Here is a 94,800-nt window from a genome sequence, read left to right on the forward strand (position 1 = left end):
TCGGCGGAATCTTTCAATGCTAAAATTAAAGCCTTCAGGGCTCAGTTCAGGGGTGTCAAAAATGTAGAATTCTTCCTCTTCAGATTAACTAGGATTTTTGCCTAAACACAACTTTTGCACATGATCCATTTTTATTCTTTTACCATTTTCAATGCTTTCGCAAAATATAACAGGAAAAGTATATGATAACGACGCTACAGTAAAAGGAATAGATGTTTTTAACCTTAGTAAACAAACCAGAACTCATACAGATAATTACGGCAGCTTTACTATTAAAGCGGTTATAGGTGACACCCTTTCATTTCATTCTATATTCCATAATAAAAAGATTGTAAAACTTACTGAAACCGATTTTAATAATGTTATAGTTGTTGAATTAAGAAAAACCATAAACAGACTTAATGAGATCTTAATACAGAATGATATAAAACCTAAGGAATTTAATCAGGTTCAGGTGCAAACTTCACTTGGGAAACAAATTAAAGAAGATATCAAGAAAAACCCACATAAATATGGTTCTTCTTCAAAATATGGGCTTGATATTGTTAGATTAGCCATATTAATTGGCAAGCTTTTTAAAAAGAGCAAAAGAAAAAATATTTCTACGATTCCTGTATCACATAAAGACTTAGATTCGTTATTTTCCAGTAATACATTTTTTAATGAAGAATTACTTATTAATGACCTAACAATTCCTAAAGACTACAAACAACTCTTTTTTGAATATTGTGGAACCAAAAACCTAGAAAAAAAATTACTCAAAAACGAAAATAAAATTATACTTCTAGATAGCCTGGTAACCTACAGTAAAACATTTTTAAAAATTATCGAAGAATCTAAAAAAAAAGTAAATCCTACTCTTTTTTAGATTCCCGTTTTATTCATTACATGCTATTTTTATAATATAATAATGAACTCATGAATCTTACGATTTCATGGGAATGACAATTTCTACGGAAACCTCAATGCTTAACCTTGAGGAATAATTTTTGATTAAAATAAAGCGCATCATACTAAATCATTGTTTCAAAAGTTATACTTTTATCCTCTAATAGGCTTTAAATTTATATATGTCAATGAAACGTTACCTATATTTCACACTTACATTAGGATTTTTAATACTTTGGAGTTCTTGTCGTAAAGATTTTGAATTTTCTCCAAGTACCGGTAACCTTGAATTTTCAAAGGATACAGTGTATTTAGATACTGTTTTTACTAATATTGGTTCTAGCACTTATAACTTAAAAGTCTATAATAGAAGTAATGAAGATATCTCTATCCCTTCGCTAAGATTAGCATTAGGTGAAAACTCTAATTACAGACTGAATGTAGATGGCCTTGCTGGTAAAGTTTTTGAAGATGTACAAATATTAGCTAAAGACAGCCTATTTATCTTTGTAGAATCAACCATAGATATTAATAATTTCCCAAATCCAGACGGGAACTTCCTATATACCGATCAAATTGAGTTTGATGCCAATGCCAATCTTCAAAAAGTAGAACTTGTTACCTTAGTTCAAGATGCCATCTTTATTTACCCTAATCGAGATAATACAACTAAAGTTATAGAAACATTAACACTTGATATAGGTGGCGAAACGGTTGAAACCGAATTGCAAGGACGCGAATTATTACCAACAGAACTTACTTTTACAAATGAAAAACCCTATGTTATATATGGATTTGCAACTGTACCAAATGGAGAGACTCTAACCATTAATGCTGGAGCTAGACTACATTTTCATAATAACTCGGGAATTATCGTGTCTAATAACGCCTCATTGCAAGTTAATGGTTTGTATAGTAACGATCAGGATTTATTAGAAAACGAAGTTATCTTTGAAGGAGATCGCTTAGAACCTAATTTATCAGATGTTCCTGGGCAATGGGGAACCATTTGGTTATTAGATGGTAGCATCAACAATTCAATAAACTATGCCACCATTAAAAACGCATCCGTTGGTATTCTATGTGATGGTAGCCCTAATGCTATTTCAGATGTGCTTACTATATCCAATTCGCAAATTTACAATTCTAGTAATTTTGGTATTCTAGGAAGAAATACCTCCATCTCTGGAGAAAACATCGTTATTAATAATACGGGACAATCATCTTTTGCTGGCACATTAGGAGGTAAATATAATTTTACACACAGTACAATTGCAAACTATTGGAATAATGGATCTAGACAATTCCCTTCTGTTTTGCTTAATAATTTTGTTTTAGATGAAGATAATAATGCTACCATAGCAGATTTAACCGAAGCCAACTTTAATAATTGTATCATTTACGGAAATAATAATCCGGAAATTCTACTTGATGAAATCGAAGATGAAGCAGTCGCATTTAATTTTAAATTCACCAATTGTTTAATTCGTTTTGAAGATAGGAATAATAACTTTACTGGACCTAATTACGATTTAAATGATATGAGTCATTATGAAGGAAATATTTTCAATGAAACCCCTGATTTTCTTGACACATCATTAAACAAATTGATCATAGGTAACAAATCTGCAGGCAATAATCAAGGACTCCCTGTTTTTGCCACACAAGTGCCTTTAGATATTTTAAATGTAAATAGAACAACGTCTCCTGATTTAGGGGCGTATCAGCATATAACTTTTCCTAAGGAAGACTAATTTTAAATGCCTTTATTAGTCTTTTTACTAGGTAAGTTATAAACATACTTGATTTTGTAAAAAAATTCGACTAACTTCGTTTAAAAACGGAACTTTATCTTTGCATTAGTTGCAATCACCAAATAATATGAACTTTTTCAAGAAACTTTTTATAAAGCGCAAAGTAGAAGTCAAAAAAGTCACAGATACAAACAGACATTATTGTATTACCTGTGGTACTTGCCTTGGAACTGGTAGAATAAAGACTTCTGATAAAATGCAAATTTGCCCTTACTGCGGAGGTAACAATTTTTTACGAGATGAGAAAAAATAGACTTCTTGAAACAATAACTACAAGGTTTTTCTTCTGGACAGTTATATTAATTGTATGTGTTTTCTTAGGCTTATACTTTTTCCTTTCTACTCAATTAGGCTACAGTATTTCTGAATTTAATAAAGTTGTTGATACTATATTAAAATCTCTGGCTGTAATACTTGGATTAATTTGGTTTGGAAATAGATATTTCAAGGAAAGAAAAGACATTCCCAAATTTGATATTCAGGTAGATTTTAACACTATTAAATTAGAATCAGGACAAACATTGCTAATATACAGATTAGATTTATTCAACAAAGGAAACACCTTATTCAATGATTATAACTTTTTTTTCAGTATTGACGGATTCAGAGTAGATTCTAACTCTATACACAAGGATAATATTAAAAGATACCCAGATTCAGGATTTCAAGAAGGGCGACCCATTGAGCCAAATTCATGGACAGCAATTAATCATGAAATTCTAATAGGGAGTGAGTATCCAGCAATAAGATTTTATTACGAAATAAATAATAAGAATGATGTCATTGTTTGGTCATGGCATAAAACATTTAAATTAGACTGCAACTAACAACGTGTCCAAGATAAAATCCTAATTAAAAAACAATTATTTCAAGCCACATGTTGTTGAAGAACCACATAAGGTGTTCCTCTTTTCTTCTAGTAAATTAATAAATCAAAATACAGAAAACCGTTAAACGAACATCTAAAAATATTTGATTAACAAATATTTACATATTAAAAACAAAAAATCCTGCATAAAGCAGGATTTTTAATTAACACCATATAAAAAGTTTAAACAAACAAAGGTTTATCCTTCATCATTGTATTAACTTTATCTTTTATAGCCTCTAAAACTGATTCATCTTCAAAATTAGTGATCACTTCATCTACTAGTTCTACAATAGCCAACATATCGGCTTCTTTTAAACCACGTGTTGTAACAGCAGAAACACCTAAACGAATTCCAGACGTAACAAACGGTGACTTATCATCAAAAGGTACCATATTTTTATTTACCGTAATATCCGCCTTAACTAAAGCCTGCTCAGCATCTTTACCAGAAAGGTTTTTGTTACGCAAATCAATCAACATACAGTGATTATCGGTTCCTCCAGAAATAATATTATAGCCTTTAGAAACCAAAGCCTCAGCCATGGTAGCCGCATTTTGCTTTACTTGTAATTGGTAGTTTAAAAAATCGTCCGTTAAAGCTTCACCAAAAGCAATTGCTTTAGCAGCAATAATATGTTCTAAAGGACCTCCTTGATTTCCAGGAAAAACAGCAGAATCTAATAATGATGACATTTTACGCAAGTTTCCATTTTTTAAAGTAATTCCAAATGGATTATCAAAATCTTGCCCCATCATTATAATACCTCCCCTAGGACCTCTTAAAGTCTTATGAGTTGTTGTTGTAACTATGTGGCAATGTGGTAGCGGATCATTTAAAATGCCCTTAGCTATTAATCCTGCAGGATGTGATATATCTGCCATTAAAATAGCGCCAACGCTATCAGCAATAGTTCTAAAACGTTTAAAATCAATATCCCGAGAGTATGCAGATGCCCCTGCAATAATTAATTTTGGTTGCTCTTTAGTAGCTACCTCTTGAATTTTATCATAATTTAAAACACCTGTCTCCTGCTCCACTCCATAAAATACAGGGTTATAAAGTTTACCAGAAAAATTTACTGGAGACCCATGAGTTAAATGACCTCCATGAGATAAATCGAAACCTAAAATTTTATCACCAGGTTTTAAACAAGCATGATACACCGCTGTATTTGCCTGACTCCCTGAATGTGGTTGCACATTTACGTATGCAGCTCCAAACAATGCTTTCGCTCTATCAATAGCAATCTGCTCAACTTCATCAACAACTTCACAACCTCCATAATACCTTTTTCCAGGATAACCCTCAGCATATTTATTAGTTAACACAGAGCCTGCAGCTTCCATAACCTGGTTACTAACAAAATTCTCTGACGCAATAAGTTCAATACCATGTAGTTGGCGTTCTTTTTCTGCTTGAATAAGTTCAAAAATTTGTTCGTCGCGTTGCATAAAATTAAATTATCGTTAAATATTCGGCAAAAATAGGAAATAGAATAGTTAATAGCATCAAAAAAAGTTTATTTACTACGAAGTTTTTAACCATTTTATTAACGGCTATATTAAATCCATATTTTCATCCATTTTTTCATTTAAAATAAAAAAAATGTGTAGGTTTGATACGAATTTAATAAACTATAAATATATTTTAAGTTATGCCATTATCAGCTAACAATCCAGATAGAAAGTCGTGGTTACACGTAGATAAAAATTCAGATTTCCCAATTCAGAATATCCCTTTTGGGGTTTTCCTAACCAGAGATGATATTATTACCATAGGAACTCGTATTGGTGATACGGCTATAGATCTAGGTGCTTTACATCAATTAGGTTATTTTAAGGGGATTCCTTTAACAGAAGATATTTTTCTTCAAGATACTTTAAATGATTTTATTGCAGACGGAAGAAAAACATGGCGTTTGGTACGTAATAGAATTGCAGAAATTTTCGATTCAGAAAACACGACGCTTAAAAACAACAAGAAACATAAAGAGATTGTATTATTTCGTTTAGATGAAATTGAAATGCAATTACCCGTACATATAGGAGATTATACAGATTTCTATTCAAGTAAAGAGCATGCTACAAATGTAGGTACTATGTTTAGAGACCCTGATAATGCCTTATTACCAAACTGGCTACACATTCCTGTTGGGTATCATGGCAGAAGCTCTTCCATTATTCCTTCTGGAATTCCAGTTTACAGACCTCAAGGACAAACATTACCCGCTGATGCAAAAGAACCTGTTTTTGGTCCAAGTAAATTAGTCGATTTTGAATTAGAAATGGCATTTATAACGACTGACGCTAATGATTTAGGTGAACCCATTCCTATCGAGGAAGCTGAAGAGTATATTTTTGGACTCGTTTTATTTAACGATTGGAGTGCTAGAGACATTCAAAAATGGGAATATGTTCCATTAGGACCATTTTTAGCGAAAAACTTTGCCTCTTCAATCTCTCCATGGATTGTAACACTTGATGCCTTGGAGCCTTATAGAGTTGAAGGTCCTAAAACTATAAAACCACAACTAGATTACCTTCAATACAAAGGAAAGAAGAGCTTCGATATTAATTTAGAAGTATCCATTCAACCTCAAGGTGCTAAAGAAACCGTTGTAAGTAAATCAAACTTTAAATATATGTACTGGAATATGGCACAACAATTAACACATCATACTGTTAATGGTTGCCCAGTAAATTCTGGAGACATGATGGGAAGTGGTACTATTTCTGGTCCTACTCCAGATTCTTATGGCTCCATGTTGGAACTTTCGTGGCGAGGTGAAAAACCGCTTAAAATGAAAGATGGTACAGAACGTAAGTTTATTAATGATCATGATACTGTTATTATGAGAGGGTTTTGTGAAAAAGATGGAACACGCATTGGTTTTGGTGAAGTTTCTACGAAATTACTTCCGGTTTTTAATCCTAAAAAATAAAGTAACAAAAACTTAATTTCATGTAGCTCATAGTAAGTTTCTCTAAAAAGTTGTTTTTCTTAATATGATTTATAATAAAAACCCTACAATACAAATAATTTAAATTCATTTAAACGTATTTATTGGTATTTAATCTGGTTTTTTTAGTATTTTGGCATAACTATTGGGTTAGTGCCCTAAGTAACCAATAACATCCAATCTATGAAAAAACTACTACTTTTTACAATAAGTCTTTTTGTACTTATGTCTTGTGGCGGAAAAAAACAAGTAGAAGCTGCAGTTAATTCAGGTAATTACGATCAAGCAATTACGACTGCTTTAAATAAGCTTAGAACAAATAAAAACAAAAAACGTAAAATCGATTACGTTTTAATGTTACAAGACGCTTATCACAAAGCAGCAGAACGTGACTTAAACAGTATAGAGCATTTAAAAAAGGATAAGAATCCTGAGCTTTATAGAGAAATTTATGAACTCTATATGGACTTAAATGCACGTCAGGAAGCTATCAAACCTATTTTACCATTAAATGTAAACGGCAGAAATGTTTCTTTTAAATTCAGCGATTATAGTAATGACATTGTACAATCTCGCGAGACTGTTTCAAATTATTTATATGAAAAAGGATTGGATTTATTAGAATTAGAAGATAAATCACAGATTAGAGAAGCTTATAGTATATTAAGTTATGTTGAAGCTATTAACCCAAATTACGAGTTGACCAGGGATTTAATGAAAGAAGCTCATGAACGAGGAACTGCGTATGTTAATGTAACGATAGAAAATCGTACTAATCAAATTATTCCACAACGTTTAGAAGACGATTTACTAAACTTTGATACATATGGATTAAATCAATTCTGGACCATATATCATGCACAAACAAGTAAGGATATCACTTACGATTATGCTATGCAATTACAATTAAAACAAATTAATATTTCACCAGGACGTGTCAAAGAACGTGAGTTTTTAAGAGAAAAAGAAGTTATTGACGGTTGGAAATATAAATTAGACAGTAAAGGCAACGTTGTTAAAGATAGTTTAGGCAACGATATAAAGATTGATAAAATAGAAAAAGTAAAAGCACGATATAATGAATTTACCCAAATAAAATCCACACAGGTCATTGCAGATGTTGTGTATCTGGATATAAAAACAAATCAATTGTTAGACACTTTTACTATTGATAGCGAATTTGTTTTTCAAAATCTTTTTGCTAGAATGCGAGGCGATAAAAGAGCTTTAGAACCTGAAGATAGAAAAATACTGAATAACAGAAGAGTTCCCTTTCCTAGCAATGAACAAATGGTTTATGATACTGGTGAAGATTTAAAATTAAAGCTTAAAAACATTATTAATTCTTATACCATTAAACAATAAGTACCAAAACCAATTAGACAATTTTATGAATAATAAAAATATGTGATGCTCATTTCAGAAAACAAATTTATGCGGTATAACTAGAATTAGTAAATTCATTCTAGTTATACCGCATAAAAACTATTAATTGTTCATAATAGAATTACTATTGCCTAAATAAAATTATTCAATTAGTATAGACTTATTATACGATCCGTTAGAACCAATGACTTTTATGAAATAAGTTCCTTTATTCAGGTTTAATTGCGATAAATCAATCTGAATATTTTGTTGGTTAATAAATCTATTAGTATAAACAGACCTCCCGGTGATGTCGAATACTTTTATGACCGTAGCGGTATCATCATATTTAGACTGTACTATATTAAGAAGGCCATTGGAATTAGGGTTTGGATATACTACAATATTCCTTTCTTTATAAGAGCCCTTTGAAAATCCATTACTCAGAATGGTTCCTGTATCTTTTACCAATTCAAAATCATCTCCCCAGGCTTGATCACTTGCATTCGCAACATAAAAATAAACTTGGGCAATCGTTGCATTAGGTCCCGTAGTAAAACTAAAAGAACCTTTAGAATAGCTTGTACTTTTAATCGCTAAAGTTTTTTCTGGAGCATCATGGTTTTTAACCCCTAAAAGAACTTGTTGACCTATTGCTGAAACTTTTCCGTAAGCCGATAAAAGATACGTAGTGTTGGGTTCAACCGGTACCATTTGGAATAAAGATCCAGCCCCATCAATATTGGCTGAATAGCTGCCATTATTTACATTATTGGATCCAACTGTAATATTGCCCCAGTTACTCCAAGAGCTTAAATCGCCGAGTTCAAACCCATTATTAGATATAAAATTAGCTGGTTCTGTTGGTACATTTTCAGATATGGTAAAATCCACTGCACCAGCCACAGAATGATCAATCTCTACAGTAAATATATTATTGGTGCTATCCCATTCTTGCTTCTTAATCGCTGCAATTTCATCACTTTCTATATAAGGTTTTTTCTGGCACTTAAATTTTAATATACTTGGGTAAGTAGGTAAGGTATATCTACCCCCTCTTAAACCAAGGTTTGCAACATAAGCATTTGCTTGAATAAACAACGTTTCACCATCATCTCTTAATTTACCAATAACATAACTCATTAAATCAATGTTACCACTTAGTGATTCTATAATACCATGGTTAATGTCAACATTATAACTTTGCTTGATATTATCATTTTCCAACGTATTATACACAAAAATAGATTTGTCAATTTTTCTGGCATAGGCTTGGTTAGAACTGACCGGATAGTGAACGTTTAAATTGGCATTGACTTCAGACTGGGTGTTTAAATCCGAAATTTTCACAACCTCTAAGGGAGTTCCTTTTATTATGGGTGGAGCTACTCCTTGCTTAGGTAAGAATGGAATACCAGACGGATAACGATCTGTATTAGGAGTCATCTCAAGGTAAGCACTTTGATATATTGTTCCCCTGCCAGTTTCCAATGTCTTATTATAAGTTTCTGAATCCGTTATTCCATAGGTTGAGCGAAGAAAATCACCCCATATATTTCCTTCCAGGTATGTTAAAAACTTTCTATCTTCTCTCTCAATATCCTCGGTATTAACAATTACGTGAAAATTTTCATTGATAGCTTCCTGTGAAGGAACTATACGCTCTGAAATAACAGCATTCACAAATGGAGTAAGATATCGGGAGTGATTATCATTAGGCTCTCCTGTTTGGTAACTCCACTGCAGATTACCTTCCAGTGCAAACACGGTAGATCCATAAGTCATTCCGTAAATGTATTGTTTAATGTGTTGCATAAAAGGATATACACGTTGTGTACCATTTGGGTCATGACCATTCTCATGCCAATTTTCTAAATTATACTCATTTGGTTGTCCAAATTTTTCCCAACACCATTCATCAGACCATATTCCAATATTTTTAACCATTCCAGTAAGTTTCATACCTTGCAAAGCACTAACGCATGTATATGCACCCCACGGATCAGTATTTTTATAAAGCGGTATCAGGTAATCAGCATAACTTTTATTTTTAAACTTATCCCAATTGAGATCTGTGTACAATACCCACTTTGGTCGAACATGGTTCATATCTGCGTATACAAACATTTTACCGTACTTTCGGCAGAGCTCAAGTGCGCCCTCATATGTGGATCTTGCTTTCTCTTCAAAATAGTATCGGTAAAATAGCTCCGAAGTTGCAGCACCAACACAATTTGGCAGTTCTTTAAATACTTGCTCCAACTCTGCCAAGGACCCTACTCTATCTTTTCTATCTTCGGTTCCAATATCAAAAGTAAACTTATATCCTAAATCGTTAAAGAAGCGTGAATATTCAAGCAAGTCACGACCTTTGGTCATATGGTATAAAAACGAATGACCTAAATCTAAAACCACATAGTCCTTTATCGCGTCTGGCACCATTTTTTTTAACTGTGCAGCAGCTGTTGCCGGATTATCCATTATTAAGCTTCTAAGACGCCAATGAAACAACGGTTTCTCAGGAGTGATTACCCAGGGTTGAGGTTTTGGTGAATGATCATTGTTTACTCTAAGACTACGGGTAGCACTCCAGCTTGCCTCGTTATCATCAGAGACCCTCCAATACCATACACCAGGTTCTAAAAGAAATTTTTCGCTAGGATTATGTATACCTTGACTTGTTATAAAGTAGACATGATCGTATAAATGCTTAATAGTTGTTTCCTGTGTTAAAACCTGACCTGTAAAATCACTGTTTTTGCTCACTTGCAATTTATAAGGCCCATCGGTACTTACTTTTACTTTAAATGCTACTGCAACATCCGTTAACTCTTCTCCATTTTTGGGAACCAGAGGAATAACATTTTGTGCAAATACACTACCTACGGCAAGCATAAACTTAATACATAATACCGTGAATCTTAGTTTAATTTTTTTTTTCATAATTAATAGTTTCATTTTAAATTTGAGGATTTTTTGACTTTTTAAAATCAAAAATATAACTACTACTTTCAAATAATTCTTTTATTTAAATGTAGTTTAGTTTCAATACAAATTTTAGAATTTATACCTACTTTCAAGGCTTTGTATGAATTTTATTTTACAACAAATGATTTAAGAATAAATACTCAAGCAATTATTTGTAAGAATTTACACTATTTTTATAAAAATGTACGTTGAAGTCGTTTAAAAACTTTCCAATGGATTGTAAAATATATCTTTTCTCCCTTTTTTGTCTTTCTTTCACTCTCTGCAGCCTAACTGTGAAATTCGAAAAAGATATCAAAAAGGAATAAAAAATCGTTCACTTTAAAAAGCGAACCGTGCACACTTACAAAAGTTGTATTACTAATATATAATAACTGGAAACCATGATATTTTGTATGGCTTCCCATAAAAATAATCATTGTCAATAAAACGAGTGTAGATATTTAAAAACTCAGACATTTCGTTACCCGTATCTTTGAACAGTAACCATATACAAATAAGAAATTAGAATGGAATATAACTATAAAGCAAACCGTCTCAAATCAACTTCATTAATAGCACCATGAGAAGCATGAGCAATCACTACGCCATTTTTAATCACTAATAATTGTGGAGATTCGTGCATAACTTGAAATTTATACCCTACTTCATTAGAAACATCTCTATAATTTATTAAATCCAAATAATACAAGTCTAAATCTTTCTCGGTCAAATTGTAGCTACTAACAAATTGCCTCATAACCATACTACTAATTCCACAACGCGTAGAATGCTTAAAAATAACTTGCGTTTTGGTAGCAGATTTTTTTTCTATAAAATCTAATTGAGGTATTTCATTTAAAGGAATCCAAGGTATATCCCTCTCCTCTTTTGTGTCATTAGTCCCTCCAAATATTTTATTTAATAATCCCATAATTTAAAAATTTCTCCCCTCAAAACGTGTTTTGAAGAATCATTAATTTGTCATTCCTATCCTCCGCAGGAATCTATTCTTTTTATTTCAGCAAAAAGTATAAATTCACTTTTCATCTAATAAGTCGTACTTGTTTCAGAATCTTACAAACTGACTAAAAGTCACTATATTATTAACTTTTCACGACATTTTGTCTTTTAAAATGTGTTGGTAAGGTTATTGACTTAAAGATGTTGTAAAAGTAATTAAATAGAATTGATGAACAGATTCCCGCTTTCGCGGGAATGACAAAAAACATACAAATGAACTTAAATAATTATACAATAAAATCACAAGAAGCCATTCAGCAAGCACAGCAAATTGCTCAAGGTTTTGGACATCAGCAAATCGAAAATGAACATATTTTTAAAGGTATTTTTGAAGTTGATGAAAACGTATTGCCATTCCTTTTAAAAAAATTGAATGTCAACGTTTCCATTCTAGAACAGGCTTTAGATAAGCAATTGGAAAGTTTTCCTAAAGTGTCCGGAAGTGAATTGATGCTATCTCGCGAAGCTGGAAAAAGCTTAAACGAAGCATCAATCATCTCTAAAAAAATGAAAGATGATTTTGTGTCTATTGAACACTTAATCCTAGCAGTTTTTAAATCGAATAGCAAAATAGCACAAATGCTAAAAGACCAAGGTGTTAATGAAAAAGGTTTGAAAACAGCTATTGAAGAATTACGCAAAGGCGAAAACGTGACGTCTCAAAGTCAGGAGGAAACTTATAATTCATTAAATAAATATGCGAAAAACTTAAATCAGTTAGCTAAAGATGGTAAGCTGGATCCTGTAATTGGTCGAGATGAAGAAATACGTAGAATTCTTCAAATTTTATCACGGAGAACCAAAAACAATCCTATACTTGTTGGAGAGCCTGGAACTGGCAAAACAGCAATTGCAGAAGGTTTAGCACACAGAATTATTGATGGTGACATTCCCGAAAATTTAAAAGACAAACAAATTTTCGCACTCGATATGGGGGCATTAATTGCTGGTGCAAAATATAAAGGTGAATTTGAAGAGCGTTTAAAAGCTGTGATAAAGGAAGTAACGACTAGTGAAGGCGATATTGTATTATTTATAGATGAAATCCATACACTTGTTGGAGCTGGTGGTGGACAAGGGGCCATGGATGCTGCCAATATTTTAAAACCTGCTTTAGCACGTGGAGAACTTCGTGCTATCGGAGCAACTACCTTAGATGAGTATCAAAAATACTTCGAAAAAGACAAAGCTTTAGAGCGCCGTTTTCAAAAAGTAATGGTTAATGAACCAGATACAGAAAGTGCCATTTCAATACTCCGCGGTATTAAAGAAAAATACGAAACACATCATAAAGTTCGTATAAAAGATGAAGCCATTATTGGAGCTGTTAAACTATCAGAGCGATACATAACCAATCGTTTTCTGCCGGATAAAGCCATAGATTTAATGGACGAAGCCGCCTCTAAATTACGCATGGAAATTAATTCTAAGCCTGAAGAACTAGATGTTTTAGATAGAAAAATTATGCAATTAGAAATTGAAATTGAAGCCATCAAACGTGAAAAAGATGAATCTAAGCTAAAATCACTTCGATCAGATCTGGCTAATTTAAAAGAATCCAGAAATGAAATCAATGCAAAATGGAAAAGTGAGAAAGAAGTCGTTGATAACATCCAAAATACAAAACAGGATATTGAAAATTATAAGATAGAAGCAGAACGAGCAGAACGTGATGGAGATTACGGAAAAGTAGCAGAATTACGTTACGGGAAAATTAAAGACGCTCAAGAACAACTTGAGGCTTTTCAAAAACAATTACAAGCACAGTCTGAAAACTCATTAATAAAAGAAGAAGTAATCTATGACGATATAGCAGAAGTCGTTGCCAAATGGACTGGAATTCCGGTAACAAAAATGGTTCAAAGCGAACGTGAAAAATTGCTTAAGCTTGAAACCGAACTACATAAACGTGTCGTAGGGCAAGAAGAAGCCATAGTTGCAGTTAGTGATGCCGTTAGAAGAAGCCGGGCAGGTTTACAAAACTCGAAAAAACCAATTGGTACGTTCCTTTTTTTAGGAACAACTGGTGTTGGTAAAACTGAATTAGCTAAAGCCTTGGCTGATTACCTATTTGATGATGAAAATGCAATGACCCGTATCGATATGAGCGAATATCAAGAACGACATGCAGTAAGCAGATTAGTTGGTGCACCTCCAGGATACGTTGGATATGATGAAGGCGGACAATTAACCGAAGCTGTAAGACGTAAACCTTACTCTGTAGTTCTTTTAGATGAAATTGAAAAAGCACACCCCGATACTTTTAATATTTTGCTACAAGTATTAGATGAGGGGCATTTAACTGATAATAAAGGACGCACAGCAGATTTTAAAAACACAATCATTATAATGACCTCAAACATAGGAAGTCATTTAATACACGAACGTTTTGAAGCAACTAAAGATATCGATTCTGCAATGGAATTGGCCAAAACAGATGTCTTAGGCTTATTAAAACAAAGTGTGCGTCCTGAGTTTTTAAATAGAATTGATGACATCATTATGTTTACACCCCTTAGCAAAGAAGACATAACAGCCATTGTTGAATTGCAATTAAAAGCACTTACAAAAATGATAGGGCAACAAGATATCACTTTTGATGCAACACCAGAAGCTGTAAATTACTTAGCAGAAAAAGGATATAATCCGGAATATGGTGCAAGACCTGTAAAACGGGTTGTTCAAAAAGAAGTTTTAAATGCTTTGAGTAAAGAAATTTTGGCAGGAAGAGTCACTACAGATAGCATTATTTTATTAGATGCTTTTGATGATGAACTGGTTTTTAGAAATCAAAAACTACAAGCAAAATACGAGTAGTCAAACCCATATAATTAGTAGTGAAAACATTTTATTGTTTTTTCGTTTAACGGTAAGCAACCTTTTTAATTTAACAACATCTAGAATATATAATTTAAAATATTCATGATAATAGTTAAATTAAAAATGGTTGCTTATTTTTTTCATGGTTGGTATTAAGTAATCGTATTATATAACAAAGTATGGTTACATAATCTCCCAGACTACAAAAAACACGGTATAGACATAGATTACTCATACTAAAGTTAATGATTAAAAAATTTATATCGAACTCAACCTAATAAAAAAGTTAGTAAAAATATACCATTTGGTATATTTTAAGTATATTTGACAAATCATGACAACAAAAGCAGAACTCACATCGCAATATATACTGGAAATAGTAGCCCCTATTTTTAATAAAAATGGTTATGCAGCAACTAGTTTAAGTGATGTAACCAAAGCCACAGGCCTAACTAAAGGTGCTATATACGGTAATTTTAAAAACAAGGAAGACTTAGCCATTGCCTCTTTTGTGTTTACTGTAAAAAATATGCTCAAACGAATTGGTGAACATTTGTTAAATAGCGATTCTCCTATTGAAAAATTATATCTTATAACTGATTTTTATAGAAACTACTATGACTATAGTAAAGAACTTGGTGGTTGTCCTGTTTTAAATATTGGTGTTGACGCTAATAATCAGAACAGCCTTCTTCTTCAAAAAGTTAGACAGGTTATAGAACGTATTCAAGATCAAGTAACAACAATAGTTGAGGAAGGTATTGAAGCTGGAGAAATTTCAGCAGAAATAAATGCCCTATATTTTGCTAGACGATTAGACACCATGATACAAGGAGCCATATTCATGACTTATACCATGGATGATGATTTTTATATCCAAGACACTATGGACTTAATAGACAGAATGATAGATAACGAACTTAAAATATAATATTTTTTTAACCATAAATATACCGATTGGTATATTAAATAACAATAATTATGAGCGAACTTTTAAAAGTTTTAGAGAGCAAAACAAAAATCAGATTTCAAGACTGCGACCCATTTAATCATTTAAACAATGGAAGTTACACGAATTATTTCATGAACCACCGAGAAGATGTACTTATAAAACATTATGGTATAGATATTTATAAGATGGCAAAACAACAGGGGAAAAGTTGGGTCTCAAGCAGCAATCAAATTGCTTATTTAAAACCAGCATTTTTAATGGAAACTGTTACTTTTGAATCTCAATTAGTGAACTTTACAGACAGTGAATTACATGTAGAAATGCGTATGTATAATGAGGGTAAAAGTCATTTAAAAGCTATTATTTGGTCTGGTTTTGTTCATTTTAACTTATTAAAACAAAAACGAGAAATACATACTGAAGATTTAATGCAACTTTTTGAAAATGTTAACAACCCCGTGAACGCATTTACTTTTGAAGAACGCCTTATTCAAATGAAATCTAACCTTGTTAAAGAAGCCTAAAATTAATCTTGAATATAATAATTTATAAACAAATAGACTACTTTATGGTACGGTTATTGTTAATAAAAATATGCTTTTATGTAAATTTTATATCATTATAAATACGTAAATTTGTTTTTGCGTGAGCCCTAAAATTTCACATAAAAATAAAGAATAATTCAAGTTTACCCCCTTAATAAACTTTAAAACCTACTTATAGCGATGGATATTAGCAAGTATATTGATTATACACTTTTAAACCCTACTTCAACAGAGCGTAACATTATAGATTTATGCCATGTAGCAAAAAAAAATGGTTTTTATTCTGTATGTGTTAGTAGTTCTTACGTTTCTTTAGCAAAACAATTACTAGAAAAAACAAACGTTAAAATTTGTTCAGTTATTGGGTTTCCTCTTGGGTCTATGGCTACTGCGTCAAAAGTTTATGAAGCAAAACAAGCTGTTAGTGATGGAGCTGATGAAATTGACATGGTTATTAATCTTGGATTTCTTAAAAGTAAAAATTATGTATCCGTTTTTAAAGATATTAGCGATGTTAAACTTGCTATAGGAGGAAAACCTTTAAAAGTTATTGTTGAAGTTTCTGAATTGAATAAAAATGAAATTATAAAAGCTTGTGAAATTTCTCTGGATGCCAATGTAGATTATATTAAAACATCTAGTGGGTTTTCAAAAGGGGGAGCAACATTAACTGTAGTTAAGATTATAAAAAAGACCGTTAAAAATCGTATTAAAATATGTGCATCTGGAGACATTAAGGATGTTGAAACTGCTAAAAAATATATTGACATAGGTGTTAGTAGAATTAATGTTTCATCAGATTTTAAGATAAAACAGACTGCGTAAGTTTAATTTGCAGTATAGCTAACAAAAAAGGCTTTTAAAGACAATACATCTTTAAAAGCCTTTTTTTATTAAATAAATCATAAAAAGCAAAACTCAATTAAATCTTAAAAACTAATTAAGACCATGACTCGTAAATACATAAAATACCTGTCTTAATTTTAATTAATTTTTATTTAAAAAATAATACTAACTTTAACATACTTTATGAAACCTATTAATGAATATATAGATCACACACTTCTAAAAGCAACAGCTACAGTAAAAGACATCATTAAACTATGCGAAGAGGCGAAACAACACCAATTTTTCTCTGTTTGCGTAAATAGCTGTTATGTTACCTTAGCTAAAGAAGAATTACAAAACAGCAATGTTAAAATTTGTAGCGTTGTTGGTTTTCCTTTGGGAGCTATGAGTACTAAAGCCAAAGTTACTGAAGCCACCTTAGCTTTAAAAGATGGAGCAGATGAAATCGATATGGTTATTAATATTGGTTTATTAAAAAGTAAAAACTTTGATGGCGTTTTAAAAGATATTGAAGCTGTAAAAAAATGTATGCCTAACCATACCTTAAAAGTTATTTTAGAAACATGTTACCTCCAAGAATTAGAAATAGTTAAAGCTAGTGAGCTTGCCATAAAAGGAGGTGCAGATTTTATAAAAACTTCTACAGGCTTTGGACCTAGCGGTGCTACATTAAATGATGTAAAACTTATGAAAAATGCTTGCTTAAACTATACTAAAGTAAAAGCTTCTGGTGGCATAAAAGATTATAAAACAGCTTTAGAATATATCAATTTAGGAGTTGATCGTTTAGGTACTTCATCCGGAATTAGTATTCTAAAAGGCACTTCCTCTAATTCAAACTATTAAAATGAGTCTACATATAGAAGCAAAAAAAGGAGACATTGCAGAAACCATTTTACTTCCGGGAGACCCTTTAAGAGCTAAATGGATTGCTGAAACTTTTTTTGAAAACCTGGTGTGTTTTAACAAAATAAGAAATATGTATGGCTATACCGGAACATATAAAGGTAAACGTGTTTCCGTAATGGGAACTGGTATGGGCGCACCTTCTACTATTATTTATACACATGAACTTATTACGGAATATGGCGTTAAAAATTTAATACGTGTTGGCAGTGCTGGATCATACCAAGAACATGTAAAAATTAGAGATATTGTTTTAGCTATGGCAGCTTCTTCTAGCTCTGGTATTAATAAATTACGGTTTGGTGGTGCAGACTATGCCCCAACTGCAAGCTTTGATTTGTTTCAGAAAGCAGTAGAAACTGCTAGAAAAAAAAGTATTCCATTAAAAGCCGGAAATGTTTTCACTTCTGATGAATTTTATGAAGATGATTTCGATTCTTATAAAAAATGGTCTAAATTTGGAGTATTATGTGTAGAGATGGAAACCGCTGGTTTATATACTCTTGCTGCAAAACATCATGTTAATGCCTTAACCATTTTAACCATTTCTGATTCTTTGGTGACTAAAGAAAGTATTACTAGTAAAGAACGCGAAACCACTTTTAAAGAAATGATAGAAATTGCATTGGAACTAGCATAACTCTATGATATTAATTTCAGAAACACTTCTTCTTCAAAATATCAAATTTGAAAACCATTCTGAATTAGTCAAACTTATGGAACGTATTTATCCGCCTTCCTATAAACATCTATGGAAAAATGAAGATTGTAGCTGGTATTTAGATAAGTCTTATGGTTTAACTAATTTTAAACAAGAATTAAATAATACCGATGCTTTTTACTACTTCGTGATTAATAATTCAGAAATTGTTGGAATATTAAGGCTAGTAATCAACCAACCATTAAAAGAATTCCCTAATCAATTAACAACCTATTTACACCGCATATACTTAAGCGAAGAGAGTCAAGGAAAAGGGATAGCTCAACAATTATTTAATTGGGTTGAAAAAACAGCAAAACAAAACAATAATAAGCATATTTGGTTGGAAGCTATGGATACACAGCTTCAAGCCATTAAATTTTACAATAAACAAGGGTATAAAGCCATTAACAAAATGTCGTTAGAGTTTAATCGTATTCATAAGCACTTAAGAGGCATGTTTCTTATGAGCAAAACTGTATAGGAAAGCATTATTTAACTTCTACCAGATCAAGATCAATTCTTGATAATTCTTTTAAGCTTCCTGCTTCATATAAACTATCTAAGGATAACAAATTAGCATTTTCACTAATAGGTTTAAAGTTAATATAATCCACAAATCGTATGCCTTTTATATAGCGTTCGTTATAAGCTTCTCGGAAGCGTAAACCAATACCATCATCTTCTGCATAAGAATACGCTAAGTAATCTACCTTAAAAGCCTTAGTATCTACCCAATAAACAAACTCATCTTCAAAATCTTCTCCACCTCCATCTTTATTAAACGTAATTTTAATTTTATAATATTGTTTATTTTTAATGTCAACATTCCCCAAATACTTTTTATTTACTGCTGAAGCATTTAAACCATATGGCAATACCGAAAAATAATGAACTGAATTTACAGAGGCACTATATTTTACAACCATACTATCTGGTATAGAGACAAAATCGTCATTTATAAAACGTTCAAACCCGCTATTTTTTAAAACATCTAAAATTGAATCGGTTGAATTTATGGACAATCGTCCGTATAGGAAATCACCTTTATTACGCTTGGCAAAATAATACTTATCTCTAAAGTTAAAATTAATGCTTGAAGAATCTAACAAAGTCCCTCCAGACACCTCAATAGCTTTATCTATAATAAATCGAGCATCATTATCCTCACAACTCAAAAGAGCAGTTACAACAAAACTAAATAGCACGACTTTCTTAAAAAATTTCATACACCTTTTTATTGTAAGTCGTAAAGCTAACCATTACTTACTATCGTAATAATAAAATTATTTTAATGTTTATTTTTTAAGGTTTTTAACCAATTATAAAATGACTAGATAAGGTTAAAATGTATCATATTTCCTGTAAATTTTTGTGCTAAAATATTAATAGAAGCTTCCTTTAATTGCAAAATTCTTGGATATCCACCAGTAGTTTGACAATCTCTCATTAAAATAATAAGCTTTCCTGAAGGTGTTAATTGCACGGTTCCAGGCAGTACTGATGATGTAATTATAGGCTCTAAATTATTCGTTAACGGCTCTTTTAATTGATATGCCATCCTATTGTTTTCTTTAGAAATTGTAAACCCTTGGGTTACTAATATGTTTTGCTGAGTTTTTGGAAGTTTATAAAACTCTGGTCCTTTAAAAACTTCTATCTGCTTAGTAGTATGCCTCTTTATAACTTTAATTGCAGCATGCTTAATACCTAGACCTTTTAATGATGTATCAATTAACAGCTCATCATTTTTAAATAGCGTGGATTGCTTTGTTATGCCTTGGTACATACTGTAACTATTCATAACATTTTCAGTCTTAAAACCACCCAAAACAGCCAAATAAGCCCTAAACCCAGAAACAAGCTTACCAAAAGATACGATATCACCACTTTTTATTAAAATTGGTTTATTTAATTTTATTGAGGTTCCATTTATTTTTGGAGATATGTCTGCTCCAGATATGCAAATACTTGTTTCACAACTAAACTCAAGTGTAGGTCCTGTCATTGTTATTTCAATGACTGCTGCATGCGCATCGTTTCCTAATTGTATATTTGCTATAGATGCCGAATAAATATCCATAACGCCTGAATATGGTACCCCATAATCCTGGTATCCATGACGGCCTAAATCTTGAATTGAGGAATATAAGCCCGTTTTTAAAACCCTAATCATCAATGATCTCACTTTCTAATTGATAAACACCAGCATCTACTAGCGTTTTAATATCCATATATTCTTTAAGTGATATTGGCTTAAAAACAATTTTATCTCCCACATTTGCAAAACATGGTAACTTCTTTTGGGGGTTAAAAAATTCTATAGGTGAATTACCTATAATATTCCAACCGCCAGGACTTTCACTAGGGTATATTCCAGTTTGCCCACCTCCTATTGCCACAGTTCCTTTTAATACCTTTAATCTGGGGGTAGATTTTCTTGGCGTGTACAGTTTTTCATTTAATCCTCCCAAGTACATAAACCCAGGTAAAAAGCCAATAAAATAAACCGTATATACTGTGTTGGAATGGATCTCAACAATGGACTCTTTAGAGATACCTTTTTCGTTAGCCACCTCTTTTAAATCAACAGCAAAAGTATCTTCATAACATACAGGTATTTTCCATTGTTTTAGCGAAAAACTAATATCTTGTTTTTTTTGAAGATATAATTGATTAAGAGTAAAAACAACATCTTCAAATATATCAATGAAAATATCATATATAACTAATAATGAATTAAATGATGATCTTAATTCAACTATACCTTTAATATTTTTAGTTTTAATTTTTTCTTTAAAAACAATGATATCAGACAAGATATTTTCATCAATGCCTAGTGGCCATTCAATTAAAACAGACCGTTCCCCAAAAGGTTTATATGTAAGTTTATAACTCACCTTATTTGAATGCCATGATTTTTTAAACGAACTTCTAAATTCTTAATCAAATTGACCGCATTAGGGTTGTCCCCATGAATACAAAATGTCTGTGCTTTTATTCCAATGGTTTTACCTGTAATAGTCTTTACCTTTTGTTTTGAAATCATATGAAAAATATGTTCAAACAAATGATCTTCATTATGTATAGATGCAGCTATTTCTTTTCTTGAAACCAATGTTAAGTCATCATTATAATTTCTATCGGCAAAGGCTTCATAAACAATTGGGATATTTTGTGCTGTAGCTATTTTTTCAATAACTGACTTATAGGGTACGTAAAGTTTAACTGGCAACATGATGGTTTTCATGACTTCTACAATCACATTCGCCACTTTTTCATCAACGGCAGCCAAATTATACAAGGCTCCATGCGGCTTTATATGATGCAAAGCTCCGTGTTCTTCTTTAAGAATAAACACTAAATCATCAACCTGTCCTTTAACACTTTTAAATAAAGCTGCACAGGACATTTCCATATGGATGCGACCAAAGTTTACTTTATCTGGAAAAGATGGATGTGCCCCAATCTTTACACGATGTTTTTTAGCCAACCTGGTAATATTGCGCATCGTATCTACATCACCTGCATGTCCTCCACACGCTATATTACACGAAGAAATAAATGGTATGAGTTCTGACTCATTACCTATTCCTTCGCCCATATCTACATTAATATCAATAACACAAGGTATCACTAAAAAATATTTAAATGAAAAACTTTGCTAAGTGTTGCTACAGATAACAAGATACTAATTCCTAGAATTATAAACCCAAAGATATTCTGCTTAATATTATTCTTATAGACTCCTAAAATAGACGATTTATTCATAATCCAAATCAAAAAACCCGCAATGACAGGTAGTAAAATGCCATTAGCCACTTGTGCAAATTTAATAATATCAATAGGCTTTATTGCTAAAGATGAAAACAAAACGCCTAATAATAAAATAAACATCCATACGCCCCTGAATCTTTTAGATTTCAAATTAGAACTCCAGCCTAAACATCCACTCGCAACGTAGGCTGCCGCTAAAGGTGCAGTAATCGCGCTAGTGATCCCTGCAGCAAATAACCCCATAGCCAAAAAATATTTTGAAAAACTTCCAAATAAAGGTTCCAGTCCTTTTGCCAAATCAGAAGCACTATTTATGTCTTGAGACTGAATAGCCGCTGCAGATATAATAATACACATAGACACCAAACCTCCTAAAACAATTGCTATAACAGTATCCCTTCGCGCATACTTTAAATCGCTGTTTTTATGCCACTTTTCTTTAACTAAAGCTGCATGCAAAAACAAATTATAAGGAACTACGGTAGTTCCTATTAATCCAATTACAGTTAATATACTATCGTTTGAAAATTTTGGAATGAAAAGCCCATTGAAAACATCTAATATGTTGGGTTTCGTTATAACAGCAGTTATTAAAAAAGCTAAACTCATTATTATTACTAGTCCAACCAATACTTTTTCTAGAAGTTTATAACTACCTATATACAACAAAATAAATGCCATTAATCCAATAACCACGCTTAAAATATTTATAGAAAAACTACCAATTTTAATATTCGGATTCCCTACAATAGTTTGTAGTCCTAAAACACCACCACTAATATTACCTGCTTCATAAGCAGCGTTGCCTATTACTATAGCCGATAAAATTAATATAATCGCTAGTCCTTTTAAAATAGGATTCTTAACCTCAGTTCTAATAATCTGTGATAAACCTTTCTGGGAAATAATGCCCAAACGTGCAGACATTTCTTGAAGAATCACTGTAGCTATTATAGACAATAACATAGCCCATAATAATGAATACCCAAAATTAACACCTGCAAGTGTACAAACTGTTACAGTACCTGGCCCTATAAATGCAGCTGCTATCAATGGACCTGGGCCTATATTTTTAAAAATATTTTTCAAACTATTCAAAAATAAGAAATCTTATTAAAGAATTTTTTATTTTATTTGATTTAGTGAAACTTCTACAGTTTTTTTAAGCTGTGTATCTACTTTTTTAGACTTATCGTCTGAATTAATAAAGAATTTCTTGAAACGAACTATCCTCGAAACAGAGCCATAGAGGTATTTTGCTCATTTCATACCCAATCTAGTTGAGTACAGGCTTTCAGTTTTAGAATGTCATTTATTTCTGTATTATTCGATGTTGAATTAAACGTTAAAATAAGATGATTTTTTCCTTTTCTCTTTCTTCTTTTGAAGTATTACAATTAAATATTAGAATTATAAATAACAGGTAAGTATATTATCTCATGCTGTAAATTTAAGCATTGAATTCTTTAGATTAAGAACTATTAATATATTTTAATTATGAAAAAATCATCTTTTTAAATAACTCGAATACAGAGTAGAAACTGCTTTTAGTGATTATATTAAGCAGAAAGCCCCTTCTGAAATATTTTCAACCTTATAGCAAAGCAGTTTCTATTCTGTATCCTAGTACATTCCCATTATTTTTTAACTTGTTGATAATGTTTTTTTCTCTGCTTGTAAACCTTATTATTTAAATACGAGCCTATTATCAATTTAGATTTTTTATTTTGTAAGATTTGTCATAATTATGAGTTAACACAACAAAAAATGAAAGTGGGTGGTTGTTTTTCTTACTTTTTTTAATAAATTTATATATATATCACCCCAACCATCCCTCACGGTCCAAACTCCTGTATTGAATCGCTTCACTAATATGCGAGCCATTAACTTCTTCCACTCCTTCTAAATCAGCTATGGTTCTACTTACTTTTAAAATACGGTCATAAGCACGAGCAGAAAGATTTAAACGTTCCATGGCCGTTTTCAATAACTGTTTAGAAGCTTCATCCAGCAAACAATATTTCCGAATTTGCTTCGTATTCATTTGTGCGTTATAATGAACCACATCAGAATCTTTAAAACGATTGGTTTGAATTTCTCTGGCTTTTGTGACGCGTTTCCTAATATCTACAGACGTTTCTCCTTTCCTGTCATCAGACAACTTTTCAAAAGGTACTGGTGTTATTTCAATATGAATATCGATTCTATCTAATAACGGACCGGAAATTTTGCTTAAATAGCGTTGCATTTCCGCAGGGCTAGAAGTAACAGGAGCATCAGGATCGTTAAAATAGCCTCCTGGACTTGGATTCATACTTGCTACCAACATAAAACTACTTGGATAGGTAACGGTAAACTTTGCTCTCGAAATAGTCACTTCCCTATCTTCCAAAGGTTGTCGTAACACTTCTAAGACACCTCGTTTAAATTCTGGTAATTCGTCTAAAAACAACACCCCATTGTGAGACAATGAGATTTCTCCAGGCTGAGGAAATGCTCCCCCTCCAACTAAAGCAACATCACTAATGGTATGATGTGGACTCCTAAATGGCCGTTGTGCCATCAATCCAGAATCTTTTATCCTACCAACAACAGAATGAATCTTTGTTGTTTCTAAAGCTTCATACAAGGTCATAGGTGGTAAGATACTAGGCAAACGTTTTGCTAACATCGTTTTCCCAGCGCCTGGAGGGCCAATTAAAATGATATTATGACCACCTGCTGCTGCAATTTCCATACACCTTTTAATACCTTCCTGCCCTTTTACATCGGAAAAATCAAATTCTGGAAATTCTAAGTTTTTATAAAATTCTTCACGTGTATTGATAATGGTTTGCTCAAGTGGATCTCCTTTGTCAAAATAATTAATGACTTGTTTAATATTTTCAATACCATAAACTTCTAATCCATCAACTATAGCTGCTTCTTTGGCATTTTGTTTTGGTAGAATAAACCCTTTATAACCTTCTTCTCTTGCTTTTACTGCAATAGGCAAACCTCCCTTTATAGGCTGTAAACTTCCATCAAGAGAAAGCTCTCCCATAATCAGATAATTTTTTAATTCTTCGGCTTGAATTTGTTTAGAAGCTGCTAGAATTCCTATTGCTAACGTTAGGTCGTATGCACTTCCCTCCTTTCTTAAATCAGCGGGCGCCATATTAATGGTTATCTTTTTTCCAGGGATTTTATATCCGTTATTTTGAAGTGCTGCTGCAATTCGATAATTACTCTCTTTTATTGCATTATCTGGTAATCCAACTAAATGATACCCTATTCCCGAATCCACATTAACTTCAACAGTAATTGTTGTGGCTTCTACTCCAAATACCGCGCTTCCAAAAACTTTTTTTAGCATATTGATTATTTTTTTCAAATGTAAGAAAATAAAACACACCTGAAATGCCCTTATTTTATATTCTAAAAGGAACATATAAAAATACCACCACGTCAAGCGTGGTGGCATAAACTATATGCTAACCATATGTTCTTTGAATACTTTTTTCGCAGATGTTGAATTGGAAGTAATGACCAAATGAGATACGGTTACACTATTTTCTTTCGAAGCATATGCGGCATCATTTACTTAGATGTTTCTTTTTAAATTATGTAATCTATGTGATAATTTCCAGTCTCAAAAGATCTTTAGCACTTGTCTCCCCTTATACATTTCATCGTAAATAAATTATAAGCATAAAACCCTGAAATATTTTCAGGGTTTTATTCAATACTTGACATAATAAGATCTACAACCATTCCTTAATAGAATATACCAAGTATTTTGTTTCTTTCGTAAACCTTACCTCTAGTGCCGGGGAGGCAACTTTGATTTTCACCGCATTGATGAATCAGGTAATCATATCGGTTAGCGATATTAATCTACGCATAGAAACCGTGTTACGTATTCTATTTAAAAAATTCTTAATAAATATGGATACGTTTAATCCCCTTTTGAATAAACCATAACTTTTATCTTCGCCAAATTGCAAATTACAGCTAGTAGGTAAGTAGTAAAAAAATCCTGATCTGAGATCTTTAATGGTAGATATCTCCTTTTTTGTATTTACATTTTCATACAGGTTTTCAATATCATCATCTGCATATAAATCGTCGCAAAGCAAAATAGGTGCATTATCGGGTATTTGTATAGTTGTACCTTTTACTTCGGTAGCTAACGGCATTTTAGTTTCTACAGACATTGGCATAACAGTTGGTTCTATGATAGATGGGCTAAGTTTTGTGAAATTTTCAACAAACCTTTTTGTTTCTATAGATGTAGATTTATAGTCCTGCTCATATCTTACTTCCATATCATTATTATCAATAGTAAAGATAAATGTAGATTTTGTAATACCACTATTAAAAATGGTCCAATACATATTTGTAGTGTAACATTCTGGAATCAGAATATTGGTTCCTATATCATAATATTTTCGATTGTATTTATCAAATATCTGAACATGTTTTCCATTGTTAGATATAATGACTTTAGTTGCATTTTTTGTGTCTTTGTTATTATTAACCCATATACCATCAATAGTATTTTTAATAGCTAACATACAATCAACATCTTCCATCTTAAATAGTTTTTTTAACGTTGTTTGACTTAGGTTTTTCAATATTATTTTAACCAGATTTTAGTTTAAAATATTTGATTCAAAGATATTTTTATAGTCATTCTAATTCAAGAGTGAAAATCCTGAAAACGATAAGGGGATCGTTCCTGAATATATTAAGTGTTTTATTTAATTTAATGGGTGTTTTTCCCCTTTTTTGACACATAAAACCCCTTAAAACAATCTTTATAATAAACATAAAATACTGTTAATCAAATAGTTAATTAGTTAGTTTTTCAGCATAGAATTCCACAGAACATAAAAATTCAAATATTAATATGTATTTTTGAAATAAACCATTTAATAAAAACTAAAATGAATACAAAATCAATTCAAAAATTAGCTCTTTTTGTAATAATCATGGTATTATCTTTTCAATCATGTGAAGAAAAACCTAAACCGCAAAAAATTAAACCTCCAAAACAAATCATAGATTACGATTATGCCCAAAAGCTAGAGGAAGAATATAAAAATACTAGGGGCGCTATTATTAATAAATATCTACAAATTGAAGATACTCGAGAATTCTGGTTTGATCTTGAAGAATTAAAAAAATATATTGCATTTGTAGAACAAGAAGCTGACTCATTGGGTTACAAAAGATTAGGCATTCGTATTTATAATGGAGCCTACCCAAATGAAAAAGGTTTCCCAGACCCAGGGTACTCAACTGTATTTATAGTTCCAACAGGCCATAAAACTAAATCTAAAGCTAGTTTTTCTCCTATAAGTTCAACTTTTGTGATAAACGATAACATCCATGAAATTCCAGCATATAATTATGGGCATGCAGGAAAACCTCCAAAACATGTAAACTAAAGTAATCATGTAGATGAGTGATTTATACCCATATATTTTGTCGTATTCTGTTAGTGCACTTGAATTTGCTGCTGCTATAATTGCTTCAATTCATTATAAGAAATATGTGAATTCATCTGAAGCTTACTTTTTACATTTTTTATGGGTAACTTTTTTTGTAGACACCATATTAGGATCCTTATTAGGTTTATTGTTTGAAAACAAGTGGCTTTATTATGGGTATACAGGAATGAGTTTTTTATTTTACTACTGGTGGTACTATTCTATTTTAACAGAAAAATTATACAAGAAAATCATAATAGTAATAAGCACTATATTCATAATCTTGTATGTTTTAAATGGTATTAATGTAGAACTTCATAAGTATAGTTTTGTAATAGGTGCTTCTTTTGTATTAATCTTTGCTGGGTTTCACTTGCATCAATTATTTAATTCAGATTACACCTTAATGATAAAACATAAATTAAGCTTCTGGATAACTACAGCGTTAGTACTGTTTAACATAGGTATGATACCATTTATATTATTGTCTAAGTATTTTAATGTTTGGGTTTTTAATTCTGTATTTGGTATTATTTTACTTTTTCTGAACATTGTATTGTATGGTTGCTACATAATAGGTTTTATATGGACGAAAAAGAAATACAATCATTTTTAATTATCTCATCAGTTGTATTATTTCTTTTAATAATGACAATGATTTCCCTCTTTGTTCTTTTTCAAAAAAGAAAAAATGCATTACTCTTAAAAAATGAGTTTGCTAAAAAACATTTTGAACAGGAAATATCTAAAGCTCAAATTGAAATTAGGGAAGAGACCTTTAGAAATATTAGTTGGGAATTACATGATAACATTGGTCAGTTATTAACTTTAGCCAAAATACAGTTGCAAAGCGATTCTTCTATTAATGAGGTAAAAGGGACGCTAGATAAATGTATTAAGGAACTAAGGGTTTTATCTAAATTGATTAATCCAGAGGCTTTAAAAAATATGTCTTTAGAGCAAGCTATATCTGATGAAATTGACAGATTTAATAGACTTAATTTTATAAAATCTCAACTCACTATAAAAGGAGAACAAATAAAAATAGATAGTAAAATTGAAATTGTATTCTTTAGAATTTTACAAGAGTTTTTTTCAAATACTATAAAGCACGCCAAAGCGACTCATTTAGATATTTTGTTGGACTATCAAACAGATGTGCTAACTATTATGGCAAAAGATAATGGTTTAGGGTTTGATTTAAACAAACAAAAACATTCTGGAATAGGCCTAACTAACATAAAAAATAGAGCTAAATTGGTAAATGCAAATGCCACATTTATATCGGAGCCCAATAAAGGAACAGAATTAACGATTACATACCACCTTAATAATGAAAACTCATACCATAGTAATAGTTGAAGATCATATTTTATTGTCTCAAGCCATAGCGAGTCTGGTAGATTCTTTTAAAGACTTTAGCGTGCTATACACCTGTAAAAATGGCAAAGAACTCCTTACAAAACTTAAAACACCAAATAACATTCCAGACATTATACTTATGGATGTTAATATGCCCATATTAAACGGCATAGAGACTACAGAGATTATAAAAAATGAATATCCGGAAATTAAAGTTATAGCACTTTCTGTTGAAGAAAACGATGTCACCATAATAAAAATGTTAAAAGCCGGTGCAAAGGGGTACTTATTAAAAGATGTTGAAAAAGATATTTTAGAATTAGCTCTAATAGAAACCATAAAAAATGGTTATTATCATACAAAGGATGTATCTAATATTTTAATAAACTCTTTAAATGATGACGATTCGGGCAAAATTCAATTAAAAGATAGAGAAATAGAATTTATAATACACACCTGCTCTGAAATGACTTATAAAGAAATAGCCGAAAAAATGTTTTTAAGCCCAAAAACAATAGATGGTTATAGAGATAATCTATTTCAAAAATTGAACGTTAAAAATAGAATAGGGCTAGTTTTATATGCTATTAAGAATGGGATTTATAAATTGTGATATAATACCCTAATTTAAACTTAAAAAAAGAGGCTGTCGAAAAAGTGGCATTCTTAATATTACCTTCGAAACAAAATATATTTTGTTTCGAAGGTATCAGCGAAGCTGTGAAGAATCTCTTTAAAATATATGGCTCTGATTATGAGTGAAATAAGATTATTCGCGTTGCTCTGATGACAAGATTAACCACTTTTCAGACAGCCTCCATAAATATTAGTTTAGTCACTCTAATTATTTCGTACCATTCAAAAATTTAGGCTTTAATACCAACATAGCCCAAGCCCAATTTTGGGTATTGGATGCAGCATCTTCTGTAATTCCTTTTAGTTCATACATCCCATCTGAAGGGAACATATGTGAATATCCAGCCACCAGGGCATAACCTTTAAATTTCTTTTTGAAAACCAAATCAATTTCTGTTCCTAGTGATTTCTCTCCACTAGGTAATTCTTGCTCTCCACTAAAGTTCAAAGCTTTAACCATAAGGCTTGACGTTTCGCTCAATGTAAAGTTTGCACTTGCGTGAATATCAAATAAACCAACTGAATTTCCATGATTCCCTACGTAGAAATAATCCATAAATCCATTAAATTTATGATTGGTTCCGTATAATGGGAAAAATGCGCCTGTTTCGCCTGGATCTGCATCATTTCCGCTAATAATTTCTAAACCTGCTCCTAATTTTACTTTATCAGATGCTTTGTATGTTAGATCCAAACCTAAAAGGTACGCGCCTTTTACGTCTATTTCATTTTGTCTTTTACCAGTTTGTACAAATGCATTAGCTGCTAAACCAAAGCTACCCTTATTATAATTTAAGTGCGTTCCTAACGTTTGAAGGTTACTCACCCCATCTGGATTATCATTCGTATCAAATTCCTGAAAACCATTATTCATTAATAACAAGCTCCCTGAAAAGTTTTCCCAAGCTTGTTTTAAATAAGCATACTGCATGGTTTTGTACGAAAAGAAACCTGTAGTATTATATGCAGTTCCAACAGACTGAAAACCTGTCGGGTTAGAGTAATCTTGATTAAACGCAAATGCAACATCTATTAAGAATTTATCCTTTTTATATTTTATCAATGCAGCATCGTGGTTACGCCCTTGTTGTGCCCAGTCTAATCCCCCAAGAATTCGCTGATCATCATAAGACAATACCTGACGCCCTAATTTAGTTGACCATCCAGATCCTAAATTAATTTCTGCCCAAGCTTGAAAAACAGCAAATGAGTTATTCTGGTCGTAAGGTAAAATCTGTCTGTTTTCTCCCCAAACCAAAATATCTTGAAAGCTCACATAAAATTTATAAGCATCTATTTCATAACCTGCATTTAATCGTATACGGGTTGAAATACCATAACCAGCATCGGCATCGTCGGCTATAAGGCTTCCAAAACCGTTACGATATTCTGTACGTGGACGAAATTCACCATCTAAAGTAAATTGTGCTTGTACAAAATTTAAGCACCCTGCTAGTAATAGCCCCAATATTACATATTGTTTTTTCATTTTTTTAATTTTTAAGTTGTTTGTATTTTTTGAATTTAATTTTATTGTTTTTGATTATAGCTTGTCAAATGTAAAAAGACAAAAACATCTTATTTATGACAAATCTCATATAACCAAATTTTTATAATGTTATAGTTTTCAGTTATTATAGCATTTATTAATGCTCTAAAAAATCTATCAAGTGTTTTCTATATTTATAATAATCATCGTGCTCTAAAACAGCTTTACGGGTTCTAGGTCTTTCAAAATCAATGTTTAAAATATCGCCAATTTTGGCTTTAGGTCCGCTCGTCATCATCACGACACGATCTGCTAAAAAAATAGCTTCATCAACATCATGGGTAATCATAACCGCCGTAATCTTTTCTTTATTCCAGATTTCAATTAAAATATCCTGAAGTTCTCCTCTAGTTAAAGAATCCAACATTCCAAAAGGTTCATCTAGCAATAACACTTTGGGCTTTATAGCAAAAGCTCTAGCAATCCCCACACGTTGCTGCATGCCTTGAGATAGTTCTGAAGCCTTTTTATTAAAAGCATCCTCTAATCCTACCTTTTGTAAATAGTATTTTGCAATATCATTTCTCTGGGATTTCGTAGCATGTGGAAAAACTTGATTTACTCCCAATAATACATTCTGAAGTGAGGTCATCCAAGGCATTAAACTAGGCGATTGAAAAATCACACCTCTATCTGGCCCTGGTCCTTTTATATGTTTTCCCAATACCGAAATATGACCTCCGGAAATGGCATTAAGTCCGGCAATCATAGAAAGCATTGTGGTTTTTCCACAACCCGAATGCCCTATAATAGTAACAAATTCCTCTTTTTTTATTTGAAGATTCAAGTTTTCAAGAACCACATAATCACCTTTAGGTGTTGGATACACCTTCTTTAGCTTTTTTAAATCCAGCATGACCTGAGATGAAGGAAAAAGACCATTATCAGTAATAACCTCTGTCTTTTTATTTTCTATTGTAGCGTTCATCTGATTCATTTATTTAAATTGATTAACAAAATCTTTCGGACTCAAATCCGGAAGTACAAATTCTTCTTTAGCCTGCGATTTTCTTTCGTCTCCAATATCCATTAAATATTCTATAATGGCATTTCTGGTTTCCTTAAAATTTGCATTATCGTTCATCTCCGTTTTATCACGAGGTCGTTCGATATCGATTTTAAATTCAGGCCCTAAAGTGGCATTAGGTCCTGGTTTTAAAGGAATAATACGGTCTGCCATATAGATACCTTCATCTACATCGTTAGTAATCAATAAAGCGGTACGTTTATCTTTTCCCCAAATATTTAATATCTCGTCCTGAAGATTGCCTCTGGTTAAAGCATCTAACGCCCCAAGAGGCTCATCCATGATGATCATTTCCGGTTTCATTGCTAAAGCTCTGGCAACGGCAACACGCTGGCGCATCCCTCCAGATAACTCTTTTGGACGTTTGTTAATTGCAGGTGTTAAACTAACCATTTCAACATATTCTGCAACCAGTTTGTTTAACTCTAGTTTGCTTGTTTTTGGAAACGCTTCTTTAACAGCCATATAAATATTCTGACCTACTGTTAACCACGGTAATAATGAGTAGTTTTGAAAAATAACCCCGCGCTCATGGCTAGTGCCAAATACCGGTTCCCCTTTAAACAATACCTCGCCTTTTGTTGGTTCTAACAACCCGTTTATGAGGTTTACCAAAGTGGTTTTACCGCTTCCAGTAAAACCTACTATAGCTACAAATTCTCCTTCTTCAATCGATAGATTAATATTTGAAAGCACCTCGGTAACATGGTCTGCTTGCCCGTAAGTCTTATATACATTGTTTAATTCTAAATATGCCATTTCTTTATGTGTATTTTGGCGTTACCATACCCTTCGACTACGCTCAGGGCAGAAGGTCGGGCTTATATTTTATCCTTAACGTTATTAATATCTTGTATCTGTCATTACGAGGAGAGAAACGACGTGGTAATCTTTTTATCGATTAACAGATTGCCACGGCAAATAAAAATTGCCTCGCAATGACGTTTCAATATTAAAAAAGGATGCCACTTCAATCCCTAACGCACGGTTCCTTTATCGATTAAATTGCCTCATTTTTATTAAACGACACCGCATTTTGAATAGTAAGCATAATTCGGTCTAATAAAAAACCTATGATTCCTATAACAAACATAGCTACTATAATTTTAGAATTTGAGTCATTAGCGCCATTTTGGAATTCTTCCCAAACAAAGAGTCCTAAACCTGGACTTTGTGCCAACAATTCTATCGCAATTAAAACCATCCAGGCTACAGATAATGTAATTTTTAAACCTGTAAATATTAAAGGTAATGATGACGGTAAAATCACTTTAAATACCTTTTGAAAAGCCCCTAATTTCAATACTTTGGCGACATTTATATAATCTTTATCTACTGATGATACGCCCATAGCTGTATTTACTAAAGTAGCCCACATAGAACATAATCCTACACTTATAAATGAAATGATGAATGAGCTATCTCCATTAGAATCTATTAAGATCGTTTTAACAATCATAAATACCAATAGATACCATACAACCGGAGATACGGGTTTAAAAATTTGAATAAACCAGTTAAAAGCGCTTTTCAAAGTAGGGCTTAATCCTATAAGAATTCCTATTGGAATGGCAATTAGTAACGCTAATAGAAACCCAGCAAACACCGTTTTTAAACTCATAATAATTTGGTCTATAAAAGACGGTCTACCTGTATAAGTTATCGGAGCTTTTCCTTCTGCAATTCGCTTAGCATTTAAAGTAGCTGTCTTTTCTATAAATGCTGCTTTATCTGCACTAATTATATTATGATCTCTCAATAATGATTTATAAGAGTCCCAAACCTGACCAGGTGATGGTAAGGTATTAGGCTGACAACTTATATCGCCAGAAGCAATACATTCCCGCATAGCCTCTGCAGCTGCAGGCCCTTGATCTGTAAGTGCTTTTTCAATTTTAAAATTTGCTTCTCTATTATATAGCGACATAGCGCCTACATGCCATAGTCCAATAAATAAGAGTATGGAAGCAAGTGGCACGGCTACTTTACGTAAGAAGTTTATAAAATCTTCCTTTTCCAGCTTCCCTGTAAATAGGTCTTTTAAAGTGCTTAAAAAACCTAACCCCATAAATTTGGTTACTTTTCCTAATGTTATGCTTTGCTTCATAATTGCTTCTTGTTTAGTATTTTGATTACCTTAACGTGAGTTTCTATGACTTTCTTTGTCATTCCAAGTGCAAGGAGGAATCTCATAACTTTTGTGATTTCTCGAAAGTTTATCTTGAGCACTTCGACTCCGCTCAGTATAAACTAAAGTCGAAAGGCTCGTTCCTTGCTCTGTCGAAAATGACAAACACTTGTGTAATTTTAAAATTTCCTTTTACTGTACCGCTTTATCCTTGTTTCCTATGGTGAAACTGTTGATATATGAAATCGGATCTTTAGCATCATAGGTTGTTCCATCTATAAAATCTGTTGTAGCAGGTTTATAACCATCAGTATCCGGGATATCGGCAGCTGGAATATGTCCTTCTTCAACTATAAGCTCAGCAGCTTTTTTCCAGATATCTGGTCTGTACACATCTTTAATAGTTTCTGCATACCACTCGGCTGGTTTAGCTTCAGGTATTTGCCCCCATCTTCTCATTTGAGTTAAAAACCAGATACCATCAGAATAGAACGGATAGGTTGCATTGTACTTGTAGAATACATTGAAATCCGGCATCTCACGTTTATCACCTTTTTCAAACTCAAACGTTCCTGTCATAGAGTTTGCTAATACAGCTTCATCTGCACCAACATATTGAGACATGGATAATATTTTAACAGCCTCTGCTCTATTTCCTGGCTCATCTAACCATTTTCCTGCTCTTATTAGTGCTTTGGTTACAGCAATAGCCGTATTTGGATTTTCATCAATAAATTTCTTAGTCATTACAAATACTTTCTCCGGGTTGTTTTTCCAGATATCATAATTTGTAGTTACTGGCACTCCAATCCCCTTAAATACAGCTTGTTGATTCCATGGTTCTCCAACGCAGTATCCGTAAATAGTACCTGCTTCTAGTGTTGCTGGCATTTGTGGTGGTGGTGTTACAGACAATAAAACTTCTGCATCTATTTGTCCTTGTACGTTTTCAGCAGTATACATACCTGGATGAATGCCTGCTGCTGCCAACCAATATCTAATTTCGTAGTTATGTGTAGAAACTGGAAATACCATTCCCATTTTAAAGGCTTTTCCTGAGTTTTTATAATCTTGAATTACTGGTTTTAAAGCATCCGCTTTAATAGGGTGGATTGGTTTTCCATTTGTATCTTTTGGTACGTTTGGCTTCATTTTAGACCACACATCGTTTGAAACGGTAATACCATTACCATTAAGATCCATTGAGAAAGGTGTTACTAATTCTGCTTGTCTACCAAAACCTGCAGCTGCTGCAATAGGTTGTCCAGCTAACATGTGTGAACCGTCTAACTGCCCATCAATAACACGATCTAATACATTTTTCCAGTTAGATTGTGCTTCCACAGAAACAAATAACCCTTCGTCCTCAAAGAATCCTTTTTCTTTAGCAATGGCCAAAGGAGCCATATCTGTTAGTTTTATAAAACCAAATGTTAATTGTGGTTTTTCAATTTCTAATGTTTTTGTTTTTGAAACTTCAGTTGTTAGGTTTTCAGCTATAGCTTGTTTTTTTTCCTTACTACCACAAGAGCATAGCAAAACTACTATTGGTAGAATCCAAGATGACTTTTTAATTATAGATTTCATAATTTTTAGTTTTAAATTAACTAAGTATTTATACTTATTTAAAACAAATATATAAGTATTAACACTTATCACTTATGCAAATACACATATGCAATCATCTTTTTTCACATAGTCAAACCTGCAAAAAAACATAAAACCAGCATAAAATACTGGCTTTAAAACAATTAAATATTAAAAAGAGATGCTAAACGCTCTACGTAATTGGTATAAAAAAGTAACAGTATTTGTGTTTTTAGTAAAAATAAAGACCAAATATTAGTGAGATTTATTTGCCTCTAACAGGAAAACATATAGAAAATAATTAAAAGAACGTGAGTTCGGTTTAATGATGAAACTATTCTATTAAAAATCAATAAATGACGTTCTTCGTATTAGGTTGAGCCTTTCGACTCACGTTAGAGGATATATTTATGACTTTATTTATCTAAAGTCTTTAACCACACCTCTTGAGATAAAGCCGTGTATTTTTTATTTGTTCCATAAGGATCTGCCCCGCCTTCAAAATAGTTTTGAATAAATTTCATAGGAATTGTATCTGATAGTTTTTTAGGAACATCATATTTGTGGTTGCCATGAAAATCATGACATTGTATACAGGTAAACCATTCTTCTTTTACAATTAAGTTTTTATGAGATATATCTAATGGATCGTTTTCTACTTCCAAATCCTGATGGCAATTAACGCAGTAATTAATTGAAGCTACAGATACTCGTTCCTCCTGATGCTCTGTATGGCAAGTAATGCAAGTGGTAGCATCAATATGTTTTACCGCTTTTTTAAATCTTGGTTCGGAAAATCGATAGGTCGGATGTCTATCATTGGCTCTGTCATGACATTGCAGGCAGTTATCTACAGTAACATCTTTAGTTCCAAAATCTACGCTTTTATCTCTGGCCCCAAAAGTGTGTGATATATTAGACTGTACTTGTTGCAGTAAATTTCCTTTAGCATCTGCATGGCATGAAAAACAGGAAAGGTCTTGATGTCCTGTATTCATCGGACCAATCGATATGTATGCTTCAGTGCTATTCAAAGTTAAGATATAAAATATGGAAGCTCCCAAAATAACACCTATAACCCCTCCTAGAAATTGTCTTTTTCGTAATGGACTTACCTTAAACATGCACTAACTGATATTTTTAAATTATATTTCAATTACAACTTTCTCACTTACAGGATAACTAATGCAAGTGAGAATGTCTCCATTTTCCACATCGCTATCTGGCAGCAAATGTCCTTCACTCATCATAACTTCTCCCGAAATACATTTTGCCCTACAAGAAGAGCACATGCCTGCTCTACATGAATATGGAATAACAATACTTTCTGACATAGCTTGCTCTAATATGGATTTATCTCCTCTTACTTGTATTTGATGGGCTTCTCCTTCAACTTTTAAAGTCACATCACTCAAAAGATCTTTACCAGAAACTTTTACTACAGGAGCTTTAAAAACTTCAATCATAATTTTTTCTCTGGTAACACCATTATCTTTTAAGATCTCTTTTATTTTTTCCATATAACCAAAAGGACCGCAAATCATATAGGCATGATCATCATAAGCTAATAAGTGTTTAGAAAATATCTTATTTAATAATTTATGTGTTACCAAGCCTGCATAGTAGTTGTTATTATCTTTCTTATTTGAAGAAATGATATGTTCAATAGAAAAATTATTAGGGTACTTGTTTTCTAATTCTTTTATTTCATCATGAAAAATAATAGACTCCATACTCTGATTTGCGTAAACCAATAATATATTTGAATCCTTTTCTTCTGCTAAAACTGATTTTATAATAGAAAACATAGGGGTAATTCCACTACCTCCTGCAAATAATATATATTGCTTTTTTTGTTTACTAATTGGTTCAACATAAAAAGAACCTGCTGGATCATCAACAACCAACTTATCTCCTACATGAAGATTATCATGAACAAAGTTTGAAACCAGCCCTTTCTCGACACGCTTTATAGTAATTTTTAAATCTTTATCAGTATACGGATTACTACTAAATGAATAAGCACGTTTATGTACAACCTTATCAATAGGAACATAGATAGTTAAAAATTGACCTGGTTTATACTTTAATCTTTTGAAAAAATTTCCATTCTTGAAACACAAACTGATAGTATCATCGGTTTCTCCAATTATATCTTTTATTAGTAATTTCATATGGTATCTATTTATAATAAAATACAATGGTTATATGAAATACCATCATAATCGTGACTATTATGGATAGAGCTACATGAGCAATCATCCAGCCTTTAAATAACAAATCGCTATTATTTTTTATAACATCGAGATTAAAATATCCCAATAATGTATTCGAAAAAAATATATAAGACAGCAATAACAAATACCCGTACCCTAAAGACATACTGTGTATATAAAAGACCAAGGGGCTAATGGCTCCTAACCACTTATGTATTGTCTGCATAGATATAGCATGTTTTCTAAGCTTTTTAATAATCCGAGTTAATGTAAGAACCCATTGAAAGACTATAAACAAAGCCAAAACCATACCAGACCAGCGCTTATACATTTCTTGTTGCTGGAGTTCAAATAACCAATTCCATTTTAATTTTAAAAAAAATTGCAAAAAGAAAGCACTTAGGAAAATTAATCCGATTAAAGAGGATTTGTTATTAATTAACATAAATTATCTGCGATTTCAGGTAAACAATAGCAACTTGCCCATCACCATTATGAAGCATAAGGAATGAGCAGAGTTGCAATTGAATAATCAAAACTAAACTTCACTTATTTCGTTGCTACAAGATGTTTCATAGTCTCATAAGATGCTAACTTTTTAACACTATCAAGAAAAACTTCAGCTGTTGGCAAATAATTTCCTTCTGCTGGCCATTTTTTGCCTATCTCCGGCTTTTCACTTTCCTTAAAGGCTTTAATTTCATCCAAATATTCCATGTATATATCTACAGTCCCTTTAGCATAAGAGTTTAAAACCGCTATAGTTTCTTTATATGTTAATGAATCTTTTGGGTATTGCCATGTCGTAGCGCCCATAACATCTCCTAATTTCCAATCTGATTTTGTTGTCTGAGGATGTTCATTATGACAACTTACACAAGCCCCTGCACTAGCTAAATCTGCAAACATTGCGGTATGTAGTTTTTGTTCTTCGTCATAGAAAAATTGTGGTTTTTGATCCTCTTTTATTTGTTTAAATAAATCTGCTTGCTTTCCTTCAAATTTATTGGCCGCATTTACCGGAAAATCAGATCCCAGATACAAGCCTAAAGGCACTGGGTTCTTTCTAATACTTGTTGCTACACCCCTTAAAAATAGTGCTGGTAATGGTCCTGCTTCTACATCGTCCTTTCTCCAGTCTTCATCAAACTTCATTCCTTGTTTTTTACCTTTACCTACTATAGCTTTTGTATAGAGTGTTCTTGTAACGTCGTTCTCTTTAGATACCATTTCTAATACTTCTTCTACAGAAAAAGCATTTTCTATGCTTGTTGTTTCTGATTTTTCTTCCGGAACTCCACCACATGAAACTAAAATGAAACATGTTAATGGTAATATGGGTTTGTAAATATTTTTCATATTTCTGATTTTTTGAGTTATTAATAAGCAGCTTCAATCATGACTTTAGACATTGTACCATATACACTTGTCCATGCATCTTTTACTTCGGGAGTAAAATCGTCTCCCAAACCAACTTCAAGGGTTCCCAATAATGCTTCGCCTACGGTAGTATAATGAAAAGCTTCTACCTTATATTCTGTATGTCTTTTTCCTAAATCCTTTAAAATTGGAATTAATGCATCCAAGTTGCTCAAGCCAGCTACAGCTGTACCAAGCATGCTCATCAATTTGTTTCCTTGTATTTTCATAGCATCTTCATCACTTGGAAATAATGGTTTTAGCTGTGGATCTAAATCAAAAAGTTTTTCATAAAATATTTTTGCTGCAGTTGGGGCTATCGGCTTTACTTTTTCAAATGATTCTTGAACTAGAGTGATGGTTGTTGATTCCATAAATCTTATGTATTTGGTTTGTATTTATAAAAAATTAAGTATTAGTACTTATTTAAGACAAAAATAAATAGTAGTTTCTTAATTAATTATGAAATAATACAGTTGTAAATGGTCTTTTACCACATGTAAAAAGCTATTAAAACGCAGTAAATTTTTTCATAATGGAGAAAGGGAAGGGTTTTAGAGTTACCGTGTATACATAAATATGGGCACGTATAATGAACAATAGGAATTAGACACGAATATGACTGATTTTCACTAATTAACGTCAGTTCTATTTATTGTAAGAGGAGGCATCTCATCATGATGAGATGTCTCGTCACTCATGCTTCGTTCTGTCGGATGACAAACATCTCTTGGTTCTTTTGAGTATTATTTACGTCAAACTGACGTTAATTAATTTGTCTATCGCCAGATTTAAACTCTAAGCAAGCTTCAATTCGTGCAAATTAGTGTAATTCGTATCTATTGAAAAGCTATGCCCAAAACGACAAGAATTAAAAGATGGTTAGAAAACTAGCTATCCAAGAAGTAATTATGCTCGCTGATCTCTTTTTTAAGTAGTGGAATATCATTTATACCAATCTTCTTTCCTTTTGCTATAATAAGCTTTTCCTTTTTAAGTGCAGAAAATGCACGAATAACCTGTTCTTCGGTAGTTCCCGCGTAGTCGGCATACTCTCTCCTACTTAATGGTAAGTTTAAAAAGCCTTTTAAATGGCCAAATTTTCGATGGATATATAATAAGGTATCAATAACACGTTCTCGAACAGTCATTTGCGAAATGGATTTTACTTTATTTTCACTTCTATTAAGCTCATCTGCATAAAATAGCATCATATCATAAGTGAACTTAGGGTTTTCGAGTAACGCTTCTTGTAAATCGTTCTTTGAAAAATAGCACAAAACGGTGTCTTGCAATGCAATAGCACCTATAGAATAGTATTCTTCAGTTCCAAAACCACGATGACCGATAATTTCTCCTTCTTTGGCAAATCTTACAATTTGTTCTCTACCATTAATACCCGTTCGAAAGACTTTAACGGTTCCTTTTAAAATAAAAAATAAACCATGTACGGGAGCACCTTCAATGATGAACTGCTGCCCTTTTTTGCACTTGATATTGTTCTTTTTATTCGTGAAATTAGAGCTTTCTAAAGTAGACAGATTCTTTTTGATTAAACAGTTAGTATTATCACATAAATTGCAAGCTAAACCAGACAACGGATTTGCTCTCTGTTTTACCTCATTTATGCTTTTAAATGTTGACTGCATTCTTTTTAAGTACTCATTTAAGTATTAAGCGATATCACTAATATAAGTATTAATACGTATAATAATAAATACCGCATTCACTTTTAAGAGAAAACTAAAAATCAATATTCAAATTCACAACATAGTAATTTTGAATATTGATTTATGGCAAATTCGTAAAATAAAAAATTTCTTTAAACGAGGAATTCTAGTGCTATCATAGGGTTTAATTAAACTAAAAGTATAATAACTACATTTTTCTGTATATAAGATGAGTTTTGTATTTACTTTTCTTTGCTCGTCCAAAGAAAAATAACAAAAGAAAAGACGCCCTTTCGAGAGGAATTTCTTCTCATACTATCGCCTTGAGAAGAACCAAGCCCAAAACTTCGCGTCGCCCTACTACATTACCCAACATTAATGCTCCTGTAATCGAAGCTTTTGTGCTTTATTCTTCCGAAAGGTCGGGACAGCCTAATAGTCTTTCCTTAACGACAAACGAAGTCGCTTGATGAAGAAAAAAAGAACTTCTCTGCTAGTGCATATGCCTATTATTTCTCCGAGGCTACTTTAGAGCCATACGTTTTCTTGTTTCTAAAAGCAGCTACAACAGCCACAACTATCATAAAAACAGCCAGCACATAGACAAACACTGGAATAGGCAGAGGATCACCCGCTGCATAACTATGCAAACCAGACAGATAATAATTAACTCCAAAAGATGTCATTATAATAGACCAAAAAGCAAACATACTGGCTACGTTAAGCACATACATATTATTTAATTTCGGAATAAAACGTAAATGTAAAACAATGGCGTATACAATAATACTTATTAACGCCCAGGTTTCTTTAGGATCCCATGCCCAGTACCGTCCCCAGGATTCATTCGCCCAAATACCTCCTAAAAAAGTACCTACTGCCAATACAAACAAACCAATAGTCATGGCTATTTCATTAATATAAGTAAGCTCTTTAATTTTAATGTCTATGATAGTTTTTGTCTTCGGTGTTTTAAAAATTAACAATAACAAAGCCATAAACCCCAGAATGGCCGACAATGCCAAAGGCGCATAACTACTCACAATCGTTGCTACATGAATTTTTAGCCAATACGACTTTAATACAGGCATTAAATTGGTGATTTCCGGACTTAACCAATCTAAATAGCTTACAAATAATAACGCGCCAGAAAACAAAGTGGATAAAGGCAGTGAAAAATCAGATTTCCTAAATGTAAATAATCCACATAATACTAATACCCAAGCTACAAAAATCAACATTTCATAACCATTACTCCATGGCGCATGCTGCGCAACATACCAACGTAAAAGAATATTTCCCGTAAAGCATAAAAAGGAAATTAATGTTAAAACAATAAACGTATTATTTAAAACTTCTACCCATTTTTTCTGAGAAAACATTCTAACTATAGCCAAAATTAACAAGACAAAACCAAGCGTAAAAAACACTTGAAACAGCCAGAAATTGATATTAGCCTTATTATACCATAGCTCAGCTTCAATACGCTCTGGTGTTGGTATAACCTCAGCTCCTAAAACCTCTTGGTATTTTTTAATATACATAAGTTTTTCATGGGCTCCTTCATAGTTTCTGGTCGTAATATCTTTAAAATAAGATGGCACAATTGTTTGGGCAAATTGCGCGTCTTCCTCAGGAAAATCATTAAAATGATGCGTGTAGCTAAACCATGTATTATTGGAATCGTTTTTATTTGGGAAAATTTTTAGGTAGTTACCTATAAAAACATTGTAAAGAATATTAAAACGCTCATCTATTTTTAAAACTTCCTTATCAAATTCATTACGTTCTGATGGTTTCTTTTTATTAGCGTCTTCAACTTGATTCGTTAAAAGATAATCTCCTTTTTCATCTAATAAATTGGTGAATGCTATTAAGTTATTTTTTCCTTTAGGGATACTATCAAATAAGGTTCCTGTTTTCTTGAAATCTGCCTTTATAATGGGTACGCGTTGCCATATTTGAGGTAACATGTGCATGGCTAAAAAAGTTTGATTGGCATCAAGTACTATTTTTTTATCAGTTAAAGGGTAAGTGAATTTAGACTTTCTGGAAATTTTTCTAAGAAACTCGGATGCTAAGGTATTTATTGGTTTTATACGTCCGTCTAAATCCTGAACTAAGAGTCTACCGAAAAAATCAGCATGCCCTTTATCTATTTCCTGACTTTCAATCGCTTTTTCAACAACTGTAAATAGTGAATCTGTTGACGTTTGTGCAAATAAGCTAGTTAAACCAAAAAGAAGCAAACATACTGTTGTTACAGATTTTTTCTTTAGTTGTTTTAATTTTTTATTGATGAATTTAAAACGTGATGTTTTTCCAAAAAGCGTAAAAAACATGCCAATCATCATTAACAAATACCCCAAATAAGTAACAAAAGTCCCTATTCTATCATGGTTTACAGATAATACTGTTCCTTTTTCGTCGGTATCATAGCTTGCCTGAAAAAAGCGATAGCCTTTATAATCCAGCACATTATTCATAAAAATTCTAAACGGTATCTTTGTATCGTTATCTAAAATAGTGACTTCACTGGCGTAAGCAGAAGGACTTGAAGATCCTGGATATCTTTCTAATTGAAAATCATCTAATTGAATTGAAAAAGGCGTTTGAATAGCCGCTGCTCCATAGGATAGAATAACTCTTATATCATTAATTTCTAAATCATGGTGTGTTGGTAAAAAACCTTCTCTATATAAGATATTTACAGGTTGTTCTTTACCATCAACAGATACGTTTACAATTAAAGCATCATCTTTCGTTTGATCATTGTCCTTAGGTTTCTCTGAAATGCTTTTTAATTGAAACCTTCCCTTTTCATGGTAGACTAATGGTACAAAAGAAATATCGCCATCTCTATACAAAGTTCTTAAAGTAATAGCTTGCAAGCTATCTTTAGAAACTTTTCCTGCTTGTTGTGATGACATGATAAAAAAGTCTAAATCGTGTGGTGTTTTAATACTAAATGCACCCTCTTTTTCTACAATATTAATAATGCCTTCTTTATCGGAATTAAACCCTATTTCATGCTGGTGTTCTCCAATTTTTTCAATTTCACCCTTTTTAAGATATACTGTATTTCTACCGTTACCGACTGTTACAACCATTTCTAAGAGTGGTTCTCCTGAAGTATCGTCATGTATAACTTCCGGAACAGCGTCAGCTATAAATTCATTGTATGAAATAATAACTGGTTTATTGTTAAAGCTTATTTTTAAGGTAAAGTCATTATCACTTATAGGTGAGAATGATAGCTTTTCTTTTATCGTTTTAGTATTCTTACCATCGGTTATTGTTGCTGTTAAAAAATTAGCATCTGAGATAACAATATTAGAAGACGCGCCTTCTCTTATTCTCATAATCCCTCCATAAGAGGCATATCTTGTAATAGCGGCTCCTAAAATAATAACAATAAACGCTACATGAAATAACAGTGTCGCCCATTTTTCTTTACGGAATAGCTTATATTTAAAGATATTGGCAGCAAAACAAATGGCTAATCCTAGCAAAACAACCTCAAACCACCAAGCATCATAAATAGCGACCCACGCAGTTGCGGTACCGAAATCATTTTCTACAAAAGTAGCGGTTGCCATAGCGATTGCAAAAACTAAAAGTAGTAACAATGCTAAACTAGAAGATGAAAAAAAGTTATATAATTTTTGCATGAGGGTCTCTTAAAAGAAGAAAGATAACATTTGTGGTTTTACCCTTCAAATGTTATCTTTTTTTAATTAATTATAACAACAAGGTTGTGTAGCCTTATTTATTCATTGATACTTCTTTAGTACCATAGTTAGCTTCACGAGCTTTAGCCTCTTCTAACCATTTCGGTACTAAATTTTGTTTAAATGCTTCTTTATCCTGCTTCATTTTTTCAGCATCTAAACCTATATATTTCTGTGCTTTTTCTTTAGTAGAAATATCTGGCATCTCAACAGGTTTATTGTATCCTAATTCAGATAATAAACGAGCTAATTTTAAACGCCCTTCTTGAATAACAGTAAATGCACTTCCCATAACTCTTGCTGTTTCAACCGGAGAGTGGAATGATGCTCCATGTGCTGCTGCAGAATAATCCCAGCGCCATTGCGCATGACGAATATCCATTAAGATGTCCTTCATTTGCTCTTCTGTGGCACCTAAATCCCAGGCTTTTTTAGCTTCTATATGTGCCTTAACAATGAAGTCTTCTAATTTCAATCTGTTTTCTGCTGCCTTACGCTGACGTTCGTAAACATTTTTCTTTAGCTTATCGGCATCTTCTCTATGACACACTTGACATGCATTAGCAACATTGTTTAAGGGTGATTGGATATGATGATCCGTGAATTTCTGTCCCCCTTCACTCTTGTAAGGCATATGACAATCTGCACAAGACACGCCTCTATCTGCATGAACACCCGTTAAATACGTTTCGTAACCAGGGTGTTGCGCTTTAAGCATAGGTGCACGACTTAACTTATGTGTCCAATCTTTAAAATTAATATCATCGTAATATTTTTCCATAGCTTCAACAGACATACCATTTTTCCATGGAAATTTTAAATAAGGGACACCTTCATTTCCTGGCATTTTCTTATCAAAGTAATACTCAACATGACATTGCGCACAAACTAAAGAACGCATTTCCTGATGGGTTGCCTGGTTGATATCTTTACCCATTTCTTCAAAAGCTTCTACTAAGGCTGGTCTGGAAATAGTTAGCTTCATCGTTTTTGAATCGTGACAATCTGCACAACCAATAGGATTAACAACTTCAGCTCCTTTGTCCGCCCATTTTCCTGAGTAAAACTCAGCGATACCATTTTCGTTCATTAAACGTGGTACATCTGGACTTTTACAAGTCCAACATGTCGCAGGCATAGGACCGTCACCTTTTCCTTTAGGTCCTCCTGTTCTTAAAGAGTTACGTAAATCTTCAATAGCATACTGGTGTCCTCTTCCTTGATTATAATCTTTTGCAAACCCGTATCCAGCCCAAAGTACAACTAAACGTGAATCTTCATGTAGCACATCTCTCATGGCTGAACCACCTTGCTGTGATGCAAAATCAGTTTCTGCTGTTTGTAAAAACGATTGATATTCGGCTGGGTAATTTTTTCCCCATTCTTCATTTCGTGGTTCGTTTTCACTTATTTCAACTTGCGGAACGTATTTATATTTAGCCTCATTTTTTCTGTTAACAATACTAGATGCTAACAAGCCTAGTAAAAATACTACTATTGCTGTAACGATAAATAATACTTTGTTTTTCATTTTTGTTATAATTATTTGTCTTCTATTTGTTTTTCTAACCAATCCGGGATAACAGTTTCCTCTGTATCTGTTGGAATAGGCGCAATGTTATTCTTTATAGTGGATATTCCATGTACAGTGCCATGTGGTACTTCTTGATGACAACTCCAACATTTCCGCTCTGTTCTGTTTTTTGCATGATCATCTATCCAACCGTCATACTTGGTTTGTGTGACCTGCTGTACATGACAACGAATACAATTGTTTTGTACAACTTCCTGAGATTCTTCCCGCATAAACATAACTTCTGGTTCTGCTCTTAAAGTAAATACCGAAGCGTGAAACAAGCCATCTTTTGCTTTAAAATAATATTTATTAAAAACATTGTTATGAGGTACGTGACAATCGTTACAATTTGCCCATTCTCTATGCGAACTGTGCATCCAGCTATTGTAAACAGGGGTCATAACGTGACAGTTAACACAGGCTAAAGGGTTGTCTGACATATAAGAAACCACGGAGGCTTCTTTTGCCATAAAAAACCCTAACCCAGTAATTACTGCAATTAAAAAAACCGCAACTGTTCTCCATCGCGATTTTTTATCTGGTAGTATGTTTTTTTTGAGATTCACTTTATTATATTTTTAAGTAAACGATTTTGTTTTATAATATGTATCAATAATTATTTACTTGATTATAAAGTTGGCTTAATTTGGATATGAGCTTCCGGGATAAGTAAATTTTTATTTTCTAAAGGAATAAATTGATAATTATCTTCCCTGAATAAAGTTCTGATTAGGGTCATTTTTATGATTTCTCGAAGGTGGTTAAAGTAATTTTTTATATGCATGAAAGTACATTTAAACTTAGGTGTAAATCTCTTGTTTTTTCGTAATAAATAAGCTGATATATGTCATATTCGGTCAGTAATTCTTATTTAGTCTCAATTAATTTTTTTAAAAATACAAAACATTTTTTACACTCATTTTTTATATCTTAATTTTCCTAGTTCTATACCAATAGCTGTTTTAGCAAGGATTGTAAATACAAAGGCTCCAAGCGCCCATATCCCTAGTGTTACACCTATTTCAATACCTGTAGGCATATACTCAGCTATTTTTCCGTAAGGTCCAGGAATAAATCCAGGAACAATTAGTCCGAATCCTTTTTCAATCCAAATAGCAACAAATAATATGAAGCAACAAAAGAAGAGCACTTTAAAATTATTTCTAAGCTTATGGAACGTTAATAAGACCGTGGCTAATACATTTAAAGGTATGGCCGTCCAAATCCATGGTAATAAAGCATCCTTACCATCTAATCCAAAGAAAAGATAATAGGCACTTTCACTATGATGTGTTGGCGCATAAAACTCTTTAAATAATTCTGAGATAAGCATGATTAAATTAATTTGAGCTGCCACAGTAACAACCATTGCAATCTTTTTGATGGTCTTATCTTGAATTTTAAATTCCGTAAAGCTTCTAATAATAGCTAAAACTAAAATAATAAGTGCTGGTCCAGCTGCAAATGCAGATGCTAAAAACCGAGGACCTAATAGGGCATTATTCCAAAACGGACGTGCTTGTAGCCCTTGATATAAAAATGCAGTAACTAAGTGAATCGCAACAGCCCAAAAAACAGATAAAATAGCTCCTGGGATATATACACTGCGTTTAGCTTCTTTACCTTGATAATGTCTAAATAAAATATAAAATGGAATGGTAATATTTAAAAACAGATAGCCGTTAAGCACCAATACATCCCAGGTTAACATGGAGTTTGGAAAGTTAAACACGCCAATCCCTGGAATCATATGCCATAACACTGAAGGTCCTCCCATGTCTGCTATTACAAAAGCTAAACACATAATAAGTGCTGCAACTGCTAAGCCTTCACCAATAAGCACTGCTTGTTTAAAATCGATATCTTTTAAAACGTAAGTGGGCATAACAAGCATAACTGCCGCGGCCGCCACACCAACTAAAAAAGTAAAATTAGAAATATACAAGCCCCAACTTACTCTATCTGTCATACCAGTAACACTAAGCCCGTGCTCTAATTGAATGGAATAACAATACATCCCAGCCAACATGACAAAAGTTAAGAGTGCCATCCATAAATGATACTTTTTTGAACCATGTGTTATCGTGTCTAAACTGTCTTTAACTAAACTTCCAAAAACTTTTAATCGTTTCATCTGTTTTTATTTATTTTATTTATTCGGTCAGACCTGCCGGCCGGTAGGCGGGTGTCATTCGCTAATAACATATAGATTGGTATCACTCCTTGTTATTGCTCGTTTCACGTAAACTTCTATTATAACTTTTTAATTTTTATACTTTGGGCGTTACCACAAGGGTCGGGCTTTCCTCTATATCTTTTTTATTTGTTCTCGATACATTTTGTTCATACTTCACAAAACACTCGAACTGACATAAAAAAGGATGCCGTTACAATCCCTAACGCAAACGGTGTTAATCCATAAAATACCAGAACTTAGGCTCCGTACCTAAATCTTCTTTTAATCTAAATACTTTTTTATTTTCTAAAACCCACCTTATTGTACTATCTGGATCTAATAAATTTCCAAAAATTCTAGCTCCTGTAGGACAGGCTTCAACACATGCAGGGTTTTTACCAGCTCTGGATCGTTGTACACAGAAGGTACATTTTTCCATAACGCCTTTTTTACGCATACGATTTCCTAAATAATGCTGATTATGATTAATTTCTGCTTCAGGTACTTCTGGTTTACTCCAGTTAAAACGTCTACCGTCATAAGGGCAAGCAGCCATGCAGTATCTACATCCTACACACCAATCATAATCGACAACCACCAAGCCATCATCTTCTCTCCAAGTTGCTTGCACTGGACATACTTCTACACATGGTGGATTATCACAATGAAAACATTGAGTCCCCATATAAAAATGACCTTCAGCTGGTACTTCATGATAGTAATTATCATCAGCTTCATTAAAATTGAAACCCTTACCATCCTTCATTTCATGAATTCGTATGTATTGCATTTGGGAGTTTCGGTCTTGATTATTCTCCTCAACACAAGCATTCACACAATCCATATACCCCTGACACTTAGAAATATTAAAAGCATAACCAAATAACACATCTTCTTCTGCATTTTTAGATGACATGCTAATATTTTTTCCTGTTCTTAATTGATACGAACGTACCAATCTATCAACAGTACCTTCTTTTTCTTTATCGGTCATCAATTTATAGTTCCCCTTAAATTGCTCTTCCCAATCTATTTGTGCCTTTTCTTTACTTTCATCACCACTAATCACACTACAAGACGTGCTCACTGCTCCTGCTCCAATTAGCAAACTAGCCGTTAACTTTTTAAAAGCACTTCGTCTATCCATTTTCACATCAAAAACCTGCTCAAAGCCATCTTTAGTTCTTTCTTCTCCTATAGATGCATGTATTGCTGCTTCATTAAATGCTTCATCTGTCATATGATGAGAATCTGATGATGATCCACAACCTCCAGATGTTTTTCCACAACTACAAGAACCAGAAGACGTTTTTTCCTTCCTGCCAAGATTTAATGAAAACCATTTTTTGTTATTATTACTCATACCTAAATATTATTAATTCCATAAATGGTGTTAGCTATTCTCTTTCTTTTACCTTTTGGGTATTAAAACTAGCTGGCCACCTTGACTCAAAATGAGGCTTATGTGGGTCATGACAGTTTACACAAGTCATAGACGCTCTTGGCGGTGCCCAGCCTCCAATACGTTTACCATGTGCGCCACCTTTCCAATCTTCAAATTGTTTGGTATGACATTGATTACACAGATTATAACTAGTATTAAAATCAATTTCATTTCCTGTCAAACTTTTTAAATCATCCATGTTATCTGGATTATGACAAGTCACACAATTCATTGTATTTGCATTGGCATGATCCATTTTAATATCCCAGTGTGCCTTTTTAAGATCCTTACTCTTCATTTGTGACAAAGGTTTAGAATGGCACTCGGTACAGGCATAAGACTTAATTTGGCTTTTTCTTTCGGGAATTAAAAAGGTGTGATCGCCTTCTGTGATTTCTATTGTTTGTATCTCACCTATGTATGCTTCAGATGAGATTGAAGTTCCGTGATAATCTTTGCTTTCAGCTTCTATCTTATCAGTGATACTATGGTATTCATTTTCATGGTGTTTACAAGAAAAAAATGCCACTAAGAAAAAAGAAAAACAAACTATTTTATTCATAACATTTATATTATTCTTCATTACCAGCTCTTTTAAAAGTTCCTACCTCGGTCATCTCTTTAGTACTAGGTACGTGACATTGTCTACAGTTAACACGCTCTGGATGTGAGACTCTAATTTCTTTAGGTGCACTTGGGCCTGCATGGCAGGATAGGCAATTCTCTCTTAATTGAATTTGATGAGGAATCATTGGTGGGCTTCCTAATAAAGCGTTGTTAACTCCTACTTCTGGAGCCGCAACATGTGCATAGTTCCCACTTTTAAACAAGGTCTGCGTGTTTTGCTCAACATGGCATTGCTTACAGCTTACCAACTCTGGATGTGGTGTTACAGGGGCATAAGCTTGGAATTTCTCAGTAAAGCCACCATTTTCATGGCATTTCAAACAACTTTGTCCTCCCATGTTTTGTTGTTCGTCCACTGCATGTGGAATACTAGGAGGCGCTCCATGATACGCTCTGTTTTTATAGTAAGTGGTTAATGACCTTTGATGATTCTTATCTACAGGCATATTCTCGTAATCCATAGCGTGTTCAGAACGTTTAAAAACACCTGATTCCGATGGAATTGCATAAACATTACTATTGTTTTCAATTGGAATATAAGCTTCTTCAAGCCCTATTTGATAGCTGTAATTCCAAATAGTAATAAATGCTATAAAGAGAATTACAAATAACGATATGATACCTAATCTTTTTTTCATTGCTATGCTTTTTCAACTTTAACAGCGCATTTTTTATAGTCTGGTTCTTTAGAAATAGGACAAAAAGCATCTAACGTGACATCATTAATCAACATGTTCTCATCAAAGAAAGGCACAAAAACCTGTCCTCTAGTAGGTAAGCCTCTTTCATTTATGGAGGCTGGCAATACACATGAACCTCTTCTTGAGCTTACTTTTATTTTTTCGCCATTTCTAACGCCTAGTTTTTTTGCATCGTCTGGATGAAATTCCACATAGGCTTCTGGCATCGCTTTATGTAATACTGGAATTCTACGAGTCATCGAGCCTGTGTGCCAATGTTCAATAACACGTCCTGTATTTAACCAAAATGGATATTCTGTATCTGGTGATTCTGCTGCTGGTTCATATGGTCGTTGCCAAATAACAGCTTTACCGTCTGGTTTTCCATAAAAATGGAAATCTTTATCATTACTACAGGCTGGGTCATATTTTGCGTTAAAACGCCATTGCGTAGATTTACCATCTACGTAAGGCCAAATAGCTCCAGATTCTTTTTTAAGAACTTCTAAAGGCGCCATGCCGTGTTTAGCCCCTTCATGAAACTGTCTGTATTCGTTATATATTTCTTCTACGTGATTTTCTTCACTGTATGGGAATAAATCACCGTAGCCCATTCGTTTTGCAATTTCAATAGTCATCCAAGCATCCGGAGTTGTTTCTCCCGGACCTTCTACCATTTTATCCCAGTGCTGTGTTCTTCGCTCTGAGTTTCCATACAATCCACTTTTTTCTATATGCCAGGACGCTGGTAAAATAACGTCTGCAACATCCGATGTTGGTGTTGGAAATACATCTGAAACGACAACAAAACAAGAGTCTTTTTCCATACCTGGACGGTAACGGCTTGTCTTTGGTAACGATACTAAAGGGTTAGTAACTTGTGTCCAGATAAATTTAATATCACCTCGGTCTACAGCTCTAAACATTTCTGTAGCATGATAGGTAGGTTTTGCTGGAATTCTTTCATAAGGTACCTTCCATATTTTAGCTGCTAAACGTCTATGTTTTTCATTCGTTACCACACCTTTTGGTAATTTATGTGTAAACGTACCAACCTCTCTGGCTGTACCACAAGCTGATGGCTGACCTGTTAAAGAAAATGGTCCGTTTCCCGGTTGTGAAATTTTACCAGTTAATAAGTGAATGTTATACACTAAGTTATTCATCCAGGTGCCTCTGGTATGTTGGTTCATACCCATACACCAATAAGAAACTACCTTTTTATTAGGATCTCCATAAATAGCAGCCAAATATTTAATGTCTTTTACAGATACTTTTGAATATTTTGCTACTTTCTCAGGCGTATAATCTTCTAAAAATTTTTTATAGGCTTCAAAATCAATTTTGGTAGGCTTGTCTTTAAAATTATATTTATCTTCAACACCATACCCCATGTTTGTTAGCCCTTTACTAAAGTTCACATGGTTTTCTACAAATGATTTGTTCACCCAACCATTATTAATAATCTCATAACAAATGGCATTTGCAACAGCTAAATCTGTTTGAGGTTCAAACAAAATCGATTTATTGGATGCTGTACTTGAACGTGTCGTTCTTGTGGCAAAATCTATAATTTTAGCGCCCCTCCTGTTTTTTTGTTCCAACATTCTTGAGAATAATACAGGATGCATTTCTGCCATATTATTACCCCAGGTAATGAAATAATCTGCGTGGTCTATATCTTCATAACAGCCCATAGGTTCATCTGCACCAAAAGTGGTTAAAAATCCAGCTACAGCACTTGCCATACATAATCGCGCATTACAGTCTAAATTATTAGTTCCAATAGCCCCTTTCATCAATTTTGAAGCGACATAACCTTCAGGAATTGTTGATTGTCCTGACGTATACATTGCTACTGAATCTTTGCCATGCTTTTCAATAGTTTCCTTCATTTTATTAGCGACAATGTCTAAAGCTTCATTAATAGGTGTTTGGACATACCTTCCATTCTTCTTAACCAAAGCATGCGTTAACCTATCTTTAGCCTGCGTACACATAATTTGATGGTAGCCTTTTACACAAAGCAACCCTTTGTTTACGGAGCAATTTGGATCTCCTTTTACCGCTACTGCTTTTCCTTGATCGACTCCTACTAAAATACCACACCCTACACCACAAAATCTACAAGGACCTTTTTTCCAATCTAGATTTGCACTATCTGGAATACCTGCCTCCTGTTCACTAGCAAATAGTATCCCAGGAAACATCGTTGCTGCTGCCGTCATAGCAGATAGCTTTGCCATTTTTTTTATAAAACTTCTTCTGCTTGATAATGAATTATACATATGCTTGTTAATTTTGTGGACTATTAAAACCTGAAACCATTGCTAACAATTTCAGGCTATCTATTTTTTCTATTTTTTCTTTGAGTATATCTTCGGATGCATCATCTAAAGTATCTGTTACAACTACCAAAACATCTTCATTGGTAGCTGGCATAACTTCACATTCTTTTAATTCTGATAATGCTTTTATAAGGTCTTCCTTTTTACCTTCTTGTGGATGTGCTAAATAACTTTTTATAGGCATAAAAAATTTGTTTGTCTTTATGGTTAGATATCAATGAATTAACATTTGTTTTAAAAAGATAAAAATATCTTAATTAGAATATACAAAAACTGATAAATGTCATAGAAAAGTCACAGTGATGTAATTTATACTTAATCTAAATAAATTCCCTGTTAACTTCCTTCTAAACGTGTAAAAAACTGATAACTATGATAATCGAATAAAAACGTATTCGTTATCTTTTCAAGAACATAATGAGATGATTGGTAAACGGTAAGTATAAGTGAGGCACTAGATGCAGTTAAAGTAATGATATTAAACCGCTTTTCAAAGAAGACATTAAAAGTTTGGAAAAATGTTGTGGTTATTACTTATGATCAATAGGTAAAACACAATCGTTACTAATATTTTTTAGCACTACTTTTAATCCAAATTCTAAAGATTGCTTCATCGCATTAGAATCATCTTTATGACATTGCAAACAAGCGCCTACAAGCAGAAGTCTCTTTTGTTCCATTAAGGTAAATGGTCTAAAATCTGATCTTGTAGAGTTCACAACATTCTTATTAACGTCTTTCAAAAAAGGGATCCAGGCATCCTCTGGTAAGTTATCATTACTATTCAATGCATATTCAGGAGTAAAAACCCATCTTCCCTCATTGTCTTTAATATTGTAAACTAACTCACCATTACCATAGCCTAAAGAAGAAGCGCTAGCATGGCAAGATTTACAATCTCGCACACTTTTTGTAGTGGTATGCGGAGAATTAGGAGCATATAGCCTATGAAAAGTCACATCTTTGTCATTCTCTTTATTTGAGTAACTTCCTTTATCAATAGTTAAAATCATCCCAGGTATTGCTGGCTCAATAGTTCTTTCATCATTATTCTCGCGTACCCCCATTGCTGGTTGTGAATGTGAAAACTCAGCAACGTACTCTTTCCACTGGCCTTTTACATTCATTTTATCCAATAAGTCAAATCCATTAGGTTCATCCTTATCAAATTGGTTATGACAACCTATACATTTGGGTGTCCAGGAAGAATGACAACTGGCACAACTCACATTTTTATGTGCATGATCTCTAGAACATACTACAGATTGCTTTTTTAAAGGATGTATAGCTCCCTCTTTTTTACCAATTAAAAATGCTTTACCAAGAGAATCAACATAAGTATTCACTAATGGGTGATTGTCTTTTTTAACCGCTATAATTTGTTTATCACGATGCTTATAATCGCGATGCAAAAACACCAATCTACTTTCAGTATCTAAAGAATCATAAGGAATCGTATTTGGGGTTTCCTTATAATGACAATCTATACACTGTATTTTCACTGCCTGCTCTGCATGCAGATATTGTTTCCCATCCCCCATGACTTCATGAGATGAATGACAATCTATACATAACAACCCTTTTGCATGATGTACATCTTCCTCAAGATATTTATAAACCCTTTTGTCTTCTAAAACCTTGTAATCACTTTTATTTTTGATGTCATCTTCATTTAATAAAGTTTCTTGCAAACCCATATAATTTGTTGAAATTCTACTTGAACGACTATGACAACCAAAGCAATGTGTATCATTAACAAAAATATCTGTTGATGGATGAAAACCTGGTAGTACTTTTTTATTTGATGCTAAGAATATATTTAAGTCCTTTTTTGATGCTTCAGAATAATTTAAATGACAAGCATTACAACCACCACCACGACTCAATTGATTAATTTCCCCATAGCTTGTTTTTTCTGCCCCTAAATGGCAATTTGCGCATAGATCTCTTAAATGCTTATCTGCTGCCGATTTTTTTATGTCCTTAATATGGTAATGATAATCTTGATGGTTTGCTTCACCAAAAATAAACTTATCGACTGCTACTATACCACTATTAGTAGTCATCAAAGAAGCATTAACCTTATTTAATTCATTTGGATGGCATGTACCACAGGTTTCTTTAGCATCAGATAAATTGCCAGGAATTAAGATCATGCCTTTATGAGCTTCATCTTTATCAAGTGATGTCGTATTTCCTAAGTGACAACTTGCGCAACCTATTAGCTCTGGATCATGGTAATTAGAATAGCCTTTGGTATTTTGATGACATTGTAAGCATGATTCTGAATTTGAAACTTTAATATCTGTCGATCCATTTTCATAACTAACATTTTCATAACCAACATTTTCGCTAAAAAAACTTTTATTTCTTACATAGAATAATGCTACAAATAGCAACAATACTAATGCAAAAATTCCAATCAAATACTTTTTGTTTTCCATGAATCAAACTGTTAATCAAATCTACAACAATTTAAAAATTTAGCACGCCTAAATAGTATTAATTAATTAAACCTTATGTAACATTTGTTACACATAAAATGCTGATTACATGACTTTTATCATGATTTTAAACTTTAATTATGAATATTTTTATCACGGATAAATAATTAAATTTATGGTTACTTCAAGAAGAAAATTTATTAAAATTTCTGCCTTAGGTTTAGGGGGTATAGCAACCGCTTCAAGTGCATTTCAAATGTTTGGTACTAATTCATATTTAGATACTATAGCAAAACAAGATATTGCTAATAAATTTAAAAGATCTGCAACTTATTGTGAAGTTTGTTTTTGGAAATGTGCAGCTTGGGCCTTTAGCGATGAAGAAGGAAAAATTAAAAAAATTATTGGTAATGATGAAGATCCACATTGCTATGGCAGACTTTGTCCAAGAGGAACTGGAGGTGTAGGTATGTACGCTGATGAAGATAGACTAAAAACACCTTTAATTAGAACGACTGTTGATGGAGAAGAAACCTTTAGAGAAGCAAGCTGGGATGAAGCACTGGATTTAATTGCAACAAAATTTAAACATATCAAAGACGCTTATGGAGCAGAATCATTTGCTTTACTCAAACATGGTTCCCCTGGTAGTCATTTAGAACATTTATTCAAAGCATACGGATCGGAAACCATAGCAGAACCTGCTTACGCACAATGTCGTGGTCCAAGAGAAGCTGGCTTCAATCTAACATTTGGCTCTTGGGTAGGTTCTCCAGAGCCTACAGACATTAGAGATACAAAATGCCTGGTATTAATAGGTTCTCACATTGGAGAAAATATGCATAATACACAAGTACAGGAAATGTCTGATGCTATAGATAATAACGCCACTATTATTACTGTAGACCCTCGGTTCTCAACCGCCGCTAGTAAATCAAATCATTGGCTGGCCATAAAACCAGCCACAGACATTGCCTTAATGCTAGCCTGGATGCATGTATTAATTGAAGAAGATTTATACGACAAAGAATACATTGCAAAATATGCCACTGGTTTTAATGAGTTAAAAGACCATGTCTTAAATTTCACCCCAGAATGGGCATATGGCATCACAACCATAAAACCAGAAGCTATTAGAAAAACTGCCAGAGCCATGGCACATGCAGCACCATCTGTAATTATACACCCTGGACGCCATGTTACATGGTATGGAGATGATACACAACGTGCTAGAGCCATGGCCATATTAAATGCCTTATTAGGTTCTTGGGGACGACGAGGCGGTTTCTACTTTAAAGAGAAAATAAGTGTCCCTAAATTCCCGCATCCTAAATATCCACAACCTAAATGGGATTGGACTGATATTGGAGAACAATATCCTCTGGCTGAAATGGGTATTACTACCGAAGTAATGAAACGTGCTATCCCTAGTAAAGACAACAAATATCCTGTAAAAGCTTTAATGGTTGCAGGTACAAATATTACCAAATCCATTCCAAATAAAAAATTACTGGAACAAGCAATGGATGCGCTTGACTTTATTGTGGTATTGGATACTATGCCAATGGACGTTACCGGTTATGCAGATGTGGTATTACCAGAATGCACCTATTTAGAACGTTATGATGGTATTCGCTCTTCACCAAACAGAGAACCCTCTATTGCTGTTAGAGTTCCTGCTTTAAAACCAAAGTATGATTCTAAACCAGGCTGGTGGGTCGCAAAACAAATTGGCGAACGTTTGGGACTGGGCGATTATTTTAATTATAACGATTTTGAGGAAGTTATTGAGTGGCAACTAAGTAAAATGGGTACTTCTTTAGAAGAGATGAAAAAGATTGGCGTGAAAAAATTCCCTAGAAAATCTGGACCATTATACTTAGTTGAAGGCGAAAAGCATGAGTTCTCAACTCCAAGTGGGAAAATAGAATTGTATTCAAAAGAATTAAAGAGTTTAGGATTCGACCCACTGCCTGTTTTTACTAAACACCCCGAACCACCACAAGGTTTTTACAGATTAAATTATGGAAGATCTCCCATGCATACATTTAGCAGAACCGCTAATAACCCAAATCTTAATGACCTAAAAAGTGAAAACAATCTTTGGGTAAACCCTAAAGTAGCAAGAATTATAGGATTAAAAACAGGACAATCTGTTTGGTTAAGAAATCAAGATAAAATAACCTCTACATTTTCTATTAAAGTTAGAGTTACAGAACGAATTCGATGGGATTCTGTCTATATGGTTCATGGTTTTGGCCATAATAACAAAAAGTTAACCAGAGCCTTTGGTAAAGGTATTAACGACACCGAAATGATATCAAATGTTGCCATAGACCCTATTATGGGAGGAACAGGCATGCGAGGAAATTTTGTAGAAATCTTAACTGAAGATCCACATAAAAACACTGAGATATGAGATATGCAATGGTAATAGACACCTTAAAATGTGTTGGATGCAGTGATTGCGTAGTGGCTTGTCAAACCGAAAATGATGTGCCCATTGGATATTGCAGGGACTGGATTACTGAAACCGTGGATGGCACGTATCCAAACATTGTTTTAGAATTAAAATCTGAACGATGTAATCATTGTGATAATGCACCTTGTGTAAGATGTTGTCCAACCGGAGCAAGTCATATAGTTGACGGAGGAATTGTTCTTGTAACACCTAATGAGTGTATTGGATGTGGAGCTTGTATTCAATCTTGTCCTTATGATGCACGTTACCAGCATCCCGAAGGATACGTTGATAAATGTACGTTCTGTCATCATAGATTAGAAAAGGGACAATTGCCTGCATGCGTATCTGTTTGTCCAACTAAATGTATGTATTTTGGAGATTTAGACAACCCGAATAGTGAGGTTTCCAAACTATTAAAAAACAGAAAATGGAAAACATTAGCACCAGAAGCAGGTACCAAACCAAATGTATATTATTTAATATAAAAATATAATCATGCAAGAAGAATTATTTACAAGTGGCAGAAACATTCCGCATATAGATCCTTCATTAGAAATATGGCATTGGCCGATTTCCGTTTATCTCTTTTTGGGTGGTTTAGCTGCTGGTTTACTATTATTTGCCGGACTTGTTACAATTTTAGGAAAGGAAAAAGAATATCCAACGCCCGTAAAATATGCTTCAATAATAACCCCAATAGCACTTTCATTAGGTTTATTAGCATTGGTTTACGACTTAACACATCCATTATACACTTGGCAATTGTATACAACTATTCGATTAGAATCTCCAATGTCTTGGGGTGCATGGGTTTTATTAGTAACAACTCCCTTATCGTATTTATGGGTTTTTAGTTACTTCTCCGAAATATTTCCTAAGCGTAATTTAAAATTCAATTTTCTAAAAAACTTTGAAAAATTTCTCAAAAAGAATAGAAAAAACATGGCATATGCGTTAATCCCTTTATCTATTATTTTAGGTGTTTATACTGGGGTTTTGTTATCGGCATTCAACGCCAGACCTTTATGGAACAATGCTATTTTAGGGCCTTTATTTTTAGCTTCCGGATTGTCAACAGGAGCTGCAACTATTATATTATTATCAAAAACAGCAAAAGAAAAATACTTGTTTAGCAAAATTGATTTAGCACTTATAATCATAGAGTTAGGATTAATAGTACATATGATCATGGGCATGTATGCAGGATCTCAGGTGCAATTAGATGCTATGAATTTATTAATTGGCGGAGAATTCACCCTTATGTTTTTCGGCTTTGTTATTATACTGGGATTAATAGTTCCAGGTATTCTCGAGCTTTTAGAAATCAAAGGGTACAAAGTTCCCGTTGCCATTCCTGCCATACTAATTTTGATTGGCGGATTAATATTCAGGTTTGTAATTGTAGAAGCTGGACAATTAACAAGATATCTATACTAAAATTGGCACAATGAAAATTAAGAAACAAAACAAACATCTATATTGGAATCCATATTATGGAGGGTTCCTTCTTGGTATACTAATTATTTTTACATTCTACATTACTGGTAGAGGTTTAGGCGCAAGTGGGGCTATGAAAAGTAGCGTAGTTGCTATAGTAAATTCAGCAGCTCCAGAACATGCAGAGAGTAGCGCTTATTACAGTAAGTTTTTAGATGATACAAAATCACCAATGAATAACTGGCTTGTATTTGAAACATTAGGTGTTTTGATCGGTGCACTAATTTCCGGGGGGATATCCGGCAGAATTGGTTGGAGAACGCAACACTCACCAAAGATTACCCGAAGACGTCGTTTAATTTTTGCTTTTAGCGGTGGTATTTTATTTGGGCTGGGGGCTCAAATTGCTAGAGGCTGTACAAGTGGCGCAGCTTTAAGTGGCATGGCTGTACTTTCTTCAGGAGGTTTTATTACGATGCTTGCCATTTTTGGTACGGCATACTTATTTGCGTATTTCTTTAGAAAAAATTGGATTTAATTAACTAAAAAATAAAAATATGGGACCATTACTTCCTAACGACATAATTCCTTTTGAATGGAGCAGTATCATTGCTATAGTAATTGGAATATTTTTTGGATTTATTTTAGAATCATCTGGGTTTTCATCATCCAGAAAATTAGCAGGTGTATTTTATGGTTATGATTTTGCCGTTTTAAAAGTATTTTTCACGGCAGCATTAGTATCACTAATTGGACTTTTGTATATGGACTATCTCGGTTATGTAGACATGAGTAGTTTATATGTACACCCAACATATTTGTGGGCAGCAATAATTGGGGGAGCCATAATGGGCATAGGTTTTGTAGCAGGTGGATTTTGCCCAGGTACTAGTTTATGTGCTGTAGCCATAGGAAAAATTGATGCTATAGTCTATGTTATTGGTATTATGGTTGGCGTCTTTATTTTTTCTGAACTATATTCAGTTTTTGAACCCATATATACGGGCTATTTTTATGGAAACATTACTTTAGTAGATTCATTGGGCATAAATCCATATTGGTTTGTTTTCCTATTTACAATAGCTGCTGTCATCATATTTGTATTAGTAGATATGATTCGTAAACGTGTAAAAAAAGTATTTTACTAATCATATAAATTATAAAAAATGATTAATAGAAAATTAGTTAAATTCTTATCATTCAGATATGTAATTCTTGCATTACTATTTATAATACTTGCTGGTGGGTTAGTTTTGTTACCAAAATTTGAAAAACAAGAAGGCATTAAACCAGAACAGTTGTTAAGTAATATTATTAGTCCTGAAAGGTATATTACTACGGATGAACTTGCCGACAGAATTATAAATCAAGACCCTTCATTATTATTGATAGATTTAAGAGACGAGGAAACTTTTAAAAAGTATTCCCTTCCAAATGCTATAAACATGCCTCTTAAAAATTTATTCGATGAAGATTCATCTGCATTTCTAAATCAAGATGCATATGATGTAGTATTCTTTTCAAATGATAATTTTGATGCAGATCAAGCCTGGATTCTTTGCAATCGTTTAGATTATAAAAACTTATATGTATTAAAAGGAGGTATTAACAGATGGTTTAAAACCATAATAAATCCACCACATCCAAAAGAGAATATGCCTTTAGAAGCTTTTAAGTTATACGCAACTAGAAAAGCAGCAAGCATGTATTTTGGTGTTGCATATCCAGATCAAGTTAAAACTAATGTCCCTAAACGACCACGACCAACTCCTAAAAAAGTTATTACAGTTAAAAAGAAAAAGAAAGCTCCCGAAGGAGGTTGTTAATTACATAAAAACACTTTTTATGAAAGAATTAGAAAAAATAAAACGCATATCAATAGTCTCTATTCTTTTTATATTGGCTGTATTAATAGGTCTTTTAACCTATAAACGTCCCAAAAACACGTATGCTATAAATACAGAAAAAACACTCGAAAAAATAACAAACAATCATTTTTTCATAACATTAGAAAACATAAACACCCCTGATTATGTTTTAATAGATGTAAGAAGTCAAAATGAATTTGAAAAAGGTCATTTAGAACATGCTATAAATATTCATACTCCTGAAATTTTAAATAATTCTGCTTTCTTTAAAGAATTAAAAAAATCAAATAAAATAGCTATATTGTATGGTGAAAATCCACAGCAAGTTAATATCCCTTTTTTATTCTTATATCAATTGGGTTATGATAACATTAAATTATTAACCGTTAAAAACAGTTATTCTCAAAATAAACTAATTACCAAAACCTGTGATATTGAAAAGCTTGAAGCTGATATTAGTGCTTTTATAAATGAATCTGTTAAAAACTCAAAGATAAAAGTGACTCCGAAAAAAACAATTCAGCCTCCTAAAAAAATTATTACTGTTCAAAAAAAGAAGAAAAAAGCTCCTGAAGGAGGTTGCTAATAAAAAGAACATCTCAAAAGTAAACTAGTTTGTAATTCTATGGTTGAATAGAAAATTTTGTTCATTATTTTTTAAAATTTAAAGATTAATAGTAAAGGGGAAGAGTAAGACAAAGCGTCTATCTCTTTCCCTTTTTACTTAAAAATAGAATAGCCCATTTTAAGCATTCCCAAAACAAAATACATGCTGTTTGGAAGTAGCTGTTTAAAACTTCAAATACGCAATCCTTTCAAGAGGTTCCCTCCTACCTCAGACAATTTTAGTTCACCTCAAAAGCCCCTTGAATAGTTCATTTTCAATAAAAAAATACGGCTTCAAATTCATTATTTGCGCTCTAAAAAAGGAGCTTAATAAATAATTAAACCTCTTAACATAAGGTGCTTTTCACCAATCATACCTCTTCCTACACAACTAGTTGATTTACAGATATTTACTCTGTAACAAATGTTACTGAATTTATCGATTATTTATAAGAAAAAGTTGACGAAAGTCATAAAAACAGTTGGATTTACGGTATAACTTAAACCATAATAAAACCAATTAAACAATTGAATATTAAATAATTATATCATGAAAAAAACATCTTTTTTTGCAATGGTATTATCTATTTCTGCAGCTGCTTTATTTAGCAGTTTTACAAGTTCAGATAATACTGTTAACAGAACCAATAGTAATCCACCTAATGAATTTGAGATATTGGTAAATTATCTTGAAACCAATAATACCTTCATTAATGGAGAATCATTGCCAATAATAATGGCAGATGAAGTTAAGAAAAACATGAAAAACCCAAAATTTCATATGATTGACATTAGAACCGAAAGTTGGTTTGAATATGGTCATATTAAAAATGCGGTTAATGTAAAATCTGAAAACCTGCTTACTTATTTTGAGAACACCATTAATCCGACAGATTTTGACAAAATTGTTTTGGTATGCTATTCTGGCCAATCGGCTGCATATTTTTCCAGTTTATTGAAAATAGCCGGATACGACAATGTATATAGTATGAAATGGGGCATGAGTTCCTGGAGAGAGGATTTTGCCGAAAATTCCTGGATTAAAAACACTAAGAATAATAACGGTACAAAGCTGGAAACTACAGAAAAGCCTAAACCAGAAAAAGGGTCGCACCCCATATTAAATACAGGTAAAACAGAAGCTAAAGACATTCTAAAAGCTAGGTTAGAAAATTTATTCGCAATACCTTATAAAGAGTTTATAGTAAAATCAACCGATGTTTTTGAAAATCTTACCAACTATTATGTAGTAAACTATTGGGATCAAGACAAATGCACAGGGCATATTCCAGGTGCACTTCACTTACAACCCAGCGCAATATCACTTACCAAAGATTTATTAACACTACCAACAGATCAAAAAATAGTAGTATACGAAACTACAGGTCAAAAAGCAGCTTACATAGTGGCATACTTAAATGTATTAGGCTATAACACAAGTAATTTAGCCTATGGAGCCAATAGCTTTATGAATAAACTTTTAAAAGAAAAGGGGTTGGACGCTTTTTCTAAAAAGGAAATCAACATGTTTCCGGTAATTGAATAAAAAACTAAACAACTTTAAATATTAAGATCATGAAAAAATTAGCATTATTACTAATAGGATTATTAATGGTTCCTGCTTTATTTCTAACATCATGCGATAGAGGAGACGATCCATCAGACCCAACGGTTATTTCAACACCGGCATTCACACTTGTGAAGGACTATTTAGTTCAAAATAATTTGGATATAAATAATATACTTACTAATACCGACGGAGAAAAATTTGTTAAGGCTCCACCTGCAACAGTTGATTTAGTGGACGGATTTCTAAGCAAGTATGACATTATGGATATAAGAAGTAGTGACCATTTTTTAGCAGCACATGTAAGTGGCGCAAAAAATGTTGCCTTTGCCGATATTTTAACAGAAGCTGCTAATGCCACAAAACCAATCCTTGTTGTATGTTATACAGGACAGACAGCATGTTATGCAACAGGATTATTACGCATGTACGGTTACCCTCATACTTTTGCTTTAAAATGGGGAATGTCTGGCTGGAACTCAAATACAGCAGGCCCTTGGAACAATTCCATAGGAAACCCGGCACAAGGCCATGCCAATTGGACCAATGCAGGAGCACCTACAAATATAGTTTATGAAGCTCCTGTTTTATCTAGCCTTTCTACAGATGGCGCAACCATTCTTAAAGAACGTGTTGAAGCTATTGTATCATTAGGTTTTCAAGGTGTTAACAGCGCAGATGTATTAGCCAACCCTGGCAACTATTTTATAAATAATTATTTCACTGAAAAAGATTATTTAGGCTTTGGGCATATTAATGGCGCTTATAGAATCAACCCACTTACACTTGCTGATGATAGTTATCTAGGTCTAGATCCAGCTGATAATGCTAAAGTAGTAACATATTGCTATACTGGGCAAACATCTGCTGTAATCACGGCTTGTTTAAGAGTTTTAGGGTATGACGCTTATAGCTTAAAATTTGGAATGAACGGATTGTATAATGCTAATCCCGTTTGGGCATCTAACAAATGGAGCGGATCTGTTCCTAAAGATTTCCCAACTGTTTCTAATTAATAGATCTAAATACATAAATAATGAAAATCAAGATATATATATTATTTACGCTATTATTATTTCTGGCAAATAATGCCTTTTCGCAAGGCTGTGATGGAGATGATCCAGTAGCAAACGATTCGTTAAGTGCCAACAATATTAAAGTATTTGGATACATACAACCACAATACGATTATAATTTTACTGATGGCAATGAAAACACATTTAGATTTAAAAGAGCCCGAATAGGTGTTAGAGGCAACATAAAAGATGATTTCTCATACTATTTTATGTTAGAGGCTAGCCCGTTTATTGGTAGCTCTGGCGATGCTTATTTAATGGATGCTTTTATCACTTATAGCAAGTATAATTGGGCAAGAGCATCAGTAGGTTCGTTTAAACAACCTTTTAGTTTAGATGTAAGTACACCATGTAACGCGCTTACAACTATTGATCGATCTATTGTAGCAGACCAACTGGTGGCGCCTCAAAGGGATTTTGGAATCATGCTTTTAGGTGGTAATAAATACACCAAATTTAATTATGCAATAGCATTAATGAATGGTAGAGGTTTAAGAGTAAAAGATGATAATACCAAAAAAGATATTATTGGACGCCTTACTTATAAAATAACTAACTTCTTAACAGTTGGTGGTAGTTTCAGATATGGCTACCCAATCCCAAACAACGATGATGATTCTCGTACTTCTTATGGTGGTGAATTTTTGTTAAAATGGGATGAATTTAAACTACAGGGAGAATATATTTATGATGAAGGCGCCTACTTTAGTGGTGCTGCAGGCGGTTGTGGCGTAACCCCAGTTGCTCTTGCCGAAAAAAGAGATGGTGCTTATATCATGGCATCATACAACATAAACGAGAAATTTCAACCCGTATTTAAATATGAATATTTCGATCCAGATATAGATCTTAAAGACAATATTGGATATATAGAAAGAATGACTGTTGGAGCTAACTATTTTCATAACGAAAAAATTCGGTTTCAATTAAATTATCAGGCAAATATTCAAACCGTTGTAAATGTAGATGATGATGCTCTAATAGGGCAACTACAAATTAAGTTTTAGTTCAACACCAAGAGGGTGCCTAATAATGTTATTTTTATTCAGAATAACATTATTAGGCACCCTCTTCTTTTACAATTGATTATCTTTGTAATAGACTCTAATACAGACTATAAAAGTGAAAAACCAAGAATTAATATTAAGGCAGAAACTTGATGATTGTTATTCTGAAATTTTTGAAAAAAAATTAATGGATGACATTATTAAAGTAGGTCATTTTGGTGAAATTAAAAGCGGAGGACTGTTAATTGATATAGGAAGCGAGTTAACCCATATTCCTCTAATTTTAGACGGTGTTGTAAAAATTATGAGAAGAAAGGAAAATGGAGAAGAAATAGTTCTTCATTTTTTAGAACGAGGTAATACCTGCGCCATTTCATTTGCAAACTGTATCAACCATAAAAAAAGTATATTCAAAGGTATTGTAGAAACTGATATGGAAGCTATCTTTTTACCTGTTGACTATATTGATCAATGGTTATCCAAATATAAATCCTGGCGCCATTTTATTATTGACAGTTATCATTTTAGATTAATAGAAATGGTAGATTCAATTGATGGTTTAGCCTTTATGAAAATGCATCAACGATTATTAAAATACTTAACCAGTAAAGTTAAAATAAGCAACAATGTTGAGCTAAAAATAACACATCAAGAAGTTGCTAATGATTTAAATACATCTAGAGTTGTAATTACGAGAATACTAAAACAATTGCATGATGAAAACAAAATCTATTCTACAAGAAATAAAATTAGGGTCTTAGAATTTTTCGAATAACTCACTTTTTACCACAAGACTCATCTTGACTTTTTATAATTGGCTACAAAATCAACATTTTGCGCTCATATTTTGTCTTTTTCTTACTTCGTAGCTCTGCTATGAAGTGCAAAAAAGTCTTCACCTGAAAATAAAAGCCTAATTTTTCGCTTCAATAAAAAAAGTCAAAATGAGTTCATAATAGTTTCTGATTATTTTATCTAATTGAAAATGAAATCGTTATATTTGCAAAAACATAACGGTAAATAAATGATCACCATAAAGGAAGCTATAACAATAGTAAAATCAAACATTAACCCACTTTTCAAAGAAACGACTAAACCTGTTGAAAAAGCTGGAGGTTATTACCTATACAAGGATGTTTATTCGCTTATAAACATGCCACCATTCAGACAATCTGCCATGGATGGATATGCTTTAAACTTACATGATGACTTATCCTATAACTTAATTGATGAAGTAAAAGCGGGCGATGATCATCAGCCTATTTTAAAACCAGGAGATGCTATTAGAATATTTACAGGTGCTCCAGTTCCAGATACAGCTAATGCCGTTATGATGCAGGAAAAGGTTGCTATCGATGGATCAAAAATAACTATAGAAAACAATTTATTGGAAGGTCATAATATTCGCCCCATGGGAGAACAAGTTAAAAAGGGGGAATTAGCTTTAAAAAAAGAAACTAAATTAACACCTGCTGCCATAGGTTATTTAACGTCTTTAGGAATCACTGAGGTTCAGGTTTTCAAAAAACCGTCTATAGCCCTAATTACTACAGGTAACGAACTTATTGAAGCTGGTGAACCATTACCGTATGGAAAAATATACGAAAGCAACTCCAAAATGCTTTTAAATGCTTTATACAATCTTAAATTTTACGATGTTACTATTCACAAAATAGAAGACAATTATATACAAACTAAAAACAAGCTTGAAACTGTTATCAACAACAATGATCTGGTTATTGCGACAGGAGGCATATCAGTTGGTGATTACGATTTTGTTGGTAAGGCTCTTAAAGAATTACAAGTAAAAGAAGTATTCTATAAAGTAAAGCAAAAGCCTGGAAAACCTTTATTTTTTGGAAAAAAAGAGGATACTGCCATATTTGCTTTGCCTGGTAATCCAGCAGCTGCACTATCTTGCTTTTATGCTTATGTGTATATCGCACTGCAAAAAATGATGAACAATGATACTATCGAGTTACCTAGAGTTAAGGCCAAGTCTATTTCTAAATTTGATAAAAAAGGTGATAGACCCCAGTTTTTAAAAGCTATATATAATAGTGATAAAGTTGAAATATTAGAAGGACAAAACTCATCCATGCTTCAAACATTTGCGCTTTCAAATGCATTGGTTTTTGTTCCTGAAGATGTTTCTAGCATTAATATAAATGATGAATTAGAGGTTATTTTATTGCCAATGTAATTAAGCATAACGAATGAAAAAAACGATTCAAACAATATTACTTTTTTTTATAACCCTTTTGGTTTATTCTCAATCTAAATATCCTTTATCTATTAGTATAAAAAAAGGTTCAAATTGGGATCTAAAAGTAGATACTATAGCAAAATCTTTATTTGACCATTCCAAAGTTCATAAATTTAATTTCCCAAAAATTAACCAAGATTCAATTTTGAAATCAAAAGCAATTACATATCCTGAATCAATAACTATGTCTGATTTTTGTTATATCCTTAAAGGAATTGATAAAAATATTGAATTATGCAAAAGACGACTTTCTGATGATAGACAATGGACAGATTTTGAATTTTGCTTTACAGAAAACAATTATTTAATATTTAAAGAAATAGGTTACGAATCTTGGAATTATATTGTTTACAATCCACAAACCAGGTTATACTCATTTACTTCAGGAATACCAATATTTATTGACAAAGACCTATTCTACTCTTATGGCAACCGCTACATAGAAGGAATGTTTGAATTAGTTGACATTAAAAACAATAAATCTTATAGGATAGATACTTTTAATTGGGAACTAAAAAATTTATATAAAATAAATACCACATTTCATCTTGAACTGGTAAGTAACGATTCGTATCATGAACACAAATATCTAAGCATTAGTTATGAGTTATAAAATAAAAAGTAGAATCTGGATTGAATCTGAGAACAATGTACTTCTAGGTGAAGGACGCGTACATTTATTAAAAGCTATTGAAGAAACGGGCTCTTTATCCAAAGCAGCAAAATCTTTAAATATATCCTACAAAAAGGCATGGCAACTTATAGATTCTGTTAACAAATCCGCAAAAAAACCTGTAACCATAAATAGTATTGGCGGCAGAGGTGGCGGTGGCGCCGAACTAACTGAATATGGAAAATCTTTAATTAATGCTTTTGATGAGATTAATAAGAGTTGTTGGACTTTTTTGGATAAACAATTAGGAAAAATTGAGTCGTTGTAAGAGTGCCTAAAATGTAAATTACTTAAAGTGTCTAAAGTTATAAATACTTAAAACGATAAAATCAAAATTATGGATAATAAAGAATTTGCAAAAAAACTAGAATATAGAACAAGACAGTTTGGAATATCTATTATTAAATTATCAAGTTCATTACCAAATACAATTGAAGGAAAGGTAATTAGAAATCAAATTACAAAATCGGGCACAAGTGTTGGCGCAAATTACAGAGAAGCCAATCGATCAAGAAGTAAAAGAGATTTTAAGAATAAAATAAAAATATCAGAAAGTGAAGCAAGTGAAACAGAATATTGGTTGGAAATTATCCATGATTTAAAATGGGTTGAATTAGATTCATTAAGTCTTATTGTTAAAGAAGCAAAAGAACTTTTAGCACTTTTTACTTCTATATCTAACAAACTTTAAATACTTATAACTTTAGAACACTTTAGGCACTTATAACTTTAAATACTATAAAAACTTTAGAACACTTTTAACTCACAATGCTACAAACAGAAAACATATATATATTCTTAATCATACTTCCAGTAGTATCATTTCTGTATTCCAGTGTAGGTCATGGTGGGGCTAGTGGGTATTTAGCACTTATGGCATTGTTTTCATTTGCTCCAGAATCAATGAAACCTACCGCCCTATTGTTAAATCTTTTTGTAGCTGGTATTTCATTTTACTATTATTATAAAGAAGGGTTCTTTAACAAAAAATTATTTATATCATTTGCAATTGCTTCTATACCACTCGCCTTTATTGGTGGTATGATTGAAGTAGATGCTTCTATATATAAAAAAATACTGGCTGTCCTATTGATTTTTGCCATCTTAAAAATGTTGAACGTTTTTGGAAAAGAAAGTACAACAATAAAAGAACTAAAACTTTGGCAAGGGTTAGTAGTTGGAGGTATTATTGGTTTCTTTTCAGGATTGATAGGTATTGGAGGAGGCATCATATTAACACCTGTTATTTTGCTGTTACATTGGGGTAAAATGAAAGAGGCAGCAGCAGTTTCTGCTTTATTTATTTGGGTAAATTCTGCTTCTGGTTTAATTGGCCAGTTTAATATTGGTGTTACCTTAGAAAAAGCATCTTTTTTATTAGTTGCCATTGCTTTAATTGGAGGGATTTTAGGCGGGTATTATGGTAGTAAAAAAATAAACAATCAGAACTTACAATATATTTTAGCTTTCGTATTAATGATTGCTTGTGTTAAACTATTTTTCACTTAAAATGATAGACAAAAAAAACATAACAGGTATCATTTTAGCAGGAGGCAAAAGCTCCCGAATGGGAACAGATAAAGGATTTTTAATATTAAATGAAAAACCTTTTATACAACATAGCATGGATGCCTTAAAGCCTTTAGTCTCTGAAATTATAATTGTTTCCGATAATCCGGATTATGATATTTTAGGTTACAAAAGAGTAACAGACACCATAAAAGATGCAGGTCCCGTTGCAGGTATCTGCTCTGGTCTTGAAGCATCTAAAACTGATTACAATCTAGTTTTAAGCTGTGATATTCCACTAATTAAAACTGGAATACTGGACAAATTAATAGTAAATACTGATGCTGACTCAGACATTATTCAGATAGAAAGTAATGGTAAAACGATGCCATTGATAGCACTTTATAAAAAGCAGTGTAGTAGCATTTTTAGTAATCTATTGAAAAAAGACGAAAGACGTTTACGTATAGCGGTTAATCAATGCCGTGTTAAAAATATTTCATTGAGTTATCATGATTATAAGACTACAATGAACGTGAATACAAAAGAAGAATTAAAACAATTAGAAGATGCTCATAAGGATTAAATATTTTGGTCAAATAGCAGAGGTAACTCAAAAGGAAGAAGAATCTTTAGAGTTTTCGGGCGTCTTGATTTCTGAACTTTTAGAGCATATATATTCAAAATATAATACTCTAAAAAATAAAGATTTTCAAATTGCTCAAAATCAGGAATTGGTGTCTTTAGAAACGGAATTATCAGGAAAAGAAATAGCTTTATTACCGCCATTTTCGGGAGGCTAGTTATTTCGACCTAGAGGTCGACATCGCATAATTCACTGTTATGGGATGTCTCAATCGTGCCTCATTCGACATGACAAAAAAAAAATTAGAAACGCAATGTCAGTTCGAGTGCCACGCCTTTAAGCGTGGTGTATCGAGAACATTTAGAATAAAAGCAAAATAATAACAAACGGTAGGATAAGATTCCTGCTGGAGTTTATATTGAGTACTTCGACTGCGCTCAGCATAAACTAAAAACGAAATACAGGAATAAGGAATGACAAATAGATACAACAGACATATTATATTATCAGAAATCGGTCAAGAAGGTCAAGACAAAATTTCTAAGGCTAAAGTATTAGTCATTGGTGCTGGTGGTTTGGGTTGTCCTATTTTACAATATCTTACCGCAGCAGGTATAGGAACACTCGGTATTGTAGATTTTGATGTGGTAGAAATATCAAATTTACAACGACAAATCTTATTTGGCACATCGTCATTAGGTGAAAATAAAGCAGAAGCCGCGAAAGAACATTTAAAAGATTTAAATGATAGCATTTCTATAACCTCCTATCCCAAAAAGCTTACTCATAAAAATGCGATCGAACTATTTAATCAATACGACATTATCGTTGATGGGTCCGATAATTTTGCAACCCGTTATCTAGTCAATGATGCCTCTGTTATAACCAACAAACCATTGGTTTTCGGGTCTATTTATAAGTTTGAAGGTCAGGTTTCTGTCTTTAATTATAGCAACGGACCAAGCTATCGCTGTCTATTCCCTACTCCTCCAGAAAAAGGAGCTGTTCCTAATTGTTCCGAAATAGGTGTTTTAGGCGTATTACCAGGTATTATTGGAACGATGCAAGCTAATGAAGTTTTAAAGATCATTTTAGGACTTGGTAAGCCGCTATCAGGAAAGCTACTTTGCTACAATGCATTAAACAATCAAAGCATCACTTTAAAAATAAACAGATCTGCATCCGAAATTGAGACTGTTTTAAATAGCAAAGATAGCTTCCATACACAAGATATTGAAGAGGTTTGCGAAATAGAAATCGATACTATTTCAATAACAGAAGTTATCACTCAATCAAACATTCAAATTATTGATGTTCGTGAAACTCATGAAACTCCAAAAGTTGAAAGTTTAGATGTTACATACATGCCTTTGAGCACATTGGAATCTCAATTAGAGAAAATCAACCCAGAAAAGAAAAAAGTCATTTTTTGTCAATCAGGAATTAGAAGTAAAAAAGCCGTTTCAATATTAAAAGAGTTTAACGTAAACAATTGTTATAGCATCATTGAAGGTGCTCCAGATATATTTAAATTAACAAAGAAAGAACCATCATCAGACCTGTCAGGTTTTAAAAACCTGACAGGTCTACAAAACATAAAAAATAATGACTGATAAAAAAATAAAAAACGTATTTAGGCAAGGAGCAATTTCTTCAGAATTCATAGGGGATTCCATTGCAAAACATCAAACAAAAACTAGCATCGGCGCTCATAATATTTTTTTAGGTCAGGTACGCGCCGACGTCATAGATAACAAAACCGTTTCAGCAATAGAATATACGGCTTATGAAGACATGGCTAATGCTAAATTCCATGAGATAAGAGAAGCTGCCTTCGAAAAATTCGAATTGACCTGTATGCACATTTATCACAGTTTAGGAACTGTTAAAGCTGGGGAAATATGTTTGTTCGTTTTTGTATCATCACCAAGACGTAAAGTCGTTTTTGAAGCTTTAGAATTTATTGTAGAAACCATAAAAGCAGATGTTCCTGTTTTTGGGAAGGAAATATTTGAGGATGAATCACATCAATGGAAAGTGAATAATTGATTATTGAACATTTAAAATTTATTATTGATCACTCATGAAAGAACAATTAAAAAGAAGAACTAAAATTTTTGCTCACAATTGTGTTAAAATAACGGAATTGCTACCAAATACGTATTTAGCAAATCACATAAAAATGCAACTTATAAGATGCTCTACCTCTGTTGCTGCAAATTATAGAGCTACTTGTGTAGCACAATCCAAACCTAGTTTTATTGCAAAGATCAGTATTGTTATTGAGGAAATTGATGAATCCAATTTTTGGCTAGAATTTGCTCTAGATGAAAATCTTATTCGAAAAGATAAGATAGAATCTTTACTAAAAGAATCCAGCGAATTAACAGCAATCTTTATGGCTTCAAGAAAAACAGCAAGTATCAATAATAAATAGTCAATAAAAAATAATAAATCCAAAGATGGTAGATATTACACATAAAAGCACCACATTAAGAACCGCTACAGCTCAAGCTATCGTAAAGGTGAGCAAACTCGAAACCATTGCAGCTATTCAAAATGATACGGTTCCAAAAGGCAACGTTTTTGCCATGAGCAAAGCCGCTGGACTATTAGGTGTAAAAAGAACCCCTGATATTCTTCCAGACTGTCACCCCTTACCTATTGAGTTTACTGGTGTAGAGTATGAAATAAACAAATTAGAAATCACCGTTTTATTTACAGTAAAAACTATTTATAAAACAGGCGTTGAAGTTGAAGCTATGCATGGTGCCAGCGTAGTCGCTTTAAACATGTATGACATGTTAAAACCTATAGATAAAGGTATTGAGATTCATGAAATAAAACTACTCAATAAAAAAGGTGGGAAATCCGATTTTAGAGATCGTTTTAGAAAAGACCTGAAAGCTGCTGTTATTGTATGTTCCGATACTATTTCAGCAGGACAGAAAGAAGATAAAGCAGGAAAAGCGATCATAAAGAAATTAGAAGAAAGTGATGTTAAAATTGAAGATTACATTATTATTCCAGACGAAAAAGAGATCATTCAGGAGAAAGCAAAAAACTATCAAAAAGAAGGTGTCGATTTAATTATCTATACAGGAGGTACAGGGCTTTCTGTCAGAGATATTACTCCAGAAGCACTTTTACCGCTTTTAGACAGAAGAATTCCTGGCATTGAAGAGGCTATTCGCAACTACGGACAAGATAGAACACCATTTTCGATGTTATCCAGAAGTGTTGCAGGCACTATGAATAATACCTTGGTATTGGCACTGCCAGGCTCAACCAACGGTGCGAAAGAATCCATGGATGCTATATTTCCATCGGTGCTACATATTTTTAGAATATTAAAAGGTGCAAGACACGATTAATCCCCACCCGAAATTGCAGAATAGCAATTTCAGAGGGTGTCTAAAAAACAAGTTTAATGTCATATTGAGATTAGAGACAAAAAAATTTATCAAGCGTATAAAATGACGTCATGGGGTGTCATTCAGAAGGAGGTACGACTGAAGAATCTTTAGAAATTTATTAAAAGATCCTTCGCTGAGCTCTGAATGACAAACAGCTCTAAATTAAATGTTTAACAAATCATATTAATGGTAACTTATCGAAATATATTTAAAATGAGTGATAATCAATATCGGTTTCGACAATCTCAACCTAACAAATCAAATCATAAAGACTTTTTAGACGTCTTCATAATTTAGGATATAAAATGAATAGAGATCAGAATAAAAATATATTGCAAGATTCACATGGTAGAGATCATGCATATTTACGTATTTCATTAATTGAACGTTGCAATTTACGCTGTACATACTGTATGCCAGAAGAAGGTGTAAAATTATCTCCTAAGAGTCATCTTATGACTTACGAAGAAATCTATGACATAGCTAAAACTTTTGTAGACCATGGGGTTACTAAAATCAGATTAACTGGAGGAGAGCCTTTAATAAGAAAAGACATTCCTGTTATTTTAGAGAAATTAGCAACGCTTCCTGCTGAGTTATCCATCACGTCTAATGCCGTTATTATTGATAAATTTACCGGTGTTTTAAAAGCCAATGGGGTTAACAAAATTAATGTGAGTTTAGATTCCTTAGATGAGGGTAAATTTAAGCACATTACCAGAAGGCATGAGTTTCAAAAAGTTTATAACAACATTTTGCTATTGGTCAAAGAAGGTTTTACAGTTAAGGTAAACGTCGTTTTAATGAAAGGGTTTAATGATGATGAAATTATAGACTTTATAAATTTCACGAAAGACTTACCAATTTCTGTGCGTTTTATCGAATTCATGCCTTTTGATGGGAATAAATGGGATATGAGTAAAATGGTTTCCTACGCCCAAGTGATGAACTATGTGAATGCTTCTTTTTCCGAAGAAAACATTATACGCCTTCAAGATGCCCCAAACGACACATCTAAAAACTATAAAATAAAAGGTTATAAAGGATCTTTTGCTATCATTAGCTCCGTTACAAATCCATTTTGTGATTCTTGCAACAGACTTAGATTAACAGCTAACGGACAATTAAAAAACTGCTTATTCTCGGCTACCGAATCTGATTTATTAACCACGTTAAGATCTGGAAATCCTATTGAACCAATCATTCAAAAAGCAGTACAAGCAAAGCTTAAAGTTCGTGGCGGTATGGATACTTTGAAAAAACTACAAGAACCCAAATTACATAGCAATAATAGAAGTATGACTGCTATTGGTGGGTAAGGTTTATTACATAAAATCACAATAAATTTATTGGTAATGGCTATTTATTTCTGTGTGTTTCAAAAAAGATAATAACAACTCAACACTTTAGTCAATTGTATATATGGAGAAGACTTCGCTAAATATCATAATATTTAATTTAGATTTCGTCTCTGATAATAGAAATAATACATCTGTAAAAAGAAAATTTTTCGACAAACTGTAAGAAACCTAAGTTATAAGAAAAGCTGTTATTCGTACATTTGAGCCGTTCAAGACTAAAAACACTCTATTATAGAATACTGTAAGTGTATGTTTTTAAGGTTTTTAACATTTGATTCTCTAAGGATTTAAATGTATTTTCATGAAAAAATTACTGTTATTAATATTTTTAACTACAACAATTTGCATAGGACAGTCTAAGGAAGAAAGGCAGGCAATTTTAGATGCAAAAAAGAACGGTACATACAATAAAAAAAAGGATAATAAAATTGTCAATGAAACATACGCTGCTTCAAATGGAGTTGTCTATCATGTAGGAGACACAATAACATTAGGAAGAGGTTCATCTCCGAACGGAGATTTCAATTATTTACAAATGGGAGGTTTTTACAATACTCTTTCTGTTTTAAATGGTGAATATGATGACATTGCAAGTAGTATAGGCAGAAATTATTCTGGGTTAAATGTTGAAATAAAAAAAATTAAAGAAATAAACTTTAAAGGAGCTTCAAAAGTTATATTCGTTGTTGGAGGTGGAAATATTACTAATTATAATTTGATGATTGAGGATGCAATTAGTACTTGTGAAATTAAGAATTGCTCTGATACGTATAATAAACCTCAAATTGTTTATCAAAAACAAGAAGATAAGTATGACAAATTAAAAAAAGTAAAAGAATTGCTAGATACAGGAGTTTTAACACAAGAAGAATTTGAAAACGAAAAAAAAAAATTATTAGAGTCTGAATAATCTAGACTAAAACAATTAACTGCCATCTATATACATTATGGGGCAAGAGGCTATTTTAAGGATTAATAATTTTAATCTAGTATTAATTTACTCTCCTTCTTATAGTATTTTGAAAAACGATTTAGAATAAACTTAAACTAAATCCCTAAAGAATATGTAAGTCCTAAAATAACAGTATCATATCGTTTTCCAAAACTCTTTAGATTAAACTCTACAAACACCTGTATCGGATTTATATCATATAATCCTCTAAATTTAAGTGCTGCCGCATGATTAAAATTACCTGTAGAGAAAAATAATGAAGATGTGTCTTCAGCTCTACTTAATATTTTATAGTCATTTCCAATATATCCAACGCCCCCAGTAATACTTAATGCGTTCCAATGCATCAAACGTATATTATAAGTAATGCCAAACTCATTATAAACTTCTGTATTTTCGAATTCTTTTACAAAAAATCGGTTATACTCAGCGATATAAGTGCTTTTTTTTGTTGAAGGTTGATACTGAAGTCTCATATCAAAACCTACTTCTTCCTGCAATCCAACACTAATTGCTGCACCCACACCAAAATCAACACTTCCATTCTCATAATCTTGTGAAAAAGAACAAAAACAAACAAACCATATAAGCGTTAAAAAAATGGTTTTCATCTATTGCATAATATTATTAAAAATTTCAATTTGAGGAGATCTATATATTGATTCTATTATATAGAAACTATCTTGACTTTTTATTTTAGACTAAATAGGCAAAAAAATTTAGCATAAAACTTAAAAAAGATTTCAAATGTAAAGCAATAATTCATCGAAAACAACTGTCAAAAAGCCTAGCAAGTTCACTAATCAAATTATTTATTAAATTTGTGTATGACCCTCGATGTTTTCAAATACTTTAAAAACGACCCAAAAAACAACAAATTAATTGGTGACGACTATTTATTTGTAGAATACAAATGTCCCATTGAAGTAGAAAAGTTCAAATTATGGACCGATACACCTTTTATAACATATGTGATAAGCGGGAAAAAGGATTGGACTTCTGTAAACAAAACATATCCATTACATTCCGGAGAGTCTCTTTTTATTAGAAAAGGTATTTACAATACAAAGCAGTATTTCGAGGAAGACTATTGTACTATTCTCTTTTTTATTACTGAAGATTTTATAAGACGCTTCATAACGAATAATGCATCGGTTATAAAATCTGCAAGTCCAAAAGAACATTACGATCAAATATTCCCCATACATGTTACCAACTCGCTAAACTCACTATTTCTATCTGTTTTTAACTATTTTGATATGGGCGGTGAAATTCCAAGAGAATTAGTTGAAATAAAATTTAACGAGTTACTTTTTAACATCGCACTCAATCCTGCCAATCAAGATTTGATTAGTTTTTTTAATACATTAAGGCAAGTTGAAAAAACCAGCATTCAGGATATTATGATGAAAAATTTCCATTATGATTTGCAATTGGAAGAATATGCACGTCTTTGCGGAAGAAGTCTATCTACCTTCAAAAGAGATTTTAAAGTACACTTTAACGAAACGCCAGGTAAATGGCTAACTAACATGCGCTTAGACTATGCAAAAACCTTGTTGCAAAATTCAGAGTTGAATATCAATGAAGTTTGCTACGAAAGTGGTTTTAAAAACACATCTCACTTCAATAGTAGTTTTAAACAAAAGTTTAGCTACCCTCCAAATCAATACCGAAATCTTCATTTAGCGACTTAGTCCACATTTTTTTGATTTGAACTTTTTAGAAAGAAAGTTGGACTTTTAAGAACATTCTAAGCTTTCGTTTCAGAATACTTTTGGCATATCATTTAAAATCAATATGTCATGAAAAAAGTATTAATGTTCTTGTATTCAATTGTCGCCTATCTTATCGGGTTTGCATCCTTATTATTATGGATTATATCAGTAAGTGATTTAGTTCCAGAAATATCTATTGATCAAACCGCTACCCTACCTTTTCACTTAGCCTTACTTAAAAACTTTGGTTTAGTAGCGCTCTTTGGCGTGCAGCACAGCGTAATGGCCAGACAATCGTTTAAAACAGCGTTTGCCAAGTACTTTCCAAAACCTGTAGAACGTAGCACGTTTGTACTGATTTCAGGATTGTTACTCATGCTTTTAGTTTTAGAATGGGCGCCTATGGGCGGTTCTGTATGGAAATTACAATCTGGTAGTATTCTGTATTATTTGGTTTATGCTCTGTTCTTTTCGGGTTGGGCAATTCTGTTTATCAGTACGTTTTTGATCAATCATTTCGATTTATTTGGTTTGCGCCAAACCTATTTAGAGCTCAGAAACAAGCCTTATACAACCCTTAATTTTAAGGTGGTTTCGTTTTACAAATATGTGCGCCATCCTTTATATTTTGGTGGTATCCTCGGACTATGGGCAACGCCAAATATGACAGTAACACACTTGGTTTTTGCAATGGGTTTAACCGCCTATTTCGTAATAGGCACCTTGTTTGAAGAACGCGACCTTAAAAAGGAATTCGGAAAAACCTATAAAGCGTATCAATCTAAAACACGTATGTTGATTCCGTTTCCAAAAAGAATAAAGTAATATCATGAAAACAGACACCAAATTAAGAAAGAACCAACTCTTTTTACCTATGGGATTTGGTTGGTATACAAGCACAAAACCTTCAGTAAAAAAACCAATTAAACGACCAACCAAAAACACAAATGAAATCTACTACACATAAAAAATTAAAAAACAGTATATCATGAAACATGTATTTCTAACGCTAGTGGTACTATTTATATATGCAACTAGCAATGCACAACAAAATGACCTTGCTTTTTTAAGTAAGAGTGACGTTGAAACGACGCATTCGATTAAAAGAAGAACAGCACATAACGGCAATCCCTATTTTAGAACTGTTGCCATTTATGGTACTTCAAAAATTGTTACTGATTTGCAACAAGAGGTTTTAAATTTCAACCTAAAAAACAATGCTGTTTTCGATAAATCGGAAAAAGCGACTTACCGCATAGTATTCAATAAAAACCAAGGTAAAGCGGTTGTGATTTATAATACCGATGGCACTATTATAGCATCAAAAGAAACCTATAAAAACATAAAATTGCCTTATGAATTGCCGGTTAAAATATCAAAAACATACCCAGAATGGGCTTTTGAGAAAAACACATATACGCTCAATTATCGCAATAATAAAAACCTGAAAGCACTTTATACCATTCAAATTAAAAAAGGAAACGCTAAAAAACTACTCAAGTTTAATGATAGGTTTCAACGCATTGATTAAAACTAAAAGAGACTGTCTAAAAAGTGTCATTCAGAGCGCAGCGAAGAATCTTATTTCACTCATAATCAGAGTCATCTATTTTAAAGAGATTCTTCGCTATACTCTGAATGACAAAAAATATTACTTTTTAGACAGTCTCTTTCATCACAAAAAACAAAATCAAAATAAACTTTCCTAGTTCTTATGAACCAATGAAAGTCCAACTTGATTACTTTTAACTATTTTATTTTTAGGTCTGTATACCCAAGCTATTTGCCCTAACTGACCAACAATTTTAATAGAATCCTTCATTGAAAGTTTTGATCCATCAGCGTGAATCCAACGTTTTAAAGGCTTTTCGCAGATATAACTTTTAGCTTTTTCAATACCGAAATGCATAGACATTCTTTTAAATATTTCAACATCAAAAATCCATTGGGTAACAAATTTTTTGTCAAATGCTAGTTGTATTACATCTTTACGGAAGATTTTAGCACCACATTGTGTATCCTTAAAGTTCATGCCTAGAATTTTTCGGATGATGAAATTAATCGTCATACTTATAATTTTTCTAGCAGATTCCTTAGTGATGTTAGCGCCCATTCTGCTTATTCTAGAGCCACTAACTATTTTAAAATCTGAGTTTTCAATAGTAGATACTAATTCATCAAAATCTTTTAAGTCTGTAGATAAATCTGCATCTAGGAAACCTATAAAATCTAAATCTGCTTTTTCGACCATATGCAACATCCCCAGTCTTACAGCTTCTGCCTTACCGCCATTTTTTTCGCAATTGTAAACAGTAATGTAGTCTTCTCGTCCTTTTCTCAAATTGTTTAGTACTTCTAAGGTATTATCCTTACTCCCATCATTTACAAAGCACAAATGATATCCTGTATTCTTATCAATAAAATTGGTGAATTCAGTACTTAACAAACGATCTTCTTCATTGTAACATGGTATCACCACGCCTACACAGCGTTGTTGAATCACCACATGGCTATTGTTTGTATTACTAAATGTAACCATTGGCTGCCCTATTAAGCGCTTGATTCGTGCACATATTTCGTTTAAACTTAAAGGTTTTTTCATATAATCGTTAATACCCAAATCAAAGCCAGCAGTAATAACTTTATCTTCTGTATTTCCAGAAAGGACCATTACTGGCGTATCTTTTCGTTTAGAGTTTCTTATATACTTTACAATTTCCAATCCTGAAATTGTAGGCATATTAATATCAACAATGACCAAATCAGGGTTAAAACTATGATACTGAGATATGCCTTTATTAGCATCGGTTTCAATTCTAACGTCATATCCTAATTCGTTTAATCTTTTTTGTAACGGTAGCAACACGAGTTGCTGATCATCAATGGCTAAAATTTTCATAAATAGATGTTTTTGTGATTATTTACACTCCAAAAGTATTATGATTGATGTAAGAAAAAGTCTATTTTAGCCTAATAAGACATTTTGTGTAGACGAATGGTAATTAAGTGTAGACGATCAATAAAGCTACCCGAAAACACTTTATATATCTTTATACTATCAAAAAAATTATAAGCATTGCCATCTAAAATATCTAACAAATACTTAATTGCAGCTTTACTTATAGGTATAGCATTTCATGGTACAGCCATCTTTTTTACTTTAGAGCGTACCTATGACGCATTAATTCATTTGTTTTTTGCAGAGCATTATTCGACTAGTTGGTTTGAACCTTGGAACTATAAATGGTATACAGGTTTTACGGTTATGAGTTATCCACCGCTAGTGCATCAAGCCATCGCTGCTTTATCATTTATAGGTGGTTTAAAATTTGGATTATTCACTGTTGCTCTTATTAGCATTGTTTTATTTATAACGGGTGTTTATAGGTTTTCACTATTAATTACTTCCAGTAGAACAGCAGCAGGATATGCCGCTATTTTAGCTGTATTATCATCGTCTTTTGTAGAAACCCTGCATGTGTTTGGTCAATTACCAAGTATTATAGGGATCTCCGTATTAATGCATGCTTTGCCAGAAATTTACTTATGGTTAAAGACAGGTAAATACCGTTACTTACTTACAAGTTTGTCTCTAATAGCAGTAACAGTAACCTCACATCATGTCACACCTATTTTCGGAATGATCTTCTTTATTTTCCCATTAATAGGTATGGTGATTATGGATGCGTCAAGAGAGCAGGTAAACACCATGAAAGACGTCGCCTTTAAGGTGTTTTTAAGAAGCTTTTTTAAACTTTTTAAACGCATTGTTAGTTTTGGATTGCTCTCACTGGTTATTATTGTGGGGTGCATCCTTCCCTACTGGATTAATTCTAAGAATAACCCCATTACACAAGTTCCAATCCCTCATGGTTCCAGAGATAATTTCCTTGAAATCACCTCTTCCGGATTGGTCTTCTTTTTAATCCCTTGGGGCATTTTACTCATTCTATTACCGTATATATTTTATAGATATTATAGCAAGCGTTATTTGTTTTTCGGACTCTCTATAACGCTTTTAACTGTTTTAGGTACGGGAGGCACAACACCTATTCCTAAAATAGCTTTGGGTGATACTGCTTTTAATATATTGACTTTAGATCGATTCACGCTTTGGGCATCTATTATGTCTTTGCCACTTTTTGGTGAATTTGCCTATCGTTTTGTTGAAGGGGATCTAAAAACACGCATTCAAAATACGTTTGGGGCTATATATCATAGAATTATAGGGGGCATTCTTGCTGGTTTATTTTTATTTATGACCATCTTCACGATGAGTCTGGGGTATTTTAGACCATCGCAACCACAGAAAATAAAGATGCTTCCTATTGTTAATTTCCTTAATCAGGATCAACATGATCATTGGCGTTATATGACCTTAGGTTTTGGGGATCAAATGGCATGGTTATCGGCACAAACCAATGCTATGTCTGTGGATGGCAATTATCATTCTGCAAGACGATTACCCGAACTTACTACACGCCCTATTGAACGCTTAGAAAATTCAAAATTTAAAGGGGTTGAAGGTATTGGTTCTTTGCAACAGTTTTTAACAACACCCGAAAAATATCATTTAAAGTATATTTTTTCTAATGATAAATTTTACGATCCTATTTTATACTTCTGTGGCTGGCAGCGCTTAAGACAATTAGAAAATGGTATTATGGTTTGGGAAAAACTTAATGTCCCTCCAATACCTTCCATATTACCAAAAGACGATGTTGCTCTATGGCAAAAAATCCTTTGGGGTATTATGCCTTTTTTAACGGTACTTATTGCTTTTATACTGAATATTCAAATGTTATGGATACGCGCTTTAAAAACTAAAGAAAAACTAATTCCAGCATATTTAAGTTTTAAAAACAATTACACAAGCTTTTCAAAAGGCGTTTTAAAAGTCACTCATATTTGGTCTATTATTCTTGCCATATGCGTTAGTTATGGTATTTACCTGTTCTATATCAAGAATGATTCACATCGGTCTCCCGAAAATGTGATCATGGCCTATTATGATGCCTTAGATTTTAAGGCTTTTGAAAAAGCACATAGTCTGATCAATCCCGAAAGCCATTTACCAATAGCACAATACATGCTTGAAATATCGGTAACAGACGGTATATTAAGTTCCTATGCAAAATTAGATGCTCTTAAAACTATTGTAACCAGTAAAACGGATAGTTTGGCTAGTGTAAAAGTGATCACTGATTGGATTACACCCTTAGAGAGAATTAATAAAGTTGATTATAAATCGCTTGTAAAAAGGGATGGCAAATGGTTTATTCAACCCGATGACATCAATTTGGACTTGCCTCCAGATCAGTTATATTCAGATAACTCGACGCGTTATTTCAATCAAGGCAGACGACGAGTCACCACCGAGCAAACCCACCATGAGGATGTTTTAAAACAGCCCGTTTTAGAAATCCTTTCGGCTAAATTGGTAAAACAGGACAATCACTATACCATCATTGGAGAGGTACAGAATGTTGATAATGTGCCTGCAGATGTGGTCCTTAAAGGAACACTTTATAATGATGCTAATAAAGAATTAGCAACCTATAACGCCAAACATCAGGTAAAACATAAATTAATGCCTAAAGAAGTGAGTTCGTTTAGAATTAATTTTGAAGGCATTGCATGGTCTAAAACTCAAGATTCTATTCCAAAAACCTTTAATCCAGATGAATTTACACCAGTGGCGTTTGAGGAGCAACCCACAAAATTCAATTTGCAAGTTGCTGGGAATGTTTCAGGATCCGATTTATATAAGGCTACGACACTAAGTGCATTAAACATCACTTCGGAATTTATCAGTGGAAGTCTGTTTAATTCGGGATTAGAAGAAGTCACCATTCCACAGTTAATTATTTCGTTTTACAATGCTGATAAAACCATGATTTGGGTAGACCATTTATTTCTTAAAGAAGGCATCAGACAACAAAGACAGCAACCTTTTGAATACAAATTACTTCAAAATAATACCATAAAACTCATTAATAGCGATATGAAAAACTGTTTTGTAAACGGCTTACCAAATGAAGTTATTTCAAATAAAGTGGTACCTAATAGGATTGAAAATCAGACACAATCTGTTTTACAACCCATATTGCACCCTGATTATAGTTATGTAAAAATTGAAGTTAACACCTATATAGGAAACCCGAATTAATGATGCATAAACGCGCGTACATACTAGCTACAGTTTTGATGTTTATAGGGTCTTTTTCGCTTGTAGGGCAATCTGAAATAAAGGATACTTTCAAACTTTTAACCCATGACACTGAATTTGAAGCTGGTCAAAACATCCTATTAAAATTTTCTGGTAACAGCGAAACGAATCCTTTATTATATTGTACCAATAGTTATGGTTCCGTTGTCATTCAAGGCACTAATAAGAACAAAATATTAACGTTTGAAATGCCTAAAAGTATAGCAAACAAAACGGGGTTAGTGAATTGGAAACTATTGACTAACGCTACTAACCTATCTGGTAAATTTTATATCACTCCTAAACAAGAGGTCATTACCATGGAAACCTATCTGGGACCACCAAGTATTGAAGCTGGTGGAACCGATTATGCGATGCTGGTAGTCATTCCAACAGATCCCCTTGATAATCCATTACAAGACAGCACACAGGTTAATGTAAAACATCAGTTTTTAACTTCAGAATACAATAACGTTGTGTATACTAATTATTTAATAGCCTACAAAAACCTGTATTCTGAGACTAAATCTGGTCGCATGCTTATTAATTCGGAAGCTTTAGGCACCAATTCTAAAGAGTATACCCTTAATGTGTTGCCAGCCATCCCTACTAATTTTAAGATCTCGTATCAACAACATCATAATTATGCCGACGGCAATCAAATTACAACATTTACAACCTCCGTAATTCGGGACAAATACGATAACATCGTTAGCGATGGTACCTATGTCGATGTCTTTATTACAAATAAAGACAACAACATTCTTAAAACATCTGGTACGACCATTAATGGGATCGCTACGGCTAAAATGATTCACCCAGATCATGAAGATACCTGGGCTGTTAAAGCGTTTATAGAGGGTATGGCAGAAAGCGATCCCTTATCTCTTAATTTTAAACAAGTGATTACTGATTTTGAGGTGGTTTTCTCAGATAATTCCAGAACCATCACTGTTGGTCCTTTGCAAAGTTTTATGAAACAAATGATACCAGATGGCTTGCAAGTCAAACTGCATGTTTACCAAAACAACACAAAAATTAAAACACTAATAAAAAGTTCTTTTGAAGGGTATGTAATCTTCAAATTAAACGAAGATATTATACCTGTACCAAACGATATAAATGACACCTTTAAAATCATCATAGAGACCGCCCGTATTGAAAAATCATTTGAAAACATCAAGCTATAATGAACATTAACAGAAACATATTGCGTAGTATTCTGGTACTTTCTTATGTACTCGTTATTGGTTTTATTATGTATGGTTTTAGTGCCTTATATAGCTATCTGAATACTGGTGCAGATAGAAGTAGTATGTTACATACAGATATTAAAAAAATCGATCAATACCTACCAAAAATCACCTGGGAAGCGCTTAAAAATGAAGGCAGACCTATGGACGAACAAACCTTGGGGCGTATTGAAACTAATTATTTAGATGCCTGGTATATAAAACATTTGGGCTACCAAACCAACACCAAAAAGGGTCTTGACGATTATTACACGGAAAATGCACGTAAAAACATCTATGCCATTATCGATGAAAACCTTGATGCTGGTATGACGATTCAAAGCACAACATTGCAACACGATCTTAATTTAGAGTTTTTTAGTGAAGATGGTCAATTAGTTGTTATTACTGATAAAAATGTGGTTGAATACAAACGTATTTACAAAAATGAGACCTTACTTTTAGAAACCACCGATGTATCCACCTATAAGGTTATTTTGCTCTTAGAAGATGGTTTTTGGCGTATTCGGCATATGGTAAAAGAATCGAGTGCTGATTTTAAATCTGATAACAAGACAGTTTCAAATAAAAATATAGACATTAGGGGCATTAATTATTATCCGCAAGCCTCACCCTGGGATATGTTTGGTGAGCAATTTGATGCGAACATTATTTCTAAAGACTTTAAACGTATTAAAGACGCAGGCTTAAATAGCATTCGTATTTTTGTGCCTTATGAGGCTTTTGGTAAAGCGAATGTCGATACAGAGAAGCTTAAAAAATTAGTACAGGTCATGGATGTCGCTGAAGCGGAACACATAAAAGTCATGGTCACGCTTTTTGATTTTTATGGGGATTATTCTGTTTTAGACTGGACTTTAAACCATCGCCATGCAGAAACCATCATCTCGACATTAAAACACCACAACGCTCTGCTTGCCTGGGATATTAAAAATGAACCCAATTTAGATTTTGAATCTCGCAACAAAACAAATGTGATGGCGTGGTTAGACCATATGATTAACTTGGTAAAGTCTTTAGATTCGGAACACCCCGTAACGATTGGTTGGTCTAATGCAGAAAGTGCGACACTTTTAATAGACAAGGTTGATTTTATATCTTTTCACTATTATGAAGCGTTAGACGATTTAGAGACTACATACAAGACCTTAAAAACGGACATAACAGACAAACCCATTGCTATTACAGAATTTGGCATGTCGTCTTACAGTGGTTTATGGAATCCGTTTGGAAATTCGGAAACAGACCAAGCCGAATATCATAAAGACTCCCAAACCATCTTTTCTGAAAACAACATCCCTTTTATGTCCTGGACTTTATATGACTTTACAGATATACCAAAAGAAGTTGTTGGTAGACTACCTTGGCGTAAAAACGCTCAAAAGCGGTTTGGTTTTATAGATGAACATGGGGTTGAAAAAGAAGCTTATGAGTATATTAATAGTCCTTGATATTAACTGTAAACTGAAAAATATTATTGAAATAAATGGGTTGACGGACTTGGGTTAAGTATCAAACCCATATTTATCAACATTGTTGGCAACTGCTATTTTTAGTAAACATTTACACTTCTATAGCTATAAAACCCACTAGTATTGTTCAAGATAGATTCATTTTTAGTATCAACATTTATTTTATACATAGTAGTTCTTCCTGTATCTACTAATATTTCGTTGGTTTCACTTAAAAAAATAATTTCTGAATCAGAAAATGAGTTCGGATTATCAAACTCTTTCAAGACACCTATTTCTTCTCCATTATCTATATCTACTTCGACAATCCCATAAAAAGTAATTTCTCCTAAATTAGGATTATAAGTATTCTTAATAGCAAATAAGCGTCCATTTCTCCCAATTGTAATAGATTCGTAATGATTTATATTAACAATAACTTTTACACCTGAATTAGCATCAATTTTTATTAATTTGTCAATTGCATTTGGTAGAAACGAAGTCCTTCTCGGAATTAATAATTCATTTGTATCATAAGAATAAAAAACACTTGATACACCCGTTTTGTCATTACTTGGAGCATCCTCTATAGCTTCAAATATTTCTATTGTGGAAATTGTTGAAGCATTTTCTGGGTTAATCTCAAAGAGCTCAGTTGATTGAAGTGAAGTATTAACAACTGTTCGTTTGAAACCAAATAATTTTCCATTTCCAGCAATTATTGTACTAAAGTTTTCAGAACTAATGATATTTTCTTCTTTGGTATCAATATTGACTTTTATTATTTGAGGCCCTATTCCGTTTTCATAAACATTTCTTCTAATCAATAATTGTTTGGCACTATTAAAATACGTGAAATCAAAATCTACACTAGCCTGCATTGGTTCAAAGTCTAAAAATGTAGAAATTGAAAGTCCGCTTATAGGGTCTACCTCAACAATTTTTAAATCACTACCAACTCCTTCAATGGCAAATAACTTAGTTGTTGCCTGACTTAGAGCCTTTTCATTTCCATGGTCATCGCTACAACTAAATTGTAATAGAGTTAATGTCATAAAGATTACAATTTTAAAATGGGATTTTAATCTTTTTAACTCTGTTTGATTCATAGTATTTATTTGGGTTTCTATAATCATAGTTGTAGGCAGCTTACGAATATACACACTGTTGTATATACTCATATTATACCCCCAAATATACAATAATACTTATAGATTTAGATCGTTTTTAATAGAGCAAAAACTACTTTTGGTAACAAGGTTTTGTGATTTTAGTTATTTTAATAGAACTATCTTTCGAAAGAAGCTGATGTACGGAGTTGTAAACTTTACGAAGCTAGGAAGAAAGTTTATGATGAGAATTATGTTTCAAAATTAGCTTAAAAAGGCTTGTTATTTAATGCTGTACTTTGTTACTACATGTTTTTATTTCAATTCAGTCATTAAATAGTTATCGTTTAGTTTTTCAAACCTTTTTAATTTTATATCATTCTCGTTCTGATTTACGATTAAAAAGGGGATGTATAAGTCCATAAAAAGGAATTTAAAACCTTTAAAATCAACTTGTTCCCTGCTACCGCTAGTATTTACTAGTGGCGGTAATTCTTGTCTCGTCCAATAAAAAATAATTTAGAAAAGCTCTTACATCTCTGTAAAAGCCTTCTCTTTTTCCTTCTTAAACTTAAAACAAAAGGATACGGCACTAGTAAATACTAGCGGTAGCGCATACTATGTAACAGCGAGGAATTTTAAAAAGACAAACTTTTGAATAACATGCGGATTTAAGGATTTACTAGTGGCGGTAAGCCTTGCCTCGTCCAATAAAAAATAATTTAGAAAAGCTCTTGCATCTCTGTAAAAGCTTTCTCTTTTTCCTTCTTACACTTAAAACTTACTCAGTACGCCACTAGTAAACACTAGCGGTAGCACATACTATGGAGCAGCGGTAACCTTATTTTTCCAAATTTCATCAGTTGCTTCTAATGTAGAGTGATTAATAAATTCAAATTCATTTGGTTTCGGAATTTCATTTAGAAATATTTCAACTTCTTCTTTATCAACATTTCTATGGCTTGTAAATATTTTCATTGTTTGGTCAGATTGTAGCTAATGAACAGATATATACACTGGTGTATATACTCATATTACATACACCCAAATATACAATAATACTTACAAATCTACATCACTTTAATAAAGTCAAAACTACTTTTAATAACAAGGGTTTGTAATTTTAGTTCTTTTAATAGAACTGTCTTTAGAAATGATTACGATTCCAAATAGTTTAAACCCGTTTGCTCCTCTTGTAATGTCCCTCTTTTCTTTTTCAAAATTATAGATTGAAATGTATTTAAGTACATACTCGTTATTCTGGACATAGGATATGCCGTAGCAGCCTTATAATTTGCGCGTTCTAATTCTACTCTATAAGCATTATTCTCAAGGATTTTTTGTATCGCCAATGCTAAACTGTTCACACTTGTTGGCTCGAAAAACTCCCCTCTATACCCTTCATCTTTTATTAAAAGTGCTAAATCTCCTAAATCTGGCATCACGACCGCTTTACCATAGCTTCCCGCTTGATGTAAAACACCAGAGCTTCCTGTTGTAGATGTATAAGGAAATACCACAAGCGCACTCTCTTTAAATAGTCTGGGTACATCCTGCTCTTCAACATAGCCAGTAAAAGTTAATCCTTCAACATGACTATAAGCCTTTTTCACAGACTCTAAATACCCTGATGTATTTGGGTTGTCGGTTCCTGCTATAACAATTTCTAAATTTAAATTTGAATATGTTCTAATACTTTCTACAGCTTCAATTAAATTTTCTACCTTTTTATACGTTCCGAATTTCCCGAAAGTCATTACTTTAAAAGGTTGCAACGGTATGCTAAAACTTGGTTCTTCAAGGATTTCAAATGTACCGTGAGGGATCAATTTTACATTTTTGACTTTGTATTTTTCTTCCAAAATATCCACATACTTTTGCATGGTTACAGCAACTACATCAGCCTGAAGTACTAATCTGGTTAAAGTCGATCCTATAAATCCGTATATCTTTTGCATGATTTTATTCGATGTAAAACCAGCACTTCCTAAATCTACTTCTTCTAGTATATTGTGTAATAAAACGATCGTAGGGATCTTTTTTAATTTACAAACCAATGGCAACATTAAACCTAAAGCTGCTGCTACTTTTTTATCTCCAAATTTCATAAACTGTAAATTGAATAACACCGCATCTGGTTGGGTTTGATTAATAGCCTGAGTTACTTTTATAATATTTGTGTAACTATTAAATGACCAACATTCTTTAACGGTCACTTTACAACCTGATTCTACAAATTGTAAATCCTTTTTACCTTCTGTTTTATCGGTTAATAAAACGATTTCAGTAATGTTTTCTCTTTGTCTAAAGTGTTTTACTAAATGATACGCATATTCATTTAATGTGACTTTACTTGGTGGATACGCTGTTACGATTGCTAGTTTCATAGGTTTATGTTTTAATATTTCTAATAATTTGTTCTTTTGTTATAGTGTAAATTTGAGGTTTTAAAATCCTAAAATGGGGTGGTTGTAGACAGGTTAACATTTACTGTAGACGAATGGTAATTTGCTTTAGATTAGCATATTTTGTCATTTATAACAAAGTGAGAAATCGCACCATCAGAATAGTAAAGTCATTGTTGTGTGATGTCTCACTGCGTTCGACATGACAAACAGCTGTATTTCATTGAATTATATAAGATGTTTTTAATAAAGTTTACGTCGAACTCAGGTTAATTTAGCAAATACAAACCGAATAGAAAATCCTAGCGGATTTTCGTAAGTATACTAGAACTAGCAATTAGTTTTAGGATTCGGTGTTGCCACCAGTTATTTTATCAGTTTTATTATATTCGGATAAAGTTTTTCCGTCTTTCCATTATTCGTTTTAATAGCAAATAATATCGGTAATATTATGTTCAAAACGTAAAGTCCGATAAAGACATAAAATAGAATTTCATAAGTTCCATAATGCATTATTTTAAACAAAGCAAAAGCGGTTATTGAAATAAAAGTAAATATTGACCAAACTATTTGAAAATTCAAAAGATTTGCTCCGACTTCTTTCAATCCAATAATTTTATTTTTTTTGTTCATCCATAAAATCAGAGGAAGAATTATATTTCCGACTGGAATAGCTAAAAATGCTATTACCGAAAGATGAAAAATTATTAAATAACTTTTGTCCGGTTGTTTTGCGTAATCTAAAATATTTTCTGTGTTTATGTCAAGAACTTCACAAATTAAATTCAGGGTTTTTCCACGAGGTTCACTATCATTATTTTCAACCCGTTGAATTGTTCTTAAATTCACTTTTGCAGATTCAGCCAACTCTTCTTGAGATAGTCCTTTTTTCTTTCTTTCTTCTCTTATTTTTTTTCCGATTTCGTTCATAATTAATTTTAGTTTAATGTTCTGACAAAACTAATTATGAAACTATCAATTTGATAACGGTTTATTTGCGACATTTTTACGACATTCTTTTCAATCTGTTGGTTCATCTCGGTTTTAATGGTTTTAATTGGTGGCTATGTGGCCTATACCCAGTAAAGGACGGAGTACAGACCTTTCGGATTGCATTTAGCCAAAGCGTTGTATTTTGTTTTTAATTTATTCATTCTTAAAAGCCAAATCAACGATTTGACGGACTTACTATGAAAACCAATTCTTCAATTTAGAAATGATCCACCCCTTATTGAGTATAGCATCTTTGCGTTAGTATTTTATTGTTTTATTTCAGCCACTCCATAAAAGTGCTTTCCCATTTGTCCAACTGCTAATTCGTATGTTTCTATGTCTGTGGGTATGAAACAGTAACCGTCTGCATCAATTGAGAAAAACAAAAGAGCGTAACCGTTTCTTCTCATGTCACCGTCAACTAGTTTAGCCTTGTTAGCTATGCTTTACACCGTGTTAGCAACTGGCTTTTTTATTTCCTATCCAAAAATCCTTTTGCAATATTATCCACCACATTATAATGAGCATTCCATTTACCATAAACTTCCGATGCCCATTTCTTTATCAAATCTTTACATTCCGTCTCATTCGTTGAATTTTCTATAATGTCAGTTGTAGTAATTTTCCCTCTTCTTAGAATTTCTGGAGGAATTAAATACTCATCTTGTTTTCCGACCTTATATTTATTCAAATAATCACTTAGTTTTGGTGATAATTTATAACTCCATTTAATATCATATTTGAAAATCAAATGTAATCTTGAAAGGTGAAAATGATTATTCCATCTACCGTGAATTTCAGGGTGTTGTAATGTGTGTGCGTCTACAATCAGGAATCTATAAATGTGATTTTCAATATTGGAAAAGTCAATATCTTGAAATCCAAGATTGAAAATCTCTAAGCATTCGTGAATTCCCCTTTGTGTATTTGCACCACAAAATTGACACTTTCCATTATCTAAAAGTGTAACTCCATTCTTTTCTGCTAGATCAATATAGTCCTGCATTGTCTTTTTCACTTGTAGCTAACGGAATTGTATATGAAACGTAGCGTGCAAAACGACACTAACTTTTCGGATTAACACAAAGCCGAATTTTTAATTTTTATGTTTACTTTTTCTTCTCTAAATTTTAGTCCGTAAGCTCAATGTTTATAGCGATATTTTTATTGCTACCCGCAAATCTCTTCAATTCATTTGGCGCAATCCATTTTCCACTGAAACCAAGCCAAGTATTCTTTTCGCTATCTTCTTTTTCCATTCCAATCGCTGGCTGTAAAATATCAGATGCGATTTTATTACTAAATTTATTCTCTTTAAGATTGAGACGGTCAACTACCACAAAAAACCCGCCTTTTGGGATCATTAGTTTTTCCTCCGTTAAATCGACAGTAATTTCGTTTTGCCCTTTGTCGGTTTCCAAAATGTAATATTCACTCAAAATTTGGTTTGATGGTTTTCCGTCTTTATCTGCTTTAATAATATACATTTTGAATTTAACTTTATCTTTTAGCGAACTACTTATAACAACAGACAATTTTTTAAAGAATGGGTTTTGCTTGTATTCTTTTTTGTACTCGTAAAATCGTGCTAAAGAATAATGCCCGTTAAAATAAAACTCCTTAATTTTTCGATACTTTTTGTAAGATTTTATTGTTTTGATTTGTTCATTCCTCATTGGGATAATTATTACTTCATCCAATTCGACTAAAGTTGGAATTAATTTTACCACATTTTCTTTTTTGGCAGTAAACTCTAATTCTTCGTAACCTAAATAAGAGATGAGTAAAGTATCACCGACTTTAGCATTCTCAAAATCGAAATTTCCGTTTGTATTTGTCGTTGTTCCATTCAAAGTATTTTTAATCCAAACGTTTACAAAATCAATTGGAAGGCCAGTTTTATTATCAGTTACATTTCCAGAGATTTGACTAAAACTTTGAACCGTAACCAACATTAATAATATGTAACTAATTTTTTTCAAAATGTGTGCTAACATAGATATATAATTACCCAGCTACCACCAGTTTGTAACTGGTGGTATATTATTTAACACCACTAGCTACAACCTTAAATCCGTAAGTCTATAATAAAAAATAACCGCAAATGCTTATAAATAAAAGGTTTGCGGTTTTTAGTATTTTCACCTAAATTGGTGTTGCTATAAAACACTGGTATGAAAATATTAAAATCTTCGCACATAACCCCTTTTGGGGGTTTAAATTTTGTTTTACAAGAATTTGAAAACAAAAAGATCGGTAAACTTTTAGAAGAACATTTGCCCAAATTACCAACTCAATGTAAATATTCATGGAAAGATATAGTATACGCTTTTTGGTCTGTTTA

Annotated in this window: 87 protein-coding genes and 1 pseudogene; 48 read left to right on the forward strand and 40 right to left on the reverse strand. The window is 32.7% G+C overall.

Translation table 11 applies throughout. From position 1 onward, the window contains the following. The 4 genes and pseudogenes from EM932_RS21500 to EM932_RS15130 form a co-directional block, all read left to right on the forward strand. Window positions 1-105: pseudogene (locus EM932_RS21500) on the forward strand (ISAon1 family transposase); the annotation flags it as partial. 46 nt (window positions 106-151) lie between these two features. Then, on the forward strand, window positions 152-868 hold the full coding sequence (locus tag EM932_RS15120) for a hypothetical protein (protein ID WP_135878038.1): 717 nt from the start codon (window positions 152-154) through the stop codon (window positions 866-868). 208 nt (window positions 869-1,076) lie between these two features. Further along, window positions 1,077-2,642, forward strand: coding sequence for a hypothetical protein (locus EM932_RS15125; RefSeq protein WP_135878039.1), 1,566 nt, complete (start codon window positions 1,077-1,079; stop codon window positions 2,640-2,642). A gap of 299 nt (window positions 2,643-2,941) precedes the next feature. Then, a complete protein-coding gene (locus EM932_RS15130; protein ID WP_135878040.1) occupies window positions 2,942-3,529 on the forward strand; it encodes a hypothetical protein in 588 nt (195 codons plus the stop codon). A gap of 224 nt (window positions 3,530-3,753) precedes the next feature. On the opposite strand, the gene glyA is transcribed toward EM932_RS15130, so the two are convergent. After that, window positions 3,754-5,025, reverse strand: coding sequence for a serine hydroxymethyltransferase (gene glyA / locus EM932_RS15135; protein ID WP_135878041.1), 1,272 nt, complete (start codon window positions 5,023-5,025; stop codon window positions 3,754-3,756). Between the two features lie 203 nt (window positions 5,026-5,228). Between glyA and fahA the strand changes: the two genes are divergently transcribed. Next, a complete protein-coding gene (fahA, locus tag EM932_RS15140) occupies window positions 5,229-6,515 on the forward strand; it encodes a fumarylacetoacetase (RefSeq protein WP_135878042.1) in 1,287 nt (428 codons plus the stop codon). Between the two features lie 201 nt (window positions 6,516-6,716). Then, entirely contained in the window at window positions 6,717-7,898 is a 1,182-nt protein-coding gene (locus EM932_RS15145; protein WP_135878043.1) for a hypothetical protein, read from the forward strand. 162 nt (window positions 7,899-8,060) lie between these two features. Here the strand turns inward: EM932_RS15145 and EM932_RS15150 are convergent, their stop codons facing one another. Continuing rightward, window positions 8,061-10,841, reverse strand: a complete 2,781-nt coding sequence (locus tag EM932_RS15150; RefSeq protein ID WP_170179815.1) for a carbohydrate binding domain-containing protein — start codon at window positions 10,839-10,841, stop codon at window positions 8,061-8,063. 565 nt (window positions 10,842-11,406) lie between these two features. Next, window positions 11,407-11,799: a bacillithiol system redox-active protein YtxJ gene (ytxJ, locus tag EM932_RS15155; protein ID WP_135878045.1), complete on the reverse strand. Its 393-nt coding sequence runs from the start codon at window positions 11,797-11,799 to the stop codon at window positions 11,407-11,409. A gap of 302 nt (window positions 11,800-12,101) precedes the next feature. Here ytxJ and clpB point away from each other — a divergent pair, with 302 nt between their 5' ends. The 7 genes from clpB to EM932_RS15190 all read left to right on the forward strand — a co-directional run bounded on the left by clpB (window position 12,102) and on the right by EM932_RS15190 (window position 19,144). After that, window positions 12,102-14,705, forward strand: a complete 2,604-nt coding sequence (clpB, locus tag EM932_RS15160; RefSeq protein ID WP_135878046.1) for an ATP-dependent chaperone ClpB — start codon at window positions 12,102-12,104, stop codon at window positions 14,703-14,705. Between the two features lie 337 nt (window positions 14,706-15,042). Further along, complete coding sequence (locus EM932_RS15165) at window positions 15,043-15,639, forward strand: TetR/AcrR family transcriptional regulator (protein WP_135878047.1); 597 nt, start codon at window positions 15,043-15,045, stop codon at window positions 15,637-15,639. 50 nt (window positions 15,640-15,689) lie between these two features. Then, entirely contained in the window at window positions 15,690-16,184 is a 495-nt protein-coding gene (locus EM932_RS15170; RefSeq protein ID WP_135878048.1) for an acyl-CoA thioesterase, read from the forward strand. 201 nt (window positions 16,185-16,385) lie between these two features. Then, window positions 16,386-17,030 (forward strand): deoxyribose-phosphate aldolase, encoded by a 645-nt coding sequence (deoC, locus tag EM932_RS15175; RefSeq protein WP_135878049.1) that lies wholly within the window; start codon window positions 16,386-16,388, stop codon window positions 17,028-17,030. A gap of 204 nt (window positions 17,031-17,234) precedes the next feature. Next, on the forward strand, window positions 17,235-17,900 hold the full coding sequence (deoC, locus tag EM932_RS15180; protein ID WP_135878050.1) for a deoxyribose-phosphate aldolase: 666 nt from the start codon (window positions 17,235-17,237) through the stop codon (window positions 17,898-17,900). A 1-nt stretch (window position 17,901) separates the two neighbouring features. After that, window positions 17,902-18,600 carry a purine-nucleoside phosphorylase gene (gene deoD, locus EM932_RS15185; protein WP_135878051.1) on the forward strand — a complete coding sequence of 233 codons (699 nt, stop codon included), beginning with the start codon at window positions 17,902-17,904 and terminating at the stop codon, window positions 18,598-18,600. A 4-nt stretch (window positions 18,601-18,604) separates the two neighbouring features. Further along, window positions 18,605-19,144, forward strand: a complete 540-nt coding sequence (locus EM932_RS15190; protein ID WP_135878052.1) for a GNAT family N-acetyltransferase — start codon at window positions 18,605-18,607, stop codon at window positions 19,142-19,144. 7 nt (window positions 19,145-19,151) lie between these two features. On the opposite strand, the gene EM932_RS15195 is transcribed toward EM932_RS15190, so the two are convergent. The 7 genes from EM932_RS15195 to EM932_RS15225 all read right to left on the reverse strand — a co-directional run bounded on the left by EM932_RS15195 (window position 19,152) and on the right by EM932_RS15225 (window position 27,011). Continuing rightward, window positions 19,152-19,889, reverse strand: coding sequence for a DUF6503 family protein (locus EM932_RS15195; RefSeq protein WP_135878053.1), 738 nt, complete (start codon window positions 19,887-19,889; stop codon window positions 19,152-19,154). A gap of 104 nt (window positions 19,890-19,993) precedes the next feature. Continuing rightward, window positions 19,994-20,836 carry a 5-oxoprolinase subunit C family protein gene (locus EM932_RS15200; protein ID WP_135878054.1) on the reverse strand — a complete coding sequence of 281 codons (843 nt, stop codon included), beginning with the start codon at window positions 20,834-20,836 and terminating at the stop codon, window positions 19,994-19,996. Next, entirely contained in the window at window positions 20,829-21,560 is a 732-nt protein-coding gene (pxpB, locus tag EM932_RS15205) for a 5-oxoprolinase subunit PxpB (protein ID WP_135878055.1), read from the reverse strand. Before pxpB ends, EM932_RS15200 begins: the two co-directional genes overlap by 8 nt. Next, complete coding sequence (pxpA, locus tag EM932_RS15210; protein WP_135878056.1) at window positions 21,557-22,297, reverse strand: 5-oxoprolinase subunit PxpA; 741 nt, start codon at window positions 22,295-22,297, stop codon at window positions 21,557-21,559. The genes pxpB and pxpA overlap by 4 nt, the downstream gene beginning before the upstream one ends. Continuing rightward, a complete protein-coding gene (locus tag EM932_RS15215; RefSeq protein WP_135878057.1) occupies window positions 22,297-23,526 on the reverse strand; it encodes an Nramp family divalent metal transporter in 1,230 nt (409 codons plus the stop codon). The genes pxpA and EM932_RS15215 overlap by 1 nt, the downstream gene beginning before the upstream one ends. 730 nt (window positions 23,527-24,256) lie before the next feature. Then, window positions 24,257-25,792 carry a YifB family Mg chelatase-like AAA ATPase gene (locus EM932_RS15220; RefSeq protein WP_135878058.1) on the reverse strand — a complete coding sequence of 512 codons (1,536 nt, stop codon included), beginning with the start codon at window positions 25,790-25,792 and terminating at the stop codon, window positions 24,257-24,259. Window positions 25,793-26,282: 490 nt separating this feature from the next. Continuing rightward, a complete protein-coding gene (locus EM932_RS15225) occupies window positions 26,283-27,011 on the reverse strand; it encodes a hypothetical protein (RefSeq protein WP_135878059.1) in 729 nt (242 codons plus the stop codon). A gap of 354 nt (window positions 27,012-27,365) precedes the next feature. On the opposite strand from EM932_RS15225, the gene EM932_RS15230 reads away from it, so the two are divergent. The 4 genes from EM932_RS15230 to EM932_RS15245 are packed head-to-tail and all read left to right on the forward strand — an operon-like array spanning window position 27,366 to window position 29,886. After that, window positions 27,366-27,869, forward strand: coding sequence for a hypothetical protein (locus tag EM932_RS15230; RefSeq protein ID WP_135878060.1), 504 nt, complete (start codon window positions 27,366-27,368; stop codon window positions 27,867-27,869). Between the two features lie 13 nt (window positions 27,870-27,882). Beyond that, entirely contained in the window at window positions 27,883-28,527 is a 645-nt protein-coding gene (locus EM932_RS15235) for a hypothetical protein (RefSeq protein WP_135878061.1), read from the forward strand. A 38-nt stretch (window positions 28,528-28,565) separates the two neighbouring features. Next, window positions 28,566-29,273 carry a sensor histidine kinase gene (locus EM932_RS15240; protein WP_317129376.1) on the forward strand — a complete coding sequence of 236 codons (708 nt, stop codon included), beginning with the start codon at window positions 28,566-28,568 and terminating at the stop codon, window positions 29,271-29,273. Then, a complete protein-coding gene (locus tag EM932_RS15245) occupies window positions 29,245-29,886 on the forward strand; it encodes a response regulator transcription factor (protein ID WP_135878063.1) in 642 nt (213 codons plus the stop codon). The genes EM932_RS15240 and EM932_RS15245 overlap by 29 nt, the downstream gene beginning before the upstream one ends. A gap of 231 nt (window positions 29,887-30,117) precedes the next feature. Here the strand turns inward: EM932_RS15245 and EM932_RS15250 are convergent, their stop codons facing one another. From EM932_RS15250 to EM932_RS15350, 21 genes are all read right to left on the reverse strand, one after another. Then, window positions 30,118-31,398: an alginate export family protein gene (locus tag EM932_RS15250; protein WP_135878064.1), complete on the reverse strand. Its 1,281-nt coding sequence runs from the start codon at window positions 31,396-31,398 to the stop codon at window positions 30,118-30,120. Window positions 31,399-31,555: 157 nt separating this feature from the next. Further along, the gene (locus EM932_RS15255; protein ID WP_135878065.1) at window positions 31,556-32,386 is read right to left on the reverse strand and encodes an ABC transporter ATP-binding protein; all 831 of its coding nucleotides are present in this window, start codon (window positions 32,384-32,386) and stop codon (window positions 31,556-31,558) included. Window positions 32,387-32,395: 9 nt separating this feature from the next. Continuing rightward, entirely contained in the window at window positions 32,396-33,244 is an 849-nt protein-coding gene (locus EM932_RS15260) for an ABC transporter ATP-binding protein (protein WP_135878066.1), read from the reverse strand. 241 nt (window positions 33,245-33,485) lie between these two features. Next, entirely contained in the window at window positions 33,486-34,592 is a 1,107-nt protein-coding gene (locus EM932_RS15265; protein ID WP_135878067.1) for an ABC transporter permease, read from the reverse strand. Window positions 34,593-34,805: 213 nt separating this feature from the next. Then, entirely contained in the window at window positions 34,806-36,200 is a 1,395-nt protein-coding gene (locus EM932_RS15270; RefSeq protein ID WP_135878068.1) for a CmpA/NrtA family ABC transporter substrate-binding protein, read from the reverse strand. 416 nt (window positions 36,201-36,616) lie between these two features. Continuing rightward, entirely contained in the window at window positions 36,617-37,324 is a 708-nt protein-coding gene (locus EM932_RS15275) for a cytochrome c3 family protein (RefSeq protein ID WP_135878069.1), read from the reverse strand. 21 nt (window positions 37,325-37,345) lie between these two features. After that, the gene (locus EM932_RS15280; RefSeq protein WP_135878070.1) at window positions 37,346-38,374 is read right to left on the reverse strand and encodes a ferredoxin--NADP reductase; all 1,029 of its coding nucleotides are present in this window, start codon (window positions 38,372-38,374) and stop codon (window positions 37,346-37,348) included. 7 nt (window positions 38,375-38,381) lie between these two features. Next, a complete protein-coding gene (locus EM932_RS15285) occupies window positions 38,382-38,747 on the reverse strand; it encodes a hypothetical protein (protein ID WP_246041089.1) in 366 nt (121 codons plus the stop codon). A gap of 218 nt (window positions 38,748-38,965) precedes the next feature. After that, window positions 38,966-39,775 (reverse strand): c-type heme family protein, encoded by an 810-nt coding sequence (locus tag EM932_RS15290; protein ID WP_135878072.1) that lies wholly within the window; start codon window positions 39,773-39,775, stop codon window positions 38,966-38,968. A 20-nt stretch (window positions 39,776-39,795) separates the two neighbouring features. Beyond that, entirely contained in the window at window positions 39,796-40,209 is a 414-nt protein-coding gene (locus tag EM932_RS15295; protein WP_135878073.1) for a globin family protein, read from the reverse strand. A gap of 516 nt (window positions 40,210-40,725) precedes the next feature. After that, window positions 40,726-41,484 (reverse strand): Crp/Fnr family transcriptional regulator, encoded by a 759-nt coding sequence (locus EM932_RS15300; protein ID WP_135878074.1) that lies wholly within the window; start codon window positions 41,482-41,484, stop codon window positions 40,726-40,728. A 530-nt stretch (window positions 41,485-42,014) separates the two neighbouring features. Next, window positions 42,015-45,176, reverse strand: a complete 3,162-nt coding sequence (gene ccsA / locus EM932_RS15305) for a cytochrome c biogenesis protein (RefSeq protein ID WP_246041097.1) — start codon at window positions 45,174-45,176, stop codon at window positions 42,015-42,017. A 94-nt stretch (window positions 45,177-45,270) separates the two neighbouring features. Beyond that, complete coding sequence (nrfA, locus tag EM932_RS15310) at window positions 45,271-46,767, reverse strand: ammonia-forming cytochrome c nitrite reductase (protein WP_135878075.1); 1,497 nt, start codon at window positions 46,765-46,767, stop codon at window positions 45,271-45,273. An 11-nt stretch (window positions 46,768-46,778) separates the two neighbouring features. Continuing rightward, window positions 46,779-47,378, reverse strand: a complete 600-nt coding sequence (nrfH, locus tag EM932_RS15315; RefSeq protein WP_135878076.1) for a cytochrome c nitrite reductase small subunit — start codon at window positions 47,376-47,378, stop codon at window positions 46,779-46,781. 350 nt (window positions 47,379-47,728) lie between these two features. Further along, entirely contained in the window at window positions 47,729-48,946 is a 1,218-nt protein-coding gene (gene dsrP, locus EM932_RS15320) for a sulfate reduction electron transfer complex DsrMKJOP subunit DsrP (RefSeq protein WP_135878077.1), read from the reverse strand. 277 nt (window positions 48,947-49,223) lie between these two features. Further along, the gene (locus EM932_RS15325; protein ID WP_135878078.1) at window positions 49,224-50,351 is read right to left on the reverse strand and encodes a 4Fe-4S dicluster domain-containing protein; all 1,128 of its coding nucleotides are present in this window, start codon (window positions 50,349-50,351) and stop codon (window positions 49,224-49,226) included. Between the two features lie 34 nt (window positions 50,352-50,385). Then, complete coding sequence (locus EM932_RS15330; RefSeq protein ID WP_135878079.1) at window positions 50,386-51,015, reverse strand: cytochrome c3 family protein; 630 nt, start codon at window positions 51,013-51,015, stop codon at window positions 50,386-50,388. Then, entirely contained in the window at window positions 51,005-51,697 is a 693-nt protein-coding gene (locus EM932_RS15335; RefSeq protein ID WP_135878080.1) for a nitrate reductase cytochrome c-type subunit, read from the reverse strand. Before EM932_RS15335 ends, EM932_RS15330 begins: the two co-directional genes overlap by 11 nt. 2 nt (window positions 51,698-51,699) lie before the next feature. Further along, window positions 51,700-53,985: a molybdopterin-dependent oxidoreductase gene (locus tag EM932_RS15340; RefSeq protein ID WP_246041098.1), complete on the reverse strand. Its 2,286-nt coding sequence runs from the start codon at window positions 53,983-53,985 to the stop codon at window positions 51,700-51,702. A gap of 49 nt (window positions 53,986-54,034) precedes the next feature. Beyond that, complete coding sequence (locus EM932_RS15345) at window positions 54,035-54,271, reverse strand: hypothetical protein (protein ID WP_135878082.1); 237 nt, start codon at window positions 54,269-54,271, stop codon at window positions 54,035-54,037. Between the two features lie 346 nt (window positions 54,272-54,617). Continuing rightward, window positions 54,618-56,531 carry a hypothetical protein gene (locus EM932_RS15350; protein WP_135878083.1) on the reverse strand — a complete coding sequence of 638 codons (1,914 nt, stop codon included), beginning with the start codon at window positions 56,529-56,531 and terminating at the stop codon, window positions 54,618-54,620. A 175-nt stretch (window positions 56,532-56,706) separates the two neighbouring features. On the opposite strand from EM932_RS15350, the gene EM932_RS15355 reads away from it, so the two are divergent. The 24 genes from EM932_RS15355 (at window position 56,707) to EM932_RS15470 (ending at window position 77,277) form a co-directional block, all read left to right on the forward strand. Beyond that, on the forward strand, window positions 56,707-58,950 hold the full coding sequence (locus EM932_RS15355; protein WP_135878084.1) for a molybdopterin-containing oxidoreductase family protein: 2,244 nt from the start codon (window positions 56,707-56,709) through the stop codon (window positions 58,948-58,950). Then, window positions 58,947-59,480 (forward strand): 4Fe-4S dicluster domain-containing protein, encoded by a 534-nt coding sequence (locus tag EM932_RS15360; protein ID WP_135878085.1) that lies wholly within the window; start codon window positions 58,947-58,949, stop codon window positions 59,478-59,480. The genes EM932_RS15355 and EM932_RS15360 overlap by 4 nt, the downstream gene beginning before the upstream one ends. A 10-nt stretch (window positions 59,481-59,490) precedes the next feature. Next, window positions 59,491-60,432, forward strand: a complete 942-nt coding sequence (gene nrfD, locus EM932_RS15365) for an NrfD/PsrC family molybdoenzyme membrane anchor subunit (RefSeq protein ID WP_135878086.1) — start codon at window positions 59,491-59,493, stop codon at window positions 60,430-60,432. Window positions 60,433-60,442: 10 nt separating this feature from the next. Next, a complete protein-coding gene (locus EM932_RS15370) occupies window positions 60,443-60,970 on the forward strand; it encodes a YeeE/YedE thiosulfate transporter family protein (RefSeq protein ID WP_135878087.1) in 528 nt (175 codons plus the stop codon). Window positions 60,971-60,989: 19 nt separating this feature from the next. Then, complete coding sequence (locus tag EM932_RS15375; RefSeq protein WP_135878088.1) at window positions 60,990-61,580, forward strand: YeeE/YedE thiosulfate transporter family protein; 591 nt, start codon at window positions 60,990-60,992, stop codon at window positions 61,578-61,580. An 18-nt stretch (window positions 61,581-61,598) separates the two neighbouring features. Then, on the forward strand, window positions 61,599-62,258 hold the full coding sequence (locus EM932_RS15380; RefSeq protein WP_135878089.1) for a rhodanese-like domain-containing protein: 660 nt from the start codon (window positions 61,599-61,601) through the stop codon (window positions 62,256-62,258). Between the two features lie 19 nt (window positions 62,259-62,277). Next, on the forward strand, window positions 62,278-62,886 hold the full coding sequence (locus EM932_RS15385; protein WP_170179816.1) for a rhodanese-like domain-containing protein: 609 nt from the start codon (window positions 62,278-62,280) through the stop codon (window positions 62,884-62,886). A 570-nt stretch (window positions 62,887-63,456) separates the two neighbouring features. Continuing rightward, entirely contained in the window at window positions 63,457-64,452 is a 996-nt protein-coding gene (locus tag EM932_RS15390) for a rhodanese-like domain-containing protein (RefSeq protein ID WP_135878091.1), read from the forward strand. A gap of 29 nt (window positions 64,453-64,481) precedes the next feature. Next, a complete protein-coding gene (locus EM932_RS15395) occupies window positions 64,482-65,489 on the forward strand; it encodes a rhodanese-like domain-containing protein (RefSeq protein ID WP_135878092.1) in 1,008 nt (335 codons plus the stop codon). Between the two features lie 20 nt (window positions 65,490-65,509). Next, window positions 65,510-66,556, forward strand: a complete 1,047-nt coding sequence (locus EM932_RS15400; RefSeq protein ID WP_135878093.1) for a porin — start codon at window positions 65,510-65,512, stop codon at window positions 66,554-66,556. Between the two features lie 115 nt (window positions 66,557-66,671). Next, window positions 66,672-67,331, forward strand: coding sequence for a Crp/Fnr family transcriptional regulator (locus EM932_RS15405; RefSeq protein ID WP_135878094.1), 660 nt, complete (start codon window positions 66,672-66,674; stop codon window positions 67,329-67,331). A gap of 249 nt (window positions 67,332-67,580) precedes the next feature. Next, window positions 67,581-68,759 (forward strand): molybdopterin molybdotransferase MoeA, encoded by a 1,179-nt coding sequence (locus EM932_RS15410; protein ID WP_135878095.1) that lies wholly within the window; start codon window positions 67,581-67,583, stop codon window positions 68,757-68,759. Between the two features lie 13 nt (window positions 68,760-68,772). Further along, window positions 68,773-69,435: a hypothetical protein gene (locus EM932_RS15415; protein WP_135878096.1), complete on the forward strand. Its 663-nt coding sequence runs from the start codon at window positions 68,773-68,775 to the stop codon at window positions 69,433-69,435. Next, window positions 69,425-69,763 (forward strand): winged helix-turn-helix domain-containing protein, encoded by a 339-nt coding sequence (locus EM932_RS15420; protein WP_135878097.1) that lies wholly within the window; start codon window positions 69,425-69,427, stop codon window positions 69,761-69,763. Before EM932_RS15415 ends, EM932_RS15420 begins: the two co-directional genes overlap by 11 nt. Before the next feature lie 69 nt (window positions 69,764-69,832). Then, window positions 69,833-70,186, forward strand: a complete 354-nt coding sequence (locus EM932_RS15425) for a four helix bundle protein (protein WP_135878098.1) — start codon at window positions 69,833-69,835, stop codon at window positions 70,184-70,186. Window positions 70,187-70,263: 77 nt separating this feature from the next. Beyond that, a complete protein-coding gene (locus tag EM932_RS15430) occupies window positions 70,264-71,004 on the forward strand; it encodes a sulfite exporter TauE/SafE family protein (protein ID WP_135878099.1) in 741 nt (246 codons plus the stop codon). Window position 71,005: 1 nt separating this feature from the next. Then, entirely contained in the window at window positions 71,006-71,590 is a 585-nt protein-coding gene (gene mobA, locus EM932_RS15435) for a molybdenum cofactor guanylyltransferase (protein WP_135878100.1), read from the forward strand. Further along, window positions 71,574-71,807: a MoaD/ThiS family protein gene (locus EM932_RS15440; RefSeq protein WP_135878101.1), complete on the forward strand. Its 234-nt coding sequence runs from the start codon at window positions 71,574-71,576 to the stop codon at window positions 71,805-71,807. The genes mobA and EM932_RS15440 overlap by 17 nt, the downstream gene beginning before the upstream one ends. Window positions 71,808-72,063: 256 nt before the next feature. After that, complete coding sequence (gene moeB, locus EM932_RS15445) at window positions 72,064-73,203, forward strand: HesA/MoeB/ThiF family protein (protein ID WP_135878102.1); 1,140 nt, start codon at window positions 72,064-72,066, stop codon at window positions 73,201-73,203. After that, window positions 73,196-73,639 (forward strand): molybdenum cofactor biosynthesis protein MoaE, encoded by a 444-nt coding sequence (locus EM932_RS15450; protein ID WP_211344297.1) that lies wholly within the window; start codon window positions 73,196-73,198, stop codon window positions 73,637-73,639. The genes moeB and EM932_RS15450 overlap by 8 nt, the downstream gene beginning before the upstream one ends. Window positions 73,640-73,673: 34 nt before the next feature. Then, window positions 73,674-74,027, forward strand: a complete 354-nt coding sequence (locus EM932_RS15455; protein WP_135878103.1) for a four helix bundle protein — start codon at window positions 73,674-73,676, stop codon at window positions 74,025-74,027. Window positions 74,028-74,052: 25 nt separating this feature from the next. Then, window positions 74,053-74,964 carry a bifunctional molybdenum cofactor biosynthesis protein MoaC/MoaB gene (gene moaCB / locus EM932_RS15460; RefSeq protein ID WP_135878104.1) on the forward strand — a complete coding sequence of 304 codons (912 nt, stop codon included), beginning with the start codon at window positions 74,053-74,055 and terminating at the stop codon, window positions 74,962-74,964. A gap of 347 nt (window positions 74,965-75,311) precedes the next feature. Then, a complete protein-coding gene (gene moaA, locus EM932_RS15465) occupies window positions 75,312-76,325 on the forward strand; it encodes a GTP 3',8-cyclase MoaA (protein WP_135878105.1) in 1,014 nt (337 codons plus the stop codon). A gap of 343 nt (window positions 76,326-76,668) precedes the next feature. Then, entirely contained in the window at window positions 76,669-77,277 is a 609-nt protein-coding gene (locus tag EM932_RS15470) for an SHOCT domain-containing protein (protein WP_135878106.1), read from the forward strand. A gap of 137 nt (window positions 77,278-77,414) precedes the next feature. Here EM932_RS15470 and EM932_RS15475 read toward each other — a convergent pair whose 3' ends face one another. Then, window positions 77,415-77,930 (reverse strand): hypothetical protein, encoded by a 516-nt coding sequence (locus tag EM932_RS15475; protein WP_135878107.1) that lies wholly within the window; start codon window positions 77,928-77,930, stop codon window positions 77,415-77,417. Window positions 77,931-78,146: 216 nt separating this feature from the next. Between EM932_RS15475 and EM932_RS15480 the strand changes: the two genes are divergently transcribed. The 4 genes from EM932_RS15480 to EM932_RS15490 all read left to right on the forward strand — a co-directional run bounded on the left by EM932_RS15480 (window position 78,147) and on the right by EM932_RS15490 (window position 80,568). Next, a complete protein-coding gene (locus EM932_RS15480) occupies window positions 78,147-79,016 on the forward strand; it encodes a helix-turn-helix domain-containing protein (protein WP_135878108.1) in 870 nt (289 codons plus the stop codon). A 108-nt stretch (window positions 79,017-79,124) separates the two neighbouring features. Beyond that, window positions 79,125-79,862 carry a methyltransferase family protein gene (locus tag EM932_RS15485; RefSeq protein ID WP_135878109.1) on the forward strand — a complete coding sequence of 246 codons (738 nt, stop codon included), beginning with the start codon at window positions 79,125-79,127 and terminating at the stop codon, window positions 79,860-79,862. 4 nt (window positions 79,863-79,866) lie between these two features. Then, window positions 79,867-80,004: a hypothetical protein gene (locus tag EM932_RS20940; protein WP_170179817.1), complete on the forward strand. Its 138-nt coding sequence runs from the start codon at window positions 79,867-79,869 to the stop codon at window positions 80,002-80,004. Between the two features lie 21 nt (window positions 80,005-80,025). After that, on the forward strand, window positions 80,026-80,568 hold the full coding sequence (locus tag EM932_RS15490) for a hypothetical protein (protein WP_135878110.1): 543 nt from the start codon (window positions 80,026-80,028) through the stop codon (window positions 80,566-80,568). Between the two features lie 174 nt (window positions 80,569-80,742). On the opposite strand, the gene EM932_RS15495 is transcribed toward EM932_RS15490, so the two are convergent. Then, a complete protein-coding gene (locus EM932_RS15495; protein ID WP_135878111.1) occupies window positions 80,743-81,936 on the reverse strand; it encodes a response regulator in 1,194 nt (397 codons plus the stop codon). Window positions 81,937-82,113: 177 nt separating this feature from the next. Here EM932_RS15495 and EM932_RS15500 point away from each other — a divergent pair, with 177 nt between their 5' ends. The 3 genes from EM932_RS15500 to EM932_RS15510 are packed head-to-tail and all read left to right on the forward strand — an operon-like array spanning window position 82,114 to window position 87,949. Beyond that, a complete protein-coding gene (locus EM932_RS15500) occupies window positions 82,114-85,206 on the forward strand; it encodes a hypothetical protein (RefSeq protein ID WP_246041099.1) in 3,093 nt (1,030 codons plus the stop codon). Beyond that, window positions 85,206-86,435, forward strand: coding sequence for a hypothetical protein (locus tag EM932_RS15505; protein WP_211344298.1), 1,230 nt, complete (start codon window positions 85,206-85,208; stop codon window positions 86,433-86,435). Before EM932_RS15500 ends, EM932_RS15505 begins: the two co-directional genes overlap by 1 nt. Next, window positions 86,432-87,949 carry a glycoside hydrolase family 2 TIM barrel-domain containing protein gene (locus EM932_RS15510; RefSeq protein ID WP_135878112.1) on the forward strand — a complete coding sequence of 506 codons (1,518 nt, stop codon included), beginning with the start codon at window positions 86,432-86,434 and terminating at the stop codon, window positions 87,947-87,949. Before EM932_RS15505 ends, EM932_RS15510 begins: the two co-directional genes overlap by 4 nt. Window positions 87,950-88,050: 101 nt before the next feature. On the opposite strand, the gene EM932_RS15515 is transcribed toward EM932_RS15510, so the two are convergent. From EM932_RS15515 to EM932_RS15535, 7 genes are all read right to left on the reverse strand, one after another. Next, window positions 88,051-89,130 carry a hypothetical protein gene (locus EM932_RS15515; protein WP_145988300.1) on the reverse strand — a complete coding sequence of 360 codons (1,080 nt, stop codon included), beginning with the start codon at window positions 89,128-89,130 and terminating at the stop codon, window positions 88,051-88,053. Between the two features lie 750 nt (window positions 89,131-89,880). After that, window positions 89,881-90,036, reverse strand: a complete 156-nt coding sequence (locus tag EM932_RS20945; protein ID WP_170179818.1) for a hypothetical protein — start codon at window positions 90,034-90,036, stop codon at window positions 89,881-89,883. Window positions 90,037-90,215: 179 nt separating this feature from the next. Then, window positions 90,216-91,445, reverse strand: a complete 1,230-nt coding sequence (locus tag EM932_RS15520) for a glycosyltransferase (protein WP_135878114.1) — start codon at window positions 91,443-91,445, stop codon at window positions 90,216-90,218. 384 nt (window positions 91,446-91,829) lie between these two features. Then, the gene (locus EM932_RS15525) at window positions 91,830-92,393 is read right to left on the reverse strand and encodes a helix-turn-helix domain-containing protein (RefSeq protein ID WP_135878115.1); all 564 of its coding nucleotides are present in this window, start codon (window positions 92,391-92,393) and stop codon (window positions 91,830-91,832) included. A gap of 329 nt (window positions 92,394-92,722) precedes the next feature. Next, on the reverse strand, window positions 92,723-92,866 hold the full coding sequence (locus tag EM932_RS20950; protein WP_170179819.1) for a hypothetical protein: 144 nt from the start codon (window positions 92,864-92,866) through the stop codon (window positions 92,723-92,725). 62 nt (window positions 92,867-92,928) lie between these two features. Beyond that, complete coding sequence (locus tag EM932_RS15530) at window positions 92,929-93,462, reverse strand: DUF5946 family protein (protein WP_135878116.1); 534 nt, start codon at window positions 93,460-93,462, stop codon at window positions 92,929-92,931. Window positions 93,463-93,586: 124 nt separating this feature from the next. Beyond that, the gene (locus tag EM932_RS15535; RefSeq protein ID WP_135878117.1) at window positions 93,587-94,453 is read right to left on the reverse strand and encodes a carboxypeptidase-like regulatory domain-containing protein; all 867 of its coding nucleotides are present in this window, start codon (window positions 94,451-94,453) and stop codon (window positions 93,587-93,589) included. Window positions 94,454-94,800: the final 347 nt, after the last annotated feature.

Source organism: Flavivirga rizhaonensis (assembly GCF_004791695.1).
Lineage (GTDB): Bacteria > Bacteroidota > Bacteroidia > Flavobacteriales > Flavobacteriaceae > Flavivirga > Flavivirga rizhaonensis.

What these genes read in the sequence shown, in the direction of transcription:
- EM932_RS15120 (WP_135878038.1), top strand. Translation starts at nt 152, where the DNA reads ATGCTTTCGCAAAATATAACAGGAAAAGTATATGATAACGACGCTACA.
- EM932_RS15125 (WP_135878039.1), top strand. Translation starts at nt 1,077, where the DNA reads ATGAAACGTTACCTATATTTCACACTTACATTAGGATTTTTAATACTT.
- EM932_RS15130 (WP_135878040.1), top strand. Translation starts at nt 2,942, where the DNA reads ATGAGAAAAAATAGACTTCTTGAAACAATAACTACAAGGTTTTTCTTC.
- glyA (WP_135878041.1), bottom strand. Translation starts at nt 5,025, where the DNA reads ATGCAACGCGACGAACAAATTTTTGAACTTATTCAAGCAGAAAAAGAA.
- fahA (WP_135878042.1), top strand. Translation starts at nt 5,229, where the DNA reads ATGCCATTATCAGCTAACAATCCAGATAGAAAGTCGTGGTTACACGTA.
- EM932_RS15145 (WP_135878043.1), top strand. Translation starts at nt 6,717, where the DNA reads ATGAAAAAACTACTACTTTTTACAATAAGTCTTTTTGTACTTATGTCT.
- EM932_RS15150 (WP_170179815.1), bottom strand. Translation starts at nt 10,841, where the DNA reads ATGAAAAAAAAAATTAAACTAAGATTCACGGTATTATGTATTAAGTTT.
- ytxJ (WP_135878045.1), bottom strand. Translation starts at nt 11,799, where the DNA reads ATGGGATTATTAAATAAAATATTTGGAGGGACTAATGACACAAAAGAG.
- clpB (WP_135878046.1), top strand. Translation starts at nt 12,102, where the DNA reads ATGAACTTAAATAATTATACAATAAAATCACAAGAAGCCATTCAGCAA.
- EM932_RS15165 (WP_135878047.1), top strand. Translation starts at nt 15,043, where the DNA reads ATGACAACAAAAGCAGAACTCACATCGCAATATATACTGGAAATAGTA.
- EM932_RS15170 (WP_135878048.1), top strand. Translation starts at nt 15,690, where the DNA reads ATGAGCGAACTTTTAAAAGTTTTAGAGAGCAAAACAAAAATCAGATTT.
- deoC (WP_135878049.1), top strand. Translation starts at nt 16,386, where the DNA reads ATGGATATTAGCAAGTATATTGATTATACACTTTTAAACCCTACTTCA.
- deoC (WP_135878050.1), top strand. Translation starts at nt 17,235, where the DNA reads ATGAAACCTATTAATGAATATATAGATCACACACTTCTAAAAGCAACA.
- deoD (WP_135878051.1), top strand. Translation starts at nt 17,902, where the DNA reads ATGAGTCTACATATAGAAGCAAAAAAAGGAGACATTGCAGAAACCATT.
- EM932_RS15190 (WP_135878052.1), top strand. Translation starts at nt 18,605, where the DNA reads ATGATATTAATTTCAGAAACACTTCTTCTTCAAAATATCAAATTTGAA.
- EM932_RS15195 (WP_135878053.1), bottom strand. Translation starts at nt 19,889, where the DNA reads ATGAAATTTTTTAAGAAAGTCGTGCTATTTAGTTTTGTTGTAACTGCT.
- EM932_RS15200 (WP_135878054.1), bottom strand. Translation starts at nt 20,836, where the DNA reads ATGATTAGGGTTTTAAAAACGGGCTTATATTCCTCAATTCAAGATTTA.
- EM932_RS15220 (WP_135878058.1), bottom strand. Translation starts at nt 25,792, where the DNA reads ATGCTAAAAAAAGTTTTTGGAAGCGCGGTATTTGGAGTAGAAGCCACA.
- EM932_RS15225 (WP_135878059.1), bottom strand. Translation starts at nt 27,011, where the DNA reads ATGGAAGATGTTGATTGTATGTTAGCTATTAAAAATACTATTGATGGT.
- EM932_RS15230 (WP_135878060.1), top strand. Translation starts at nt 27,366, where the DNA reads ATGAATACAAAATCAATTCAAAAATTAGCTCTTTTTGTAATAATCATG.
- EM932_RS15235 (WP_135878061.1), top strand. Translation starts at nt 27,883, where the DNA reads ATGAGTGATTTATACCCATATATTTTGTCGTATTCTGTTAGTGCACTT.
- EM932_RS15240 (WP_317129376.1), top strand. Translation starts at nt 28,566, where the DNA reads ATGATTTCCCTCTTTGTTCTTTTTCAAAAAAGAAAAAATGCATTACTC.
- EM932_RS15245 (WP_135878063.1), top strand. Translation starts at nt 29,245, where the DNA reads ATGAAAACTCATACCATAGTAATAGTTGAAGATCATATTTTATTGTCT.
- EM932_RS15250 (WP_135878064.1), bottom strand. Translation starts at nt 31,398, where the DNA reads ATGAAAAAACAATATGTAATATTGGGGCTATTACTAGCAGGGTGCTTA.
- EM932_RS15255 (WP_135878065.1), bottom strand. Translation starts at nt 32,386, where the DNA reads ATGAACGCTACAATAGAAAATAAAAAGACAGAGGTTATTACTGATAAT.
- EM932_RS15260 (WP_135878066.1), bottom strand. Translation starts at nt 33,244, where the DNA reads ATGGCATATTTAGAATTAAACAATGTATATAAGACTTACGGGCAAGCA.
- EM932_RS15265 (WP_135878067.1), bottom strand. Translation starts at nt 34,592, where the DNA reads ATGAAGCAAAGCATAACATTAGGAAAAGTAACCAAATTTATGGGGTTA.
- EM932_RS15270 (WP_135878068.1), bottom strand. Translation starts at nt 36,200, where the DNA reads ATGAAATCTATAATTAAAAAGTCATCTTGGATTCTACCAATAGTAGTT.
- EM932_RS15275 (WP_135878069.1), bottom strand. Translation starts at nt 37,324, where the DNA reads ATGTTTAAGGTAAGTCCATTACGAAAAAGACAATTTCTAGGAGGGGTT.
- EM932_RS15280 (WP_135878070.1), bottom strand. Translation starts at nt 38,374, where the DNA reads ATGAAATTACTAATAAAAGATATAATTGGAGAAACCGATGATACTATC.
- EM932_RS15285 (WP_246041089.1), bottom strand. Translation starts at nt 38,747, where the DNA reads ATGTATAAGCGCTGGTCTGGTATGGTTTTGGCTTTGTTTATAGTCTTT.
- EM932_RS15290 (WP_135878072.1), bottom strand. Translation starts at nt 39,775, where the DNA reads ATGAAAAATATTTACAAACCCATATTACCATTAACATGTTTCATTTTA.
- EM932_RS15295 (WP_135878073.1), bottom strand. Translation starts at nt 40,209, where the DNA reads ATGGAATCAACAACCATCACTCTAGTTCAAGAATCATTTGAAAAAGTA.
- EM932_RS15300 (WP_135878074.1), bottom strand. Translation starts at nt 41,484, where the DNA reads ATGCAGTCAACATTTAAAAGCATAAATGAGGTAAAACAGAGAGCAAAT.
- ccsA (WP_246041097.1), bottom strand. Translation starts at nt 45,176, where the DNA reads ATGCAAAAATTATATAACTTTTTTTCATCTTCTAGTTTAGCATTGTTA.
- nrfA (WP_135878075.1), bottom strand. Translation starts at nt 46,767, where the DNA reads ATGAAAAACAAAGTATTATTTATCGTTACAGCAATAGTAGTATTTTTA.
- dsrP (WP_135878077.1), bottom strand. Translation starts at nt 48,946, where the DNA reads ATGAAACGATTAAAAGTTTTTGGAAGTTTAGTTAAAGACAGTTTAGAC.
- EM932_RS15325 (WP_135878078.1), bottom strand. Translation starts at nt 50,351, where the DNA reads ATGAGTAATAATAACAAAAAATGGTTTTCATTAAATCTTGGCAGGAAG.
- EM932_RS15330 (WP_135878079.1), bottom strand. Translation starts at nt 51,015, where the DNA reads ATGAAGAATAATATAAATGTTATGAATAAAATAGTTTGTTTTTCTTTT.
- EM932_RS15335 (WP_135878080.1), bottom strand. Translation starts at nt 51,697, where the DNA reads ATGAAAAAAAGATTAGGTATCATATCGTTATTTGTAATTCTCTTTATA.
- EM932_RS15340 (WP_246041098.1), bottom strand. Translation starts at nt 53,985, where the DNA reads ATGGCAAAGCTATCTGCTATGACGGCAGCAGCAACGATGTTTCCTGGG.
- EM932_RS15345 (WP_135878082.1), bottom strand. Translation starts at nt 54,271, where the DNA reads ATGCCTATAAAAAGTTATTTAGCACATCCACAAGAAGGTAAAAAGGAA.
- EM932_RS15350 (WP_135878083.1), bottom strand. Translation starts at nt 56,531, where the DNA reads ATGGAAAACAAAAAGTATTTGATTGGAATTTTTGCATTAGTATTGTTG.
- EM932_RS15355 (WP_135878084.1), top strand. Translation starts at nt 56,707, where the DNA reads ATGGTTACTTCAAGAAGAAAATTTATTAAAATTTCTGCCTTAGGTTTA.
- EM932_RS15360 (WP_135878085.1), top strand. Translation starts at nt 58,947, where the DNA reads ATGAGATATGCAATGGTAATAGACACCTTAAAATGTGTTGGATGCAGT.
- nrfD (WP_135878086.1), top strand. Translation starts at nt 59,491, where the DNA reads ATGCAAGAAGAATTATTTACAAGTGGCAGAAACATTCCGCATATAGAT.
- EM932_RS15370 (WP_135878087.1), top strand. Translation starts at nt 60,443, where the DNA reads ATGAAAATTAAGAAACAAAACAAACATCTATATTGGAATCCATATTAT.
- EM932_RS15375 (WP_135878088.1), top strand. Translation starts at nt 60,990, where the DNA reads ATGGGACCATTACTTCCTAACGACATAATTCCTTTTGAATGGAGCAGT.
- EM932_RS15380 (WP_135878089.1), top strand. Translation starts at nt 61,599, where the DNA reads ATGATTAATAGAAAATTAGTTAAATTCTTATCATTCAGATATGTAATT.
- EM932_RS15385 (WP_170179816.1), top strand. Translation starts at nt 62,278, where the DNA reads ATGAAAGAATTAGAAAAAATAAAACGCATATCAATAGTCTCTATTCTT.
- EM932_RS15390 (WP_135878091.1), top strand. Translation starts at nt 63,457, where the DNA reads ATGAAAAAAACATCTTTTTTTGCAATGGTATTATCTATTTCTGCAGCT.
- EM932_RS15395 (WP_135878092.1), top strand. Translation starts at nt 64,482, where the DNA reads ATGAAAAAATTAGCATTATTACTAATAGGATTATTAATGGTTCCTGCT.
- EM932_RS15400 (WP_135878093.1), top strand. Translation starts at nt 65,510, where the DNA reads ATGAAAATCAAGATATATATATTATTTACGCTATTATTATTTCTGGCA.
- EM932_RS15410 (WP_135878095.1), top strand. Translation starts at nt 67,581, where the DNA reads ATGATCACCATAAAGGAAGCTATAACAATAGTAAAATCAAACATTAAC.
- EM932_RS15415 (WP_135878096.1), top strand. Translation starts at nt 68,773, where the DNA reads ATGAAAAAAACGATTCAAACAATATTACTTTTTTTTATAACCCTTTTG.
- EM932_RS15420 (WP_135878097.1), top strand. Translation starts at nt 69,425, where the DNA reads ATGAGTTATAAAATAAAAAGTAGAATCTGGATTGAATCTGAGAACAAT.
- EM932_RS15425 (WP_135878098.1), top strand. Translation starts at nt 69,833, where the DNA reads ATGGATAATAAAGAATTTGCAAAAAAACTAGAATATAGAACAAGACAG.
- EM932_RS15430 (WP_135878099.1), top strand. Translation starts at nt 70,264, where the DNA reads ATGCTACAAACAGAAAACATATATATATTCTTAATCATACTTCCAGTA.
- mobA (WP_135878100.1), top strand. Translation starts at nt 71,006, where the DNA reads ATGATAGACAAAAAAAACATAACAGGTATCATTTTAGCAGGAGGCAAA.
- EM932_RS15440 (WP_135878101.1), top strand. Translation starts at nt 71,574, where the DNA reads ATGCTCATAAGGATTAAATATTTTGGTCAAATAGCAGAGGTAACTCAA.
- moeB (WP_135878102.1), top strand. Translation starts at nt 72,064, where the DNA reads ATGACAAATAGATACAACAGACATATTATATTATCAGAAATCGGTCAA.
- EM932_RS15450 (WP_211344297.1), top strand. Translation starts at nt 73,196, where the DNA reads ATGACTGATAAAAAAATAAAAAACGTATTTAGGCAAGGAGCAATTTCT.
- EM932_RS15455 (WP_135878103.1), top strand. Translation starts at nt 73,674, where the DNA reads ATGAAAGAACAATTAAAAAGAAGAACTAAAATTTTTGCTCACAATTGT.
- moaCB (WP_135878104.1), top strand. Translation starts at nt 74,053, where the DNA reads ATGGTAGATATTACACATAAAAGCACCACATTAAGAACCGCTACAGCT.
- moaA (WP_135878105.1), top strand. Translation starts at nt 75,312, where the DNA reads ATGAATAGAGATCAGAATAAAAATATATTGCAAGATTCACATGGTAGA.
- EM932_RS15470 (WP_135878106.1), top strand. Translation starts at nt 76,669, where the DNA reads ATGAAAAAATTACTGTTATTAATATTTTTAACTACAACAATTTGCATA.
- EM932_RS15475 (WP_135878107.1), bottom strand. Translation starts at nt 77,930, where the DNA reads ATGAAAACCATTTTTTTAACGCTTATATGGTTTGTTTGTTTTTGTTCT.
- EM932_RS15480 (WP_135878108.1), top strand. Translation starts at nt 78,147, where the DNA reads ATGACCCTCGATGTTTTCAAATACTTTAAAAACGACCCAAAAAACAAC.
- EM932_RS15485 (WP_135878109.1), top strand. Translation starts at nt 79,125, where the DNA reads ATGAAAAAAGTATTAATGTTCTTGTATTCAATTGTCGCCTATCTTATC.
- EM932_RS20940 (WP_170179817.1), top strand. Translation starts at nt 79,867, where the DNA reads ATGAAAACAGACACCAAATTAAGAAAGAACCAACTCTTTTTACCTATG.
- EM932_RS15490 (WP_135878110.1), top strand. Translation starts at nt 80,026, where the DNA reads ATGAAACATGTATTTCTAACGCTAGTGGTACTATTTATATATGCAACT.
- EM932_RS15495 (WP_135878111.1), bottom strand. Translation starts at nt 81,936, where the DNA reads ATGAAAATTTTAGCCATTGATGATCAGCAACTCGTGTTGCTACCGTTA.
- EM932_RS15505 (WP_211344298.1), top strand. Translation starts at nt 85,206, where the DNA reads ATGATGCATAAACGCGCGTACATACTAGCTACAGTTTTGATGTTTATA.
- EM932_RS15515 (WP_145988300.1), bottom strand. Translation starts at nt 89,130, where the DNA reads ATGAGTATATACAACAGTGTGTATATTCGTAAGCTGCCTACAACTATG.
- EM932_RS20945 (WP_170179818.1), bottom strand. Translation starts at nt 90,036, where the DNA reads ATGAAAATATTTACAAGCCATAGAAATGTTGATAAAGAAGAAGTTGAA.
- EM932_RS15520 (WP_135878114.1), bottom strand. Translation starts at nt 91,445, where the DNA reads ATGAAACTAGCAATCGTAACAGCGTATCCACCAAGTAAAGTCACATTA.
- EM932_RS15525 (WP_135878115.1), bottom strand. Translation starts at nt 92,393, where the DNA reads ATGAACGAAATCGGAAAAAAAATAAGAGAAGAAAGAAAGAAAAAAGGA.
- EM932_RS20950 (WP_170179819.1), bottom strand. Translation starts at nt 92,866, where the DNA reads ATGAGAAGAAACGGTTACGCTCTTTTGTTTTTCTCAATTGATGCAGAC.
- EM932_RS15530 (WP_135878116.1), bottom strand. Translation starts at nt 93,462, where the DNA reads ATGCAGGACTATATTGATCTAGCAGAAAAGAATGGAGTTACACTTTTA.
- EM932_RS15535 (WP_135878117.1), bottom strand. Translation starts at nt 94,453, where the DNA reads ATGTTAGCACACATTTTGAAAAAAATTAGTTACATATTATTAATGTTG.